The following is a 115,343-nucleotide window of genomic DNA, read 5'->3' on the forward strand; positions in this document are numbered from 1 at the left end:
TCCAACTGTCTTGTATGTTTTGAAGAAAATAATGGAAAAAAAGCCTTCATATGGAGAAAATGGTATAGTGACAGCTCTTGGTCCTGGATTTAGTTCAGAATTGGTATGGCTGGAATGGGGAGAATAAGAATGACGTTTTTTATCATTTTGGTATTAGTTGTTGTATTGCAGCGATTAGCAGAAATTATATATGCCCGTCGAAATGAAAAAAAAATGAAAGCAAAAGGCGCTATAGAAATCGGAGCTTCTCATTATAAATGGATTGTTTTGTTACATATTTTTTTCTTCTTTTCTTTAATTATGGAAGCGACAGAGAGACAATTTATTCTTAGTTCAGGCTGGCAGGTGTTTTTGCTGCTTTTTATTGTTGTGCAAATTCTTAGAATCTGGACGCTGACTTCACTGGGAGAATTTTGGAACACGAAAATAATCGTCCTTCCTGGGGCAAAGAAAGTAAACAAAGGTCCATATCGCTGGATTTCTCACCCCAATTATGCCATTGTTATGCTTGAAATTATCCTGTTACCTCTAATATACGGTGCTTGGATCACAGCACTTATTTTCTCAGCTGCAAACGCCATTATTTTGCTTTTCATACGAATTCCTACTGAAGAAAAAGCACTCGAACAATTAAAAAAAATGACGAATGATTAGTACTTCCCACACTATCTAAAACGTGATATATTTTTTTCGAATTCATGATGAATGCGCTTATAGCGGGGAAGGAAGCGGTTTAATATGCTCGATATTCTCCTTGAGAATGCTTGGACGATGCTCCTTATTATTTTTACTATTAACATTGTCTATGTCACCTTATTTACGCTGCGTATGATTTTTACTTTAAAAGGACAGCGTTATTTTGCTGGTACTATTGGTATGACAGAAATTGTGGTATATGTTCTCGGACTCGGCCTTGTACTTGATAACCTTGATAATATTTTAAATTTAGCAGCGTACGCTATTGGTTATGGGACAGGAGTAGTCGTAGGGATGAAAATTGAAGAGAAGCTGGCATTAGGGTATATTACCGTAAACGTCATTACAAAGGAATACGAACCTGATATTCCAAATGCTCTACGTGATAAAGGATATGGGGTAACTAACTGGGTAGCATACGGCAGAGAAGGTGAACGCTTAATGATGCAGATTTTAACCTCGAGAAGGTCAGAAACGGATTTATATAACATTGTGAAAAAACTAGATCCTAAAGCTTTTATTATTTCTCACGAACCAAAAGCTTTTTTCGGAGGTTTCTGGGTAAAAGGAGTAAGACGCTAATTATATAGAAAGTAGAAGGAGATGGAACAGTGCCCAAAAAAACAACGAAAAAAAATTCGAAGTAAAAGACGGGGAATCGATTGATGATTGTTTGAAACGAATAGATGAAGAAGGTTATGTTCCTGTTCGCCGCATGGAAAAACCTGTATTCGAGGAAGTGAGGAAAAACGGAAAAACAGAAAAAATTCCTGTGAAACAACAAATATTATTTGAAACTAAGCTTAAATAACCGAACATTAAACTTTTTGCGGGTTTAAATGTTCGATTTTTGTTTGACAGATTTCGTGACAACTTGTTAAGCTATACATGTAATCAAACGGATGAAAGAAATAAACCTCATATAATGTCAAGAATAAGGCTCGACAAGTTTCTACCCGGCGACCGTAAATTGCCGGACTATGAGGGAAAGATACGCAAGCACCGGAACATGGAACAGCCGGAGGCAGCGCCTGTTCACCATGTCCATAACCCCGGCGTCTGGCAGCTTTCTCTCATAGTACAGGGATCTGTCAAACCGGGGTTTTCTAATGTGCAATTTAAAGGAGAGGAAAAAATAATGGAACCGCAAGTAGGAGTAATCATGGGAAGCACTTCTGATTGGGATACGATGAAACATGCTTGTGAAGTGCTTGAAGAATTATCTGTTCCTTATGAAAAAAAAGTAGTTTCGGCTCATCGTACGCCAGACCTCATGTTTGAGTACGCTGAGAAAGCACGGCAAAAAGGATTGAAAACGATCATCGCCGGTGCAGGAGGTGCTGCACACCTTCCTGGAATGGTAGCTGCTAAAACCACCCTTCCGGTTATTGGGGTTCCTGTGCAGTCTAAGGCCTTAAATGGCATGGATTCCTTATTGTCTATTGCTCAAATGCCAGGAGGCGTTCCGGTCGCTACCGTGGCAATCGGTAAAGCGGGAGCTGTAAATGCAGGACTGCTTGCCGCAGAATTTTTGGCAGCTTTCGACCTTGAACTGGCTGACCGACTCGACCAAAGAAGAGAAGACCTTCGTCAAAAAGTGATAGAAACGGGGGATTTATCGTGAGTAACATTCTCTCTCCTGGAAAAACAATTGGAATTTTAGGGGGCGGCCAGCTTGGGCGAATGATGGCAATAGCGGCGAAAGCGATGGGCTTTCGAATTGCTGTATTAGAACCAAAAACAGATTCCCCCGCTGGACAAGCCGCTGATATAGAAGTAGAGGCGGCCTATGACGACAGAGAAGGTGCCAAAGAACTTGCAAAACATTGTGATGTCCTTACCTATGAATTTGAAAACATTGATGCTCCGACTGCAGCTTTTCTAGAAGAAACGCTTTACCTTCCGCAGGGCGGCAGCCTTCTCTACACTACGCAGCACCGCATACGAGAAAAAAACGCGATTGAAGAAGCTGGCGTGCATGTATCGCCTTATCGTTCAGTAGATTCAAAAGTGTCTCTAAACCATGCATTAGAAGAGCTTGGAAGACCTGCTGTTTTAAAAACGTGTCAAGGCGGCTACGACGGAAAAGGACAAGTAGTAATTAAAGAAGACACTAATGCAGGTAAAGCATTTGAAACCCTTAATGGAAACGAAAAGGATCTAGTCTTAGAATCCTGGGTTCCTTTCGAAAAAGAAATTTCTGTGATCGTCACAAGAAGTACAAACGGTGAAATCTCGACATTCCCTGTCGGGGAAAATATTCACGAGAATAACATTTTGCATCAAACCATTGTTCCAGCAAGAATCACGTCAGGAACAGAAAAAAAGGCAAGAGACATTGCGTATCAATTAGCCGAGAAACTCGAACTTACTGGTACTTTAGCTGTAGAAATGTTCGTATTAGAAGATGGGGACATTTATGTTAATGAATTAGCTCCCCGTCCGCACAATTCCGGACATTACACGATTGAAGCATGTGAAACGTCTCAATTTGAACAGCATATCCGGGCCATTTGTGGATGGCCGTTAGGGTCTACCAACTTGCTAAAGCCTGTAGTAATGACTAACTTGCTCGGTCAACATCTGTCCTATGTTTACGACAATGTGGAAAGCTTCAGTAAAAACGGACATCTTCATGTGTACGGAAAAGATGAAGCGAAACACGGACGGAAAATGGGACATTGGACTGTGCTTGGGACCGACATAGAAGAAGCTCTTACCAAAACAAACTATGTTTGGGAAAAACAAACTTCTTTAATTAATAAATAAAAAGAAGAAAAAAGAAGATAGAGAGTGGAGGAAATCTCATGATCGAACGGTATACACGCCCTGAAATGGGATCCATTTGGACTGAAAAGAATCGTTTTAATGCTTGGCTGGAAGTAGAAATCTCTGCATGTGAGGCTTGGGCAGAACTTGGAGATATTCCAAAGGACGATGTAAAAAAAATTCGCGAGAATGCAGACTTTGATGTGGAGCGTATTAAAGAGATTGAAGCCGAAACTCGTCACGATGTCGTAGCTTTTACCCGCGCTGTTTCGGAAACTCTTGGAGAAGAAAGAAAGTGGGTGCATTATGGACTAACTTCAACAGATGTGGTCGACACTGCCCTTTCTTATCTACTGAAACAAGCGAACGATATTTTGGAAAAAGACCTTGAACGTTTCCTTTCTATTTTGAAAGAAAAAGCACTGAAACATAAATATACAGTGATGATGGGAAGGACACACGGTGTTCATGCTGAACCAACCACCTTTGGCCTAAAACTTGCGCTTTGGTATCAAGAAATGAAAAGAAATCTAGAGAGGTTTAAAGCGGCGTCAGAAGGTGTCAGAGTTGGAAAGCTTTCGGGTGCGGTAGGAACATTTGCAAACATTCCTCCGTTTATAGAGTCTTATGTATGTGAAAAGCTTGGACTTGAAACAGCTGAAGTCTCCACTCAAACGCTGCAGCGAGACAGGCACGCTCATTATATGAGTACAATCGCTCTTATCGCAACATCTATTGAAAAAATGGCGGTAGAAATTAGAGGGCTGCAAAAAAGTGAAACGAGGGAAGTAGAAGAATTTTTCGCGAAAGGACAAAAAGGATCGTCCGCAATGCCGCATAAACGAAACCCAATAGGATCTGAAAACATGACCGGGCTTTCAAGAGTCATTCGCGGACATATGATGACAGCTTATGAAAATGTACCGCTCTGGCATGAACGTGATATTTCTCACTCCTCAGCAGAACGAATTATTTTGCCTGATGCAACCATAGCACTCAATTACATGCTCAACCGTTTTGGAAACATCGTGAACAACCTGACAGTATTCCCAGAGAATATGAAAGCCAATATGGAAAGGACATTCGGCCTCACTTATTCTCAACGTGTTCTCCTAACTCTCATTAATAAAGGAATGGTGCGAGAAGAAGCCTATGACCTTGTTCAGCCCAAAGCAATGGAAGCTTGGGAAAAAGGAATTCCATTCCGAACATTAGTGGAACAAGAACCCCGCATCACAGAAACGCTGACAGCAGAGGAAATTGATGATTGTTTTGACTATAATCATCACCTGCAGCGAGTAGACGAAATTTTTAATAGAGCAGGTTTAGAATAAAACGGGCCTTAAAAGCCCTTTCCAGACTTTAATGAAAAAACAAGGAGGCGCTCTCCGGTGCAAAAAGAGAAGCTGTTGTATGAAGGAAAAGCGAAAAAGCTTTACCAGACGAATGAAAAAGAGATTTTGTGGGTTGAGTACAAAGATGACGCTACTGCTTTTAATGGGGAGAAAAAAGAAGTTCTTCATGGTAAAGGAAAACTGAACAATGAGATCTCATCCTTGCTTTTTCAAAAATTAGCAGACACAGGAATTCACAGTCATTTTGTTAAAAAATTATCTGCTACCGAACAACTTGTAAAACAAACAACCATTGTTCCTTTAGAAGTCGTGGTCAGAAACATCGTAGCTGGCAGTCTTCACAAAAGGACCGGCATAGAAGAAGGAACTGAGCTCAATCAGGCTATTGTTGAATTTTATTATAAAGACGACGATCTTGGTGATCCGCTTATTAACAATGATCACATTCGCATCCTTCAAGCAGCAGAACCGGAACAGGTCAATAACATGAAAGAACAAGCGTTAGCAGTTAATGAATCATTAAAAAAACATTTTGACGACTGCGGCCTGCTGCTAGTAGATTTTAAGCTTGAATTTGGAACGACTGCTGATGGAGAACTTCTGCTGGCAGATGAAATTTCTCCTGATACATGTCGTTTATGGGATAAAGAAACGAGAGAAAAGTTCGATAAAGATTTATTCCGTTTTGGACTAGGTTCATTGCAGGACGGCTATACCGAAATATTAAAAAGACTGGGAGGGGCTGTACATGGTTAAAGTCCAAGTATATGTAACGTTAAAAGAAGGGGTGCTCGATCCGCAGGGAAGCGCCATTACACACTCTCTTCACACGATGAATTATAATGAAGTGAAAAGTGTTCAGACCGGAAAATATATTGAGCTCGAAGTTGAAAAAACTGATGACTTGGAAGAACGTGTAAAAGAAATGTGTGAAAAGCTTCTCTCCAATCCAGTAATTGAAGATTATACGTATACGATCGGGGAGGCTGTTTCCTAATGAAGTTCGCTGTCATTGTCTTTCCTGGATCAAATTGTGACGACGATATGGTCTATGCTGTTCAAGAAGGTCTGCAAGAAGACGTAGATAAAGTATGGTATACCGAAGAAAGTGTAGCCGATTATGACGCTATTTTACTGCCTGGCGGTTTTTCTTATGGCGATTATTTGCGTTCAGGAGCAATTGCAAGATTTGCTCCAGTCATGGAAAGTGTAATCGAAGAAGCACAAAAAGGAAAGCCTGTATTAGGTGTGTGCAATGGATTTCAGGTTCTCCTTGAAGCAGGTCTTCTTCCAGGGGCGATGCAAAGAAATAAAAATTTGAAATTTATCTGCCGTCCGGTGGAATTAAAAGTAGATAACAACGAAACTGGTTTTACCAAAAGCTATGAAAAAGGGGAATCTATAACGGTTCCGGTTGCTCACGGAGACGGCAATTATTATTGCGATAACAAAACACTACAGCAGCTAAAAGAAAATAATCAAATTGTCTTCACTTACCAAGATGATATCAATGGTTCCGTAGAAGGCATAGCAGGCATTGTGAATGAAAAAGGAAATGTTCTTGGTATGATGCCGCATCCGGAGCGTGCCACGACTAGTTTATTAGGAAGCAGCGATGGCTTAAAGCTTTTCCAATCGATCTTGAACCATTGGAGGGAATCTCATGTCCTTACTTCTTGAACCAACTCCCGAGAAAATTAAAGAAGACAAAGTCTATCAGGAAATGGGCTTAACAGACGAAGAATTTGAACTGGCGGAGAAAATTCTTGGACGTCAGCCAAACTACACAGAAACGGGCTTATTTTCCGTTATGTGGTCGGAACATTGCAGCTATAAACACTCGAAAGTACTTCTGAAAAAATTTCCTGTCAAAGGAGAAAAAGTGCTGCAAGGTCCAGGTGAAGGAGCAGGAATTATAGATATTGGAGACGAGCAGGCAGTCGTTTTCAAAATAGAAAGTCATAACCATCCTTCAGCCATTGAACCTTACCAAGGTGCAGCTACAGGAGTTGGCGGTATTTTGCGTGATGTTTTCTCCATGGGAGCAAAACCAGTAGCGCTGCTAAACTCTTTGCGCTTTGGAGAACTCACTTCTCCTCGCGTCCGTTATTTGTTTGAAGAAGTAGTAGCTGGCATTGCAGGTTACGGGAACTGTGTCGGCGTACCAACAGTAGGCGGTGAAGTTCAGTTTGATCCTTGTTATGAGGGAAATCCTCTCGTTAACGCAATGTGTGTAGGACTGATTGACCATAAAGATATTCAAAAAGGGCAGGCTAAAGGTACTGGCAACACCGTGATGTATGTGGGGGCAAGTACCGGAAAAGACGGGATTCACGGAGCTACTTTTGCTTCTGAGGAGTTAAGCGAGGAATCAGAGAGCAAACGACCTTCCGTTCAAGTAGGCGACCCATTTATGGAAAAGCTTCTACTCGAAGCTTGTTTAGAGCTGGTTCAATCTGACGCTCTTATTGGTATTCAGGATATGGGAGCTGCCGGATTGACATCATCTTCAGCAGAAATGGCAAGTAAAGCCGGTTCTGGTATTGAAATGGATCTAGACAAAGTACCTCAGCGAGAAAAGGACATGACACCTTATGAGATGATGCTTTCAGAATCTCAAGAACGCATGCTGCTTGTTGTCGAAAAAGGCCGTGAACAAGAAATGAAAGACATTTGTGACAAGTGGGGGCTGCTTTCTGCAAAAGTAGGTCATGTCATCGAAGACAAACGCCTTCGTTTACTACATGAAGGAAATGTCGTAGCCGATGTACCTGTAGATGCACTAGCAGAAGAAGCACCAGTTTATCATCCGCCTTCTAAAGAACATTCTGCGTTTCAAGTGAATCAGCAGGTGAAAGAAACCGTTTTTCACATTGACGATACGAAACAAACATTGCTTGACTTATTAAAACAACCGACCATCGCAAGCAAAGAATGGGTATATGATCAATATGATTATATGGTCCAAACAAACACAGTCGTACAACCTGGTTCGGATGCAGCAGTTCTGCGAGTACGCGGGAAAAATAAAGCACTTGCGATGACTACTGATTCTAACAGCCGTTTTATTTATTTAGACCCAGAAGCTGGAGGTAAAATTGCAGTAGCTGAAGCGGCTAGAAACATCGTTTGCTCTGGAGGAGTACCACTAGGTCTAACAGACTGTCTAAATTATGGAAGTCCGGAAAATCCAGAAATATACTGGCAGCTTGAAAAATCTACAGATGGTATGAGTGCAGCTTGTGAACAACTACAAACTCCTGTTATAGGCGGTAACGTATCTCTTTATAACGAAACAAAAGAGGGAGCTATTTATCCAACTCCTGTTGTAGGCATGGTTGGTCTCATTGAAGATTTAGACCACATCACTACTCAATCTTTTAAAAACGCAGAGGACATCCTTTATTTAATAGGAGAGACCAAACCTGAATTTGGAGGAAGTGAGCTGCAAAAACTTTTAGAAGGCGATATCTCAGGGAAAGTTCCAGAAATCAATCTTGAGACGGAAAAAGAGCGTCAGCAAAAACTTTTAGAAGCTATACGAAATCAGCTTGTTTCGTCGGCACATGATGTGGCCGAGGGCGGTCTTGCTGTAGCCGCAGCAGAAAGCCTGATTGGTACAGGGCTGGGTGCAGCAATAACAATCAATGGTGATACCGCAGCAGAACTTTTCTCAGAAACACAGTCACGTTTTCTTGTTTCTGTACCAAAGGTTAAAAAAGAAGCTTTTGAAAAGATTATCCCGGAAGCTCGTGCTATTGGGTCAGTGACAAATGAGGAGAATCTTGAGATTTATAGTCCATCAGGAGAAATCGTGCTTCAGGCGGCAGCGAATGAATTAGAAAGCGCCTGGAAAGGAGCTATTCCATGCTTGGTGAAATCAAAGGACTAAACGAAGAATGTGGAGTTTTTGCTGTATGGGGACACAAAGATGCTGCACAAATAACCTATTACGGATTGCATAGTCTTCAGCATCGCGGACAAGAAGGGGCAGGAATTGTAGTAAGTGACGGAGATCAGTTGTCTATTCATAAAGGACTTGGACTTGTAACAGAAGCTTTCAAAGAAGGAGAACTTGATCAGTTAAAAGGCAATGCTTCCATTGGTCACGTACGGTATGCGACTGCTGGAGGCGGGGGGCTGAATAATTGTCAGCCTCTCTTGTTCCGTTCACAAACCGACAGCCTTGCGGTTGCTCATAATGGTAATATCGTTAATGCCAATGGAGTAAAGCACCAGCTTGAAAACCAGGGCAGTATTTTTCAATCTACTTCAGACACCGAAGTCCTTGCTCACCTGATTAAGCGCAGTGTATACCCGCGTCTTGAAGATAAAATGACAAATGCATTATCTATGCTTAAAGGAGCTTATGCATTTGCAGTGATGACAGAAGACAAGCTAATGGTTGCTCAAGATCCGAACGGTTTACGACCGCTTTCGATTGGCCGTCTGGGTGATGCATATGTTGTAGCCTCTGAAACGTGTGCGTTTGATGTAGTAGGAGCAGAATATGAACGGGAAGTACAGCCGGGTGAAATCATTACGTTTGATGAAAACGGCATGCATTCTGAATTGTTCTCCAATGCAGCTCCGCGGCGGCTTTGCAGTATGGAATATGTTTATTTTTCTCGTCCTGATTCCAACCTTGATCAAATAAATGTTCATACTGCTCGTAAAAATCTTGGAAAACAATTGGCAGAAGAGTCTCCTGTTGAGGCTGATATCGTAACGGGGGTACCGGATTCTTCTATTTCTGCAGCAATCGGTTATGCAGAACAAGCCGGCATTCCTTATGAATTAGGAATGATTAAAAATAGGTACGTTGGCCGCACATTTATTCAACCGTCTCAAGAGCTGCGCGAACAAGGTGTGAAAATGAAGCTTTCGCCTGTACGAGGAGTGGTGGAAGGAAAGCGTGTCGTTATGGTAGATGACTCCATTGTAAGAGGCACGACCAGCCGCCGTATCGTACGGATGTTAAAAGATGCTGGAGCATTAGAGGTGCATGTGCGGATTAGTTCTCCGCCTATTACTCATCCATGTTTTTACGGAATTGACACGTCTACAAAGTCAGAACTTATCGCAGCAAATCACACGACCGAAGAAATGCGGGAAAAAATGGATGCAGATTCTCTTTCCTTTATTAGTATTGACGGTATGTTAAAAGGAATTGGCCGAAAACATTATGATTCCAACTGCGGTCAGTGCTTGGCTTGTTTTACAGGTAATTATCCGACAGAAATTTATCAAGACACTCTTCACCCCCACGACAAAATTACGAGCGGTTAAGAGATTAGAGCAATGATGAGGAGGCTCACTTTCATGTCTGAGGCATATAAAAAAGCCGGTGTCAACGTAGAGGCTGGCTATGAAGCAGTAGAACGAATGAAAAAACACACCAACCGCACCCTTCGTCCGGAAGTGTTAGGGGGACTGGGGGGATTTGGCGCCATGTTCGACTTTTCCTCCCTTCCTTATAAAGAACCGGTCCTTATTTCAGGTACAGACGGGGTTGGTACAAAGCTTATGCTCGCCTTTGCCGTAAACAAGCATGATACGATTGGAAAAGATGCGGTGGCCATGTGCGTAAATGACATTGCAGTACAAGGAGCAGAGCCTCTTTATTTTCTTGATTATCTTGCATGCGGGAAAGCAGATCCTGTAAAAATTGAAGCAATAGTAAAAGGGGTTGCTGATGGCTGTGAAGAGGCAGGCTGCGCATTGATTGGCGGTGAAACGGCGGAAATGCCGGGAATGTATGAAGAGGAAGAATATGATCTAGCTGGTTTTACCGTTGGAGCAGCTGAAAAAAGCTCTATTATTACAGGAAAAAGCATTAAGCCTGGTGATAAATTAATTGGACTGCCTTCCTCTGGCATTCACAGCAACGGCTTTTCCCTTGTACGAAAAGTACTGATTGAACAGGCAGGATTAGACTTAAACGAAACGTATCTGCCGTTTAATCGTCCGTTGGGAGAAATTCTGTTAGAACCAACCCGTATATATGTAAAGGCAATAAAAACGTTAAGAGAAAGCGTGGAAGTAAAAGGGATGGCTCATATAACGGGAGGAGGATTTTATGAAAATATTCCTCGTATGCTTCCAGACGGTCTAGGAGCCTCTGTTGATCCATCCAATTGGGACTTGCCGCCAATCTTTTCATTTATTAAAAAACACGGAAACCTTTCCTTAGCTGATATGTACGGTACTTTCAACATGGGTGTCGGTTTAGCAGCAGCGGTCGATGAAGATCAAGCAGAAAAAGCTGTCACTGCGTTACAAGAAAAAGGGGAAAAAGCAGTAATCATTGGTTCTATTACGGAGACAGGGGAGCTTACGATTGAGAGGGGGAGCTTCTCGTGAAACTTGCCATTTTTGCATCAGGCAGCGGGTCAAATTTTCAAGCAATAGCTGATGCGGTTCAAGAAGGAAGAGTTCAAGCAGAAATAGCCTTGCTTGTTTGTGATAAACCAGGGGCATATGTAGAAAAAAGAGCTAAAGCACTAGATATTCCCGTTTTTTCCTTTCTTCCTAAAGAATATTCCGATAAAGCTGCCTTTGAAAAAGAAATCGTAAATCGGCTTCAACAAGAAGAAATTGATTTAATAATACTAGCTGGATATATGAGGTTAATTGGTTCAACTCTGCTGCACGCCTATGATAAGCGGATTTTTAACATTCATCCCTCGCTTTTGCCCGCTTTTCCTGGGAAGGATGCAATAGGCCAGGCTTGGCAAGCAGGCGTGAAAGTTACGGGCGTTACGATTCATATGGTAGATAAAGGAATGGACACAGGTCCTATCATTTCACAAGAAGCCATATCACTTAAAGCAACGGACTCCCTTGAATCTTTGACAAAGGCTATTCAAGCAGTAGAACACCGTTTATATCCAGACACTATTCAATGTTTAATTGAGAAACGAACTTCAGAAGGGAGCCAAAATCAAAATGAGCATCAAACGAGCATTAATTAGTGTTTCAAATAAAGAAGGAATTCTTCCTTTTGCAAAGCGGCTTGAAGAACAAGGGGTAGAAGTGATTTCTACAGGCGGGACAAGTCGCGTTTTGAAAGAAGGAGGTGTTAATGTTACCGGCATTTCGGAAGTGACTGGATTTCCAGAAATTCTTGATGGCAGGGTAAAAACATTGCATCCAAATATTCATAGCGGCCTCCTTGCTATGCGTGAAAAAGAAGATCATATTGCTGAACTGGAAGAACAAGGGATTGCTCCGATAGATCTTGTAGTCGTAAACCTTTACCCATTCAAGCAAACAATTGAAAAGCCTGACACAGAGTTTGAAGAGGCTATTGAAAACATTGATATTGGCGGACCAAGCATGCTCCGCGCCGCTGCTAAAAACCATAAGCATGTTACTGTGGTAACCGATCCGGAAGATTATGAAACTGTGTTAAAAGAATGGCATACCGATGGAGATGTTTCAACGGAAACGAAAAAGCGTTTGGCTGCTAAAGTGTTTCGTCACACTGCTTCATACGACTCGCTTATTGCTAATTACCTAACGGCACAATCAGGAGAACTGTATCCTGAAACGTATACAGTTACCTACGAGAAAAAACAAGATTTGCGTTACGGAGAAAACCCGCACCAGAAAGCGGCTTTTTACCGAGAACCAATCGGTCCGTTGAGTTCAGTTGCTAATGCGATTCAGCTGCACGGAAAAGAACTTTCGTACAATAACATAAATGATGCTGAAGCTGCTCTTTCGATCGTTAAAGAATTTGGTCAGCCGGCAGCCGTTGCTATCAAACATATGAATCCTTGCGGCGTGGGTGTGGGAGAAAATATTTTTGAGGCATATGAAAAAGCATTTGAAGCCGATCCAGTTTCTATTTTTGGAGGCATTGTTGCTCTGAATCGGGAAGTGGATAAAGATACAGCTCAGAAGATGAAAGAAATTTTCCTTGAAATTATTATTGCTCCAGCTTTCACACAAGAAGCATTAGATATATTGACAGAAAAGAAAAACCTTCGCTTGTTAACAGTTAACCTAGATGAGGAACCACAAGAGCGCTCAAAAATTACTTCTGTGCATGGGGGAGCCCTTATTCAAGAAGAAGACCGAAAAGGATTTTTAGATGCAGACGTACGGGTTGTAACAGAACGTGAACCGACAGAACAGGAGTGGCAGGATCTGAAACTGGCCTGGAAAGTTGTTAAACATGTGAAATCAAATGCCATACTTCTTACAAAAGATGAAATGACGATTGGTGTTGGCGCTGGACAGATGAACCGTGTAGGTGCCGCGAAAATTGCTATAGAACAAGCTGGCGATAAAGCAAGTGGAAGTGCTATGGGATCAGATGCCTTTTTCCCAATGAAAGATACAGTAGAAGAAGCTGGAAAAGCAGGCATCAGTGCTATCATTCAGCCTGGCGGCTCGATACGTGATGAAGAATCGATTGAAAAGGCGAATGAATTAGGTATAACAATGGTCTTCACCGGAATGCGCCATTTTAAACATTAATTGGGGTGTTACAGTTCAAAGGAGGATCCTTTTAAAATGAAAGTGCTGGTAATTGGAAGTGGGGGCAGGGAGCACGTAATAGCTAAAAAATTAGCTGAAAGCCCTAAAGTGGAACAAGTGTATGCTGCCCCTGGAAACCCGGGAATGCAAAATGCTGCAGAATGTATTGATATAAAAGAAGAGGATCACGAAGGGTTGATTCGCTTTGTAAAAGAAAAGAAAGTGGCATTTACTGTCGTAGGCCCCGAAGCTCCTCTACTTGCTGGAGTAGTAAATCATTTCGAAGAAGCTGGACTTAAAGTATTCGGACCTACACAAGAAGCAGCTCTTATTGAAGGCAGTAAATCATATGCAAAATCGCTGATGCACCGTCATCAAATCCCGACTGGATCTTATGAAGTATTTTCTGATTATGATGAAGCCGCAGCATATATTGAAGAAAAGGGCGTTCCGATTGTCATTAAAGCGGACGGATTAGCAGCAGGGAAAGGTGTTACGGTTGCTTTCTCGAAGCAGGAAGCATTAGCAGCTTTGAGTGATATTTTAGAAGATAATAAGTTTGGAGATGCAGGTTCTGAAGTGGTGCTAGAAGAATACCTTGACGGAGAAGAACTTTCCTTGATGGCATTTGTTCATGGAGAAACGGTTATTCCTATGGTAGGGGCACAGGACCATAAACGCGCTTACAATGGCGATCAGGGTCCTAATACCGGTGGAATGGGTGCCTACAGCCCGGTACCTCAATTTACCTCTGATGATATTGACCGTGCTGTACGTGAAGTCTTGCAGCCTGCAGCATCAGGTTTAGTAAAAGAAGGACGTTCTTTTACAGGAATTTTGTATGCTGGGCTCATGATGACAGAGAACGGACCAAAAGTTATTGAATTTAATGCTCGTTTCGGGGACCCTGAAGCCCAAGTTGTGCTTCCTAGGTTAAAATCTGATTTGTCTTCTGTCATTCTTGTGTTGTTAAATGGCGGTGTTCCGGAACTTGAGTGGTCTGATGACGCTGTTTTAGGAGTAGTGGCAGCTTCGAAAGGATATCCAGGGTCTTATGAAAAATATAAGCCATTAAATTCGCTGCCTTCTTCGGAACACCTTTATTTTGCAGGGGTGGAAAAAGAAGGAGATCAGCTATTAACAGCAGGCGGACGTGTACTGTTAATAGCAGAAAAAGCTTCTAAACTGAAACAAGCAAGAGATACCGTCTATCAAAAGCTCGAAAAGCTTGATACCGAACATCTTTTTTATCGAACAGATATAGGAGATAAAGCTATTTATCGAGACAATTCCTAACTAAGCCAAATAAAAGGGTATTGCAATACAAGACAATTAATATTATCTTTTATTTCAGAAACCGGTTCGGCATAAGGGAATTTCCCCGTGTGAACCGGTTTTTTGATTCTATGTCAAATGATAAAAGCTCAATTATTTTGTGAGGTTATCTCTTAAATCAATAGAAAATAACTAGTATGACTTGGTACACTATCATCATACTGTTTACATAAGCTTGCGTTTACAGCTCATTTATTTGCGGGTCAGGTGTGGAAGATTCGGTTTCAGGATAGTTCTTTTGAGCAGAGACACTGTCAGTAATCATTTTAGTCAGCGGACAAAAACGTGTTATGCCCTCCGCTACTTTCATGGCTCCCATCATAGCATATAGAAGATGTCTGCCGTTTCGGCGGTATTTGGTTAATTCTGCAGTGGAACATGCTAAAATGGTTAAACCGCAAGTGATCCGGACCATTGCATTTAATGTACCTATATTAGGTTTCATACTTATATCCTCCTTAATAAAATCTTTGAAATCTTGTCACTTACTTTCATGGAGTAATGAGTGAAATTGTGATAAGATAGGGAAACATTAACGCAAACACTGTTGTTAATCCAAAAAAATTGTCTGTTTATTTACGGCAATAAGATGAACATTTGAAAGAACTATACGCTGAAGGACAAAAGAAAGCAGGTGACGATTATGGCAACACAGCTATTTCGTTGGAATAAGCAAACGTTGAGACGCCAGCTTTCCGTTATACGCGGTGAATTGGCACCAACCATTATACTAAAAGACGCAACGTATTTGAGCAGCTCACGAAAATCATGGCTGGAGGGCCATATCTGGATATACGAAGATAGAATCGTTTATACTGGGAAAGATTGGCCCGCGAAAACGGAAGGGACAGAGATAATTGATTGCCGAGGCAAACATATTGTACCCGGTTATATTGAGCCCCATGCTCATCCGTTTCAGTTATATAATCCCCATACGCTTGCTGAATATGCATCGGTGCGGGGAACAACTACACTGATTAATGACAACATGTTCTTTTTTTTAAATATCGAAAAAAGGAAAGCGCTTTCACTTATTGAAGAACTGGATCAATTACCAACTTCGATGTTTTGGTGGGGGAGATACGATGCCCAAACAGAATTAGAGGAAGAAGATGCTTTGTTTTCTCCTTCGAACATGAAGGCATGGCTTGAGCATCCTCTTGTTGTTCAAGGAGGAGAATTGACATCTTGGCCTAAAGTAATGACAGGGGATGAAACGGTTCTGCATTGGATGCAGCATACTAAAGAACTAAATAAACCAATTGAAGGACATTTACCAGGTGCTTCATATCGAACGCTTACACAGATGGCTCTTTTAGGCGTGAATGGGGATCATGAAGCCATGGATGGGGAAGAAGCGTTGAGAAGATTAGATGCTGGAATGACAACCTCACTACGTTATTCTTCCATTCGGCCTGACTTGCCGAAAATGCTGGATGAATTACTTGAAGCTGGTGTCAACGAATTCCGTCGTTTTACGTTTAACACAGACGGATCCACCCCCTCATTCTACAAGCAGGGGGTTATCGATAAATCGATTGCTATTGCTTTAGAAAAAGGGGTTCCTGTCATAGATGCTTATGAAATGGGCAGTTATAATACAGCTAAACACTACGGATTAGACGATTATATTGGAATGATCGCGCCGGGACGTATCGCTCATCTTAATATATTAGAGGATGTTTATAATCCTGTTCCGAAAGCCGTGCTGGCAAAAGGGCAGTGGGTGTTTAAAGACGGACAGAGCTGTTATCCTGATCGTCATTTTTCCTGGGAAGACTATGGAGTACATCCTTTTATGATCGATTGGGATTTAACCAATGATGATCTGCACTTTTCCATGCCGATGGGAATTGAATTAGTGAACTCTGTCATTTTAAAGCCTTATCAAATTAGTGTAGATGTAACAAATGAGCACCTTTCCGAAACCCATGACGAATGTTTCTTTGTAATGCTCGACCGACATGGGAAGTGGCGGATTAATACGGTCATAAAGGGATTCGGCACCACACTTGGAGGGATTGCCACTACATTTTCCAATACGGGTGATATCGTATTGATAGGCAAAAATAAAGCGGACATGCGAAGAGCGTTTGAAGAATTAAAACAGCATGATGGCGGAATTTTTATGGTGGAAAATAGCTCTGTTATAGAAAGCATTCCCTTGAAACTATTCGGTGCTATGTCGTTAGAACCAATGGAAGAATTGATCAATAAACATGAGAGCCTCGAACATGCTTTGAAACAAAAAGGCTATCCTCATGAAGATCCGATATACAGTATGCTTTTCTTTTCTTCAACTCACCTTCCTTATATTAGGGTGACACAAAAAGGAATTTTTGATGTTCATAAGAAAACGGTACTCTTTCCTTCGATTATGCGTTAAACTGTAAAAGTGTAGTCATTTAAAATAGGAATGCATATGGAGCAGCAACTAATCGAACCGAGGCAGTGCTGGAACTGGATATCAATGCGAAAAAGGATTTGGGGATATGAATAAGTGGATTTTAACCTCATATTCTCTTTGTTTTCTTCTTCTTTCTGCTTGTTTCGGAGGTGATGAAGAAGTTAAGACACAGCCAGATGAACAAAGCCAAGTCGAAGAAACGGATGCAAAACAAGAAGAGCGGGAGAATATTAGACAAGAAGAATTGGAAACATCAAATGAAGACGATGACGAACAAGTATACGAAGAAATGCATCCATTGACTGGAGAGAGGACAAAAGAAGTATCGCCCTACAGGCCGATAGCCGTAATGTTGAATAATCATCCTGCTGCTAGGCCGCAAAGCAGTTTAAGTAAAGCTGACATCGTATACGAAGTGTTAACCGAAGGAGACGTAACTAGGTTATTAGCAATATACCAGAGTGAACAGCCTGAAAAAATAGGTCCTGTGCGAAGTGCCCGCGGCTATTTTATTGATTTGGCTCAAGGTTACGATTCATTTTTTGTAACTCATGGCTGGAGTCCGGAAGCTGAACAAATCCTCCAAAATGGAACTGCTCCGTTTTTGAATGGATTGTTTCATGATGGTACTCTTTTCCAACGTTCAAGAGATCGTCAGCCGCCGCACAACTCATACATTACCTTTGATAACATTCTAAAGGGATTAGGAAATAAAGGATATGAACTAGAAAAGGAAGTAGAGCCAAATACATTTGAAGAAAAAGGGATCTCGTCTTTTGAAGGTCAAGAGGCAAAAGAGATAGAGGTTTGGTATCGTGACAAATACTCTGTTCAGTTTGAATATAATGAACGTGAAGAGGCATACGAACGTTCTAGTGATCACGAGCCAACCTTAGATGAGAAGGAGAGTGCACGGGTTTCTCCTGAAAATGTTCTCATTATCGAAGCCCCTCATCAAGTAGTAGACGATAAAGGGCGCCGGCAAATAAACTTTGAAGCTGGTGGAAAAGGTCTTTTACTTCAAAAAGGAGAACTTTTACAAATAAAATGGAAAAATGAAGACGGCCGTATTCTTCCTGAAAAAGAGGGAGAGGACATAGCGTTTGTGCCAGGGCAAACATGGATTAATGTTGTGCCAACTGCATCTGCTCTTGACGATATAGTAAATGATTTACATGATTAATACATTGCTGTATGAAGAGTACTTGTTTGGAAATGAGGTGTAGCATAATTGCAAATCGATAAGTTAAGAGGTAAAGAATTAGACCAATTATTTAAAGCAATCTTGTCCCTTCGTGATTTAGAAGAGTGCTATGAATTCTTTGATGATCTTTGCACTATCAATGAAATACAATCGCTTGCACAGCGGCTTGAAGTAGCACGTATGCTGCAGCATGGCCATACCTATCATAAAATTGAAACAGAAACCGGTGCAAGTACAGCAACGATTTCGAGGGTGAAACGCTGCTTAAATTATGGAAATGAAAGCTACCAGATGACTTTAGACCGCGTACGAAAAGAAGAACAAGGAGAAAAGGAAAATCAGAAATAACACAACAACGCTAACTACTCTTTTGGTGACAGGGGCGGCCAAGAGAGTAGTTTTTGTTTACTCCATAGGATGGAGCAAAAGCAAAAGGCTTCGCTTTTTCCATAAAACGAGCTAGTATAGAAAGTAAGTTAACAAGAACAGGGGGGCAGACATGACAGATTTCATCGGAAATAGCGTACGTTCCTTTGTTAAACGATTTGGCCTTCATTGGTGTAAACAAAACAATAATCTTAAGCACGCTCTTTATGCCCTATATGGAAAAGAGAGACAAGACATAAATGTAATTATCAATATGCTTGAAGAAGGAATGGTTGATTCTCTCGAAGAATTGAATTCTATAGAGGAATACGAAAAGTATGTTACATGGCTTCAAGATAAAAAAAACATATCTGAACAGATGGCAAAATGGGCTGTCCATACGTGGACAAAAGCTATTTTTGATCGTTCCTTTTTAAAAGAAGCATCACCGCCCCCGTCCTATGTCTCCTTTCCCTACTTATATTCCAAGTCATATATGAAGAAATATTCTTCTACTAATTCACAGAAGGATTATTCTAATCATGCAGAACAACGAATCCTTACCACACCTTTGCAGCAAAGCAAGGAACAAACTTTGTCTACATATCTCCCTGTCGATACAAGAAGATCGGTTTGGCGGCCAAAAAAATTATTATTACTTGTGATTGCATGTATGATAGTAATTCTTTTATATGCATGTTTTATGTCATTATTTTCAGATAGTCAAACGGAAGTTAAGGTGTCAGAAGCAGAAAAACCGTCAAAACAGGATTGGATAGATTGGCTGGAGGATATAAAATCTGGTGAAAATGAAAATAGACTGGTGATCCCTGGCTGTGAAAGCCTAGAAAAGGGAGGTAATGTTCAGCATTTATTGACCAAATACGGATATAGTGACACTCAATCTGTTATAGAAGATCGTTTTTACTACAGATTTGATACATGTACGTATTATGAAAAAGACAATAAGAATACTGGTAATATTTTTTCTGTAGAGCGCCAGGCAGAAGATTGGCAGCCTTCTAGAGAAGAAATAGAGGAACAACTTGGGGACCCAAATGATTTAATGATTAATGAGAGTAAAAGAGAAGCACGGACACTTTATCATTTTCCCGCACATGATTTGCTTTTTATTTACCAGGGAGTTGAAAACACTAGCTCTTTAAAGAATGTGGAAATGGGAGAAATAAATAAAAATGCGGCAGCACTTGAACCAGAACATGAAGCTAGTGCAGTGCAAACAAACCTGCCTCAACCACACAAAGATAGGAATTTGAAAAATATTTCAGGTCAACCTGGAAGAAATAATCATCTAACTGAATCTGCTCGCATGTTTTTGGAAGAACTGGTCTTATCGGTAAAAGAGTGGGGAGGGTATGCACCTGGCTGTACGATGTTAGAAGCCGACCTGAACGCAGAATCACTTGTAGGTTTATTAGGACCTCCAGATGCTGAACAGAAAATAGGAGAGATGCAAAGGTACACGTATGGAGAATGTGAATTTTACTTCCTGTCTACGGATCGAACCAAGTCTATAAAAGCTATTTCTTCTACAGATATTAACAAAACGATTTCTGAAGGAGAGGTAAGACACTTTTTAGGAGAACCGGTGTCGGATTTCTCAGATCCTCAATCCTCCATTTTTATTTATACTATTGGAGATTATTTTATACAATTTGAGTTTAATCAAAAAAAGAAAGTGCTCGAAAAAGTAACTTTAAGTGATGAACAGCTGTCGCAGCTCCTTTGATCCTTTAGGAAAATTTAACTTTGCTAAAAGATCAAAATATATTGCCATAAGGACTCGGCGGCAAGCAGAGTTTTCTATCAAAAGGTAAGAAATTATAAATAGTTGGGGTTTTACATGTCTAGCTCAGCGCCTACTCGCGAGAGTTTCCTTCGGTTCGACAATGGAAAGCAAAGATCAGCTTTCCATATGCCTACCCTTCAGGACTTGTCGCTCGTGAGCAAGGCGCTTGCGCTTTTCTTTTGACGAGAAGATAGTGCCTCCTCTTCAAGCTTTTGAGGAGAATGTATAATGTTTGCTATAATCAATCGTTGAGAAGAATATTTGTATTTTTAATTTGGAGGAGCAGAAATGCTTTCATATACAGAATGGAAACATGTATTTAAACTTGATCCAGCAAAAGAATTGAATGATAAAGACTTAGAAGCTGTTTGTGAATCAGGAACAGATGCAATTATTATCGGAGGCAGCGATAATGTTACATTAGACAACACAATTTCTCTTTTAGCGAGGGTGCGGCGCTATTCGGTAGCTTGTGCGCTTGAAGTTTCAACTTTGGATTCTATCACGCCGGGTTTTGATTATTTTTTCATTCCTACCGTACTGAACGCGGGTGATCCTCGCTGGATAACCGGAATGCACAGACAGGCCTTAAAAGAATACGGTACAATGATGAATTGGGAAGAAATTGTGACGGAAGGTTATTGTATACTTAACAGTGATGCAAAGGTTTCATCTTTAACGGAAGCCGATACAGCACTTGATCAAGAAGATGTAGAGGCAGCTGCAATGCTTGCTGACCGTCTGTTTCATCTTCCTGTTTTTTATTTGGAATACAGTGGCGTTTACGGTGATCCAGCTATCGTTAAAGCTTGTGCTGACACTCTTGAAAACGCCAGACTATTCTATGGCGGCGGTATCAAAACGACTGAGCAGGCAGCAGAAATGGCAGCTCTTGCTAACACTGTAGTTGTAGGAAATATAGTATATGAAGATGTGAAAACTGCACTGAAAACTGTAAAAGCAGTAAAAAACAATGGAAGCGATGACGGAAAAAACGTATAATATATTCGAACATATGTTTGAGGTGGTGTACCGATGCAACGACAAATTGTAGAAAAGATGCTCGGCGGAATGAATCCAGAACAAAAAGAAGCAGTACAGCACACAGAAGGCCCTCTCCTAGTGATGGCAGGAGCAGGCAGTGGAAAAACCCGTGTGCTCACACATCGGATTGCTTATTTAATACGTGAAAAAGGGGTGCCTCCGTATGCCATTTTGGCCATTACGTTTACGAATAAAGCAGCCCGTGAAATGAAAGAGCGCGTTGCTGATTTGGTTGGACCAGTGGCCGAAGACATTTGGATGTCGACTTTTCATTCCATGTGTGTAAGGGTATTGCGTCGTGATATTGACAGAATTGGATATAACCGAAACTTCTCGATTCTTGATAGCTCTGATCAATTGTCTGTCATTAAACAAATTTTAAAAGACCAAAATATTGATTCCAAAAAATTTGACCCACGCAGTATGCTTGGAATGATATCATCTGCTAAAAATGTGCTGGATACACCGGAAAAATTTGCAGAAAAAGCATATGGACCTGTTGAAGAAACAGCAGCAGATGTTTACAAAGAATATCAACGCCGTCTGCGAACCAATCATGCTCTTGATTTTGATGATTTAATTATGATGACCATTAAGCTATTCAAGCAGGTGCCGGAAGTTTTATCTTTCTATCAACGAAAATTCCAATACATTCACGTCGATGAATATCAAGATACAAACAGAGCTCAGTATGTCCTCGTTAATTTACTAGCTGAGAATCACCGGAATCTATGCGTAGTGGGGGACTCAGATCAATCGATTTATAAATGGCGCGGAGCTGATATTGAAAATATCCTTTCTTTTGAAAATGATTATGAAGAATGCAGGTCGATTCTTTTAGAACAAAACTACCGATCCACTAAGAAAATTTTGCTAGCTGCCAATGAAGTCATTAAAAATAACAGCGGACGCAAACCTAAAAACCTTTGGACTGAAAATGACGATGGGAAAAATATACACTACTTTCAAGCTGCGGATGAACGGGATGAATCGGTGTATGTCGTGGAAAAAATAAAAGAAGCAGTACAAAACGGAAACTACGATTATTCTGATATTGCCGTTTTATATCGTACCAATGCCCAGTCCCGTGTTATGGAGGAAATGTTTTTAAAATCAAATATAAACTATAATATGATCGGCGGCACGAAGTTCTATGATAGAAAAGAAATTAAAGATGTACTTGCCTATTTACGCGTTGTTGCTAATCCAGATGACGATATCAGCCTTGGCCGAATAATAAATGTACCAAAACGTGGAATCGGGGCAACGACAGTAGATAAAATTGCTGCTTATGCCAACAATCAAGGAATTTCTATGTTTGCTGCTCTTCAGGAAGCTGATCAGATTGGGTTAAGTGCACGCCCGACTAAAAAACTGCTGGAGTTTTCGGAGCAGCTTGGCCATTGGATCCAATTGCAAGATTACTTGTCGGTCACTGAGCTAGTTGATGAATTGCTCGAAAAAACGGGTTACCGCGATGCTTTAAAAGAAGACAAGTCTCTAGAATCTCAGAGCAGACTAGAAAATATTGATGAATTTATATCCGTAACGAAAGACTTTGAGAAGAAAAATGAAGACAAATCTTTAATCGCGTTCTTGACTGATCTTGCGCTTGTCTCTGATATTAATCAGGAGGAAGAAGACGATGAAAGCGCAGTTGTGATGATGACACTGCACTCAGCAAAAGGGCTTGAGTTTCCTGTAGTGTTTTTAATTGGAATGGAGGAAGGTGTATTCCCGCACAGCCGCTCCTTATTTGAAAACGAAGAAATGGAAGAAGAAAGACGTCTTGCTTATGTAGGCATTACAAGAGCTGAGAAAGAACTGCATCTTACACATGCTCATATGCGCCAATTATATGGCCGTACGCAGGCAAATCCAATGTCGCGTTTCATTCAAGAACTTCCGCAGGATGTTATTGACGGAATGGAAAAAGAAAACAAACCGGATTGGATGAAAACAAGTATAGGCGGGACAAACAGTGCTGTTTCACCACAACGAAAGGCAGCGGTTGCTCCTGCAAAAGGAAGAACCATATCAGCGTCGACTGGCGGAAGCAGTTTTGACTGGCAGGTTGGTGATAAAGCGGAGCATAAAAAATGGGGGACAGGAACTGTGGTTAGTATTAAAGGAGAAGGGGAAGATGTTGAACTCGATGTAGCGTTTCCTACAGAAGGGGTTAAACGTCTCTACGCCAAATTTGCTCCGATTTCAAAAGCCTAACGCAGAGTTAGAAAGGAAGACAGTCTATGAATCGAAAAGATGCAGAGGAGCAGGTCAAAAAGCTCCGGCAATTATTAGATAAATATGGCTATCATTATTATGTGCTGGATAACCCGCTTGTCCCAGATTCTGAGTATGACGAAAAAATGCAAAAACTCATGAAGTTAGAGGAAGAATTTCCAGAGCTTCAAAGTAATGACTCACCTACCGTTCGTGTAGGAGGTCCACCTTTAGAAGCCTTTGAGAAAGTACAGCATCAAATCCCAATGATGAGCCTTGGCAATGCTTTTAACGAACAGGATTTATATGATTTTGATCGAAGAGTTCGGCAAGTAACAGGAGATGACGTTCAATATACATGTGAGTTGAAAATTGATGGTCTCGCTGTTTCGTTGTCGTATGAAAATGGTAGCTTTGTCCGCGGAGCAACACGAGGAGACGGTACAACAGGAGAAGACATTACGAGCAATTTAAAAACAGTAGGATCCATTCCGCTTCGGTTGCGAAAACCAGCTGATATTGAAGTGCGTGGAGAAGTATTTATGCCCAAACGTTCCTTCGAAAGATTAAACGAGGCCAAAGAAAATGCGGGAGAAATGTTGTTTGCCAATCCGCGCAATGCAGCAGCAGGGTCTTTGCGTCAGCTTGATCCTAAGATTGCTGCTAGCAGAAATCTGGATATTTTCTTATATGCAATAGCTGATGATAAAGGGATAGGATTAAAAACTCATTTCGAAGCTATTACTTATATGAAAGAGTTAGGATTTAAAACAAATCCGGAAAGCAAACATTGCAGCAGTATAGAAGAAGTTCTTGAATATGTGAACAGCTGGGTAAACCGCCGTAACGATTTACGTTATGAAATCGACGGAATTGTTATAAAAGTAGATGATCTAAAGCAGCAGCAAGACCTTGGCTTTACAGCGAAAAACCCTCGCTGGGCGATTGCGTATAAATTTCCCGCTGAAGAAAAGGTGACTACACTGACAGGCATTACTCTTTCTGTCGGAAGAACTGGAGTCGTTACCCCCACCGCACAATTGAAACCGGTAAAAGTTGCTGGAACGACAGTACAGCGGGCTTCTCTTCATAATGAAGACCTCATTCGCGAGAAAGATATTAAAATAGGCGACCAAGTCGTCATCAAAAAAGCAGGAGACATTATTCCTGAAGTTGTTAGAGTGTTAGACGATCTGCGTGAAGGAAATGAAAAGGACTTTGAAATGCCTACAGAATGTCCTGCGTGCGGAAGTGAACTTGTTCGGCTTGAGGAAGAAGTAGCACTTCGCTGCATCAATCCACAATGTCCTGCGCAAATGCAGGAAGCATTGATTCATTTTGTCTCAAGAGATGCTATGAACATCGACGGGCTGGGTGAGAAAGTTATTCAGCAGCTTTTCAGCCATAATCTTGTAGCAGGAATTGCTGATTTGTATAAGCTTGAAAAAGAAGAGCTTCTTAAACTTGAGCGAATGGGAGAAAAATCTGTCCAAAACTTGTTAAACGCCATTGAAGCGTCTAAAGAAAATTCTTTGGAAAAGTTAATATTTGGTCTTGGTATTCGGTTTGTCGGTTCGAAAGCAGCAAGAACCCTAGCTGAACATTTTGAAACGATGGAACGTCTGCAAATGGCTTCTTCTGATGATTTGCTTGCTATTTATGAAGTTGGTGAAAAAATGGCAGATTCTATTGTCAGTTATTTCGAAAAACCAGAAGCTCAAGCGTTAATAAACGAACTAAAAGAACTCGGTATTAATATGACTTATAAAGGACCGAAAAAAGCAGTGACGGCGGTTGATTCTATTTTTTATGGGAAAACTGTTGTTTTGACTGGTTCCTTAGAGAACGTAACGAGAAAGGAAGCAAAACAAAAAATAGAATCATTTGGCGGAAAAGTAACAGGAAGTGTCAGTAAAAACACAGACTTGCTTATTGCTGGCGAAGATGCGGGATCAAAATTAACCAAAGCCCAAGAAATTGGAATAGAAATATGGGGAGAAGACCAATTTTTAGAAGAGGTTGATTCGTAAGTTCATATTCATGAGATAAAGTACAATGTTAAGGAGAAAGGATGAAACCTTTCTCCTTTGTCTCATTTAAAACACTATTTTTTTCACTTGAGAATCTTTGTCAGTCGTTCTATGATGGAATTTGAACTAGTTGAAAATAGATAACATTACATAGATAAACGTTTTACAGGAATAAAAAGTTCCCGGAGAAATGAGGAGATGGAAACATGTGGAAGAATACGGGAATGATTGCGTTGTCCTCTCTTCTTTTATTATCAGGTTGTCTGCCCGGTTTAGAACCTGATGATGAAGGAGTGGATATCGATCAAGAAGATGATGAAGAAGAAGTGGACGTAGAAGTAAGTCCTGAAATACCAAGTTTAGATAATTACTACCGCAGTATTTTACAGGATGGACAGTTTATACACGGTGTAACAAGGGGATTCAATACGGATGTTGTTTATAATCGAATGGATTTAGAAAGAATGGAAGTGGGCATGCAAGAGATTGCCTCAGAAGAATTTAACCAGAACGACTATTTCTTTCGAGAGGGTCAGTTTATCAATAGAAATGAATTGAACAGCTGGCTTATGAGACAAAAAGAAGGCAGTGAAGAGGAAGATGGGAATCCAGAAGGATTAAATCCTCCGCTTGGGAACGGAGAAAGCTTTGAAGTGCAGGAGAGCTCGCAGCCAAGAGTCCTCTCTAATATTCTTGAACATAACTACGTATTTGAAAACGAAGAAGGAAACCTTCAAGTAGGAGGACTCGTAATAGGTCTTTCCATGAACAGTGTTTATTATTTCAGGGAGCAAAATAGTGATGGCACATATGGTCCGTGGCTAAATGAGGCAATTAATGAACAAACAAGTTTAAAGGAAGGCAAAAACATAGCAAATGAAGTACTCGAGAGATTAAGAAATGAAGAAAGAGCGGAGGGAGCATTGTCTAATGTTCCGATTATGTTTGCTATTTTTCGTGAAGCTCCTCGTGATTCAACGGTTCCCGGTGAATTTATTGCGACAGCAGTAGCTCCACCTGAAGAAGGTATAGGTAATTGGCAATCTTTAAATGAATCACATTATCTCTTTCCATCTAATAATGCTGATGAGGAACAAAGAGAAGATTCCGAAGCTTTTAATCAGTTCAGAAATGATGTCAATCAATTTTTCGAAAACTACGTCGGAGTAGTCGGAGAAGGATATTACCAAAATGATGAGTTAAGAAACCTCTCCATCGACATACCGTTAACGTTTTACAGTAAAACAGAAATCATTGCGTTGACTCAGCATGTTACTGACCGATTAGAACAACGGTTTCCAGATGAATTAGAAATAGAAGTGAAAATTTCGTCTACAGGGGGAGAAGAAGCGTTGGTTGTAAAAGAGCCAGGTGAAGATCCATTTATCCATGTATATTAATCAACAACTTAATGGGCAATGGCGCTGATACGTTGCCCGTCTTATTCTTATTTGGTATCATCTATATATTGTGAAAGAACGAATTAGGTGGAGGTGACCGGAAATGGCCCGTATTACAAAAGATCAGGTAAAACACGTAGCTCATCTTGCTCGTCTGTCTGTAACAGAAAAAGAAGTGGACACTTTCACAGAACAGCTTGATGCTATTATCGGATTTGCAGAGCAGCTTAATGAGCTTGACACGGATGGAGTGGAACCTACCACTCATGTGCTTGATATTCATAATGTATTACGTGAAGATAAACAACGCCCTTCATTAGATCGTGAAGAAGCGTTAAAAAATGCACCCGACCAAGAAGATGGACAGGTGAAAGTGCCGTCAGTGTTAGAGTAAAGGAGGGAACAATTGATGTCGATTTTAGAAGAAAGCTTTTCATCGATACATAAAAAGCTTCACAATAAAGAAATGAAGGTATCAGATCTAGTTGATGCATCTTATTCGCGAATTAAGGAAGTAGACGATAAAGTTCAAGCATTTTTGACATTGGATGAACAGGGAGCTAAAGAACAAGCAAAGAAATTAGATGAAGCACTAGAAAATAATGATACGAGAGGTCTTTTGTTTGGACTGCCTGCAGGAATAAAAGATAACATCGTAACAAACGGACTTCGTACTACTTGCGCAAGTCAGCTGTTATCCAATTTTGAACCAGTTCATAATGCTACTGTTATAAATTGGTTGGAGAATGCAGAATCAGTTACAATTGGTAAATTGAACATGGATGAATTTGCAATGGGATCTTCTAATGAAAATTCCGGTTTTCAAACCACTCGCAACCCTTGGAACATAGAATATGTTCCTGGAGGATCAAGCGGCGGTTCTGCAGCTTCAGTTGCAGCAGGAGAAGTAACTTTTGCTCTTGGTTCTGATACAGGCGGATCGATTCGTCAGCCGGCTTCATACTGTGGTGTAGTAGGCTTAAAGCCAACATACGGCCGTGTATCCCGTTTTGGACTTGTTGCCTTTGCTTCCTCTCTTGACCAAATTGGTCCTTTGACACGTACTGTAGAGGATAACGCGCTTGTCCTTGGAGAAATTGCAGGGCATTGTAAAAAAGATTCCACATCTGCTGACGTTTCTGTACCGGATTATCTTTCATCACTAACAGGCGATGTAAAAGGACTGCGAATTGCTGTACCAAAAGAATATCTTGGAGAAGGAGTCAATGAGGACGTAAAACAGCGCGTACTCGAGGCTCTCAAAGTATTAGAAGAACAAGGAGCAACTTGGGAAGAAGTATCCCTGCCACATTCCCAGTACGCTGTAGCCGCTTATTATTTACTTGCTTCGTCTGAGGCATCTGCTAACCTGGCTCGTTTTGACGGGGTTCGTTACGGGGTTCGTGCAGAAAATCCAAACAATCTGATTGATATGTATAAAGAAACACGCAGCAACGGTTTCGGTGACGAAGTAAAACGCCGTATTATGTTAGGAACATTTGCGCTAAGCTCCGGGTATTATGATGCTTATTATAAAAAAGCTCAAAAAGTACGTACATTGATTAAACAGGATTTTGATAAAATTTGGGAAAACTATGATGTTGTGATTGGACCAACTGCTCCAACGACTGCCTTTAAAGTAGGCGAAAAAATTGACGATCCATTAACGATGTATGCAAATGATATTTTAACTATTCCGGTAAACTTGGCAGGGGTTCCTGCAATATCAGTTCCTTGCGGATTTTCAGAAGGATTGCCGGTTGGTCTGCAAATCATTGCTAAACCATTTGAAGAAGGAACAGTATACCGCGTGGCACACGCTTTTGAACAAGCGACGGATCATCATAAAGCAAAGCCGGAACTGTAAGGGGGGAAAAGAAGATGAAATTTGATACGGTAATTGGACTAGAAGTCCACTCAGAATTAAAAACAAACACAAAAATCTTTTGTAATTGCTCAACCGAATTTGGAGCACCGCCAAACACGCATACTTGTCCGGTATGTCTCGGTCATCCTGGTGTATTGCCTGTATTAAACAAACGAGCAGTAGAATATGCGATGAAAGCAGCGCTCGCGCTAAATTGTGAAATTGCGGAGGAAACGAAGTTTGACCGTAAAAACTACTTTTACCCGGACAATCCGAAAGCATACCAAATTTCTCAGTTTGACAAACCAATTGGAGAAAATGGCTGGATTGAGATTGAAGTAGAGGGCTATAAGAAAAAGATTGGGATTACCCGTATCCATATGGAAGAAGACGCTGGAAAACTGACGCACGATGAGTATGGAGATCATTCCCTCGTTGATTTTAACAGGGTAGGTACACCTTTAATTGAAATAGTATCAGAACCGGACATTGAAACACCAGAAGAAGCCTATGCATATTTAGAAAAGTTAAAAGCCATATTGCAGTATACGGAAGTGTCCGACTGTAAAATGGAAGAAGGTTCGCTGCGCTGTGATGCTAATATTTCATTGAAGCCGGCAGGGCAGGAAGAGTTTGGTACGAAAACAGAGCTTAAAAACTTGAACTCTTTTGCAAACGTCCAAAAAGGTCTTGCTTTTGAAGAAAAGCGCCAGGAACAAGAATTACTTTCCGGCGGAGAAATTCTTCAAGAGACCCGGCGCTGGGATGACGCGAAAAAAGAAACGATTCTTATGCGTGTAAAAGAAGGATCAGATGACTACAGATATTTCCCAGAACCAGACCTTGTATCTCTTTACATTGATGAAGACTGGAAAGCTAAAATCAAGGAAGATATTCCAGAGCTTCCAGATGCACGAAAAGCTCGTTATATTGAAGAATATGGATTGCCTGAATATGATGCGGGAGTCATTACGCAATCCAAAAATATGTCTGATTTCTTCCAGGAGACGATTAACCAAGGAGCAGATGCAAAACAGGCTGCTAACTGGCTGATGGGTGAAGTGAATGGTTATTTGAATTCGGAAGGCTTAGAATTAAACGATGTCGCTCTCACGCCGGAAAGTCTTGCAAAACTGATCAGCTTAATCGAAAAAGGAACCATTTCAAGTAAAATCGCCAAAAAAGTTTTCGCTGATGTCATGAAAGAAGGCGGAGATCCAGAACAAATTGTAAAAGACAAAGGCCTTGTACAAATTTCAGATGAAGGCGAATTGAAAAAAATCGTGGATGGTATCCTTGATAATAATGCACAGTCGATTGAAGACTATAAAAACGGAAAAGACAAAGCGCTCGGTTTCTTAGTTGGCCAAGTCATGAAAGAAACAAAAGGGAAAGCAAACCCGCAGATGGTCAACAAGCTGATCGTAGAAGGAATGGACGAGCGTTAATAATGGATATATACCCCCTTTGCTCAGCAGGAGTGAGGGGGTATGTTTAGGTTTCAATAATAACAGATTCGACGTGATATTCTCCGTTATGATAAATAAGTGCATTTAATTGTTTATTAAATCCCGCACCGCCATCAATGCCGATTTTGTCAGGCTGAAACCACACTCCTGCATCTTCTTGAAGTGTCATCGTAGGGGTATGTCCAAAAATAACCTTTTTTGTAGTAGAGACGGTATTTTCTAAAAAAGGGGACCGGATCCATAACAACTCTTCTTCGGGCGTTTCTTTCCAATTATCCAGTGAGGGGTTAATCCCGGCGTGGACAAGAATGTGTTCCTTCGTTTCTCTATAGTTTTCAAGATTCTTTATAAAGTGATAATGTTCAGCGAATTCGTTTGTTATCCATTTATGGATTTCGTCAAATGAATCTTTTAACAGCCGGTTTCCTGCATAACTTTTTAAGGTTTCCCTTCCGCCATTTTGTATCCATAACGATACATCACTATCGTCTGCATTCTCAAAGGCATCAAGCATCATGCGCTCATGATTTCCTTTTAGAAATACAACATGCTCTCCTGCAATTTGTTGGAGCTGCAACAAATAACGGATAAGCTGATTGGATTGAGGTCCGCGGTCGATGTAATCTCCCAAAAGATAAAGCTGGTCTTTTCTAGGGTTATAGTTTAATTGACTTAGTAGAGAAGTGAAAGCTTTAAATTGGCCATGAATATCTGAAATAAAAATTTCCCGCATAATAATGTCAGTTCCCCCTTGCTCTGTCTATACACGTAAACATTCCCTTTTGAACAAGGAAAAAAACGCAAATTTCTGCTGCTGAATATAAAGCGGCAAGAGCATGACTTGTTCACGATATAGTTTTGTTTTCTAAAAGTCGATGTTTAAAACGCCGCATGTGATAACCAAGGCATATATTAAAAAGAGGCCAGGTATAACAACCAGGCCAATCGGAGGAAGTCTTTTCATATATCCAATAATTGAAACAAAAGAAGACAAGGGGGAAGAGGCATCTTTTGTTTCACCTGTTAAGCAAATTGTACAGCATTTGTATATTGGTCTAACTGATATTTCATATATTCAAAATCCCGGTCTGTGGCATTTTCCAACATATCAACAAGCAGTCCAAAAGATAGTGGTTCTGTACCTAAGGGATCTTTAAAAACAGATCTATCTGCACTCCAAATGAGAGACATCATCTCAATAAAAGGAATTTTCCCCTCTACATGCGGAGCGTTGTAATAAACAAAATCCCGTAAAGCGCACAAGTCATCCCGATTGAAAGCATTTTCATATTTTTCTAGAAATAAACAAACAAACGCTTCGACTTCCCTGCTTGGATTCATTATCATTCTCCTCTCACCGAGACAATTTTTAAACGAACCAAAGGTACTCGGTCGTTCTAAAAATAAAACTTAGTCTAAGGATTCAGATAAAGCCTGGTTTCTCTCAAACTGTTAGGAAAGCATGAATTTCAGCGGTTAACAGTATAAGACAAACATGGATTTAACTCATAGAATTGGAGAAAATCAAGTGTTTCTAAAAAAGAATCCCCTGCGGATAAAGCAAGGGTTAAAAAAGGGGGTAGCTTGGTTGTGGTGTAAAGATTGTCCGAAAAATGATTAGTTATTAATAAGCATGTGGCAAGGATACATCTAAAGTACTTACATCACCAGTAGAAGCTAATATGGCTAAAGAAAAAGCTATCATACCTAGAGCTTGTAATTTTCTCACATTAATTCCTCCCCACTGAATTTTTATTTCATTGATTTCATCCTGGGTATATTGTTACATAAATTGAAAAAAAACACATCCGCCTTTATAAAGTATGAGAGTTAATGAGGGCTTTTAAAGTAAAAATTTCATGGTAATATACTAATTAAGAGAACTATAGTACTCAGTAGCTGGAGGGAAAATAATGGAAGGACCCTCACTAGGGATCAAGTTAAAAGATTTAAGAGAATACTACAATGTCAGTCAAAGAGAGCTGGCTAAAAATATATGTTCACAAAAGGCCGTTTCAAAAATTGAAAGAGGAGAAACACAGCCTACAGCAGACATATTGCAGCAGCTGGGGTTAAGACTGGGGGTGGACATCAGTTATTTTTTTGAGGAACAAGAAGCTCCAAGATTTAATTATATACAAGAAACGAAAGATAAGATAGAAGATTTGGTTAGTAAATGGAAATATAAAGAAGCTGTTGAAATTATAAAAGAAGAACTAAAAAATCCTTTGTTTCGAAAGGCCACTCATCGAAAATTTTTATTATGGAAAAGAAGTGTTTGTCACTTTAACCTTACCCAAGAAAAAGAAGACGCTATAGAGTTATTGAAAGTGGCAATGGACATAGAAACTCATTCTAAAAAAACAGTTACAAATGACGATATAGGGATTTATATAAGCCTTGGGAATATGTATTCAGACACGCAAAAATATGAACAATCGCTATATTATTACGAGCAAGCAAAAAAAATGGCAAAGAAATTACCGGTTCATGGTAGTGCGCCGCCAATTTATAAGCTTTATTATAATCTTAGCATTGTGTATTTTCGAATGCATAACTTCGAAGAAGCGGTAAAAGTTGCCGAAGAAGGTATTAATTTTATTTTCAAAAAGGACTCATTATATCTTCTAGGAGAACTATATTATCAAAAAGGAATTTATCTCTTTTATTCTGGGAAAAAACGTGAAGCCCTTCAAAATATGAAAAAAGCTTTGTTTGTGTTTGAAGAAAAAGGTCAAGACCGTTTTTATAAATTTGTGGAAACAAATTATTTAGGTTTTCAAAGGGCAGCTAGAGATACTGTTTAGTTCCGTACTAATATCGAAACTTATTAGAGATTATATTGAATATGATATAGTATAAAAAACAAGATAGAATATTTATAATTTATAATTAGGAGAACAAACATGAAACGTGCACGTATCATTTATAACCCGACATCGGGTCGAGAACAAATGAAAAAGCAGCTGCCGTATATTTTAGACCGCCTGGAAATGGAAGGGTATGAAACCTCTGCTCACATGACCAAAAGAGAAGGATGCGCGAGAGAAGAAGCAAGAAGAGCTGGAATATCCGGCTTTGACATGGTCGTGGCAGCCGGCGGGGACGGCACTATTTTTGAAGTTGTAAATGGCCTGGCAGACCTTGGGACACGTCCGAAGCTAGGATTGATTCCGGCCGGGACGACCAATGATTTGGCGAGAGCTCTTGGTATTAGCGGAAATAATATTGAACAAGTCTGTGACGTTCTTTGTTCAGGGAAAAGCCGCCCTATTGATATTGGAAAAGTGAACGATCAATATTTTATTAATATTGCAGCGGGAGGGAAACTGACCGAGTTAACATATGATACTCCAAGCAAACTGAAAACCATGATGGGGCAGCTCGCATATTACGTAAAAGGGTTCGAAAAGCTGCGCTCTTTGAAGCCGAAATATGTAAAAATGGAGTATGATGGCAAGTTATATGAAGGCCAAATTATGATGTTTCTCATTTCTAATACAAATTCGGTAGGAGGATTTGAGAAACTGCTTCCGAATGCTAAATATAACGATGGTATGTTTGACATGATTATTATTAAAAAAACGAACCTGCCAGAACTTGTCCGTATTGGTACACAAGCGTTAAATGGAGAACACCTTCACCATGAAAAAGTAATGTACGTACAAGCTAACAGAATTAAAATCGACGTTGAAGGAGACATGCAGCTCAATTTAGACGGAGAGTACGGTGGGAAACTTCCAGCGGAATTTGTGAACCTTCACCATCATGTTGAAATGTTTTGTCCATAGCAGCGGACCAGGCTGTTATAGTGCCTGATCCGTTACCTGCCTTTTTTTAAGATAAGAAATTATAAATATTTGGCGTTTTACATGTCTAGCTCCAGGGCCTACTCGCTCGAGATTCCTTCGGTTCGTCAATGGAAAGCAAAGTTCAACTTTCCATATGCCGCCCCTCCAGGACTTGTCTCTCGTGAGCAAGGCGCTTGCGCTTTTCTTACCATTCATGTTTTAACAGTCCGTAAATATTGATATCACGACGTACACCTTTAACGAGCAAACGCTGTCTGATGGTCCCTTCGTATGTCATGCCTAATTTTTCCATAACGCGCATGGAATTTTTATTTTCTGCATAACAGCGCGCTTCGATTCGAACAAGCCCCATTTGTTCGAAGCCGAAGGAAACAAGTTTCGATGCTGCTTCAGGTATGATCCCTTGCCCCCAATAGTTCGGTGAGAGAACATAGCCAATCTCTGCAGCGGCGTGCCCCTGTTCCCACCAGACATAATCAATTGTTCCAATCAATTCAGCTGATTCTTTCCGTTCAATTCCAAATGGAGCGAGGTGACCCTGCTTGTATTTTTCAAATGCAATATCTAAAAATTGCTGTGTATCTTCGGTTGATCGGTGTGTATCCCACAGTACATGCTCACTGACTTCAGGTTTAGAGGCATAGTCAAATACAGCGTATAAGTCCTCTTGCTGCAACCTTCTTAAACGTAATCGCTTCGTTTCTAAATGGGGAAACGGATAAAATACGCCAGAGGTTTTCATGGACATAAGGAATCCCTCCCTTCAAACTACAAAGAGATTCGTGACATAAGTGGTAATCCCCTTCCATTTTTTAATCTTTTGTATGTCTCCCCCAATATGTAAAAAATAACGACATTTTACATGAATGGCAGAAAACGTGAATACTCTGTTGTAAGTAACCCTTTAGTATTTAAGTGTATAGGGTTAATTGAACATCTCTGCCCCCATTTAATATCTCCTTCTTTTTTCAAATACAAGATAATTTTTAATAAAGGAAAATAAATTAATGTAAGAGCATGGCTTTAATATTAGTTGAAATTTTGGGGAAGGGAGAAGGAGTGAAGTCATGACGTTACCTTCATCTACTACTTCGATTATTAAACAAACAGAAAAATACGGTGCAAGAAATTATCACCCGTTACCGATTGTTATATCAAAAGCGGAAGGAGTTTGGGTGGAAGACCCGGAAGGAAAAAAATACATTGATATGCTGAGTGCTTACTCTGCCTTAAATCAAGGCCACCGCCATCCTAAAATAATTCAGGCATTAAAAGATCAAGCAGACAAAGTAACACTCACATCACGAGCCTTTCACAATGATCAGTTAGGTACTTTTTATGAGAAAGTATGCAGTTTGACGAAAAAAGAGATGGTACTTCCAATGAATACTGGAGCGGAAGCAGTAGAAACGGCTATCAAAGCGATTCGCCGCTGGGGATATGAAAATAAAAATATTAAAGCAGGCAGGTCAGAAATTATTGCTTGTGAAGGAAACTTCCACGGACGGACGATATCTGCTGTATCTTTGTCTTCAGAAGATGAATACAAGCGCGGTTTCGGACCGATGCTTCCTGGAATCAAAATCATTCCTTATGGTGATTTAGAAGCGCTAAAATCAGCCATTACTCCAAACACGGCTGGATTTTTACTCGAACCAATCCAGGGAGAAGCAGGGATTGTTATTCCTCCTATCGGCTTTCTAAAAGAAGCAAAAAAAATATGCCAGGAACATAATGTTCTGTTTGCAGTTGATGAAATTCAGACCGGTCTAGGGCGTACAGGCAGAACTTTTGCTTGCGATTGGGAAGATGTAAAGCCGGATATCTATATTCTTGGTAAAGCACTCGGCGGCGGAGTTTTCCCAATTTCTTGCATCGCAGCAAATAAAAACATTTTAAGCGTATTTAATCCTGGTTCCCACGGATCTACCTTTGGAGGTAATCCGCTTGCAGCAGCTGTAGCCGTTGCAGCACTGGAAGTTTTGGAAGAAGAAAATCTGGTGGAGCGCTCTCAGAAACTTGGAAACTATTTCAAAGAGAGAATCAGTAAAATGAACATTTCAAAAATTAAAGAAATCCGCGGAAAAGGTCTTTTTATTGGAGTGGAGCTTACAGAAGCTGCCCGTCCTTATTGTGAAGCTTTAAAGGAAAAAGGCTTACTTTGCAAAGAGACCCATGATACAGTCATCCGTTTTGCTCCCCCTTTGGTCATTTCTAAAGAGGAGTTGAACTGGGCACTGAAGAAAATGGAAGAAGTACTAAGCGCTTAAAAAAGAAAGGAGAGTTATGATGTATACTGCTTATAGACATGAACCCTTTACGGATTTTACAACTGAAGAAAACAGCAAGGATTTTCAAAAAGCATTAGAAAAGGTAGAAGGTTATCTCGGGCAGAATTATCCTCTTCTTATTGATGGCGAACAAATAACAACAGATGACAAACTAGTTTCATACAACCCGTCCAATTATAAAGAAGTTATCGGAAATGTTTCAAAAGCGACTCCTAGACTAATCGACAAAGCTTTTGATGCTGCAAGTGATGCTTTTAAAACGTGGAGACATACCAATCCTACGGCGAGAGCAGAGATACTGTTCCGCGGTGCGGCAATTATGCGCCGCCGCAAGCATGAACTGTCGGCGCTGCTCGTTAAAGAAGCAGGAAAGCCATGGAAAGAAGCAGATGCCGACATTGCAGAAGCAATAGACTTTCTCGAGTACTACGCTCGGCAGATGATCGAACTGAAAGAAGGAAAAGCGATCAACAGCCGCGATGGAGAATATAACCAATATACGTATCAACCGATGGGTGTTGCGGTTACGATTCCACCTTGGAATTTTGCTGGAGCCATTATGGCAGGTACGACTGTTGCACCACTTGTAACAGGCAACACAGTTCTATTGAAACCTGCTGAACCAACCCCAGTAATTGCAGCCAAATTTGTTGAAATTCTTCAAGAAGCCGGTACGCCTAAAGGAGTGATTAATTTCGTCCCAGGTGAACCTTCTGAAATTGGTGATTATCTTGTCGATCATCATAAAACGTCAATTATTACGTTTACAGGTTCAAGAGCAACCGGTCTTCGCGTTTTCCAGCGTGCTGCTGTTGTTCAGGAAGGTCAGCATCATTTAAAACGCGTTCTTGCTGAAATGGGAGGGAAAGACACCGTCATTGTAGACAATGAAGCAAACCTTGATACTGCAACAGAAGCAATTATCACCTCTGCCTTTGGTTTCTCTGGACAGAAATGTTCTGCTGGTTCTCGAGTTGTTGTACATGAAGATGTGTATGATGAAGTGTTGAACCGAGTCGAAGCACGCACGAAAGAATTGACAGTCGGTGATCCTGTTTCTAAAAATAATTACATGGGGCCTGTTATTAATCAAAAAGCTTTTGATAAAATTACTGGCTATATTGAAATCGGAAAAGAAGAAGGACGTCTCGTCGCTGGTGGTGATGCAGACAGTTCAAAAGGATATTTTATTCAGCCAACTATATTTGCCGATGTTGAACCAAATGCTCGAATTATGCAAGAAGAAATCTTTGGGCCTATAGTGGCGTTTTCAAAAGCTAAAAACTACGATGAAGCACTTAAAATTGCAAATAACACAGAGTACGGCTTAACGGGTGCAGTGATTTCTCACAACAGCGAACACCTTGAAAAAGCAAAACATCATTTCCACGTCGGTAACTTATATTTTAATCGTAACTGTACAGGTGCTATTGTCGGCTATCACCCATTTGGCGGGTTCAAAATGTCAGGAACCGATGCAAAAGCAGGCGGGCCCGATTATCTTCTTCAATACATGCAGCCGAAGACGATCAGCCAGATGCTTTAATAAAATGGTTAAAGGAATTTAAAAAGGCTAATCCAAAACGGTCTTCGTGTAAGTACAGTTTTGGATTAAAAGGAAAATACAGTTATTTCTAAAGAAACTTCTAAAGCAGAGATGGTTAGCACTGGCTGTGCGGTGTTAGATAAACGTCGACTGCTTTAGGAGTTTTTATTATCTTAGGATTATTTTCTATAGAAGCAGCAAAAACGTCACAGCTGAACAGAACGCTTATGGCAAAAAAATTATATTTAATACTAAGCGGCTTTTGTTTATAATGAATCTAGGTCACTCTTTATTTTTATAACTGCATGTTGTCATATAATCTGTGTGGCTAGCACGTTTTCACAATCAACTAGGAGGTTATTATCTTGTTAATCCAAAGTGATACCACTTCTCGCCTTAACAACATAAAAGAAAAAGTAGAAAATAATGTTAGATTGTCCATGGAAGATGGTTTATTTTTATATAACTCAGAGGATTTGTTAACGATTGGCGAGCTGGCTAATCAAGCTAACTTAAAAAAGAATGGCAAAAAAACATATTTCGTGGAAAATATGAGTCTATACTTTACCAATGTATGTGAAGCCACTTGTGCTTTTTGCCACTTCAAAAGAAAACCAGGAGAAGACGGAGCATATACAAATTCTCCTATGGAAATGGTAGAACAAGTAAAAGAACGTATTACACCTAATGTAAAGGAATTCCATATTACTGGCGGCCACAACACAGAAGTCCCTTTTGATTATTATGTGGATTCTATTAGAACGTTAAAAGAACACTTTCCGGATGTGACCATAAAAGCTTATACAGGGGCTGAAATTGAATTTTTCTCTAGACAAAGCGGTCTTAGTTATAAAGAGGTGCTTAACAAGCTGAAAGACGCTGGTCTTTCCTCACTTACGGGTGGAGGAGCAGAAATATTATCAGAAAGATACCGGAAAAAAATGAGTGTCAATAAAGCAACGACTGAACAATGGTTAGACGTACATCGCAGCGCTCATTCATTAGGTATCCCTACTCATGCAACCATGCTTTATGGATCGATTGAAACGCTTGAAGAAAGACTTCAGCATATGATTTATTTACGTGAGCTTCAAGATGAAACAAACGGCTTTTTAGTATTTATTCCACTGGCGGTTCAGCCGAAAAGCACCAATTCAAAAATAACGAAAAGAACAAGTGCCGTAGAAGACTTAAAGACAATAGCTATCAGTCGTTTGATGCTAGACAACTTTCAACACATAAAGTCCTATTTTATTACATTAGGGACACAGGTAGCACAGCTGGCATTGAATTTTGGGGCGTCAGATATCCATGGGACGCTCGTAGAGGAACGAATTAGTCATTCCGCTGGCGCTTTGTCTCCAAAAGGTTTAACAAGAGATGAATTAGTATACCTAGTAAAAGAAGCAAATCGTATTCCAGTAGAAAGAGATACACTTTATAACGAATTAAAAACATACTAAAAAAAGAAAAGATGGAGCCATTCCTGAAGTAATTAATGAATGGCTCCATTTTATTATCGTTAAATAAAAGGGGGCTCTTGTGCAGTTTCTTCTCCGTTACCGTATGTTTTTTGGTTAGTTGGAATTTTCATATGTACCCGTACTGCTGTCAAAGGAATCTTCCCAAAGGTGGTTGTTTTTCTCTTCCTGATTTTCATATGTTCCTTCAAACTTTTCCCCGAAATCTGCCCATTTTTCTTCAAAAGAAGCGTTTTTATCTTCCGTTTGAGTATTTTCTCGTTCAGTATCGGATAATAAGGGGGCAAGAGATTGATCTTCTTTATGGCTGCTATCGTCTAAGTTGGGTATTGTATAAAAAAATTGGTTCCATAGCTGACTGATAGATCCAAATTCAACACCAAAGTTATTCCACCGGTTAGAAAAGGATGAATTCTCAGAATCGGATTTTTTTGTACTGCCGTTTGTTTTCCATTTTTGATCGAAATCTTCAAGTTTTTCTTCTTCTGAACGAGTGTCTTCTTCAGATTTTTCCGCTGCTTCTTGTGCTTCTTCCCACGTTTTCTCCCATTCTTCTTGGGTCATGTTTTCTTCTATTTCATTGTTCTCTTTAGGTTGATTCCAAAAAGAATGGTCAGAAGCAGCTTCTAATGGGAGTGGAACAAGTAAGCTTATACTAAAAATAATAATTGCAGCTTTTTTCAATACGTGACGTCCTTTCGTTCAAAGGTAAGAATTTATAAATATTTGGGGTTTTACATGTCTAGCTCCAGCGCCCAGCCGCTCGCCGGGCTGCAGGCACCCTGCGCGAAAGCTCCAGAACCTGTCGCGGGCTCCCAGGATGGGAGTCAGTTCGGCGTTGTCACAGGACGTGACGCTCGTAGCCGAACTTCCTTCTTTTAAGGCGCTTGCGCTTTTCTTACAAATCTTTAAGAACATAGTAGCACAGAATAAGTATTGTTCCTATTCGTTTTAGGAAAGTTAAAAAGGAATTTTGCAGAATGACGATAAAAACTTCATAATATAATAGGAACTGAAGGATCTCTACGTAATTTAAAAGATAGGGGGGGATAAGATGGAGCATGCTTTAACTGGGGCAACGTGGTTTTGGCTGCTGGTGCCAATGCCATTACTCATTATTTTATCTATTATTACTTACTTTACGGAAAGGAGGTATAAACAGTGAGTGCTCCGACGCTGATTACATTTTTAATTTACTTAATTGGAATGTTTTCGATTGGTCTTATTTTTTACAAATTAACGAATAACCTATCTGATTATGTTTTAGGGGGACGAAAACTTGGCGGTGCTGTGGCAGCATTAAGTGCCGGAGCCTCAGATATGAGCAGCTGGCTGATTCTAGCTTTGCCAGGAGCTATGTATATCGGCGGGATGAGTGAAATTTGGCTTCCGATTGGCCTTGCTGTGGGTGCCTATTTAAATTGGCAATTTATGGCGAAGCGATTGCGCCGTTATACAGAAATCTCTAACAATTCCATAACTATCCCGGATTTTTTGGAGAATCGTTTTAGGGATCAGTCTAAAGTGTTAAGAATCGTTTCTGCTGTTTTTATTTTATTATTCTTTGCTTTTTACACATCTTCTGGTCTTGTGGGCGGGGCAACGTTATTTGTGCAATCATTTGGCTGGGAATACACAACAGCTCTTTGGATTGGCGCTGCTATTATAATTACGTATACGTTTCTTGGCGGTTTTTTAGCGGTAAGCTGGACCGACTTTTTCCAAGGAATTATTATGTTTTTAGCACTGATTGTCGTACCGATAGTCGCCATTACAGAAATGGGCGGCTGGGGGAATATGATTGCAGCTGCAGGAGAAGTAGATGCGACTTACTTGGACGCATTTGCTGGTACATCTGTGATTGGGATTATTTCTCTATTAGCTTGGGGGCTGGGATATTTTGGACAGCCTCATATCATTACAAGGTTTATGGCTATTCGTTCCGAACAAGAAGTTCCAAAAGCACGTTTGATCGGCATCACATGGATGGTGTTATCTTTGTTTGGCGCCATATTCACTGGGTTTGTCGGTATTGCATACTTCGCAGGAGCAGGGCCGGGTGATGCGCTAGCTGAAGGAGCTCATGAAACGGTCTTCATTGCCTTTACTCAGCTGCTTTTTAATCCTTGGATCGCTGGATTCCTATTAGCTGCTATCTTAGCCGCTATTATGAGTACGATTGATTCACAGCTTTTGGTGTCATCGAGCGCTTTGGCTGAAGACTTTTATAAAGGATTGTTTCGCCCAGCTGCAAAAGAGCAGGAACTGGTGTGGATTGGCCGCGTTGGTGTATTAGTGATTGCGTTAATTGCTACGTTGTTAGCTTACAACCCTGACAGTACAGTCTTGGAGCTGGTGGAATATGCTTGGGCCGGATTTGGGGCAGTATTTGGACCGGTTATTCTTCTATCGCTGTTTTGGCGGAGAACAACAAAGTGGGGGGCGCTTGCCGGTATGGTAGCCGGGGGACTAACGGTAATTCTTTGGGCTATTCCAGAAGGCGGTTTGTTCGACTTATATGAACTCGTTCCAGGGTTTTTGATCGGCGGATTAGCTGTTATATTTGTCAGTTATATCGATCGGGAACCCGTTTCTGAAATTACGGAGGAATTTGATAAAGTAAAGGGATAACAGACGTTAAAAACGCGCAACAGGAAAAATTCCTGTTAGCGCGTTTTTTACATGGGGTCCTTGCGCTTTTCTTTATGTAGATTTCTTAGTAGCCTTTTCTTATATTAAATATGGACCAAATACCTGTTGCGATGGAGACAATAACACTACCAATGATAAACCAATGCATGAATAATCCAAACCCCTTTCTTCTAGCTTCACAACTCTTTACTATCTAAAAGAATAGTATGGTTTTTGAAAAAAATCAATGAAAAAAGAAAGAACGTTTACATTAAAAGTACTTCGTGTTTAATATTTCTGTTTTAGACCAGAATATGTATGTCTTCCTTAGGAGATTAACATTTAGTGAAATGCATTAGTAAGATAAAAACTTACATGTTTTTATGGAGTAGAAAAGGTGTTCTATAAGCTGAAAATGCTGCTTAGAACACCCTTTACATTTGATCAAGTTTGTGTCCTTTCTTCTTCCTGCAACGCCTTTCGTTCTTCTTCAGAATATACTCTAGATCGAGTTAAAAATCGTTTACCTTCCGGGCCTTCAAGAGAAAACATGCCGCCGCGTCCATCTACGACGTCAATAATGAGCTGCGTATGCTTCCAGTATTCGTATTGGTCTTTTGAAATATAAAAGGGCATTCCGCCAATCTGGCCTAAATACATATCACTGCTGCCTACTCTAAAATCTCCTTCCGGAAAACACATCGGAGAACTTCCGTCACAACAGCCCCCTGATTGGTGAAACATCAATGGGCCATGCCGCTCTTTTAATTTTTCAATCAATTCAAGGGCTCCATCGGTGGCTGTCACTTTTTCTACTTTCAAAGAAAGTCACCCTTTCCGTAAATAATCATAGGTGCGCCCTGATGAATGTGCTGGTCTGTTTCAGAAATTCTGCGCTGCGTTGTCAGGACATGGGCGCAGTCACAAGTATTATTAATAGTATTACCACACTATACCCGCTAAGATGAATGGTGTAACAGAAAAAGCAGGCGAGGGCAGTTATTAACTGCACCGGCCTGCAAAGAAAGATTTTAAAAGAAACCTAGAGCTTTGTCGCTGTAGCTGATCAGCAAGTTTTTCGTTTGCTGGTAATGATCAAGCATCATTTTGTGGTTTTCTCGGCCGATACCGGATTTCTTGTAGCCGCCAAAGGCTGCATGAGCTGGATAATCATGATAACAATTGGTCCAAACACGGCCGGCTTCAATTTCACGTCCGAAACGGTAAGCTGTATTAATATCGCGGGTCCAAATCCCAGCTCCTAATCCGTAAAGCGTATCATTTGCAACAGATAAAGCTTCTTCTTTTGTTTTAAAGGTTGCAACAGATAGGACAGGGCCAAAAATCTCTTCTTGGAAGACACGCATTTTATTCGAGCCTTTAAAAATAGTCGGCTGTACATAATATCCATTGGCAAGTTCTCCGTTTAGTTCGTTTTTGCCGCCGCCGGCCAGAACTTCGGCTCCTTCTTGTTTTCCTATATCAAGATAAGACATAATTTTTTCCATCTGTTCTTGAGAGGCCTGTGCACCCATCATCGTATCGGTATCAAGCGGATGTCCGGTTTTTATTGCTTCAACCCGCTGCAGTGCTCGTTCCATAAAGCGATCGTAAATCGACTCATGAATAAGGGCGCGGGAAGGACATGTACAAACTTCCCCTTGGTTTAAAGCGAACATGACGAAACCTTCAATTGCTTTATCAAGAAACTTGTCGTCTTCTCTCATCACATCTTCAAAAAAGATGTTCGGAGATTTACCGCCAAGTTCTAAAGTGACAGGAATAATATTTTCAGAAGCATACTGCATGATCAAACGACCGGTTGTTGTTTCTCCTGTAAATGCTACTTTTGAAATGCGGCTGTTTGAAGCAAGCGGCTTCCCGGCTTCTACGCCAAAGCCATTTACTATATTTAACACACCAGGCGGGAGAAGGTCTTTAATAAGGTCAAGCAGGACGTGAATGGAAGCAGGTGTTTGTTCTGCCGGTTTTAAAACGATGCAGTTGCCGGCTGCAAGTGCCGGAGCAATTTTCCAAGTGGCCATTAACAGCGGGAAGTTCCATGGGATAATCTGCCCGACAACGCCAAGCGGTTCATGGAAGTGATAAGCAACCGTATCATCATTAATTTGACTTATCGTACCTTCCTGTGTACGAATAACACCGGCAAAATATCTGAAATGATCAACGGCAAGCGGAATATCAGCATTTAATGTTTCACGTACAGCTTTTCCGTTTTCCCACGTTTCCGCAACAGCCAGCATTTCTAAATTTTCTTCGATACGATCAGCTATTTTATTTAAAATATTGCCGCGTTCGGCAGGCGATGTTCTGCCCCAGGCGTCTTTTGCCTGATGTGCAGCATCAATAGCAAGTTCCACGTCTTCTTCGGTAGAACGTGACATTTGACAGAAAACTTCCCCGGTGACAGGCGTAATGTTATCGAAATATTCGCCTTTTACAGGTGCTTTGTATTCGCCGCCGATAAAATTGTCGTATCGATCTTTAAAATTTACTAGACTTCCAGATGTATTAGGTGCATCATAACGCATTTTATTCTATCCCCTTTCTGTTTGTAGAAAAGTTGTTTTGAAGAAAAAGCACCAAACCTGCTAGATTGATAGACTGTAGACCTTCATCCCTCCTTGCATATTATTTGAAACCGTTTACACTTCATTATTTTACCATTATTGTAGAAAATTTTAAATATTTTATTTATACACGCACACCTGTAATGAATCTTAATTCGTTATTGAATATTTCTATATCAATTGCAAATCACTCAACTGAACCAGTGAAAGCAATTGAATTTTTCATTTGAAGGGAAGAATGTTTTTTCATATACTATAAGGAACCCTATCTAACAACTAGGACAACGAAGAAGGAGTACCATAAAAATGCTAAAAAGTATTTTGCAAGTGGTTTTTTTTATTGCGGTCGGTGCCCTGATTTTCAATGATTTTTTCCCGCATACTCCCTTTGCAGCTAATATATCAACTACAACCATTTTATTCATTATGGTTGTGACAATCATTGCGTCTGTTGCTGTTCCTTCTATTCGACGGGCGTTCAGCCCGTGGTCGAGCTTTCGTTTTAAATTAATATTAACCATTTATGTTGTCGCGCTTATTACAGGGTTCACGCTTGTTGGAGGATCATCAACCGCAGGGTTTGACCTGTATAGTCCATTATTCATTGTACTTGTTTTGCTGCAGACGTTTTTGTTGATTAACGAATATCGACGGCTAAATAAGCAGCAATAACATGGAGGTGTATTTTTGAGATATTCGTTTGAACGGTTGCAAAAGCAACATTGGCCTGAAGTAAAAGAAATTTATGAAATGGGAATAGAAACAGAGATTGCTACATTTGAAACGCAAGCTCCATCATGGGAAATCTGGTCAGCAACTCATGATCTCGTCTGCCGCCTTGTCGCGCTAAAAGAAGAAACCAATGAAGTGCTTGGGTGGGCCGCTATTTCACCTGTTTCCAACCGGGCGATATATGATGGTGTAGGGGAAACAAGTATATACATAAGAGGCGATATCCGCGGTCAGGGACTCGGGACAGCTTTATTGAAAGAATTAATAGCAGTAACAGAAAAGGAAGGCTACTGGATGCTTCAAGCTGGCATTTTTCCTGAAAATCGAAACAGCATTAAAATTCACGAAGGAGCAGGCTTTCGAAAAGTAGGTACACGTGAGCGGATTGGACAGTTGAATGGGGTATGGCGCGATGTTGAATTGTTCGAAAGACGAAGTGATGTAGTTGGGGTATAACCGATAAACGGTTGTACCCTCGTTTTGTTTTGGCATTATCGGCGGTTAGAGGGGTTTATCAGCGAAAAAATTGTCGGAATGAGCGAGAAATTTGTCACTTCAATCGAAAAATGGAATGTTATCATCGAAAAGGAAAATCAGCAACTCATGTCGAATAAAACACTCATCCAAGTAGAAAGAGAAGTGATAAATTGATCATCAAACCCCGAACGATGCCCCTCTACCTGCAAAAACTGAAAGCGCTGGAAAAAAGACTGCCACCAGACCATCCAAAGTGTTTCGTACTTGAAAAAGACGCAGCGAAATGGTTCGCTGGTTATAAAGGCGAACAGTCGATAGACTATCCACTAACTTTTCTCCCCTCACACCAGTTTTATATTCGACGGCTCCCATCACTTTCAGATCGATACGTTAATATTGTCTCCGTCCTTTTTTCTTATTTTAGAAGTGAAAAATATCTCCGGGACGTTAATTTTTGATGCAGATTTTACCCAATTTATACGAAAAGACGGGGAGAAAGAAGAAGCATTTCTTCATCCCCTGATCCAGGTCAGCAGGCAGCAAGCCCAGCTTTCCACTTGGATTCAGCAAAAGGATGCTTTCTCTGTTCCAATTGAAACACTAGTCGTTATCGGAAATAATCATTCTGTATTGAAACGAACAGGACAGAAAATGTATGAAAACGTAATACACGGGTCTCTTCTTCCTAATAAAATTAAGCACCTCCAACGTCACTACCCCAAATGGCTTCTTAGCCATTCCCAATTAGAGTCTCTTTCGATGTTATTGACTGAAGCCCACAATGATAGAAATCAAGATATCTTAAAACAATATGGAATAGATACTTCCCACGTAATAAAGGGAGTACAATGTCCAGAATGTTTTCACTTCTCTATGAATAGGAAGCACGGCAGCTGGCAATGCCCCTCGTGCGATCACCGTTCCAAAACAGCACACCTTCAAGCTCTCCGTGATTATTACCTGCTTTTTTCTTCGATGATTTCGAATAAGGAAGCAAGGATATTTCTAAATGTTTCATCTTCTCACACTGCAAAACGGATCCTGCAATCGCACGGTTTTACTCGGGTGGGAGTCTCAAACCGCGGGGCAAAATATGAGTTGAGGTTTGGGGAGGGGATTCGCTGATAAAGCTGCTTTTTTCGATTGAAGCGACATTTTTTTCGCTCGAACCAACGAATTTCTCGCTGATAACTGCAGCAAAATCGCTGATAAACTCCCAACCCAAGTTTAAAAAACCTTTTTTGTGATACAATGGCTCATATCTTAACTAGTACGGAAAAAGAAAGGGTCAGCATCAATGAAAAAGAAAAAAGCAGTCCAAGCACCGGTTCAAAAAAATGAAATGATCACCGCCGTGTTTGAAGACCTCACCCATGACGGGGCGGGGGTTGCCAAAGTCGACGGCTATCCGTTATTTGTGCCATACGGCATCCCTGGAGAAAAAGCAGAAATTAAAGTGATAAAAACAAAAAAAAATTACGGTTTTGGGAGATTAATGGAACGAATCGAAGAAAGCGAAGACCGGACCGATCCGCCTTGTCCGATTTATTACGAGTGCGGAGGCTGCCAGATCCAGCACATGACCTACGACGCCCAGCTTCGTTACAAGCAAAAGCAAGTCCAAGACGCTATAACCCGTATTGGCGGTCTGGAAAATGTGACGGTTTATCCTACTCTAGGCATGGATGATCCATGGCGCTACCGCAACAAAGCACAGGTGCCAATCGGAACAAGAGAAGACGGCCACTTAAAGGCCGGTTTCTATCAAAAACGCTCGCACCGCATTATTGACATGGAAGCCTGCATCATCCAGCAAAAAGAAAACGACGACCCGGTCCAGGCTGTAAAGGAAATGGCTGATAAATATAACATTAAAGCGTATGATGAAGAAAAACACCGCGGCACGCTCCGCCATGTCGTTACCCGCTACGCAAAAAATACCGATCAGCTCATGATCGTGCTTGTCACAAACGGTCCAGACCTTCCACATAAAAAAAATTTAATAGAAGAAATTCGAGAAGGCATTCCGAACGTCGCTTCGATCGTGCAAAACATCAATAACAAACGAACCAATGTAATATTTGGCGACAAAACGAATGTATTATGGGGCGAAGAATATATTTATGACACCATCGGCGACGTTAAATTCGCAATATCGGCACGCTCGTTTTATCAGGTAAATCCCGAACAGACGAAAGTCCTCTATGACAAAGCACTCGAATACGCAGAACTTCGCGGAGACGAAACCGTCATTGACGCATATTGCGGCATCGGCACCATTTCCCTGTTTCTAGCTCAAAAAGCTAAACACGTTTATGGAGTGGAAGTCGTGCCAGAAGCAGTATCCGATGCAAAGCGGAACGCTCGTTTAAATAAAATGGATAATGTCGATTTTGCCGTCGGAGAAGCAGAAGAAGTGATTCCCTGGTGGCACAAAGCACACGGCATCCAGCCCGATGTCATCGTCGTCGACCCGCCCCGAAAAGGCTGCGATGAAACACTATTAGACACCATGCTTTCCATGAAACCGGAACGCATTGTCTACGTATCCTGCAACCCAGCAACCTTGGCCAGGGATTTAAAGATTTTAGAAAAAGGCGGGTATGCAACGAAGGAAGTACAGCCTGTTGACATGTTTCCGCAGACTACACATGTGGAGAGTGTGGCTAAGGTAGTTTTAAATGTATAAACACATAATAAAGTCTTGCCATTTGAATAAACATTTGTGGAAATAGCAGCTTCTGGAATAATAAAGTTGTTGTTACCCGTTCGATTGCAGTGTTAGGGTGAAAAATTCAAGAGCTAATTGTTATTGTACAGACCAGTAAGCCGGAAGACTTAACTTCGCTTTTATATTTAGTACATTTTACTGCCAGCTTTGGGTAGTTTATAATGGAATGTCAAACAAAGTAAAAGAAAAGTTGGGTAGTACCTTATGACTAAACAAAAGAAACGCGGATATAAAAAATCCAGAAATAAACAATATCAATCTGAAAAACAGAATAGCAAACAACCTCCACCACAGAGCAATCGAAAAAATGTAAAATCCAATGGCAAGCCTAGTGTGTCCAATAAAAAAGGGCGTGGCCAGAATAGTGTAACCATAGAGGTAACTTGCTCAGGCCTGACAAGTGAAGGTAAAGGGATTGTCCAGTGGGAAGGGAAGCAGCTTGAGGTAGCGAATCTGTTGCCTGGTGAAACAGCTGAAGTGATCGTTTCCAAAAAAGGACGCTTTTTCAACACGGAGTTAAAGCGGTTGATTAACCCTTCAGAAGACCGTGCCCATCCACCATTCGCTTATTATCACGAGGGTACAGGATGTCAGATTCACCACATGAACGATCAGGCGCAAAAACGTTTCAAACAGAAAATCATAGATGAACTAATGAAGCCTTTTGGAAAGCCAGAGCCCATCATAACCATGGAACATCCGTATGGTTACCGGAATAAAAATGTTATGACATTCGGTTTGAATAAAAAGCGACAGATTATTAGTGGACTATACGCCGAAAATACTCATCAGATCATACCAATGGAAAGGTCCATCATCCATGATCCAAAAGCGGATGAGATTATTCAAACCATCAAGGGAATGATGAAGTCCTTTAAAATGCAGCCGTACAACGAAGACACTGGGCAGGGCTTTTTGCGGCACGTATTGATAAGGGTGGGAAAAATGAGCGGTGAAATCATGGTGGTAATGGTAGCCGCATCACCAGTGTTTAAGGGGAAGAATAATTTCGTTAAAGCACTAAGAAAGACTCATCCAGAAATTACGACCATACTGCTGAACATAAATGACAGGAATGACAGCATGGTGCTTGGCGATCAGGAAAAAGTGATATACGGCAAGGGAACCATAACAGACACCCTCTGTGGATTAGAATTCGAGATCTCAGCGAAGTCCTTCTATCAGATTAATCCAGTCCAGACAGAAAAGCTATATACAAGGGCTATTGAAATGGCAGAGCTAACTGGAGAGCAGACCGTAATAGACTCATACTGTGGAATCGGTACGATTGGACTGGTTGCAAGCAAGAGAGCTGGCAAGGTCATTGGCGTGGAGCTTAATAAAGGTGCGGTTCGTGACGCCATTCGTAATTCAAAGCGTAACGGCGTAAAAAATGCCCGATTCTATCAAGGTGACGCTGGAGAGTTCATGGTACAGATGGCGGAACGTGGTGAAAATGTAGATGTGGTATTTATGGACCCGCCTAGAAGTGGGAGCGACGAAGCTTTCTTGTCTAATTTGGTTAAACTCAAGCCGAAGCGGGTCGTGTATATCTCCTGTAACCCGGAAACGCAGGCACGTGATTTAAAGTATTTGGTGAAGAACGGCTATAAGGTTGGAGAGATTCAGCCTGTGGATATGTTCCCACAAACGGTGCATGTTGAGTGTGTGTCGCAGATAGTTTTAAAAGAAGAAGCAGGTTCCCAATAAGGGATTACCTGCTTCTATTCAATTCGTAGGTTATGACGGAAAGAAATTATGTTAGTTATTTAAGAATCTAAATACAAACGAATCTAATATATAATATAAAAAACTGAGTTGAATACTGATATAATTTCTTACAATGCGGGTATGGATGTTTTTGATAGAGGAATTAATAACTTCTTACAAACAATAAAAAATATGTTGACATTAATTAAAACATTAATGATACTTAGATTAAAAAATATTACATAATATTTAGAAGGGTGAGGAGTTTTATATGTACCTTATTGAGACATCGGAGTATCCTAATATAAGAGAGTGGGATACAAAAGTTTTCTCAATGCCGAAGATTCCACGTAGTTCAAATGGGTACCCAGAATCATTAAAAGTTATATTAACTGCACTCAAAGAAAATAAACCTTATACTAAGCCAATAGAAATTGAAGGTAGCAATAGAAAAGATACATTAGACCGTTTATTTGTTTTTTTGCGTCCTACTGGTATTGTTAAAAAAAGACTAAATGGCAATTGGGAAATGTCAGATGAAATTTCGAAATGGCTAGATTCAGGGGATAATTTATATTTAGCGGCTATTCTAAATGCTAATATTAGATTTTTTTCCGAGATTCTTCATATATTATCTAAAAATTCTGCTCAAATTCAAGAAATAAGAGAGATAGCGAAAAATGATTACAAATTGCCGTGGAAAGAGAAATCCGAAATACATAATAGGCTAGGTTGGCTAAGGGATCTAGAACTTGTCACGTATGAGGATTTTTCATACACATATAGTATCACTGAATTGGGTAAAAAATTTCTCAGCTTAGTAGGTTACTTTAATCATGAAAATATAGAGGTTGAACTCGATAGTACGGTAAATGAAGCAGAAGTGCCTATATCAAAGTGGGCATTAGAGTTATGTGATTTATCTGCTGAAGAAAAGTTACAAAGGAAAAACGGCCTTGGATATCTTCCAGGAAATGTACATGTAATGCATGAAACTGTTTATGACTATTTATTACTAATGGCTAATCCAACTGACATTACAAAAATAAATAATTATTCGAATGAAACTTACGGTATTAAAGACAGCTCGGTTAATTCACTATTAACGACACTATCTAATTTAGACTTTATTGAAAGAAAAACTAAAACACAGTACCAAACAACTAGCTTGGGTAATAAGTTCCCCACAGATAATTTTGAATTAGATTTTGCCTGTTGTGTTAATCGCAAATTTAACTTTGTATTTGAAATACTTGCTGAACTTTTTCAAGAAGAGTTAAGCCTTAAAGAACTTTCTACTAGAGGTAAAGTTTCTTATAATTTTTCGTATCAAGACCATACAGAACTTCGCAAAAGGTTACACATTCTAAAAGCGGCTAAATTAATTCAGGAGATTGGCACTGAATTGTATGGATTAACAATTCGTGGGTATAACTTCTATGAGTTAATAAAAGAACATGTTTCCTTAAATACCATAGAAAAATCACAAACTGATAGTTCTAAAATTGAATATGAGAACTCAAGTTATGTAGATAACTGTTTAAATGAATTAGAATTAGCATCTAAAGATTCTTCAAACCCAGAGCGTTTTGAAAAGGCCCTAGAGGTGGCATTTAGATTATTGGGGTTCAAAGTTGAACATTTAGGTGGTGCAGGAAAAACGGACATTCTTCTAAATGCACCAACAGCCCCCAAATTTGCATACTCTGTAACAGTGGATGCGAAATCAACTTATCATAGTGTGATTTCAGAAAGTTCAATTGATTTTGATACTATAGTTGAGCATAAAAACAAGCATGGAGCAAATTATGCTGTAATAGTGGGTATAAAATTTCAAGGCAAACGATTGATTGATCGAGCAAAAAATCGAGAAGTAGCTTTAATTGATGTTGACTCGTTGGAAAAATTAATTAGACATCATGTTAAAGTACCATTAAAATCAGATTCCTACAAGAAAATATTGGAACAGAGTGGCTTGGTAGACTTAAAAGTTCTTGAAGAAGACCGAAAAAAAATAACCAGAGAAGGACTTTTGCTTCGGGCAATAATCGAATGTTTATCTGAGCAAAGTAGTGATCCTTTTACTAAAGGAATTGTACAAGCTCGTGAAATCTATTTACTGTTGAAAAATAACCAACAATTTGATAATCCTCCTGATTTAAACGAGGTACAATTTATGCTAGAGTTTCTTTCTTCTCCATTAATTTCTGTCGTTGGAGCAGCAAAAGAAGGATATTATGCATTAGGTTCTATTGAGGACGCAGCACAAAAGTTTGATTTTTATTTAAAAGCTTGTAAACGTAGTAATAACATAAAGGGCTAAGTATATTTAGAACAGGAAGAACATGTTTGCACAACAACACATGGATGTAATTAATAGTCCACTTGCGTATAAACTCCATTTTGGAATAAGTATCGTCTATTAGATAATCTGGAACGTTTGTTTAATAGTACAAAGTTAGATCGTGATTCTTAGTATAGCAACACCGTAACAAAAAAATTTGATGCTTATATTGAATGTGTCTTACAGATAGTTTTAAAAGAATTCTATTAAATTTATGGTGCGAAAAAGCGATAGTGAATTCTTATCGTACCATCTTTCTTAACATCGATTCGATTAATCAATCGGTGTAAGATGTCAGAAGTTAGTTCATCAAAGTTAAGAAAGGTAAGAACCGACGATACCAATTCGTTCTTTTTCGCCAGTAAGCCATTAATCTAATTACTTTAAGTTTCAACATTATCACGATACTCTTCATGTGTAATAAGTTCATGAGCCAGCATATTGATATACTTTCTCTTTCTATCTTCAATATCTCCATTTGTTTTGTCACTTATGCCATCGTGACTATACAGGCGGTATGTCAACATTAAACTTGACAAATATTTAAAGGTTCATTGACTTATATTCAGCAAGTGTTAAGTAATCTAGTGATCCATGAATGCGAATGTTGTTGAACCAATGAATGTAATCAAAAAATTCAAGGTCAACTTCGTACTGGTCGGCCGTGTTGACAATGCTTTCACTAAAGCTAGAGAGACGTTTCCTCCCGCCTTCAGGGTTTCTAACGGGGACCGGGGCCAGTTTGAAGGCTGGAACTTTCAATATGTTAACTAGTTAAAAAGGAAGAAAATCGGTAGGAAATACATTTTTATTCATTTACACATCTTGATATCTAGGATGAACTTCAAGGCAGAGACATTACTAATATACATTAAAAGAAGGGACGCCCTTATAAGGCAGTTGTCACCGACTTATAGAACAGTCCCTTTCTTGGTGGGCGCGAGGGGAGGTATTTTTATAGTGAATATTCAAGTGGGAGGAAGTCTTAGGCTTCTATAACTTCTTTACTTTCGTTATTTTCTTTCCTCCAGATTTCTTCCAATTCCTCTAGAGTTTTACCCTTCGTTTCAGGAACCATTTTCCATATGAAGAACATAGCTAATAGACTAATAAAACCATAGATGGAAAAAATCATAGCACCAAAAAGTTCATTTAGTGGAGGGAAAGTGGATGAAATAGTTAAATTAGCTAACCAATGCAAAGCTACTGCAATGGACATTGCCTGGCCGCGTATACGATTAGGGAATATCTCAGAAACCAGGACCCACGTCACGACTCCCCAAGACATTTGAAAGCAGGCGACATACAATAAAATGAACACTAACGTTGTGATCCCAAAGATATCAAAAGATGCTAATGCTGAGACACTGAATAAGCTTATCGCACAGCCAATCGATCCTCCAATGAGTAATGGCTTTCTCCCCCAGCTATCAACAAACAAGATAGCCAATGCCATGAATATGACGTTTACTGTCCCAACAATAACTGTTTGGAACATAGAGGCCGCTTGGCCAGCACCCATTTCTTCAAAAATACGAGGGGCGTAATATAAAATAACATTAATCCCGATCAATTGCTGCAGTATTGCGATAGATATACCTATAAATATGACTAGTTTTCCATACGCAAAGATAGAAATTTTCCCTGTTGCTTGTTTATTCAATGAGTATTTTATTTCATCTAATATTTCTTGGGCCTTTTGTTTGGAACCGTTTACTTTCTCTAGTATAACAAAGGCTTTATTATAATCCTTTTTACTAGAAAGGTACCTCGGGGTTTCTGGAACAAAAAACAGTAATACAAAAAATAGCAAGGCAGGCACCGTTTCAGAAGCAATCATATATCTCCAGCCAATATCATCGATCCAGGCCGAACTTTGCCCAGTTACAATCATTAAGTTCACTACATATACTAATCCTGCACCAATCCCTATAGATAGTGTATATAGGGCCACAAACTTTCCACGACTTTGTTTAGGTGTTATTTCACTAATGTAAACAGGAGCTATAGCCGAAGCCATTCCTACTCCTATACCACCCAATATCCTGTAAAGGTTGAACATGAGCAGTAAATTGAAGGTTGGGTTATCGATAGTAAAAAATAACAGCTCAGGATAAGCACTACCTAATGCAGATATGAGAAACAAGATTGCAGCTAGAATTAATGTATTTTTTCTTCCTATTTTATTTGCGAGGAAACCGGAAATCATGCCACCTAACACACACCCTAATAGAGCACTAGAAACGGTTACCCCATGAGCAAAGGATCCAAGCCCCAAACCATCGATTAAGTACTTTTGGATAGATTGTTCTGCACCGGATATAACGGCTGTATCATACCCGAAAAGAAGGCCGGCTAATGCAACAGTTAAGACAACTGTAATGATATATCTGTTATTTTGCCTCTTATTGTTTATTTCCGAATGTACTTTCAATTTTATCCCCCCCATAACTTAAGTATTAAGCGCTTTCATTAAAGTGAAGAAACAACGGGAATTGATATTAAGATATTGCTCTGTAATTCTTAATTAAACTATAGGACAGCTTTATTGATAGCAGCTCTATCTTGGATATATGAAGTAGGTGGATTAAGTATATTGTTATAACTTAACAAAACAAACATGTAATTTGAATGGATGGAATTTAGTTTAAAGTACGTCTTTAACCAGCTTGAAAATATAAAGTAGTTTACAAGAAGTACTTAGTCTCTACCAAGTACTTCCTGTATAAATCTTTAGGCAAGCTCTCTAGATATTCATATATTCTTTTCGAAACAAGGTCTCTAAATAATCATACGTTCTTTTTGCAATTGGAAAAGGTTTATCAAACGGAGCGGGATACATATCTTGTTCCACAATTGCCCAACCATCAAAGTCAATATCTTTTAATACTTGGGCAAACGCTTCAAAATCAACAACCCCTTTTGCCGGTTCGCACATGACGTCTTCACTAACCGCTTTGGCAAAAGACCATCCTTCTTTCTGCATTCTGTCTCTCACTTCAAAATCACAGCTTTTAAGATGCAGGTATGGTATTCTGGAGTGGTGTTTTCGTATAAAGGCTACCGGGTCACCATCTGTATAAGCGTGATGGCCTGTATCTATACAAAGGTTAATATCACTATCTCTTAACAACCTTTCCATTTGTTCCTCTGTCTCGATATGACTTTGTGCATGTGGATGAAAAACAACTTCTAACCCATATTGAGATTTTGCGTGGTCTTTCATTTTATCGATGTTGCTGACGAATTGTTTCCATTCTTCTTCATTTAAATCTGGAGAGCGGACAAGTTCTCCCGTGAATAAATCTGTATAGCATTCATCAATCAAAACCACATATTGAGCAGTCGGAAACTTTAATTGCAGTTCGCTCATTTCATCGAGTAATGCTATCATCTCATCCGTTTTTGTATTAGAGGTCAAATCGCCAACTAATGTCGTAGCTGTTAATGTTAAATTCCTTTTTTCTAATTCTTCCTTTAATTTACTATACTCGTTTGGAAGATACCCCCATGGGCCGAGTTCGACCCCTTGATACCCTGCTTTCTCCATCTCATCTAAACATCTTTCCCAGGGGATTTGCTTTTCATTTTCTGGAAACCATACTCCCCAAGAATCTGGTGCGGTGCCTACTTTAACATTCATACGGTAACTCCTCCTTTTTTACTAACATCAATCCACTTCTTCTCTTTGGCAGATTTCAGGATAGCATCTACAGTCTTATCAATGCTTGCTCCAAATTCAAAATCGCAAACATATGGAGTGTCATTTGATAAAGCTGATAGCAGCTCATGTGCCTCTAACACTTTCATATCGTTATAACCCATTGCATTTCCTGCAGTAGGATAAAAGGCATTATACCCTTTGTGTTCGGGGCTTAGAAACACTTGTCGAAAACCTCTGTCCGCAGCGTTATCAGAAGCAAAATATATATTCACTTCGTTCATTCTTTCAAGGGAATAATAAACTGTCCCTTCCGTTCCCTGAATTTCATATGTTAAGAAGTTCTTTCTCCCAGCAGCAACTCTGCTTGATGATATCGTTCCCAACGCATCATTTTCATAGTTTGCAAGGATGGATATTACATCGTCATTCTCTACTGCAGCCAATTCAGAGGATCCTTCTTTTACCGGTCTGTCTTTAATTACTATTTTTGATAGTGCATTGACACTTTGAATATTGCCAAGGATAAATTGTGAAATACTAAGCAAATGTGAACCAAGGTCGCCTAATGCTCCAGAACCAGAAAATTTATTAATGTGGCGCCAGGAAATAGGGATCGATTCGTCCAATAATCCATCTTGGTCATACGTTCCAGTAAATTTGACAATCCTGCCTAATCTTCCTGAATCAACAAGCTCTTTGATATACGCGTTAGCTGGATTCATCACATTGTTATAACCAACATAATTGACAAATCCTTTTTGTTTAGCGAGCTCTGCCAGTTCTACTGATTGTTCAGCAGTTAAGGTTAACGGTTTTTCACAATATACATGTTTTCCGTTCTCTACTGCAGCTTTTGCTATTTCATAATGAAAGGCGTTTGGCGTTGCAATATCAACGACATCCACCTTCTTATCTGTAACAATGTCTTTCCAGTCTGTTGTGTACCTTGAAAAGCCTAATTGTTCGCTTGCATTTTTTGCTGCATTTTCATTCACATCAGATACCATTTCAAAAACGGGTTTACCATAGTCAGGGCCAAAAGCCATTAAGGCGTTTACGAAAGCATTCGTATGAGCTTTTCCCATCCATCCTGCTCCCACAAGTCCAATTCGTACGTCCACATAATCACTCCTTATATGTAATATTGTTTCAGTGAATGTACTGCAAGTTTATATAATATTGAAAACGTTGTCATTAAAGTAAATTGCTGATTAGTTTAGAAATATTGCTTTTTTATTTTGTTGATTAAGAATTTGGGCGTCATTATAATATTGGAAACTGCAGGGAATTAACTCTTGTATGAAAAGTAATGGAAGGTATAGCATCAATTTATTGCTAAAATTGAGTTATAATAAAAGAATGCAAAACACGTGTTAAACTGAAACCTAACTATGTAACAAAATGGGGGGAGAAGATGTACGAAAAGGGAGTATTACCAACATCGCAAATGTACTTTTTTTCACCGAGTGAAATGGCAAAACAGGCCTTGTACTATCTCATATATGCTGGTGATTTTTATACGACTGCGGATTACTATATAAACCGCGATAATTGGAATAGCTATTTAATAATGGTGGTGGAGGAGGGGGAAATCCAAGTAGAGTTTGATGGGAATAGATATATTGCTAATAAAAATTCGCTGGTGTTGTTAAATTGCTATAAACCTCATATTTATTTTTCAAGAGGCTCTTGTCATTTTAAATGGTTTCATTTTACTGGAAACGCAAGCGATTATTATTACGAACATCTTTATGAAAAGCATGGATGTATATTTGAGGGGATTGAAAACACATTTTTACACCAATTGATGGATACATTAATAGATCTCAGCAGGGTTAAAAACATAAATGAAGAGCTTATATCTATTAAAATCAGTCAAATGTTGTATGAATTAAATAACGTAAACGCGAATAAGAAAATGGACGGTACCGATATCATTGAAAGGGCAGTATCTTTCTTAAAAGATAATTTTCAGGATAGTATTACCCTGGATGATATTGCTTCAGAAGTGAACTTAAGCCCTTATTATTTTTTGCGTGTTTTTAAAAAAGATATGGGAGAAACCCCCATTCACTACCTTATACAGCTCCGACTAAATGAAGCTAAATATTTATTACATAATACAGATTTAAGCGTTGCGGAGATTGCTTTCAAATGTGGATTCAATAGTGAATCACATTTTATAACAACTTTCAAAAAGAACAACATGCTGACACCAAGCCAATTTAGGGGGATCAGATTTTAATTTACAGTGACAGTGAAGCATACACTAGACCGCAGCAGGCACTTAAACATCCAGACAATGTACTGACGGTAACCGCTTCAGTTACATCTTTTTATCCGTCTATATTGTGATCTTTATGTCGCTAGGGATTGCAATTAACGTATTTATCGCTCAATGTTTAGGAGGAAATCAATTTCGGAAAGGCGAATGAGTAAAGGAGCACATGCGAACTGGTAAATTTGATAAATGTGGCCCCGCATTCTATGAATCGTTTCCATATTCCTTATAAGGACAGTGTTACAAAGAGAGGAGAACCTCCGACTATTTATGGTGCAATAAGAGAGTATATAGGTAGCCAGGGTATCGAATTACTTCGTTACAGTGAGTTATAATGTATAGAAAGAAAACCATCCATTGCTGCTAAAAGCAATGGGTGGTTTCTTAAAGACTAATAAGCAATCCCGACATTCATCTAGACTAACATCAGAATAGAACGGCAGTCTGCTTACTCATGTAGGTTTCGTCCTTTTCTTTTTACGGTGGCATTAAAAAGTAATGGATAGATGTTGAACTGAGTCAATCCTAATCCGGTCAGAATAATTTAATTCATCCGTCTGCTCATAAAAGAAAGCGGGCTGGAGCGTGAAGGCGGTAAGGAAGGTATCAAGGCTTATCTGGAAGCCAAGCATTATCGATTCGGTCTGTGAAACACCGCGTATCATTCATTTTCTCCGAAATTTCGGTATTTTTTCATCCTCCGGATAAGGGTTGGCTGGGTCATGCCCAGGCTTTTGGCAGTTTCTCGTGTATTGGGGTGTTGTTCTGCCGTTAGAAAAATGATGGCTTTTTCAGCTCTTTCTAGAAAGTCATATAATATCTCATCGCTGTGCTTTTGAAAAATCATGTTCTCCGGTAGAAGTGTTTCCTTTTGAATGAATCCTGGTAAGTGATTAGGTCTAACCACTTCCTCAGGGGAAAACACAACGGTTCGTTCGATCACATTCTCCAGTTCGCGTATGTTGCCTGGCCACTTGTACTGTGTAAGAAGATCCACGGCTTCACTCGATAAAGATATAAATTTCCCGTACTCTTTGTTGTATCGATGAAGAAAAATATAAGCAAGCGTAGAGACGTCTTCTTTTCGCTCACGTAACGGTGGAATGTTGATACCGAAGACATTCAACCTGTAATACAGATCAGATCTGAAATGTTTTTCTTCCACCATCTTTTCTAATGGTTGATTAGTAGCAGCTATAATTCTAATATCTGCTGCCTTTTTTTTCGTGCCGCCAATGGGCATAAAGGTTTTATCTTCTAATAATTCAAGTAGTTTCACCTGCATGGTATAGGGTAATTCGCCAATTTCATCTAAAAACAATGTTCCACCTTCAGCAGCTTCTACAAGTCCGGATTTGCCTGTCTGACTGGCTCCGGTGAAAGCTCCTTTTACATAACCGAATAATTCACTTTCTAATAAAGAATCCGGTATTGTGCCGCAATTGATTGATAAATAAGGACCGGAACTTCGGTTGCTCGATTGATGGATCACTTGTGCCACAAAACTTTTACCGACTCCTGTTTCACCCGTTAAAAGCACGGTGGATGAGAGATCCGAAACCCGTTGAATCGAATACTTTAGGTGCTCCACGGCCTTGCTGTTCCCTGTGATCGTTCGTTCGGCAACAGATTTGGCATCCAGCGAATACACCTGCTGTAACTGGCACATATATGTTTGCAGCAGTTCCTTCAATTCATCTATCTGATCTCCGTTTTGATCAATCTCATCTAAGGAATGACTCACAGAAATGACAATATCTATTTTACCATCTTCATTAAAAATCGGCCCGCTAACCGTAACACGCTTAACATTCGCATTAAGCTCCTGTACTCGGGTAACTGGCGATCTTTTTTCCAGCACCAAACGTGTGAGCGAAGGATTCAAGATGTTTCTTTTCTCAAGCTCCGCTACATGTTCCCCCTTTATTTTTTCCCGTGGTATCCCTATGCCTTCTTCGCTGCGTTTGTTGTTCCAAATTACATTGCCTTGGGCATCTGCAACAAATATAGCGACTGGAAGCTGATCTAGGACAGCTAATAATGTTGGATTGTAAAATAATTGAGTATATACCACACCGAATATCCTCCTGCGATCCTTTTCGATATGTTTATCATATCATCTCTAAGAAAAAAGCATAAGCACACTGGTCAGGATCGACAGGTAAATGTTCTTCAGGCAAAAAGTTTTGTGCCTTTTATGACGAAAAGTTATTTAACCCTGATAGATGGTGCGCTGAAGCTAGACCTCAATGCCAAAATTATTATAGGAAAAACCACAAATCCTGTGTAAGCCAAGGACTTATGATTTAAGATTTTAGGCCGAGCAGTCTTCTGACGTATTTTTGGTCGAATTGTCATTGTTTTGGAAAAATGTAATGGCTAATAATACAATCAGTGAAAGGGGAAATCCAACAAAGACAGGATGGACCCCGAAAGGCTGTCCTGCAAACTGCCACACTAATGTTAAAATAAGCCCGGACCACATGGAAGCAACTCCTGCCAGCTTGCCAGGCTTTTCCCAAAACATCCCTATCAGAATGGGAGCCAGCAAAGCCGCAACGAGAATGGCAGAACCTGTCATCCAGAGTTCCACTAATCGTGGAATAGCCAAGGCCAGAATAAGAGAGATCACGGACATCGCAATAATCATTAACCTACTGTAACGAAGCAGCTTCGCATCTGATTTTACTTTCAGCAAAGGTTTAATAATATCACTGACCATTGTTGTCGACCCGGCAATAAAGAAGGAATCTGCGCACGAAAGAATTGTGGCAACCAATGCTATAAGCATAACAGATCCAAACCAAAATGGAATGGCTCCAAAAATGACTTCATAATAAATCAGATTAGGCTGCTCGGCAGCAATCCCTAGCCCAGCATTGGCAAACACACCAATAATGATGACTAAAGCACCAGTGATAAAGATAACAAGACAAGCCAGCCAGTTGGATATAACAGATGTTCTAATATTTTTTGCTGCCCATACTCTCTGCCACATATCTTGCCTTACTAATGTGGCAGCACCGATCGTCAGGAAAGGAATGAGGATTTCTGAAATCGGCATGGTAAAAGGATTTAGAAATTCAGCCTGAAGATCTGCGGTCTGGCTAACATTTTCAGAAACATTACTCCACCCGCCAGTCAAAAAATAGATGAAGAAAAATAAAATAGTGATACCGAGCGTCTGAATGGTACCTTGCACGGCATCGGTCCAGATAACAGCTGTAAGACCTCCCAGATACGTTTTTAGAGTAATAAAGATCCAGGAAACGATAATTCCTATGGTCATTTCAAGGCCAAACACAAGATTGAAAACAGTTGCCAGCGCAACAAACTGTAAACCGGTAAGAGCTCCAAGGGCAGCAATATTTCCGATAAAAGCAGGATAACGAGCTGCATTCCCATAACGAATTGCTGCATAATCCCCTACCGAGAAAAGCTGATGTTCATCTCCTGCTTTTCGTATTCTTTTTAGAAAGAATAGTGTGAAAATAACCACTGAAAAAGCTAGAGATGCAACGTTCCATATTTGTCCCATCCCTAACAAATAAGCATTTGTCACGAATCCTAGGACGGTCGATCCACCGACCGCTCCTCCAACAATGGTTAAAATCATTGGCAAAAGCGGCATGGAACGTCCGCCCATATTAAACGAATCATACGTCCGTGTTCTTCTATAAAAATAATAGGAATAAGCTAGAATAGCTACTCCGTAAACGAGCATGATGAGTACCAGGATCGATTGATTTGTTTCGCTAATAAACATAGATATGCCCCTTTTTACAAATATTTGTAGCTGCCCTACCCTGTGAGGAAGAGGGCAGCAGATTCGTCTGGTTATTCACTTGGCTGCTCTTCTTTACACCAATTGAGTATAAAAGCTGCAATAGACTTGGTAAGTATTTTTAAACTATCTAGTTCAAGATACTCATCTACGCTGTGCATGTTCCCTCCGCTCGGTCCATAGCAAACGGCTGGTATTCCGAACTCATCGAAAGCGCGAACATCAGTAGTTCCTGTAAAAGCAGTCTGTTCCACTGACTCGTTTGTCGCAAGCTGGTGAGCGTTGTTCAGACTGTCGAATATCTCCAAATCAGGTGAATGGGAACTACCAGGCGCGCTGAATCCATAAAATGTGACCTCTGGAGGTGTTTCTTTCAACCAGGTGTCCTTCTCAGTCGCTTTTAATATCCACTCTTTTACTTCTCTTTGAATGTCAGCAGGATTCTCACCGGGATAAAAACCGATTCGTGCTTCCAATGTACATTCAGACGGAACGTTAGAAGGCCAATCACCGCCGTTTATGGTCCCGACATTCACATTAAGTGGATGCGGATGGTTGGAGAAATCAGGATGTTTCGGCCTGGAGTTAATATGCTCTCTGTATTCTTCAAGCGCCTGAATTATATAGGCTGCTTTGATAATAGCGTTCTGCGCTTTTTCGGCGCGTTCCACATGAGCACCGCTTCCTTTGACCTTCACTCTTACCCACAACACACCTACTTGAGCTTGCATGGCTCGGAGCGTAGTCGGTTCAGGAATCAAGGCTCCGTCCGCAACAAACCCTTTATCCAGCAAGGCCAAAGCGCCATTTCCGGTACATTCCTCTTCAATTACAGTTTGAATCTGAAGATCGGCCCCTAATGTAACTCCGGCTTTCTGAAGAGCTTTTACAGCATAAATCATTGCTGCAACTCCACCTTTCATATCCACAATGCCGCGGCCGTACATTTTGTCACCAACAATCGTAGGATTGTAGGGATCATGTTTCCACAAATGTTCCGGCTCCGCACTGACCACATCTATATGTCCCTGGAGTATTAAGCTTTTTCCGATTTTAGGTTGGTTGGTCTTCCACTCACCAACTACCACAGGACGGTCTTCATACGACCATTCCACATGCCCGTAATTTTGATAAGACGAAAGCCGCTTTGGATCCGGAATAAATGAAGTCGCTTTCAAATTCATCTCTTCTATATGATTTTTAATATACATCTGAATGTATTTTTCATTTCCCAATGTGCTTTTAAACGAGCCAATCGTTTTTAAAAACAGCAGCTCTTCTTCCCATATATCATCAATTGCTGCAAGCACTTTTTCTGTCGTTTCTGTTTTATGCATATCGTTCCCTCCAATATTTTTTGGTTTCACGCTGTATTAATGCAAAAAACATGCCAATAATTTAAGGGCGAATGTATAATTTTTTGTTTCATTTTAAGGTTTACGGAAAGCGCAGGAAGAGATTTTGATTCAATATTAAATCAAATACATTATAGTAACAGGGGGGGATACAGGTTTTGATCCACAATTGATTCGGAAAATATCTTTGATTTAATAATGGATCATCACCCCTCTTTATGTTCGTACTTTGATCAAACGGAATATAATAAATCTCTTTTTAAATTCTTCACCTTAAAGTAATGACAGCATCCAGTGACTTCATATTCAATTTTCATTGAAAATACGTTCTCAATCCATAACCTCTTGCCTTGTCTGTAGAGGATAATTACTAAAAATTAAAACAGGCTTTACAACATCGTTTACGTCCCAGGTGCATTGATACTAGTCTTAAAAGATAACGACATAATGTAAATATTACAAGTTACAAAAGATTGAATCGGTTATATTAGGGAAAGAAAATTTAAGTAAGAGAGGTTCGTGGAAAATAAACTGACTAGAATCCAACTTGAGGTGAAAGTATATGTGTGATTATGCCAGAAGTCACAATTTGTACAGGGAGGGGAGAATTTCAAGGAATTGGTACCATGCCGTGGGCTTTATTTTTCCCTTGTCCGTGTTAATTTTTTGGACTTGCCCCAGTCTGAAAAAGGGTGATGATGAGCGGCAATCTGATTGTCATTCTAAAAAATATGAAGACTGCCATTTTCCCGATAATGATGGGTATGCTCAATAATTTATGGGAAGCATAAAAGGTATGAAGATGATCATTTATAGCCCGAAAGCATGGTGTAAGCAGCTATTGGGTTTAAATAGAAAACGATCAATTTTTTAAGAATGATCTCGAGTTGAACGTTAAACTGATCCACATTCTGTATGGATGTAGTCTAAAAGAGTGATACCAATTGAATTTTTAATAAAACTATAAGATAGCGTAAGATAGTTTGTGAAAGATCCTTGAGGCAAAAAAAAGAGGTGGGGTATCCTCGGAATTAACGACCAAATCAACTCGAGGGGAGATGCCCTACCTATGTCTACTAGTATAGGACAAAATAACTTAGAAAATCAATTAGACTAAATGGTCCGTGACTTCGTGAAAGAAAAACTGGAAACCATCATAAAAGAAGAACGCGAAAGCTTCTTTGAGTATGCACATCCTGAACTAAAAAACTAGAAGAATGTAAAAGAGTATGGTTTTTTCTTTATACACACTTTGGAAAATATGGTTTATTTAAATAATAGATTAATGTTGGTATAATAAAAACTTGGATTCGGCACGCAGGCGTATTATGATATTACAACCCAATTTTTCTTGCTTGGGAAAGTAGTGATCAATAGTTTTTAGACACTCTGAATAAAAGGGCTAAAGAGAATAGATAATTCGTATAAAAGGGACTTAAAATAGCATGATTTAGAGGGTATGAATGATATATTATTAAAGGACAAGGCTTTCATCTCAACTAAATATGAACATGGATTCCCAGACATGTATCATGGTGAAAAGTTATAATAAGCAGCTTCAAAATCTTATTATAACTATTATATAATAGTTGATATTTTAATCTATAACTAATAGTGATACACTATAATTAAGTTGTTATTACTGATACGGAAAAGGTGTTCCTAGATTGCGCCTTGGCTTGTGATGCTTGAATAGGAGCGCCTAAATCCTTTCTGCAAATCTAGGGAATAAGGATATGGTAAAAATGAGTAACAGACAAACTGAAACAGATGTTATTTTAATTGGTGCCGGAGTCATGAGTGCGACTTTGGGGACGCTTCTGAAAGAATTAGCACCGGATTGGAATATTACGGTGTTTGAGAAGCTCCAAGACGCAGGAGAGGAAAGCTCTAACGAATGGAATAATGCGGGGACGGGGCATGCTGCACTGTGCGAGCTTAACTACACCGACGAAAAGCCGGATGGATCCGTAGATATTAGCAAAGCTGTAAAAATTAATGAACAGTTTCAGCTTTCCAGACAGTTCTGGGCTTATCTTGTAAACAGCAATTTGATCCGTAATCCGCAGGACTTTATCATGTCATTGCCTCATTTAAGTTACGTACATGGGGAACAAAATGTACAGTTTTTGAAAAATCGTTTTGAAGCCCTATCAAACAACCCTCTGTTCCAAGGAATGGAATTTTCCGATGACCCGGAAAAACTGATGAAATGGATTCCGCTTATGTTGAAAGATCGAACTTTAAATGAACCTATTGCGGCAACAAAAATTGATTCTGGAACCGATGTCAATTTTGGCGCTTTAACGCGTATGTTGTTTGACCACTTAAAGAGTAATAATGTTGATATAAATTACAGACATAGTGTTAATGACATTCAACGTACAAGTGACGGGTCATGGAAATTGAAAGTGAAAAATCTCGATAGCGGTACGGTCGAACGCCATACTGCAAAATTCGTCTTTATCGGCGCCGGGGGAGGAAGTTTGCATTTACTGCAAAAATCCGGTATTCCTGAGGGAAAACATATTGGAGGATTCCCGGTAAGCGGACTGTTTATGGCGTGTAACAATCCAGATATTGTAGAACAGCATCATGCAAAAGTATACGGCAAAGCTAAAGTTGGTGCTCCGCCAATGTCTGTTCCACATCTTGATACAAGATATATCGATAACAAAAAGTCACTGCTTTTTGGACCGTTTGCCGGCTTTTCACCAAAGTTTTTAAAAACTGGCTCATTGTTAGATTTGGGAACTTCCGTAAAACCGGATAATCTCATAACGATGCTGGCATCAGGCGCTAAAAACATTCCGTTGACAAAATATCTCATTCAGCAAGTGATGTTATCAAAAGAACAGCGCATGGAAGAGTTACGTGAGTTTATCCCGAACGCCAAAAGTGAGGACTGGGATTTAGTCGTAGCCGGCCAACGTGTACAAGTTATCAAAGATACTGAGGATGGCGGCAAAGGAACACTTCAATTTGGTACAGAAATGATTACGGACGCTGATGGCTCGATTGCAGCATTACTAGGCGCTTCTCCAGGTGCTTCTACTGCTGTTCACGTTATGCTCGAGGTTATAAAAAAATGCTTCCCGCAGCATATGGAAGAGTGGCAGCCGAAAATAAAAGAAATGATTCCTTCTTATGGCGTGTCACTAGCAGAAAACCCAGAACTTTTCCACGAAATTCATGCTGCAACAACGCAGGCGCTTGGTTTAGACGAAGACTCGCCGAAAGAAGATAACACTTCGGATATAGAAACAAGGGAATTAGAAAGAGTGTAAGCCATATTAAAGCAATGAATGAGAGAAGAGAGTAAATAATAGTCAATAAATATAGAACCTTTGATCTTTCTTTGGATTGAAGGTTCTTTTTCATTTGAAGTTAGATAGGCTGCTGTAATCAAATAAACAATGTCTTTTCGATACGAACATTTTCTTAAAAGTATCTACTTATCACTCAACCCTAGGGAAAATGTGTCGTGGTTTGAAGAAAAAATCTGTAGATTGAAACACGAGGTGAAACTTTAAAATAAGCAGCTAATAAACAAACAAGGAAGAATCAATAAAGTGATCCTTCCTTGTTTGTCTCTAAATTAATAGGGAAAACGGCCATGGCAGGCTCATTCTCCAAAAGCTTCCGGCAGCATTTTAAACCCGTCAACCTCCGCATCTTCTTCCACTTCAATCATAATACAGCGTTTCCCCTGATAGTTAACCTGCCTTACGTATTGCAGATCCTGGGGGCTGATTGAGATGTTTGCGATTTTTGTATTGATTTTTATCGATTTTGAATTGTATTTGGGGACGATGCTGCTTGCTTTTAGCTCGTAGGTTTCGTCAGTGGTGACTTGCTGGAAAGCAGTTTTTACTTTTTCAGCATCGACTTGTTCCCCGCTTTGGTTTAGAACACGCTCTACGTCTTTGTAGTCAAGTGTTGGTGGTTCGTCCTCTTCACTTTCTTCGACAACACGGTTGATTTCTCCGTACACATTGGCGAGGGTAGAGGGGTTGAGTTGGTCTCCTATGACGTCTTTGATAACTTCCTCGAACACCGCTTTGTCTTCTTTCGCTGTCATAATGTCTTCTCCGTTCAATACATTTTCAATAAACCAGTAGTCAGGCTCATTGGCTTTGCCTGCCGCGTAAAGAACGTGATTTACATCAGAGGCGCCATCCGAAATGGAAGGGAAGAGAAATCCTGACATTGGGTTTTTGAGATCAATGACCGGATCTGCCTCAATCTTGTATTTGAATTCCTTCTCGATATAGTCGAACTGTATTTCTTTTTTCGGCTCCTCGGTTTTGTTGATGCTGCAAAGAATAAAGGGGTTGGAGTAAACAGCGTCCCGTTCACTTTCCTCGGCTTCTTCATTCCTTTGTTTCGTTGGTTTCAAGTACTCGGCGCGGATGAATGAGATGACAATATCCTTTTCATACGGATGTTCCTTGATCATTTTTTCTGTCATAAGCAGCATTTGTTCCTTCCAGGCCTCGATGTCACTGCTTAGTAATCCTTTGTGAAGGATAAGCTGACTGTTGTTTTCAGCATCACGCTGAAATTTTAATTCAAATAATTTTTCATCCAGCTGACCTGTCAGGACTTTCTTGAAATTGTTCATAAAAAGCTCCTGTTGATCTCTGTCAAGCATTTCAAACGGCTGACTTTGGTGATGGTAAATGTCCGTTGTGTCTTTCATGATATATACGTTGAAAATGTCGGAGATTTTCAGTAAATCATTGTCTACTTTTAATTGTCTGCGGATACCCGCTATGTCTTTTTTGTCCATCTATCGTTCACTCCTGAGCGGCTTAGGGTATAAACTTTCATTCTATAAATTTCTATTTTAACACAAGGTTCTTTTCATCACGCAGATTCTGAAGACTAGAGGTTTAAACACATTACATTCCCTTTTTAAACTACTTGGATGAAGCAATCGATATATGGCGGGAAAAGCAAGAATCCGCAGTCAGCTGCTCACGAGGCAGTGGAAAGCCAGTTGCGTTTGCTGAGAACTGATTTGTTGGGACAGCCCCCATCTTTAATAAGAGCTGCTTTTTATAATTTTAATGAATTAAAGCGCAAAAAAACAGAAGAAAATTCATGTCTTCATTGGTATATTGCTTATAGAAAAGAGGTGAAGGCGTGAACAATACATCTATTGGATTATTTCAAGGTATTGCTTTATATATTGCGACAGTTTTAGGATCAGGTGTTCTTTTTTTATCTAGTGTCACGGCCTCTATAGCAGGGCCGGCATCCTTATTATCCTGGATCATCATGATTATCATCAGCTTCCCTCTTGCTTATTCATTTGCCTGCTTAGCACGTGAATATCCAGATGCTGGTGGAGCTGCCACTTTTGTAAGACAATCATTTGGAGAACACGCAGGAAATATTATTGGATGGTTCTATTTTGTTACAGCAGCTGTTGGACAAACGATTGTTGCTTTAACAGGGGCCTATTATTTAGGGAATGCCTTTCATTTTTCCCAACTGGAAATTATGATCTCGGCTTTAATGATGTTGGCCGCTGCCGGAACTACTAACTATTTTGGCATTCGTGTTAGCGGCACAGCAGCGTTATTTTTGAGTGGGTGTTTATTTTTTCTTTTAGTTATAACGATTACTTTGGCTATACCAAGAATAAGCTGGGACCAATTTACACCTTTTTTTCCTTCCGGCATCGCCTCTGTTGGAACTGCCATAACAGTCATTTTTTGGGCTTTTTTTGGGTGGGAGGCGATCTGTAACTTATCCAATCATTTTAAACATTCCCATCGAAACATTGTTAGAAGTACGATGATTAGCGTAATAATGATTGGTGTTCTTTTTTTCTGTTTAAGTGTTATTACTATTGGAACAGGAACGTATGGGAGTAAGGAGAGTAATTTTTCTCCTATTTCCGTTATAATGAATGATACGTTTGGTTGGAATGCTCATATGATGACGGGAGTTCTTGCTTTCATCATTTGTACAGGAACAACAAATGCCTTTGTAGCAAGTCTGACGCAGCTTGGTTACTCCCTAAGTAGAGATGGGGCATTCCCAGATTATTTTTCAACGTTACATCCAAGCCTTCAAATCTCAAGACGTATGGTCTTGTTTGTCGTTATGTTCGCAGGGACAGGGGTTGTCATTACTGAAGCTCTTTCTATTCCATTTAATGATATATTATTTATTCCCACTTCTTTAGGGATTCTTGTTTATATCCTTTCCATGGCTGCAGGTATTAAACTATTTACTAAGGGATCGCTATCCTGGTTGAGTTCACTCTCCGCCTTTATACTATGCACTCTGGTGCTTCCATTTTTTCAAGCCCAAATCCTTGTTCCGGTGATCGTTATTTTTCTATATACTGCATATAAGCTCTATTGCAATAAAAAGAGTTAAAAGAAATGGTGAAGTGAAAAAAGGAGTTGAACGTTATGGCTGTTTATACAAAGTTTTCTTTTAGTGAATTAATAAAAATAGTTCATGCTTGCGATGATGCATATGACGGCCTATTTTTCTATGCGGTGAAAACGACAGGAATCGTTTGCCGCCCCTCCTGTAAGTCTCGAAGACCGAACAAAATAAATATCACCTTTTTTCAAACATTTGAAGAGGCAAAACGAGCAGGTTTCCGCCCTTGCAAAAGGTGCAGGCCTGATACTATACGTTTTAATCCAAAGATGGAAGTCATTAATGATACAAAAGCCTATATTCAAACACATTATAAAGAAAATATAACGATGCAGCACATAGCACGACATATTGGCATAAGCCCATATTATCTAGGACGGCTTTTTAAAAAGATCGCGTTAGAAACTCCACGCTGCTATTTAGAAAAAATACGAATAAACAAGGCTCTTCAGCTTCTGAAAACGACTAATCTATCTATTGTGGATATTTGTTATGAAGCAGGATTCCAGAATTCTTCTAGTTTTTATCATGCTTTTCGAAAACACTTCCAGCAAACCCCTCAACAATATAGAAAGACGTTTAGTCATAATGTCAAACGGACACTGGACATGTGAGGTTTGTATGAATTGTTGTTAGTGTCGAGAGCTGCAATGGTGAAAGCAGCTTGCACACATTATGATTCAGTATTTCTCTTATCTTGTCATCTTGAACCCGGGTGTTAGGAGGAGAGTAACTCGACTCTCTTTGAATCTAATCAACTTTCTCCAAAATTGTCATTTTTACACATTTCTATAGATTACTTCGCAAAATTCACAGTCAATTTTTGCTAAAATGAATACTAATTCATACCAGGGAGGTTTCTCCTATGAAAAAATGGCTGATCGGAGTCCTTTGTACAGCAGCGATTATGGTAATAGCAGCAGCGGCGATATCGAGCGAGTCTGCAGAAAACATCCAGCCCGCTTTTACTGGAGAATTTACAGTAAATCACAACGGGCAGATTGCTTTCGTCTTAGAAGAAGAGCAGATGCAGGTGTTATATAAGCAAACAGAAAGCGGCGTAAAGCGTGTATTTGAAGCTGATGAAGACCGGGAGATCAAAAGCCCTGTCTTTACTGAAGAGAACAACCTGTCATTTATTCATACGACCGGCTATCCTCCCGAGCCGGAGGGAGAGCAGAAATTTCAGCTGGAGTACAGCGATGTTGTGCAGGTAGAAGGTGAAGATACGGATGAACTCGTCAGCATGCGCGGGGTGATGACGGATCTTGTTGTAGATCCAACTCATGACAGGCTGATCATCGGCGGTATTCTGCTTAACATCGAGGAAGCGCCTCAAGAGGGATTCATTCCATATTCTTCTTCTCTGCATACATTAGAACAAGATGGAACGCTGGAAGAAATCCGTTCGTTTGACGCGTATTCTCCAGATTCACTTCAGCTGAAAGAAGGCGGGGAAAACTTGCTGATGATTCTTCCAGATGATTTTGAAAACGTTACACCGGATTCCATGTTTGAATCTACTGATCGGATATACGAAATGAATATGGACAATCCGCAGTCACTAAAACTTGTTTCCGATGAGGATACCGAAATACCAATCAGTGAAGTAGTGATATCTCCGGACAACAGTAATCTTTTATTCCAGACTATCATGAACTGGAATGAAAGCGGTGACTATGAATATGATATGGTACAGTACGATCCGGATTTGATGACAGAGGGCAAGCGGCTCCACATCGATGACAGCGTAATGAACGCAGAAGTACATAATGAAAACCTCTACTACATCAAAATGAGCCGAAATACAAACGGTTCTAACAAATATGCCTTGTTTCGTTTCGATTTAGCAAGCGGTGAAGAAGAACAGATCAATTTAATTTCACCTTAAAATGGGTTTTTTAAAGTATAAGCAAAACTTCGACTTGTGCCATAAGGACTGGCGTCAAGTCGAGTTTTTCGAATTATTATGCTTGGGGCAGCAGCGGCATAGCAGACAGGACATTATATTAGTAAAAGCACGTAAAAAAGAAAAATTTAAATTATTTGGGGAACGGTCTAGCCACTCCTCTGGAAAATTAGTATGTGATCATCGCGTTAATCGCCGGTGAAGGATTTGCCGGATCAGCGATGATGATGACGTATTTGCCGCTTTTTTCCTAACACGACCTAACTTTTCGTGGAATTGTTTACGAAAATGGACATAGAAGACACCATGAGAAGACACGACGATAAAGGCATTTATCGCAACACCACAAAAATTGCCCTTTGAACTTGCACTTCTTTTATTCCTCCCCCTTACAGAAGATTAAGTTATTTTCTCATTATTAAAAATAAGAGGCTAATAACCATCGCCGTTTTCACGTTACAATATTCAAGGCAAACTCAAGGTCAGCTTCTAGGTGTGATTTCATTAAATCACTGGCTTGTTCTGGTCTATGGTTTGCGATCGCTTCACAGATATCGCCGTGTTCTTCTACGAGAAATGGACGTTTGTGGCTTACTACAGCGCGGCTGAACAAATAGATGATCGCTTGCATATGTTCGAAATTTTTAATCATGATTGGGTTTCTGGATTCGCGGACGATCAGGTCATGAAATTGCTTATTGTAATAGATAATCTCTTCTGTATCCTTGTTGGTTTTCGCATAATGAACACAGGCTCGTAATTGTTCGATTTGGTCATCGATCATGTAACGGGCTGCTTTCTTTGCGGAAAAGCTTTCTATTAAGATACGCATTTCAAATAAGTGACGTATATCTGTTTCGGTTGGTTTAAATACTTTTTTATTTTTAATTAATCCTTCCTGCTCAAGTCTTCTGATGGCCTCCCGGATCGGGGTGCGGCTCACGCCGATGCTCTCTGCAAGATTCATTTCCGTCAGCTTTGTCCCGCCTTCGTATTCTCCATTCAGTATTTTATCTCTTATTTGTTTATATGCGTACAATTGTGACGTTTTCTTTTCATTTTTATTCATACTGATTCTCCTGTTCTATGATAGACAATCAAAACCGAATCCAGCATTCAGCCGGCATCGGGTACACGCGACGTCCCTATAATGTCACGTGCTGGGGTGTTGCGGCATAGAGCTTCTATGTGTTGATGTGTACGTTTTTAAAAGACGTTCTTTTATACTTTAGCCGAATTCCGTTTTCAAGTTGTTAGCGCTTTTCTTATTATACATGAACAAACACCTTTCCGTACAATCTGAAATAAAATGTATACAAATTAACATAAAAATGTATACAAAATAAAATGATTGTATTATAATTCTATCCAGAACAACTTGAAAACAGTTACAAAAGGAGTTTTTGATATGCAGGTAGGATTTATTGGTCTCGGTATTATGGGAAAACCTATGGCTTTGAATCTATTAAAAGCTGGGTTTTCTTTGAAAGCGTTTGATATTAGCGAAGAGGCAAAAAATGAGGTGAAAAAAGCAGGAGCTCAAGTAGTAGAGGATGCCAGCGCTGTAACAGAAAAAAGCGATATTGTTATTACGATGCTGCCCAATGCGGCCATTATTAATCAGGTGATTAACGAACAGCTTCTGCCATATTTACACAAAGAAACAATTGTTGTTGATATGAGTTCTGTTTCACCCGTCGAATCAAAACAATGGGCGGAACAGTTGGCTGAAAAGAATGTAGAATTTATTGACGCGCCGGTGAGCGGCGGAGAGCCAAAAGCAATAGATGGAACCCTTTCCATTATGGCAGGCGGAAGCGAATTTGCATTTGAAAAAGCACTGCCTGTGCTAAAAGCAATGGGACAAGACATAGTCCGAGTTGGAGAAGCCGGGGCTGGTTCTACAACAAAACTTGCCAATCAAATTCTTGTAAACGTTACAATGGCGGCGATGTCTGAAGCTGTTCTTCTCGCTTCTAAAGCAGGGGTTGATATTGAAAAAATGTATGAGGCCATTCGCGGTGGTCTGGCTGGAAGTAATGTACTTGATGCCAAGATTCCGATGATTCTTGAGCGGAATTTTGAAGCTGGTGGACGCATTGATATTAATTTAAAAGATTTAACAAATGTCCTTGCAACCGGAAAAGAGATTGGCGCGCCGCTCCCGCTTACATCAGATGTCGCGGAAATGTTTCAGTCGCTCACATCACACGGTAAACAGACGATTGATCATTGTGGTGTTCTCCAATACTATGAATCTTTATCGAATTATCAAGTACCAAAAGGTGGGAAGCAGAATGTCTAATGTAAAAGAAATTGTCGATTCTTTACAGGAATATTCTACAGAAACAATTAATGAATGCTTTGAAAGCCGCTTTAAAAATTTTCATCATAAAATTATCGCGCTCGATGATGATCCAACCGGCGTACAAACCGTCCATGACATTCCGGTCTTCACTGATTGGACAGAAGAAACGATCGAGCAGGCATTTGATGATCCAAGACAGCTCATTTTTATTTTAACGAATTCACGCTCTTTTTCAGAAGAAGAAACAAAAAAGGTCCATACGGATATTGCTGAAAGGATCGCACGTGTGTCAAAGAAAAAGGAAATGCCGTTTCTTCTTATAAGCCGAGGAGATTCAACACTGCGCGGCCACTACCCGCTTGAAACGGAAGTGCTGAAAGATACGCTTGAGCGGGAAGGAGAGGACGCGATCGATGGTGAAATCATCATTCCATTTTTCCGTCAGGGAGGCCGACTGACCATCGGTGACGTACATTATATCCAGCAGGGGGAGACGTTTACGCCTGTTGGAGAAACAGAATTTGCTAAAGACCGCATGTTTGGTTTTCAAAGCAGCAATCTTGCTGCTTATGTCGAAGAAAAAACGGCTGGTCGGTTTCCGAAAGATAACATACAACGTGTAACGCTCTACGAATTGAGAAATCTTGAGTTTGAGGCTATAGAAGCAAAACTTATAGGTTTGAATCATTTTCAAAAGCTGATTGTCAACGCTGTAACCGATGAAGACATCCGGGTTTTCTGCACTGCTTTGTATGGTGCGCTTGCGAAAGGGAAGAAATTTCTATACCGGACGGCAGCAACATTTACAAAAGAAGTGGCCAATATATCATCAAAACCTTATCTTAAGGCAGGTGATCTATATGAGAAGCGAAATAGCAATGGCGGATTAATTATTGTTGGATCGCATGTCCAGAAATCTACTGATCAGCTTAATGAATTAAAACAGCTTAAAAATATTGAGTTTGTCGAATTCTACTGTCCCGCAGTAAAAGAAGATGATGCATTCAAGCGGGAAACGGAAAGAGTGCAAAAGGTAATGAACGAAAAAATAGCGGATGGAACCACGGTCTGTGTTTACACGTCACGCGAACGTCTTGATTTAGGTGAAGATCGAAGGGAAGAAGAGCTCGCGCTTTCCGTGAAAATATCTAATTCCGTAACGCAATTTGTCAAGCAATGTCAGCATGAACCGAAATTTGTTATCGCAAAGGGCGGTATAACATCAAGTGACGTAGGAACGAATGGATTAGAAGTGAAAAAAGCAGAAGTGCTTGGGCAGATTGCTCCGGGCATACCAGTTTGGCAAACCGGAAAGTACAGCCAATTCCCTGGCATTCCGTATATCATTTTCCCTGGTAATGTTGGGAATAAAGAAACGTTAAAAGAAGTAGTCACCATTTTAGAAGAACAGTAATCGGAGGTCTATACTATGGAAGGAAATATGTTAATTCTCGTCTTTATTCTTTCACTCGCTGCACTCTTTTATATGATTCTAAAGCTGAAAGTAGATCCTTTTATTTCTTTAATCGTTATTGCTTTTCTCACCTCACTTGTTTTAGGATTTGCGCCGGAAGACATTCCGGCACTCATCACCGAAGGGTTTGGAAGCACGCTCGTTGGGGTCGGAATCTTAATTGGGCTTGGCGTAGTATTTGGGCAATTGCTTGGCGCCTCAGGAGCAATTGAAAAAATAGCAGAAGCAGTTCTTAAAGTCTTTGGAATTAAACGCTCCCCTGCTGGTCTTTCCATTACGGGGATAGCTGTGTCGATCCCTGTTTTCTTTGACGCTGCTTTTGTCATCCTTAGTGGCTTGGTTAAAAGTTTAACGAAAAAAACCGGTATTTCTATTGTATCGTTTGTAACCGCTTTAGGTGTCGGTCTCATTGTATCTCACAGCATGATTGCACCAACACCAGGTCCATTGATTGTTGCTGAAAACACTGGATCGGAGCTTGGACTATTTATCGTATACGGGCTCATTTGTGCGATTCCGGCCACTATTGTCGGCGGATATATTTATGGAATGGCAATCGGTAAAAGAATTAAACCATCAATGGAAGACATAGAAGCACAGCTGCCAGAAAAAACAGATGCTCCCCGTAAAGAAATTTCAACAGGATTATCGTTTTTACTATTGGTATTGCCGATTTTTCTCATCTTGTTAAACACTGTTGCGGGACTATGGGTTGACGAAGGTCCGGCTGCAAGTGTCCTCGGGTTTATCGGGGATAAAAACGTTGCTCTTCTCATCAGTGTCATTGTGGCAATTATTGTTTTGCGTCCTTATATTAGTACACCTTATTCTCAGCTTTATTCCGAAGCGATCAGCTCCGGGGGGATGATCATTCTTATAACTGGTGCTGGTGGTGCATTTGGGGCTGTCATTAATGAGAGCGGAATAGGGGATTATCTCGTTGAAACGATGCAGAGTTGGAGTATTCCGGTCGTTTTGTTAGTGTTTATTTTCTCTCAAATACTCCGGGCTTCTCTAGGATCGGCGACCGTTGCTTTAGTAACGACATCGACTATCATGGGACCAATGGCTGCTGATCTCGGTATTTCTCCTATATTAATGGGGCTTGCTATTTGTGCTGGTGCTATTGGTCTTTCACTCCCGAATGACTCTGGATTCTGGGTTGTCAATAAATTTGGAAGACTGACGATCCCACAAACAATACAGGCCTGGTCGATCGGTGGTTTTGTTGCTGGTGTCACCGCTCTGTTTATGGTCTTTCTGCTCAGCTTGTTCAGCGGAATTCTGCCAGGTTTATAAGTCAAATTGAATCCATTGAAAAAACCCGAACGACAGGTACAATTCGTTCGGGTTTTTTTAAGAGTCGAGGGAAAAGCCCGGCTTCTTTTTTTAATACGAAATAATTTAATTAAATAATACCGGAATTCGTTCAGGAATATGTATATCTTTTACGTTCATATACTTATGCCGGCTGAAGATTGCAATACTTATCATCAACATGCCCACCAAACCGATAGAAATCAGATTAAACCATTCATCGGATGAATGTGGAAGATCTATAAACAGCACAACAATTCCTGCAAGAATAATAAAAACTGCTATAACAAATGCTGCTTTCATTTTGCGCTGATACATTGAAGCAATCATCAAAAATCAACTCCAATAATCGTCTTTAGTATAAGTTTGTATGATAGAGGTAAAGTATTCAATATTGCAATTTCTAGAAGTGTGTGTCTAGGAATTGATTTTTTTCTGTTCGAGATAACTATATTTATATTATTTGATCTATGTCTTAGATTCAGCGCGTTGCTGCTCGAGTGATCACGATTTCTTTACTTAAAACGAACTTCCTCTTTAAAAGGATATTGCGTTTTTGGTGAGTTGAAGCGCATGATTGTTTAAAATATTTTTGGTTATTTGAAACAATTAAAGTTAGTTTTTTGTATTCAATATGAGAAGAAGCTATGGTTAGTGTGATCGGGAAGCAAAATTTAAAACGAAAGAACTATTAGTAATGAGAGGCACTCAAGTGTTTGATATAAAAGAGAGGAAGTGAAGAAATGAAAAAATACTTACTGTTTATCGTTAGTTTTGGCATACTGTACATTGTCTTTGAAATAATGTCAGGTATGATGCTTACATCTATGTATTTGTCTGATTTTTCTTATCGGGAAGCTAATTTAAACCAAAAAGTGTCTTTTGGAACTCATTCATACCCTTTTCTTATGGGATTGTTAGCTGCCACTTTAGCATTTTTTATTGCACAAAAATCGTTTAATGAAAAATGATTATAATACTTGCGGCTGTAAGGTTACTTCATTCTTGCCCTGACATAACAGAAGGTGGTCAACTTTTATATAAAGTTGACCACCTTCGATTATTGTAGGAGTCATTACTAGTGTTAAAATTCTATATTCCCGTTTAGAGTCCCAGAACAGAAGCATTCTTCTTCTCCTTCACGGCATGCAATAGATAAAGTATGAACGTCACTCTCTAAAAGGATTAAACTTCCACCAACTGGAATCCTGAATAATATTTCTTCTTCATTTAGCTTTCTTACTATGAGAGTGATATTTTGAGAACAAGCATTAGTTATATGAATAGTAAGAAATATTGTATTAGGAATAGAAGACCAAAATAAAGGTTCAGGAAGCTCTGCACTAGGAAATCTAAATTCGGTAGATATATTATTTTTTAAAGGCTCTTCCTTTGATTTTCCCACAGTAGTGTGAATTTCAGGATTAATGTTAATAGAGCCTTTTATTCCTGTGGCTTTTGAGCTAGTATCAGATTTTGATTTGCGACTAGCTGAGCCGTTCTTAGTCTTGTTGGTTTTATTCACATTAATTCCCCCTGAACAAGATGGTAAAAAAACTATTATATTACATACTATGAGGATAGGTTGCATTTGAGTGGACGTACGAAGGACCTAGCAGGCATTCGGCTGATTCTAAATATGTTAAACATTGAATTTATCGAATAAAGGAAGGGATTATAATCTGGAATAGTCATGCTATCATTTTAATTCAACTAGAGATAATGGAGAGAGAAGTAAAAAAAGTACGAAAACCACGATGCGACATCTGTTTGATAAAAATGTTTAGATATATTTAATCTAAAACAGTGTCTGCTGAAAAACTCCAGGATCCTGCTGGGACTTGAAGTTCATTTTCCAAAAGTGTGTTTCCGTTCAACGTTCAGCGGCTCGAATGCACATAATACCAGGAACACTCAGCCGCTTACGCTTTATTTCAATGATTCTTTTATAATTTTTTTATAATAGATTACAGACAACAAACCAAAAATGGAATACAGCGCTGTATATATACCCATGACAAGAAGCATTGGCGTCCACACCTCGGTTCCGAAGAAAAACCAGCCGGATTGGACTGCGAAATAGCTATGCAGCAGGCCTACGATGAGCGGAATTCCAAAGTTGAACAGTTGTTTACCCTGAATACCTTTTACCAAATCTTTAATGGTGAAGCCTAGTTTTCTTAGAATGGTATAATTCGGTTGTTCTTCTTCACTTTCATCCATCTGCTTGAAGTAGAGAATACAACCAGACGTGATTAAAAACGTTAAGCCAAGAAAGCCGACGATAAACATGTAAAGCCCCATATTCTGTTTCTGTATTTGGGCTGATGCATATTGAGAGGCGTTACCATGTTCCTCACTTAGCGGCATCTCTTGAAAGAGATGATTCGCTTCTTCTATTGATGAAGCATTTTCTAAGTTAAACCCAACGAACACGGATGATTCACGTTGGATGTCCGCATTTGAATCGGCCGAAATCTTTTTAAATGTATCATCATCGACAACAACTGTCGGAAGGCCCGCTGTAAAGTACAATGGGAGAACGTCTTCTTTGGTTACACCGATATATTCTCGTTCGATTGCTTCGTTTAATCCATGAATCACGATGTCCCCGGATTCTTTAAAACTCATAAGCTGCTGCATCGCATCGCTCGAGCCGGTAAATTGTGTTTCATTTTGGCTCACATCTACATTTTCCACATAACTATCGCTAACAATCGGCATCGTCATCATTCCGCCATTAGTATTTAAGTCATCTATGTTCGTTCCTACTATATCCTTAATATTTATTTCTGCCATTACAACCTCACGGGTTAGATCATTATATCCAATTTCATGTTCAGCTAATACGTCGCCAAAAGCATTGGCATCTTCTGTACTAATAAAAGCGAAATCAGCAGGTGCATTACTTTCAGCGGTTTTTTCAGCAGAATAGTAGGAAATATAGCTTAACGATAACAAACCGATTGCAAGAGCAGAAACCGTAGTAATGACCGTCAATAGCACAGCGTTTGATTTCATTCGGAACATAATTGAGGACATGGACATGACTTGATTAATATTCAAGTAGCCGTCTTTATTTTTTCGAAGAATATTTGCTAGAAAGCAGACAGAACCTTTGTAGAAAAAATACGTACCGATAATGACAGAGGATAGAATGAAAATCATTGCTAGAAACAGTTGGTTGATAGAAACGAAATCCCCATCGAATAATTTCGAAGATACATAATAACCGCCAGCAATGAGTAAGATTCCACACACTCCCATAAAACCTTCGATGATGGATATTTTCTTAATGTGTATTTCGGTTTTCGATCTTACATGAAACAAAGAGAGAATACTTTGGTGTTTGATAAATACATAGTTCATCAATAAGATCAACAAAGAAATACCACTAAACACCATTATGGTCTGCCAAAATGCTTGAGCTGAGAAATGTAAAGAAGCAACAGCTTCTACATCAGTCACCTTAAATAAAATCATGGTCACTAATTTTGATGCAGAAAATCCAAGTATACTTCCGATTAATACGGAGCTGAAATAAAGGATCAAATTTTCTGCACTCAATATCCAGAAGATGCGATTCTTAGTCAATCCAATCAGTTGAAACAGACCAATTTCTTTACTGCGGCGTTTAATGAACAGATTATTTGCGTACAAGAGAAAAATCGAGACAATCGCTACGAGTAAAATCGAAGCTGTCCGCACGGCAGCTGCCCCTTTTATCGATCCCGTCGCTTCATCCATCGATGGGTCGTATTGAAGGGTAACAAACATTAAATAAAGCGCGGCACTGAAAATTAGAGCAAATACATAAAGATAGTAGCTTTGTACATTTTTCTTTAAATTACGCAAAATGAGTTGGTTAATGCTCATATTGCACCCCGCCCAATACACCTTGTGTAGTCATGATGTCTTTTAGAAACGTTTGGCGTGTCTGATCCCCTTTATTCAACTGCGTATAGATCTGTCCGTCTTTAATAAAGATAACACGGCTGCTGTAGCTTGCGGCAACAGGGTCATGCGTAACCATGACAATAGTTGCCAGGTGTTTTTCATTTAAATTGCTCATTTTATCTAATAAATCAGAAGCAGATTTAGAGTCAAGTGCACCTGTTGGCTCATCTGCAAAAATAATACTAGGGTTGTGGATGAAAGCTCTAGCTGCAGAGGTTCGTTGTTTCTGCCCGCCGGAGATTTCGATTGGATATTTATGTTGAACGTCTTCAATGCCAAGTTCTAAGGCTATTTCCTGAAATTTTTTATTTGCTTCTTGTTTCGAGACTTTTGTTATTGATAATGGAAGCAATATATTCTCTTTAACCGTCAACGTATTCAATAAATTGTATTCTTGAAAAATAAAGCCTAAATGGTGTTTTCTAAATGCGGCTAACTGCTTTTCTTTTTGACTAGTTAAATCTTTGCCTTCTATTTTAATAGTGCCGCGGCTCAAACGGTCAATAGAAGAAAGCACATTTAATAAAGTCGTCTTTCCGGAACCAGAGGCACCCATAATTGTAAGAAATTCGCCCTTTTCAATTCTGACATCAATGCCTTTTAACACCTCTTGCTTTGTAAATTTGTTTCCATAGCTTTTATAAATTTTATTCGCTTCTAAAATAGTCATTTGTATTCCCCCATACATTGTTATCTTTATTATATAAACTTCAAATACGTCTGTCCTTTCAACCATCGAACAAAAAAGAAAAGCGAGTGACATTTTTGTCACACGCCTTGAATATCGACAAATTCATTTGCTTTTGGAAAAGTAAGAGAAAAAGAGGTACCGCAGCCGAATTCCGATTGAACGTTAATATGAATATGCAGGGAAGATGCCACTTTTTTTGCTAAGTAGAGCCCCATTCCAGATGCAGTGTTGTCTTGATGTTGACTCGTTGAGGTAAAGCCTTTGTCAAAAATACGCTGCAGGTCGCGTGCCTCAATGCCGCGCCCGCTGTCAGCCACCGTGAAAATAGTTTGTCCGTTATGCTTGCTGCTTGATATGGAAATATCTGAACCTTTTTCACTATATTTTACGGCGTTTGTGAGAAACTGGCGAATGATAAAAGAGAGCCATTTTGAATCGCTAAGTACATTTATAACTGTCAAATCAATATTAAAACCAATACCTTTTTGCAGACACCATGATCGCAGAGTGTTGATTTCACTATAAACGATAGAAGCGAGCTCGATTTTTTCCATATATAGATCATTCTCCATAAATGGCATGCGTTTTTGATGGAGCTGTTGATCGAGCAGCAAATGTACTCGCATCCATTCATGAGTCAGCTGCAATTTCAGGTGCCGGTCTTCCACGCGGTCAATAATTAATTGCATAGCCGTTAAAGGAGTTTTCACTTCATGAATCCACGCTAGCATTTCATCTTTTTCCTGTTCGAGTAATGTATGCTGAGTGGAAACTTCTGCTTTTAGTTCTTCTATCGGTTGGGAAATGCTTTGTTCTATCAGTTTCTCAAACGGGCGGTTTGGCTCGGGTAAAGTGGTGATGTCTGTATCCTTTTTACGCTCCGAAAGTTCTATGAAAAATTTCACCTCTTGATGGTAACGAATGATGATAAATATAGTGAAAATGATGGTTGATAGAAAAACGTAATACATGACAGCGGAATATGGAATCGATGAATCGAGATAGGTGATAAACAGTGCAAGTACCTGTAAAAACATAAACATAAGGATCCAGCTGCGCCGCTCTCGTAAATATTTTCGAATCATTGATTTTCCTTTTCTAATGCGATATAACCCTGACCGATTTTGGTCTCGATCGTATTATTAAGTCCAATCTCAGACAATTTTTTCCTTAGACGATTCACATTGACCGTCAGCGTATTGTCACTGATAAATCGCTGATCATCCCATAGTCGAGTCATTAAATCCTCGCGACTGACAATTTGATTTTTATTCTCCATTAAAAGCTTTAAAATCCACATTTCGTTTTTTGTCAGCTCAACCGTTGCTTGTCCAATCGCCACTTGATTTCGTTCAAAATCAATCGTTGCTCCTCGCCAAGTTTTAAGGTCCGGAACTGCAGTGCTGTAGTTATATACCCGGCGCAGGATCGCCTGGATTTTTGCAATCAGCACATCAAAGTGAAAAGGTTTCTGAATATAATCATCGGCCCCAAGATTCATGGACATCACCATATCTGTCGGGTGGTCACGGGATGACAAGAAAATAATCGGCACATTCGAATGTTCACGAATCATCCGGCACCAATGAAATCCATCAAATTTCGGCAGCTGTATATCTATGATCACCAAATGAGGCTTTACAGATGTAAAAGTTTCCAATACTTTTTGATAGTCTGTTATCCCGGAGACGACATATTCCCATTGAGAGAGACGGTTTTTCATTTCATTAAAAAGGGAAGCATCATCTTCTATAAGCAGTATGTTGAACAACAGGATCACCTCTAGGAAAATTATAGCAAATATCTATCTGCTGCTCTATTGCTAAAAAATAAAAAGCTATTATTCCCCTTTATTTCCAGAATATTCAACAATTCCTTCGATGTACATGAAAAAAGAGAGTCTCTCTGTATCTCGAAAGAATGGTGACCACACAAAATCCAAGAGTACAGAAGAAACTCCCTATGTTTACTTATTTTCCGTTTGAGCTGCGAGAATACACGATTTTAGAACCTCAAATTGCTTGAATGGCGGATCCTGTTGCATATTGTCACTTTGAGGAATGATTTTTTGCAAGTTTTTCTCGATCAGCGGACGTTGGAGGCTCCTCTAACCAGCCTTGTTTAATCATTAAATTTGTTCCTGTATTAACATATTTTCCGATTCCAACGGAAAGTGAAGCAAAAGCAAGGTGTACATCATGCCTTAATATTTTACTCATTGCTGATCCATAATTTTGTATCCCAACTCCATTAGATAATACAGTATGATAAAGCAATAGCTTATCAGAAAAAGGTGAAATAGTAGAATCGGTAACATGGGAGTCCACTATCTTAGGAGAAGGCAGCATATCTTTCAAAAGTATCTGTCCTAATTCAGTTATTTGTTTCTCTGCCAATTGAGATCCTTCTTGAAAATAACTTCTTAACTCTTCTGAAGATGCTATTTGGCTAAATGCTATCATTAATGCTTTGCCTAGTGTATTGGTATTGAGGTTAAGTTGTAATTGCTTGATTTCTAAAGCCGTTAATGGCCTGGTTTTTCCTGCTATAACAGATATAAAAGATTCTTTTTCTATAAAGTCGACTTTGTTAGGATAAGGAATTTCAGGATGAGAAATGTCGATCCCTTTTGAAAGCAGCAAGTTGATGCCCTGTTTATAGGTAGATATTGTATCATTTAAGCCCGTTTCAAAATATTCGATAATATCGTTCCTAAAAGAAGTAGAGAGAGCACTGCCGTATGTTTCAAAGCCTGCTCTTGCCATTTCAGTAATATAAAAAACCATAAAAACGTCGCTAAATAAACGAGGTGCTTCTTTTCGAATATCTTGTTCCCCGAATCCTACGGGAATAGGGATTTTTTCTTTTGTAAAAATTTCCTCTATGGCTCTTAAATGCTTTTTAGAAATATTTAAAGCAAACTCAATAAATTTTTTAATTTCATCGTCTTGAACTACTTGAAGATGATGTTCATATACGCAGCAAAACAAAGAGTCACCTAAATAATTTGAAAATAAATCACCTAGTTCCGAGGAGACTAATTTTTTATTTAGATAATGTTCTTTCATTGTTCTTTTTATATCTGTTTCTTCCTGTGATTCATTCTTCTCCACTTTTCACGCCTCCTTCTATGTAATCATGATGTATTATTTGTAAAAAAAGAAAAAATATAAGGACTTGATTACATAAATCGAACATCCTATATGAGCTGAATTCTCAGAGGGTGCATTTCAAAAGTAGATACGCTTTTCAATTTTTACGTAATTCTTCTATGCCTTTAAACGCCATAGACTTTGATGGTTAAACGGACGAGTGAGGGTGTGGTTATTTTCGTTCAGAGACTCCCGGATAAGGAAGTTCTTATGAAAAAACTGGGGTCATATTGATGGATTGTCTGAAATGAAATCGATCTCTTTTAAAAATATAATAGTGCTCAGTTCATGGTAACGAGCAGTTTATTATTTGTGAAATGCAGTATTAAGAAAATAATATTGTAATACCTTTGACTATAGAAAATGAGGCAATCTTTATGGATATAAGTGGGAGAATATTTGCAATCGGGGTGGTTGATTTGCTAATATTCTTCGTTATTTTTATTATCATCAATATTTGGCATTGCCTTTTAAATGGAATCTCTTTGTGTGACCAGCTATATTTCTACTGATTGCCTGGTGGCGCGAAAAACAATATGACAAAGCAAAATATTATTCTGGAAAAGGTCCATTAACCAATACGTATAATCGACGAACAGTGGAAAGTATCTTCCAAGCATTTTCTTTGCATTCGAAGAAAAGAAACGAAAAACTAGACATTTTTATCATTGACCTCAACCATTCCAAGAAAATTAGTGATGCATATGGGCATAATACAGGGGATGAATTGTTACAGGCTATATCCTTTATCTTAAGAAAGATGATTTTATTGCAAGGTGGGGAGGCGATGAATATTTAATCCTCATTCCAAATTCAAGCGAAGTATTTTCGAAGATATTTTATTAAGATCTCCGTAAAGAACTAGAACATAATGAGGTCGTGAACATTTCCTATTTTGGGGTTTCTATTGGTTGTGCAATCTATCCTGATAATGGAGACCGTTTTCAGATGGCTGATAAGGAGAGGTATAAGTTGAAAGAGAAAAACCTGGGCACTTATGAACATAAAACGTTAATATTATTTTTTATAGGGAAGTATTATGGAAGGCATTTATTTTTGTAATTATTATTAGTTTTATTGCGTTGCCTTTTATTAGACTAACAGCATAAATGTCTGAGGGTAATGAAAACAAATGAAGTGAACTGTTTTGTTGGGTACTTGCGCAATGATTTATACAAATAAATGAGGTTGAGAAAGTCTTTTGAAAATAAAATATAAAACAAAAAGCCCCCGATTCAGGGGCTCTTTGGTATTACTTGTTTTCAAGTATTTCTTCAATAACGTGACTGGAGTTTTGTGCCGCTTCTTCGACGAAGTTTTCTTGAATTTCTGCTGCTTCTTCTCCGGCGTCGTCGGAAGCAGAGCGAATGACAACGTATGGGACGTCATTCAAGTAGGCAATTTGGCCAACTGCAGCGCCTTCCATTTCTACTACGTAAGCGTCAAACGTTTCGTTAATCCATTGCGATTTTTCTTCGCTGTCAATAAATTGGTCACCGGTAGCCACTGTTTCAGTGAACACATCCACATAGTCAGGCAATCCTTCTGTTCCTTCTTCTGCAAGAGAAATCAATTCATCATCAGCTTCAAAGTACAGTACGTCCATATAGGGAATTTGGCCAGGTTCATAATCTTTAGCTGTTTCATCCATATCATGGTGAACTGTTTGGGTAGAAATTACAATGTCGCCAAGACCTACATCAGGATGTATACTTCCTGCTACACCTGAATTGATCAATGCATCAACATTAAATTCACTAAGAAGAATTTGAGCTGCAATCGAGGCATTGACTTTCCCGATGCCTGATTGAACGAGCACAATATTCTCATCTTTTAGAGTTCCTTCATAAAACGTCATACCAGCGATGTCTTTTTCTTCTTCTACCTCCATATTAGAACGTAAAATATCGATTTCTACTTCCATCGGACCAATGATACCCACTGTTTCTTCTTCATTTTGATTATCTGTTTCCTCGGTTTCTCCACCTTCAGCTTGTCCTGAATCTTGACCGCAGCCTGCTAAAACAAGAGTAAGAACCAATAATAGAACGGTGTTTTTCCAAGATGATAAAAAGTTCACTTTTTTGTACCCCCATAGATGTTATTTAATTTCTAAAGTGAAATTGATGAAAAAACGAACATTAAATAAAAATTTAAATAAAATGTCCGTATTTTATTTTAAATAAATTTAATTAGAACGCAACCCTATTCTGCATTTTTTTCTGTATTCGATCTGAAAAAATCGACCGGAATGTGTTTAAATGTACCTACATCAAACAACCCGGCATCCGTTAATTTTAGCTCTGGTATAACGGGCAGTGTTAAAAAGGACAAGGTTAAAAATGGGTTGAATGTTTGGGAACATCCTATATCTAATAGAGATGCGTTTAATTGGTGAAGAAGATTGTTAACCTCGTCACTATCTTTGTCAGATATCAGTCCTGCTATGTTTAAGGGAAGGGCTGCTATCACTTGATTATCTTTTACAACAGCCAACCCGCCCTGCATATTTTTTATGGCATGTATAGCTGTTATCATATCCGTATCATTGGTTCCCGCAATAACGAGGTTATGGGAATCATGCGCTACGGTCGAGGCGATTGCTCCTTCTTTTATTCCGAATCCTTTGACAATCCCTAATCCAATATTACCGGTTCCAGAGTGTCTTTCCACAACAGCTAACTTTAATTGATCGTGTTCAACAGAGGGGATAAATGTATCATCTTCCACCGTGACATTTTCCACTAGCTTATTGGTGACCAAACTATTTGGAGATACACCGATAATATGAGCCTTTTTTCCATCTATTGGAATATTTAAGTCTTCTTCTCGCAAGGTTGGAACGTTGACCGTATTTGTTAGTCGAGAAGGTGGTTTTATGAATGAAAGCGTCTTGCCAACGTATTTTCCATCTTTTCCGGTAAGTTTTCCGAATTTGTAAACTGCATGAATTGAAACAGAGGCTAAGTCGTCGAGCAGCAGAAAGTCGGCAGCATATCCTGGTGCAATGGCACCTTTATTTTTTAATCCATAACATTCGGCAGCATTCAGTGATGCCATCTGTATAGCTAATAACGGGTCAAGTCCTTGTTTGATAGAGAGACGAACATTGTGATCGATGCTGCCTTCTTCTAATAAATCATCTAAATGTTTGTCATCTGTACAAAAGAGGAAACGACGGGCATTTTTATGATTTACGAGTGGAACAATAGATGTGAGATCTTTTGCTGCAGAACCTTCACGAATGAGAACGTACAATCCACGTCTTAATCGGTCTAATGCCTCGGAAGCTGAGTTAGCCTCATGGTCAGTACCTATTCCAGCTGAAGCATATACATTGAGAGCATCGGAATGAAGACCGGCTGCGTGTCCGTCTACCAAGCTGCTGTATTTTGAAGTGGCGATCAGTTTATCAATCATCGCATTATCTGAATTTAATACAGACGGATAATCCATAACTTCAGCAAGTCCAAGCACCTGTTTGTGATCAAAAAAAGCAGTGAGATCTGCGGCGTTTAACTGAGCTCCATTGTTTTCAAACGGTGTGGCCGGAACGCAGGAAGGCAGCATGACTTGAATATCCATCGGTAGATTTTCTGAGTCATCTAACATAAATTGGATGCCGTCTTTTCCAGCCACGTTTGCTATTTCATGCGGGTCCGTAATAATAGTGGTAACACCGTGAGGAAGTACAGCTTTTGCGAACTCAGCGGGGGTTACCATGGACGATTCAATGTGAACATGACCGTCTATAAAGGAAGGACACACATACCGGTTGTTTGCATCAATTACTTTTTTTCCTTCAAATTGACCAATACCCGCAATATATCCATCGGCAGTTGCAATATCTCCCTCAATAACTTCAAGGTTAAACACATCTATAATCCGTCCATTTTTTATGACAATGTCAGCCGGAATTCTTTGACTTGCCACAGCAATGCGCTTTTTTAATACGCTTTTATCAATCGCCATTAGTCTTTCCCCCTTTTTTATACTTTACGAAAGTTTTTTTGTTTAAAGGATCAAAGGCGAGCAGAGTTTTCTAAATACTAAAAAAACCCCAGGTTGTCCTGGAGTTTGACGTACGATAAGGGGTAACACATTTTACGTATAGGTGTAACATACGTGCTGTCTGTTAGTATCCCCTTCTCGTAGTCAAACTATTTAAGGTAGTTTGGTAGAAACGATTGGACCATATTTCCAACATTATACGAGCAAGGCATGAGTGATTCTATTTAAATATTGTTTCATATTGTAAAGACGTCTTCATAAAGTGTCAATATACAGAGGACATCAACTAAATTTTCACAATTGCTGGACCTTTCAAAAAGATAGGGGCACATACTCCAAAAGCCGCTGGGTGAACGATACGGGTAATATTTAAATCCAAGAAATTGGAAGGACAAAAATGACGGTTTCTTTTATCATTGGAGAAGTTCGAATGCGGAAGCTGTACACATGCTTGAATACCGGAATGATGGAAGTACAGGAACTATATTAGTAAAATTTATAAAGAGACTTATTAACAGGAAATGAAACAATGGTGCTGTTGGAAGGATTTGATTTAACGTTGAACAAATTGATGGAGGGATTGAACAATTTAGCGATATATTTAAAATTGGCAGTTATCTTATTTTGTATAACGGTTCGCATAACAAGACGCTACGAATGAATCTGGCTTCACTCGAGCTTTCATCCCATAAACTTTAAGACGGGCCATCATTTCTTCTACATAAATTTTTGTTTTATTGCGTTGACCCTTTCCAACATCTAGATGTCCTTCGAATGTAAAGGAGCTTCCTTCATCAATATGGGGCATGATAAGCTGTAATAATTTTTGTTTTCGTTTAGGTGTGAATAATTGAGCTACTTCTTCCGTTAAAAGGGTTTCCGTCGATACTTTTTCATGTAAATGTTCGATTCGTCTTTTCACTTCATGCTTTTTTAAACAAGCCCATACCCCGTGGCCTTCACGACGTATGACAATGCCGGTAACAAAACGTGTTGATTTCCTGTGTACTTGTGAGTCGGTGCCAATCATTAATCTATACTGTGCTTGCGGGTTTTGCTTCATGAATGTTTCTATATGATGATAAACCTCTGCAAAGGACATATTTTTATTCGATAAGTTATGAAAACGGAAATGTCTGCTCATTTTTTTTCTCCCCCTTATATAATAGATATAACGAAAGAAGAAAAAACAGACCATCTATTGTAACTTCTGACTGCAATATTTGAATATAACAGTGTGTCATTGACTTCTTCTTCACCTTTTTTTTAGAGAAATGAAACCATTTTTGTATGTGAGTTTTATTAACGAGTTTATTGCTATAACAATTAGAAAAACTATAATCATGTTTATACAATCTATACAAAAAAGACAGGGCAATAAGCCGATGTCTCTTTTATTTTTCTAAAATGGAGAAGTAACAGACGAATACTTTATTTAAAGACACACTGCCGAAGTACCCTGAGTTTTCTCGGGGTATCCTTTTTTATAAATATGTAATAATGACTTGGCATCAGGCTGAGCTTTTATTTTAAAGGTTTTGGGTACATACAAAAATAAGGAGAGGAAAACTGGTATGTTCATATTTAAAAATAAGAAGTATCACCATCAAGTAAATAATCATTTGAAAAAGGTAGCGGATGGGGATTTGAGTTTCCAATTATCTGATGTTGCTTCTGCAAAAGATTATCAATCAACAAATGGTATCTTACGTAAAACCGTGTCAGGGTTAAAAAATGTCATTCGAATTGTTCGGAATTCTGCTGCAACCGTAAATGAACGTGTAACCGATATTTCGAACCGGTCTAAAAACATTGCTGGTTCTATACATACCGTAACAGAGACAATGAACGAACTTACAGATGGAATTCAACAATCAGCTAATGAATCGGCAAAAATCGCAGAAGAGATGCATAGTGTACATCAATTTGCTGAAGATGTAGTAGAAAAAAACCATGAAGTGATGCAGGCTAATAAATCCGTAGCCCAAGCGGTAACGAGGGGAAGAGAATCTGTAAAGGAATCGGTAGTTGTAATGAACAAACTGGAAGAGGAGAGTAAAAATAACGAAGAAGGCATGCAGCGATTATCGTACTCTTCAGATGAAATATCGACGATTTTGAAGATGATAAAAGACATTGCTGAACAAACAAACTTACTCTCGTTAAATGCTAATATTGAAGCAGCAAGGGCAGGATCGTATGGTAAAGGTTTTTCAGTGGTCGCAGGAGAAGTAGGAAAATTAGCAATTCAATCAAAACAGGCAACAGAAAAAATAGAGCACCTTATTGGTGGCTTATTAGAAGAGGTTAACCAAACATCGAAACGAACAACTTCCGTGCTTGAACTAGTTCAAATGGGAGTAGATAGTATTACAAATTCAAGTTCATCCTTTGATTCAATAGAAAACGAACTAAGTAATATTGAAGGGCAAATCGAAAATATGAATGATGCAGGAAAAAAACTGTCAAAAAGCACAGCTGTTATAACGGATTCTCTTAATCATAATTCAGCCATTATTGAAGAAATTTCAGCTGGCAGCCAAGACGTATTAGGTTCTGCTCAGGAACAACAAGCTAATATTGAAGAAATGCATGCATCGATCCTGGACACTACCCAGCACACAAATACACTTACCGCTGTTATCTCCCAATTTAAGCTGCCAAATGTTAGTCAATTACACAAATACCAAAAGGAAATAGAAATGTTTTTAGAACAGGCATTAACTATACGCGGTATAATGGTTAACATGATTAATTGTACAGATATGGAAGAAATATCAAAATGGAACAAAAAAAAGAAAGAAACAGAAAAACAGTTATACAACACCATTCAACAATTGAAGAACTTTTCATTATCTCCTATAGACCAACAGTATCTAACTGATTTGGAAAAAGCGTGGAATACATTTAGTGAGATAAAAGATAATAATGCAAAATTAATGATAAAAGGAGAGTTTGAACAAGCACGCAAAAATTTAGTAAACAAAGGCAGAGCCAGTTTTAAAGAAGTAACCAATACCATTACTAGTTGGCTGGATCAATAGTTAATTAAGCAAGACAAGTTCACTTAAGATTTGAAGTACAAATGATTACAACTGGATAAACTAAATGGTTGATGAATTCCAAGATTTCTGGAGAGGAACTCCCTTTGTCTACTCCTTATATCTACGTATTTGGTATAAGGATGATATTATTTTATAAAAGTATAGGATATTTAATAAAGAAGAGGGCACTGAAATTTTATGGTGCCCTCAAATAAGATAAATCAGCAAATGACAAATACGGGCGAGAACCTAGAGACGACATAGGTCAATAGCGACAAAATGCGGTTTCTTTCTGGACATTCATATCCTAATGATTTTGTTAAGCTCTAATTAAATAAAAGAATGTAAATAGTCTTCTTTTATAGTCACTCTCCTTTTGCCTTAGTATCATTCTAATAATGTCATCTAATCGCCATTAATCACCATTAATCACTTCATCTATATAAAATTTAATAGAAATTGCACCAAAGACAACAGTTACTACTATAATAATCCAGGGTATACTATATAAAAGAGCTCCATATATATTCACTTTTCTACCCCTCCTTCTCTTCATTTAGTGAAGTATGGGCGAGTTCTATATTTTTAGCTGGAAATGTTTTTTCAAAAATATAAATAACGAAAAAAGTAATAATATTTGCTGTAACCCCGGGAACAAGTCCAGCAATGCCCCAAGGTTCATTTAATCCCCAGATCCAAACACTCGTTACAATGCCACCTACTATTATGGCATAGAATCCAGCGTTTTTACTGTATACTTTTCCAACCGAGGCAATAATAAGTGGAACTACCACTGTAGGAGCCCATAAGGAATAGGCGTACATTAGAGCGTCTATAATGCTTGGAGCTGATAATGCAAAAATAACGGCGGTAACCCCGACAACTAGAGTAACGATTCTACTTAATAGGAGTAATTTATTATCGTTGGTGCGAGAATTAGGTTTTAAAAATGGCGTGTAAATGTCTCTCATGAAGGATACACTGGTTGAATTTAAATAGGAATCGGCGGTAGACATGATGACTGCTAATAAAGCTGCTACTGCTAGACCTGTTATACCCATAGGGAGCAAATTTTGTACAATAGCAGGCAATGCTTGGTCTGATGGAATGCCAGGAAAAACAATATACGCTATCAAACCAAGTGTCGCGGCTATAAAGTAGAAGCCAAAAGAGAATATTCCTGAAATTAAATATCCTTTACGAGCGTGATTTGAATCTTTGGTACAAAAAGCCCGCTGTGCATAGGGAGGAACGAGGGCCTCTCCTAGTAAAAACGTAACAAACAAACTTACAAATGCAATGACCTCCCACTCACCGAAGAAAGTGAAGAATGAGGCAGGTACTTCTTCAACAAGACCAATAGGTCCGCCTGTTTGACTTAGACCAATAAGAAGGGTCACTGGCAAAAGAATTCCTAAAACGATAAATTGTATTACATCTGTTTGAATGACTGCCCAGATCCCGCCAATAGTTGAATACAAGATCACTAATCCCATACCTATGATAATCCCTGCAGCTGGAGGAATATTTAAAACCATATTAAAAATTGTTCCTATCGCAAGAGCTTGAGCTCCCAATATACCAGCGCATAAACAAATGGAAAGAATGCCTGTTAGTAGTTTTGTTTTTCTTCCGTAATGGTGTTCCATTATATCACCGATGGTTTGAGCGCCTTTATAATCTTTTAAACGTGGGGCTACGAAATAACCTAATAGTACGAATTGAATGGAAAAGCCAAAGAATGCAAAGAGAAATACATATCCATCGTTTGCTATGTTGCCGGCTATTCCTATTGAAGCTCCGCCTCCTAAAAAGGAAGCGGCTAAAGTTGCAAACATAACTGGCCATACAATTTTTTCGCCAGCAATAGCAAAATCATCCATATTTTTTACACGTCGGCTGGTTTGTACACCAATTAATGCTAGCATTGCAAAATAAATAACGACAAAGATCCAATCTAAAGCAGTCACAAATCTTCCCCCTTTTTGATATAATTAGAGACGCCCTTCCGTTACATATTGAATGGTTTCTTGGGAGCTCAATTTTTCTAAACCAAATGATGAAAGGGTCCTGGTAATATCATTAGGTTCCATATCTAAGAAAGCCATGCCTAGTGTAATCATTGAATCAATAATTGGTGTATCTATACCTAAAACATCGCCGAGAGATGACCAGGTTGTTAATCCATAAGGTATATCCTCTCCAAGATACCGTGATTTTAAATGAGTTGGACCTTTAACCGGGGTAAGCATCTGGCTGCCGTTTAAAGCTTCCCAAGTAGACCCTTTTGGAGACAAACCTCCTTCATGTAAAGCTTCAGAGATGGGCGGAAGTTTGAGGTGAAAGGCTTCCCCGATAGATCGTCGTTCTTCATCCAGCATGTCAATGATTTTGGTGACAGAAGGAGACATGCCTTCTTCATAAATATAAAATTCTCCTTTAGACCGTTCAATTCTGCCGGCATTTAATATGGTTCCAGGCGGGTGGATAACAGGGTTTATACTGTTTAAACCTGCTTCTAAAACATTTTGGGCAGGAGTGACGTCCAGAATCCCTTCTAATTTGTTCACTGTTTCCTCTGTTTTATTTGAAGGAAATACGCCTAACTGTACTGTTGTTTTACCATAAATACGAATATTACCAGGGGTATCTATTCTAGTTACGTAAGGAAGCGTATCCGCTTCTGCCAAAATTATATCTTTTGTAATTCCCTTATTTCCCCAAATGTGAGCAAATTCTAAAGTTCCCAAGCTTCCAGGTAACAATATATAGATCTGGCCCGGTTCCACATGGGGAGCAAGCAATTCAGCATATTCCTTATGCGTGAATGCTGGCAAAGGAATGAAGACAATTTCAGCTCCACTTATTGCTTTTCTAATATTACTAGTGACAACAGATATGGATGCTTTTCCTTCAATCACATCCCCAATGACATTAATTTCTTTTGTTTCAAATACTTTGTCAATACAATGGCGAAATCGTTCAAGCTCAAACAATCTAACCTCATTTCCATTCAAACTTTGTTCTGCTGCTAACGCATGTGCTCCGTTTCCGCCGCCAAGTACTGCAATTTTTTTCATGGTAAAAACCTCCAAATTTTTTAAATTTCTAATAACTTAACTTTATTATAAAATTTACGGTACACTGTTTGTTACAGACAAATTGTTAAAATTTTAAATCTATTTATTATATCGTAACTGTGCATTTTGCACAGTTGAACAGGAGGGAAAAGGAATGTTAACAAAGACAACTGCTATGGAAATAGCTAAAAAAACCACTGCTATTTGTGGGTATAATATTCTCATTATCGATGAAAAAGGTAACATTCTGGGGTCTGGAGATGTGGAACGTGTCGGTCATTACCATGGAGGCGTGCAAGAGGTTGTTAAGTTTGAGAGAATATTGATGGAAAAGCAAGATGAAGCTATAAGGAACCAAGCATTGCCAGGAGTTGTTTTACCTATCAAGGTAGACCATAACATCATAGGGGCAGTTGGTATTACCGGAAATCCAGAAGATGTATTTAAATTTGGAAAACTCATTCAAAATCAAGTAGAAATGATGTGTATGCAAGAAATGTCTCATCATATCTCAACTTTAAAATTGCAGAGTCAGAAATTTTTAATACAAGAATTGCTGGAAAATGATCCCGATAGAGATAAAATAGAGAAATTAGCAGATTTACTTAATTTAGATCTTCACAAGTCGAGAGTAGCAATTAGCGTTCGTTTGCTGCACCCCTCATTAGACTACGTGATAAAAGACGTTTTGAACCAACTCATAATAGATAAAAAAAACACCATATTTGCTCACATGAAAGAAGATCACTGGATAATGTTTTTGCCGTATTACGAGTATTCATATTATAAAATCAAGACAATTTACGAACGTATTCTTAAAAATTTTGGTAATTGCTGTCTTGTTGGTATAGGTAAAGCAAATGACAGGATTAAAGGGTATCGAACATCCTATAAACAAGCAGAAAATGCACTTTTCATTGGTAAAAAACTGAGAGGACATGGAATTTTTAATATTGAGGATTACTGGGTTGAAGAATTAATGTGGGAAAATGAAAGTAAAACAGAAGAGGACCTGTCTCAATTTAAGTGGTTAAAGAAATTAAATCCATATAAAACACCTCTACTAGTAGAAACTATAAATGCGTTTTGCAAATATAATTTAAATGTAAGTGTTACAGCTAAACATCTATATATTCATCGAAACACATTATTATACAGATTAGATAAAATTGAAGACGAAACAGGGTTAAATCCCAAAAATTTTCATGAGTTAATGGAATTATGGTTGATTAATAAATTATTTTGTTTAAAATAGAATACAAGAAACTGAAAATTCTAAAATAAACAAAAAGTCTTTCCCGATGTGGGTAAAATACTTTGTTAATTAATCTGACATTCATGTTGATAGTTACATTACGGAAATGATAAATTATTTTTTATCAACCTGATTGCTGCAGAAGTGGAGACAACAAGGATAATGCAAACAATTAGTGATTTAGGACAAGTAACTCATCTTTCTGATGAACAGTGCAATATTATTAAAAATATGGCAGCGAATATGCAAGTAATGGCTGATATTTCGCGGGCAGATATGTTTATTGACTGTCTTTCACCGGACAAAAATGCCGCTATAGTGGTAGCCGAAGCCTCACCTTCAACAGCACCTTCTTTGTACAGAGAAAGTGTATTAGGGGAGATAGCTCTTGAAAAAACAGAGCCTGGTGTTTTATTTAGCTTAAAAAATGGCAAATCGATTATAGGATCAAGAGGGATCTCGCAGGAAAATATTGTTATGCAGCAAGATATTGTTCCAATTACTGATCCATCTGGTATAACGATTGCTGTTTTGATTAAGGAACATGATATTTCAGATACGATCAGGAACGAACACAAAATGAAATCGCTTCTGAAATCCACAGATAAGGATCAAAAGCAGGAAATAAAACAATCACTGATTATTCAAGAGTTACATCACAGAGTCAAAAATAATTTGCAGGTTATTTCCAGCATGCTTCGTTTGCAGATGAGGCGATCTGCTTCAGAAGAAGTGGTTAGGGTATTTAGTGACAGTTTAAATAGAATAGCAAGCATGGGGAAGGTTCATGATTACTTGGCGAAAAATGGATTTGAAGAAGTAGATGTCACATTTGTAATGGAGCAAATTGGGACATTACTCGTTTCTTCATCCACTACTAGCGAACAAAGTATAGAAATATCTGTGAAGGGAAAGCCGCTATTTTTACCTTCAGATAAAGCAACATCCGTTGCATTGGTAGTAAATGAATTAATTCAAAATGGTATCAAGCATGCTTTTCACACAACGTCTGTTGGAAAAATTGAAATAAAGACGAACATAAGAAAACAGATGGTCAATATTATCGTTTCGGATAATGGGGGCGGTATGGACCATAGCGTCTATACTCAAAACTCATCTTCCTTAGGTCTTCATCTTGTTGAAATGCTAGTAGAAGAAGAGCTGGAAGGTATTCTTTCTGTTTTTCACTCGAATCGGGGGACAAACGTTTCTCTTACATTTCCGATTACAAATAAGGTGATGGAATGAAACAATCAAGGATTATGGTTGTAGACGATGAACCTATTACAAGATTCGATATAAAAGAAATATTAAAAGAAAAGAATTATCAAGTAGTAGGAGAAGCTAAAAATGGCGAAGAAGCCATCAAAGAGGCCTATGAACTTGATCCTGACCTTATTCTTATGGATATAAAAATGCCAAAGGTTGACGGTATTAAAGCTTCATCTATTATCAAGGAGTTCTCAAGTTGTTCGATTCTCCTCCTTACAGCATATAGTGATGATGAATATATCGACCAGGCAAAAAAGGCCGGGATTAATGCTTATGTTGTTAAGCCAGTGAACGAAAAAGAATTAAACCCGGCGGTGGAAATAGCATTACAACAACGTGCGAACCACTTAAACATGCATGAAAAAATAGGAAAATTAGAAAAGAAAATAAAAGAGCGTAAAATAATAGAAAAAGCAAAAGGGTATTTGATGGACCAACAAGGGTTTACAGAGGAACATGCTTACCGATGCATGCAAAAGCAAAGTATGGAACATCATATTCCTCTTATAGAAATTGCAAATAAAATCTTAGCTTCACATTCCAAGTAAATAAAACCAAAGCAATGGCGCTTTGAATTAACATCTACTTTTTAAATAGAAGAGTAGATATTAATTCAGAGCGCTTTTTTAATAGGTAAGAAATTGTAAATAGTTGGCGTTTTACATTTCTAGCGCAAGCGCCTACTCGCTCGAGATTCCTTCGGTTCGTCAATGGAAAGCAAAGATCAGCTTTCCATATGCCGACCCTCCAGGACTTGTCGCTCGTGAGCAATGCGCTTGCGCTTTTCTTATTTTTAATAGGAGGTGAGAAATCATTGAAAATTGGATAACGAGTATTGGACTTGATGTTGGGACGAGTACAACCAAATTCATTGTCAGCCGTCTGCTTATTGAGAATCGAGGAAATTCATTTACTTTGCCGGCTTGTCAGATAATGGATCGTTCTGTTATATATGCAAGCCAAATGTATAAGACTCCCTTAATAACTGAATACGAAATAGATATTAACCGTTTATCTGACATTTTAGCATTTGAGTACAAGCAAGCTGGCCTTATGTTTGAAAATGTACAAGCAGGAGCTGTCATTATAACGGGAGAAACGGCACAGAAACAAAATGCACAAACCATTATTAATTACTTAGCTGAGCGGGCCGGTGATTTCGTTGTAGCTACAGCAGGAGCCGACTTGGAAGGTATTCTTGCTGGGAAAGGTTCTGGGGCTAAGAAAAGGTCTGAAGAAACAGAGGGGGTAGTAGCCAATATAGACATTGGCGGAGGAACGGCAAATGCAGCGTTATTTCAAAATGGGAAAGCTATTCGCACATTAACTTTTCATGTTGGCGGCAGATTAATCCGGTTAACGGAACAGGGAGAGATTAAATACATCTCAAATTACATTCGCCCATGGCTTCAAGCTAATCGCTTTGATCTTCAAGTTGGTCATACAGTAAGTTTCGAATTGCTGAAAGAAGTGTGTCTTTGTATGAGTAAAAGCATGCTTTCATATTTTATGGATGGCCCAATCACAAGTGCAGAGAAGTTATTGTTTTCTTCTATTTCCAGCCCGCTGCCGCAGCTTAAAGAAATAATTTTTTCAGGAAATATTGGCAAAATGATTCATAAAAAGGAACCAGACTCTTTTAAAGAGGTAGCCAAGTTTGGCGATATAGGACCTATGCTTGCATATACGTTAAATCTTATTGTAAAAGAATCGTCTCTTTTCGTAAAACTAGCAAAGGAAACTTCAAGAGCTACTGTCATTGGAGCAGGAATGCAAAATACTGAACTAAGCGGAGCTACTGTATTCGTAAATGAACAACTTCTTCCCCTTAAAAACATACCGATTTTGAATGTATTCATTGATAGTGAAAAGTGGGAATCTCAAGTTTTTAAAGTGGAAGTAGATAAAGTTATGAAACAGGCAAAACAATTATTTGTAGAAAAAAAAGACCCGCCATTTGCCCTTGGACTATCAGGTTTAGAATACTGCAGCTATAAAATGCTTCAATCCATTGCAGCTGATATCTGTACACCATTTAAAAAATACTTTCCATATTCAAACTGTATGGTGGTTATTTGTGAAAATGATATGGCAAAAGCAATGGGGCAAGCTCTGAAAATCTATAGTTCAGAAGGTATGCAAATAATGAGCATCGACCAGGTTGATTTTACCTATGGAGATTATATTGACTTAGGTTTACCAGCTGCAGGGGAAGCCATTTCTATTACTGTCAAAACATTAGCATTTGGATAAATAGGAGAGGGTTATATGTATAAAAAGACAACATTGCTCGGAATCACCTATGAGTTTCACAGCTTAAAAGAAATTATGGCAAAGGCAAACGAAGAAAAGTCAGGGGACGAGCTTGCCGGAATAAGCGCGGAGAACATGAAAGAAAGAATGGCTGCCAGAGCAGTATTAGCAGAAACAACTCTTTCAGACATAAGGAGTTATCCCGTTGTTGCACCGGAAAAAGATGATGTATCCAAACTAATCGAAGAGAATGTCAATGAAGAAATCTACGGTGTTATAAAAAATTGGACGGTTGCTGATCTAAGGGAGTATATCTTAAATGATGAGCATTTGAGCAAGGAGTTACTTCAAATTGGCACCGGGTTGACGAGCGAAATGATTGCAGCAGTTACGAAAATAATGTCCAATTTAGATCTCATCCAGGCGGCTTCGAAAATAACAGTTATTACTCATTGTCAAACCAAAATCGGACAAAAAGGAGTGCTTGCCTCAAGAGCACAGCCAAATCACCCATCTGATCATTTAGCTGGGATACGCGCATCTCTTTTTGAAGCGTTAAGTTATGGAATCGGTGATGCTGTGATCGGTATAAATCCTGTCATTGATACAACAGATAATATTTATGCATTGTTAAACGAGACCAAGGAAGTTATCGACCGTTTTGATATTCCGACCCAAAATTGTGTGTTATCACATATATCCAGTCAAATGAGAGCAATTGAAAAAGGAGCGCCGGCTGATATGATTTTTCAAAGTCTGGCTGGTACACAAACAGGCAATGAATCGTTTGGAATATCTATTTCAATGCTTGAAGAAGCTACTTCTCTCATTTTTGAAAAAGGGACAGCAGAAGGGCAAAACCGCTGGTACTTTGAGACCGGTCAGGGGTCAGAATTATCAGCAGATGCTCATTTTGATGTTGATCAATTAACATTGGAGTCAAGGTGCTATGGCCTTGCAAAACATTTTAACCCTTTTATTGTTAATACAGTAGTTGGGTTTATTGGTCCTGAATATCTTTACGACAGTAAACAAGTTATACGTGCAGGCCTTGAAGATCATTTCATGGGTAAAATACATGGTCTGCCAATGGGGGTTGATGTATGCTATACGAATCATATGAGTGCCGACCAAAATGATATGGATAATTTAAGTACGTTATTAAGTACTGCAGGAGTTAATTTTGTAATTGGGGTACCAATGGCAGATGATTGTATGCTCAATTATCAGTCCTTAAGTTTCCATGATATCGCTACGCTGCGAAACGTTTTAGGAGTAAGTGCAGCTCCTGAATTTGCAGATTGGTTAAAAAAACAAGGGTTAACTATTTCATCAGGACAGTTAACGAAACAAGCCGGTGATCCATCATTTTTTCTGTAAATCCATGCAAGTAAAATTTCGTCATTAAGACTCGCCGATAATAAGAGTCTAGAAAAGGGGGCAATTTTGATGACTGATGAAAATATTGCTAATCACCTCAAGTCGCTCAAGAAATACACTCCGGCCAGAATTGGAGTCGGAAGAACAGGGACAAGGCCTCTGACAAAGGACTTTTTATCTTTTCGTACAGATCATGCTGCAGCGGTGGATGCTGTCTATGGAGAGGTGTCTTCTAAACTGATAGAAGAATTGGACTTGTTTTCGGTTGAAACATGTTACGAAACAAAGGATCACTACTTAAAGAGGCCTGATAAAGGAAGAATACTATCAGAAGAAGCAAAAACGATAATAAAAGAAAAATGTACTCCGAATCCCCAAGTGCAAATTGTTGTTTCGGATGGGTTAAGTGCTAGTGCTATCGATGAAAATATTTTAGATGTTTACCCTGCATTATTAGATTCTCTCTCTATGTATGGATTAAATATTGGAACACCATTTTTTGTGAAAGGTGGGAGAGTAGCGTGTATGGATGATATTGGTGAGATTTTAGCGCCTGAAGCTTTTATTCTCTTAATTGGAGAGCGCCCAGGACTTGTTTGTGCCCACTCTCTTAGTGCTTATATGTGTTATCAGCCTAAAAAAGGAATGAAAGAATCGGATCGAATGGTTATCTCTAATATTCATCGCAGTGGTACACCGGCTATCGAAGCTGCAGCTCACATGGGTACATTAATTAGCAAAATGCTGGATCAAAAAAAGAGTGGAGTAGGTCTTGTGATATAAAAAGTTACATCAAAATTAAATTTGATAAGGAGGAATCGTGAATGGTAATGATAGGTGAAATTGTTATTTACATTATTATGGCCTGTGCAGTCATTGGCGCGATTGCATCCATTAAAAATAGTGATGAAGGATTAGGGAAGCAGTTTATGGAAGGATTGCATGCAGTTGGGCATATTTTTGTGCCGGCTGCTGGGATTATGGCTTCCATTCCTTATCTATCATGGTTTGTAGATAAAGTTTTTGGACCATTCTTTGCTTCGATTGGTGCAGATCCGGCTATTGCAGCTACTTCTATCCTGGCAACAGATATGGGAGGTTATCAGTTAGCTGAAGCACTAGCTGGTTCATACGAAGGCTGGATTATGGCAATGATTGTTGGTTTTATGGCTGGAGCTACCATCGTATTCTCGGTTCCAATGGGACTGGCAATGCTTGATAAAAGGGATCATAAGTACATGGCTCTCGGTATTATGTCTGGCATATTAACGATTCCAATCGGAGCTTTTATTTCTAGCGTTGTTACGTTAATAACAAACTCCGAAGTTCGTGACGTTATTTCAACTACAACGGACTCTACATATGAGTTTGCAATAAGTTATTTAAGCATATTTGCAAATTTATCACCATTAATTATTTTTGTTGTTTTATTAGCTGCAGGTCTGTATTTCTTACCGGATTTAATGATAAACGGCTTTATGTGGTTTGGCCGCCTTATGGACGCAGCTATAAAGCTCGTATTAGTTTTTTCCATTGTAGAAGTATTCACTGGCTTGTTTTCTACTGTGTTAGGCGGTTGGGGTTTCGATCCAATAATGGCTGATACCGAAGATCAATTCAGAGCATTAGAAACAGCTGGTTATATTGGAATCATGCTTGCAGGTGCTTTTCCGATGGTTTATTTGCTTCAAAAGTATGCAGGAAATAAGCTGGAATCCATAGGAAGTAAAATCGGTTTAAGCAAAGAAGGAAGTGCAGGGCTGGTTGCAACAATTGCTAATATTTTGGCAATGTTCAAATTAGTTCGTAACATGAGGCCGAAAGATAAAGTGATAAATATTTCTTTTGCGGTATGTGCTGCCTTTTTATTAGGAGATCATTTATCTTTTACAGCTAACTTTCAACCAACTCTCATATTGCCAATCATAATTGGAAAATTAGCAGCAGGTGTGATTGGGATTGGGCTGGCTTACTGGCTATCGGTTCCAAAAGCTTTAGAATTAGAAAGAAAAGATCGGGAAGCAGGAATTATTGGTGAAAATGAATATGTAAATGCGGAAGAAAAACAAGAAACGAAAAAAGTAGGATAAAGAGAACTTTCTAACCACCCGAGAGAATATCGCGCGGGTGGTTTATTTTTTGAAGGTGTAGAAGGCACAACTATTAAAGATCATTGGTGATAGTGATCATTAGAACTCTCATCTGTATTTAATTGAAAACGTTATCGAGTAATTATATGTTCTTCATAAAAAAGCAGTGTGGCTAAGGGGATTATGGCGGTGAGGAATACACTTCCACAGCTCAACATGTTCTGCTATTTAATTATTAAAACAGCGCAATGAGCTCTTTTAGCTACTTTGTGACTTACACTGCCTAGAACCAATTCTTGAAAACGATTTAGCCCTCGGCTGCCTAACACTACTACATCAAAGTCTTTTTCATTTGCATGATTTACGATAGTTGGTCCAGGTTCCCCTCGTAAATACTCCACCTCATAGCTTATATCTGCAGCCTTTACTTTTTCTTCCGTAGGCCTTACTTTTTCTTTTCGTTTTTGTTGAGCACCAGTTGTGTTCCAGTTTTCTAAAACCTCCGTTTTCGAGCTATCCACAACATATATAACATGAATAACAGACTCTGGATTACATTTTGCAAGGTCAATCGCTTTTTCGGCAGCACGAATTGCGTGGTCAGATCCATCTGTGGCTAATAAAATTTTTTTAAACATTGGTTTACCTCCATTTAATGGCTGCTTAATTTATGTCGTAACTTTTCCACTAAAAGGGAACTTGCTTCATTCAGGCCAGAAATTTCAACTGTTATGCCATTTTCTTCAAATTTGGCGATAATTTTTTCCATAGCTTCGACGGCAGAATCATCCCAAATGTGGGCATGCGTTAAATCAATTTCCACTTCTTTAATATCTTCTTTAAAATCAAAACCAGCAATGGAATCCGTGACAGAAGCAAAGAACAATTGACCGTTAATAAAATACGTTCTCTTTTCTTTTTTATCATTGAGCTTGCTTTCTATACTTATTTTTGAAATTTTTGAGACAAAGAAGATTGCACTTAAAAGAATACCAGCAAATACACCTTTAGAAAGATCGTGAGTCACCACGACAACAATCACGGTAACCACCATAACAATTGCATCGGTTCCAGGTACAATAAACAATGTTCGGATTGAATTCCAGTCAAACGTACTGATGGAGACCATAATCATTACGCCAGCTAATACTGCCATCGGAATTTGCACGACAATGTTACCTAACAGAATGATCAGAAGAATAAGGACAACACCAGCAGTAAGGGCAGACAATCTTCCTTTTCCACCTGACTTTACATTAATCACGGATTGTCCAATCATCGCACATCCGGCCATTCCACCAAAACATCCAGCAACAATGTTTGCAATCCCTTGTCCTCTGCTTTCTTTGTTTTTATTACTGTTTGTATCGGTCATATCATCAACAATTGCTGCTGTAAGGAGGGATTCAAGCAGACCGACTACTGTCAGGGCAAGAGCATAGGGAAAGATGATGGTCAGGGTCTCATAGGAAAACGGGACTTGCGGTAAAAGAAAAACAGGTAATGTCTGCTCTAAGTTTCCCATATCACCAACGGTAAAAACATTTAACCCAGCTGCCAACGAAAAAGCAGTAACGATAATAATGGCTATTAATGTTGAAGGGATAGCTTTAGATAGGTACGGAAACAGATAAATAATCGCCAGTGTAACAGCAGCCAATCCCCACACTACCCATCCTTGTCCAGTTAAATGGGGAATTTGCGATGTGAAAATAAGAATGGCTAATGCATTTACAAATCCTACCATTACAGAACGCGGAATAAATTTCATATAACGAGCGATTTTTAAATAACCGAAAACTATTTGCAAGATTCCAGTAAGTATGGTTGCGGCGAATAAATATTCGAGTCCGTGTTGTGCAACAAGGTCAATGAATAGTAAAGCCATTGCCCCGGTAGCTCCTGAAATCATTCCTGGTCTGCCGCCGACAAAAGCAATCATTACTGGGATAATAAAGGAAGCGTATAAACCAACCATCGGATCTACCCCGGCTATAATGGAAAACGCAATGGCTTCAGGAATTAATGCAAGTGCCACAACAATGCCAGCTAATATATCTCCCTTTATATTCCCGAACCAATCTGCTTTCAATGTATTCACCTGAATCATCCTTTACAAGAAACATCTCTTGTCTTAGTTTCTTATAACATTTAAGATTTTATTGCAGTTAAAAGGTGGAAAGGTGTGTAGAATATTTTTTATGAAGCATTTAATAATCATGAACACATAAATCGATCGCAACATATTGACAGCAAAAAAGCGGTATGTAAAATAAAAGTAGGACATTTAGCACTCAGGTGGATAGAGTGCTAAAAAATTCCGTATTTTGAAAGGAGATAAGATGATGGCAACGAAACAATTTCAAGCGGAGTCGAAACGTTTATTAGAAATGATGATTAACTCCATATATTCTCAAAAAGAGATTTTTTTACGAGAGTTAATTTCAAATGCTAGTGATGCAATTGATAAAATGTATTACAAAGCTTTAACCGATGAATCCCTCACTTTTAATAAGGATGATTACTACATAAAAGTGAGCGCAGATAAGGAAAACCGAACCTTAAAGATAGAAGATACCGGTATTGGAATGACCGAAGAAGAGCTGGAATCCAATCTTGGTGTCATTGCAAAAAGCGGCTCACTAGCGTTCAAAAACGAAAATGAAATAAAAGACGGTCATGATATTATTGGTCAATTCGGTGTGGGCTTTTATTCCGCATTTATGGTAGCAGATGTAGTCACCGTTTACACAAAATCAGCAAATAGCGATCAGGCTTACAAATGGGAGTCAAATGGTGCTGATGGATATACAATAGAACCGGCAGACAAAGAGACGGTCGGAACAGAGGTTTACATTAAATTAAGAGAAAACACAGAAGATGAAAACTATGACGAGTATTTAGAAGAACATCGATTAAATTCCATTATAAAAAAATACTCTGATTACATTCGCTACCCTATCAAAATGGACGTTACCGTACAGAAACCAAAAGATGATGATGAAGAGGAAACGGCAGAGGTGAAAGAAGAACAAACCGTTAACAGCATGGTGCCGATTTGGAGAAAAAATAAAAATGAGCTGACTACCGAAGATTATGAAGCTTTTTATTCCGAAAAACATTACGGTTTCGATAAGCCGTTGACCCATATTCATCTTAGTGTAGACGGGGCGGTGCGCTATCAAGCGATTTTATTCATACCGGAAAATACGCCTTTTGATTATTATACGAAAGAATATGAAAAAGGTCTCGAGCTGTATTCCAATGGCGTTTTGATCATGGAAAAATGTTCAGACCTGCTGCCCGATTATTTCGGTTTCGTTAAAGGGATCGTTGATTCCGAAGACTTATCATTAAATATTTCCCGAGAAATGCTCCAGCATGACAGACAGTTGAAACTGATTGCTAAAAATATTAAAAATAAAATTAAGAGCCAGTTGAAAACACTCTTAAAAGATGAACGCGAAAAATATGAGAAATTCTATCAATCCTTTGGCCGTCAATTAAAATTCGGTGTTCATATGGATTTTGGAACCCATAAAGACGACTTAAAAGATCTGCTTCTTTTCTATTCATCTAAAGAAAAGAAATTAGTTACTTTATCCGAATATGTTTCAAGAATGCCAGAAGATCAGCAGTACATTTACTATGCTACCGGGGATTCATATGACAGAATTGAAAAGCTTCCGCAAACGGAAATGGTACTAGACAAAGGATATGAAATCTTATATTTCACCGAGGATATAGATGAATTTGCGATTAAAACATTGATGAGCTATGACGACAAACAATTTAAGTCTGTAGCGAGCGGCGATTTAGGTATTGAGTCAGAAGAAGACCAGGAAAAAGAGCAAGAAGAGAAGAAAGACAACAAAGAACTATTTGAAGAAATCAAAAACATCTTATCTGATAAAGTGAAAGATGTCCGTGCGTCGAAAAGGCTGAAAACCCATCCAGTCTGCTTAGCAGCTGACGGAGAAGTTTCTATTGAAATGGAAAAAATCCTTCAGCAAATGCCAGACAATCAAAATATAAAAGCGGACAAAGTACTAGAAATTAATATTAACCACGATGTGTACCAATCCTTAAAAAATGCGTACGATCAGGATAAAGAAAAATTAAAACTGTACACCAACCTTTTGTATAACCAGGCTCTTCTCATTGAAGGTCTGCCAGTTGAAGATCCTGTCGCATTTACAAATGATATGTGCAAAGTGATGGCGTAAACGATAAAAGCCTCCTTTCCGACTAATCGGAAGGAGGCTGTTTCTTTGTTGGTTGGGGGGAGGGTGAGATTTTCAATAAAAAAAGTCATATAGCGAGAACGAGGTTTATTACTTCAACCGTAGCCAGAGCTCCAATTATATAATTGTCCGTAATCTGTACTACTTTTTCTTTAATGTCGGACTAATTCATGCTGTCACTTCTTCGCTTTAAAAGTAATCCTTATTTGCGCTGCGAATAAACGATGCTTTCCATACAAAAACTAAAACCATAGCGAATCAGGAAAGGAGCATGGTAATGGCAAATAATAAAAAAAAGAAACCCGATAATCAATTTAAAGAAAATAAAAATCATGGAGAGCACCGAAATGGACGATTAAGCCAATTTAAAAATCATAGTGCTCATGGTGGAGAAGTACCGAACGAATATATAAACAAAGAGGAATAATAAAGAGTGGTGTGAGAGATTTAGAGCTCACACCACTGGATCTTATTTTACTGAGTCTGTTTAAGAAAGTGAAGTAGATCGGAAGGATGGGTGAAGACAGCATCAGGTTCAGTTGTGTATTCTGAAGATTGGTATTCTGGCAGCCATTTAGCACCTGCCGTCGTCACATTTGCCCGCCTACCAGCATGAATATCACCGTCGCTGTCTCCTATATACATAGACTGGTCACTTTTCATATCCATTTTTGATAAAGCCTTAAAAATGCCTTCTGGGTTGGGCTTATCATATTCTGTGTCATCACCTGTGATCATAACATCAAAAAGGCTGGTCATTTTCAGTATTTCTAATGATGTCTCAAAGCTTCTGCTTGATTTTCCAGTAACTACTCCTAATTTCATTCTGTGATTTTTCAGCTTGAAAAGCATGTCTTCTATATCTTTGTTTCTGTTCACTAAGTGAGAATGATGGGTTTCATACACTTTATAATAATATTCTATTGCTTTTTCCACTTGATCACTGTTTAAGTGCTTTTTAATAATCTCTGGTTCAGGAGGTCCAAACAAGTTTTTGACTTCCTCATCAGACAGACTTTTGTTATCAAATTCTTGAAAAACATGTTTAAAACCAGCATAATTCACGGGCAGCGTGTTGGCTAATGTTCCGTCAAAGTCAAAAATGATAGCCTTCATATTATCAACTGCCTTTCGTTATTCATATAAATAATCCGAGCCAAACAGCTGCGGTCATTGCTAATAACAGTAATATTTTTTCATATGCTGAGACTTGCTTGAAGTCATTAATATCCATTTTTCCAATGATAATAACAGAGACACATAATATCAGAAGCAAACCAAGTGCAGCAGGAAGGCGGTCAAGTCCCAGCCAAAACCCGCATAAAGCAGCAAAAATATAATACATTAACGCTGGAAAACGAATAAAAGAGGAACCGAATTTTTGTTCACACCAAACCACACTCGTTTGTTTCATAGGTGTTGCATTTTTATCCGCACGTATATCGGGAATGTGATGCACCATAACCCAGCTAATGCAAATGAGGGCGTTGATGACGGCATTTTGGAATGCCCAGTCTGGAATGTTGTCTAATGTTAACCATGCACCGGCTAGCCCAAGGAACAGAACAGACGGAAAGGTGCACAGCCATTCTCCAGTAAATGGACGGTAGCTTAGCCGTAAGGGCGGTAAGGAATAAGTAACTGCTCCCCATAATCCAACCGCTAACAAAACAGCCAGCCGATAAAAATCAAATAAGATAAAAATAAGCAAAACGAAAACAAGTGTAATCATCAGCCATATTCCAACCAAGCGCATCTTTTCTATAGTAATAAATCCTTTTTGAATGACACGGCTGCCGCCTGATAATATCGCAGGACTATGTATATCCGTTCCCGATAAATGATCAACATAATCGTTTAAAATATGTGTGAGTACGCCGTGTATCAAAAAGGCACTGAACAAGAGAAGAAAAAAGAGAGGAATCAGCTCTTTTGCAGAAATAGGATAATATAAAAATAAAGGAAGCATAGAAGAAATAATAGCAGCCACACTTGAAGAAATAACCGCTATCGAACGCAGCAGCAGCCATCCTCCTTTAAGAGGGGAAATTTTTCCGATACTATCCACTTCCTTTCTTCAAATAAACATATAATTTCACAAACCACGCGGTTTATTTATTGTCTCATGAAACGTTTTGATGGCACAGCCTTTTTAAAAATTTTACGCTTAAAAAAAAAGTGTCTTTAGATTTAATGCCTAAAGACACTCCATATAAAAACATTAAGAATTTTTTTGTTAAAGAAACGAAGTAAAGTAACAGTCTAAAACTTCCGCGGGGCAAGTAAAGTTTTTCTAATAGTTTTATAAAGCCAGTTTACATTCCTTATTAAATAACCCCTTGCTCAAGCATGGCATCGGCTACTTTTATAAAGCCTGCAATATTAGCTCCCACCACAAGATTATCGGGATGCCCGTAATTTTCTGCAGCTTCTACGCTGTTTCGATAAATAGTGGTCATAATTTCTTTTAATTTGGAATCTACTTCTTCAAAAGACCAGGAAAGTCTCATGCTGTTTTGAGCCATTTCTAAAGCTGAAACAGCTACACCACCAGCATTTACAGCTTTTGCTGGACCAAAGAGTACACCCTTATTTTGGAAGACTTCTATTGCTTGTAAGGTTGATGGCATATTTGCCCCTTCTCCTACAGCTTTGACACCGTTCGCCACTAGTACTTTCGCTGCTTCGACATCAATCTCGTTTTGAGTAGCACATGGAAGGGCAATATCACAAGGGGTAAGCCAAATATCAGAGCATCCTTCATGATATTGTGCGTCTGGGTGTTCATCGACATAAGCTGAAATTCTTTTTCTTTCAACTTCTTTGAGCCGTCGAACAGTTTCTACATTGATGCCGTTTGTATCATAAACATACCCGTTAGAATCACTGCACGCTATTACAGTAGCTCCCAATTGCGCAGCTTTTTCCATAGCATAGATAGAAACATTTCCCGAACCTGAAACAACGACAGTACGGCCGTTAAAACTAAGTCCTTTATCTTTTAACATTTCTTCAACAAAATAAACGGTTCCATATCCAGTTGCTTCGGTTCGGGTTAAACTTCCGCCATATCCAATTCCTTTCCCTGTTAAAATTCCGGCTTCATAACCTTTTTGAATTTTTTTGTATTGTCCGAACATGTATCCAATTTCTCTTGCACCAACTCCAATGTCACCAGCTGGCACATCTATATCTGAACCGATATGTTTAGACAGTTCCGTCATAAAGCTTTGTGTAAACCTCATCACTTCTCCATCTGATTTTCCTTTCGGATCAAAGTCCGCCCCGCCTTTTCCTCCGCCGATAGGAAGACCGGTAAGTGAATTTTTGAATATTTGTTCAAACCCTAAAAATTTAACAATACTGGCATTAACGGAAGGGTGAAATCTAAGGCCGCCTTTGTAGGGGCCAATCGCACTATTAAACTGCACACGAAAACCCCGGTTAACCCTCACTTTTCCTTCATCATCTACCCAAGGAACACTGAAGGAAATAACTCTCTCTGGTTCTGAAATTCGTTCAAGGATGCCATTTTCCATGTATTTAGGATGCTTAGCAAATACTGGAACCAAAGATTCAAATATTTCTTTGACCGCTTGGTGAAACTCGTTTTCATTGGGGTTTCGTTGTTTAATGGTTTCAAACACTTGGCTTATGTAAGTTTCAGCTGATTGTGTATCTGGAGTAGTTTGATTAATAACTGTTGGCATTCTCCGATCCCTCCGCATTTATTCAATGATTGATTTTTTGTAGAAAAAGAATTTTGTTATGGAGTATTTTATAATTATTAGCTGAAAAGAAACAATATAAATTATAGATAGGTTTCATGCGGTTATGAGATGAATGAATCGAAGACACGGCTGAATGGGGAAAATTATTTATTCATTTTTAACATTGAATAGTTGGAGGAAAAGGATCTGGACTTGTATTTTTTATTCACTTCCTTCATTTTTTTCTTTCTTTCTATCTCAGACATATCAGGTTTTACATAATCCTCACGAAGTACTTTTTTTTGCCAATTGTTCCAGTTATGTTCAGTCATCTGCTCTCACCTTTTTAACTATTATTAATTTTCGTACTTTTGATTAAAAAATTTGATATAATAACGAATCGATTGCCCGTTAGGAAAATGTTATTTGTTTAACGGTTGATTTACGTGTATTTTATTATGTAGCCAATCATCTAATCAATATGAATAACAGATAATAATGATATCGTATTGAGATGATTAAAGGAGAGAAGAACTTGTGGAATTAAGACAATTAAAGTATTTTATGGAAGTTGCCCAACGTGAACATATGACAGAGGCCGCTGAAAATCTGCATGTTGCACAATCCGCTGTAAGCCGTCAAATATACAATCTCGAATCAGAACTGGGGGTAGACCTGTTTGTGAGGCAGGGACGAAGAGTCCGTTTAACCCCAATAGGAAGAATGTTTTTAGAGAGCTCCACTCAAGCGATGAAAATGCTCGAAAATGCCAAGCGCGAAGTGAAGGAACATTTAGATCCGGAAAGAGGTACCATCCGAATTACCTATCCAATCAGTGTGGCTGCTTATACGCTCCCAACAGTTATTTCATCTTTTCGGGAGAAATATCCAGATGCTCGATTTCAGCTAAAACAAAATATATATTATGATGTCATAGAAGAAGTGGTAAACGGCGAATACAACATGGGACTGCTTGCTCCAGTGCCCAAAAACAACAAAAAAGTAGAAGGATACACGTTATTTACAGAAAATGTGATTGCGCTTTTACCAAAAAATCATTACCTGGCTGATAAAGGTACCTTGCAGTTGACCCAATTGAAAGAAGAGTCATTTATATTGCTTCCTGAAGGGATGTATTTTCGTGAAATGGTTATAGAAGCGTGCTTAAAACAGGGGTTTCACCCAGAAGTAGCTTTTGAAGGTGATGATGTCGATGCTTTAAAAGGGCTGGTTTCAGCTGGATTGGGTATCGCTTTGATTCCTGAAATAACTTTGGTTGATACTACGCCGCGTTTTACGGTGAAAAAACCAATTACAGATCCAGATGTAACCCGTAGCGTCGGAGTCATCGTTCCTAAAGAACGACAGCTTCTTCCTACGGAATGTTTATTTTTTGATTTTCTTAAGGAGTTTTTTTCCAGAATGGAAGAATATTAGAAACCATTTCTAAGATTAAAATATACTTATATATTTTTATGGAATAATATTTTGTGATAAGGAAATAGATCATTTTACTGAGTGCTGTTCATAAGGAATAACAAATAAACCATCGTTTTCTAACCATTCGGCAAAAAGAACTGTTTCTATATTAGCTATTCCTTGTCGTTCTAGTTGATTTTTCAGCCATTCTTTATCTTTTTCAATTTCTTGTAAGTTAGCATGAAGTAATTCTCCATCTCTTATCAAAGTCACTGGCAAATAAACGGAATGCGGGGGGAGATTTAAATCTTGCAACGTCGTTTTTTGATATGGTGACTTTTTTAATATACTTATGGCACCGTTTGGTTCAATAAATGCATAAGCTACTTCTCGGATAGAAAATACTTCACTTTGTCGAAGCAAACTTTGTAATTGATTGATGTTCATACGATTATTCTTTAATTGATCAAAATCAATTTTCCCGTTTCGAATAACCATAGAAGGTTTCCCATCAAACGCGTGACGAAACGGCAAAAATTTCTGTGATAAGTATTCTACTGCAAATAATAATCCTCCCCATAAAACCATTGTATATAAAACATGTAAAATGGCGGTGTTTTTTTGGTAAACAGCATTGCCTAATAACTCACTCAAAACAATAGCTGCAATAAAAGTAAACGGTGTAATTTGATTTATTAATTTTTTTCCGACAATTCTTATTAAAAGAAAAAGAACGAAGAATCCAATGATAAGCTTTAACGTGATGGATAAAATTATAGAAACTCCCTCCCAATCTAAGTTTTATTTAACGTTTTCACATATCCATAATTTCCAAGTTTACAATGACAAATACATGGAATCTATAAGATAATAAATCTATTATTAAAGCATAAAGCTATTCAAAGGACGTTTTTTCAACATAATAATTAAAAAGCAGAAAACCCCCTTCCGATAGCTTCTATTTTATCGATAAAGGGGCTTTTTTCACTTTGATTAAACAGCTGATTCTTTTCCTTCTGCTGTATTTGTTTGCTTATTCTTTTTACTCCTTTTTCCAAAACCAGGACCAGCTGCGGTAAACAGCCGATAAACAGCAGGAATAAGCAGTAAAGTGATAAGTGAAGCAAAAAGCAGGCCGGAAATAATGACAGTTGCCATTGGGGCTTGATAGTTACCGGCTGTACCTGAAGCCAGTGCGAGCGGAAGCATTCCGCCAGCAGTAGTTAAGGTAGTCATTAAAATAGGGCGTATCCGATTTCTGCCAGCTTCAATAAGTGCTTCTGTCACACTATATTCCTGCCGGCGAAGCTGATTGGTTCTATCTATAAGCAAAATAGCGTTGTTTAAGACAATTCCGATCAGCATGATGACACCCATGCCAGACATTATGCTAAGTTCGCGCTGCGTGATTAACAACCCTAATACAGCCCCAACGAAAGTCATTGGAATGACTGACATAACAATAATAGGATGGATAAGGTGGTTAAATTGAACAGCCATCACTAAATAGACTAAAAAGATGGCAATTCCAAGTACAAACAACATTTCCTGTATAAGTTCCTGCTGCTGCTCAAGGTCTCCAGCAACGGAAATACTATAACCAGCCGGTGTGTCAAAGTCATTAATTATTTGTTGTACATCTCGATTAATTGTTCCAAGGTCAGTTTCTTCTATATCTGCCGATACCGATAAAGAGCGCTCCCCATTAACATGTACAATCTCGTTTGGCCTTTCGACACGTGTTAACTGCACAAAACGAGATAAACTATCTTCTCCTTCAGCAGTTGGAACGTCTAAATCAAGCAGATCAGAAGCTGAATCGGTTTGTTCGTCCCATTTGACGGTTAAAGGTACATTTTCTTCATCAATGGTCATTTCACCAAGCGGCATCATGAAAAATACCTGCCCCATAAACTGTCTAATTTGAGCTTGGGATAAACCAGCTTCTTCTATTTCTTCCTCATTTAATTCAATCAATTGCTCTGGTGAGGTTCGTTCCATTGAATTCGTTACACCGACCACGCCATCGGTTTCTTCTAATTCTTTTATGAAATCATCCATAATTGTATGCAATTCCTCAAAATCTTCTCCCTTAATGTTTACCTGTACGGGAGCCGCTGTCTCACCGGACATAACATCTTGCACACTTTCTATAGGGTGGGAGTCTTCGAGTTCGCGTAAAGAACGGAAAATATCCTCATTTACTTCCTTTTGGTCTCTAGTAATGTCATCTTCTTTTGTCATATTAATTATCGTGTAAAAGATACTTCCGTTATCAATAATATAGCTTGATTTAACGTCGTCGATAGAGTTTAGAGTATCATACATACTTGCTACAAGGTCTTCTTTGTCATCTGGTGTAATCCCTGTTTCTAAATCTACCATCAGTTCTGCATATCGATTAAACATATCTGGCATGATAGTCATTGGGATTTTTTGCACAAACATGAAAGATCCGGCAAACATGAGGACAAACA

97 protein-coding genes, 2 pseudogenes and 2 riboswitches (2 of these 101 cut by a window edge) are annotated in these 115,343 nt (G+C 39.0%); of the genes and pseudogenes, 63 read left to right on the forward strand and 36 right to left on the reverse strand.

The features are described from left to right. The 16 genes from FZF09_RS00495 to purD form a co-directional block, all read left to right on the forward strand. On the forward strand, window positions 1-127 hold the 3' portion of the coding sequence (locus FZF09_RS00495; RefSeq protein ID WP_158734617.1) for a type III polyketide synthase. 935 nt of this gene lie to the left of the window's left edge; only the last 127 of its 1,062 coding nucleotides appear in the window; its start codon lies beyond the left edge, outside the window; it ends in the stop codon at window positions 125-127. A 2-nt stretch (window positions 128-129) separates the two neighbouring features. Continuing rightward, window positions 130-654 (forward strand): isoprenylcysteine carboxyl methyltransferase family protein, encoded by a 525-nt coding sequence (locus FZF09_RS00500; RefSeq protein WP_158734618.1) that lies wholly within the window; start codon window positions 130-132, stop codon window positions 652-654. 84 nt (window positions 655-738) lie between these two features. Further along, window positions 739-1,278 (forward strand): DUF2179 domain-containing protein, encoded by a 540-nt coding sequence (locus FZF09_RS00505; protein ID WP_158734619.1) that lies wholly within the window; start codon window positions 739-741, stop codon window positions 1,276-1,278. 4 nt (window positions 1,279-1,282) lie between these two features. Next, window positions 1,283-1,507 (forward strand): NETI motif-containing protein, encoded by a 225-nt coding sequence (locus FZF09_RS00510; protein ID WP_158734996.1) that lies wholly within the window; start codon window positions 1,283-1,285, stop codon window positions 1,505-1,507. 87 nt (window positions 1,508-1,594) lie between these two features. Beyond that, window positions 1,595-1,697, forward strand: a riboswitch (purine riboswitch). 137 nt (window positions 1,698-1,834) lie between these two features. Then, window positions 1,835-2,320 (forward strand): 5-(carboxyamino)imidazole ribonucleotide mutase, encoded by a 486-nt coding sequence (gene purE, locus FZF09_RS00515; protein WP_158734997.1) that lies wholly within the window; start codon window positions 1,835-1,837, stop codon window positions 2,318-2,320. Continuing rightward, entirely contained in the window at window positions 2,317-3,465 is a 1,149-nt protein-coding gene (purK, locus tag FZF09_RS00520) for a 5-(carboxyamino)imidazole ribonucleotide synthase (protein WP_158734620.1), read from the forward strand. The genes purE and purK overlap by 4 nt, the downstream gene beginning before the upstream one ends. Window positions 3,466-3,503: 38 nt before the next feature. Continuing rightward, window positions 3,504-4,799, forward strand: a complete 1,296-nt coding sequence (purB, locus tag FZF09_RS00525) for an adenylosuccinate lyase (protein WP_158734621.1) — start codon at window positions 3,504-3,506, stop codon at window positions 4,797-4,799. 57 nt (window positions 4,800-4,856) lie between these two features. Next, window positions 4,857-5,576 carry a phosphoribosylaminoimidazolesuccinocarboxamide synthase gene (gene purC / locus FZF09_RS00530; protein ID WP_158734622.1) on the forward strand — a complete coding sequence of 240 codons (720 nt, stop codon included), beginning with the start codon at window positions 4,857-4,859 and terminating at the stop codon, window positions 5,574-5,576. Next, a complete protein-coding gene (gene purS, locus FZF09_RS00535; protein ID WP_158734623.1) occupies window positions 5,569-5,817 on the forward strand; it encodes a phosphoribosylformylglycinamidine synthase subunit PurS in 249 nt (82 codons plus the stop codon). The genes purC and purS overlap by 8 nt, the downstream gene beginning before the upstream one ends. Beyond that, the gene (purQ, locus tag FZF09_RS00540; RefSeq protein ID WP_158734624.1) at window positions 5,817-6,500 is read left to right on the forward strand and encodes a phosphoribosylformylglycinamidine synthase subunit PurQ; all 684 of its coding nucleotides are present in this window, start codon (window positions 5,817-5,819) and stop codon (window positions 6,498-6,500) included. The genes purS and purQ overlap by 1 nt, the downstream gene beginning before the upstream one ends. Next, window positions 6,484-8,712 carry a phosphoribosylformylglycinamidine synthase subunit PurL gene (gene purL, locus FZF09_RS00545; RefSeq protein ID WP_158734625.1) on the forward strand — a complete coding sequence of 743 codons (2,229 nt, stop codon included), beginning with the start codon at window positions 6,484-6,486 and terminating at the stop codon, window positions 8,710-8,712. Before purQ ends, purL begins: the two co-directional genes overlap by 17 nt. Next, entirely contained in the window at window positions 8,688-10,109 is a 1,422-nt protein-coding gene (gene purF / locus FZF09_RS00550) for an amidophosphoribosyltransferase (RefSeq protein WP_158734626.1), read from the forward strand. The genes purL and purF overlap by 25 nt, the downstream gene beginning before the upstream one ends. Window positions 10,110-10,142: 33 nt before the next feature. Beyond that, window positions 10,143-11,183, forward strand: coding sequence for a phosphoribosylformylglycinamidine cyclo-ligase (purM, locus tag FZF09_RS00555; RefSeq protein ID WP_158734627.1), 1,041 nt, complete (start codon window positions 10,143-10,145; stop codon window positions 11,181-11,183). Continuing rightward, window positions 11,180-11,794: a phosphoribosylglycinamide formyltransferase gene (purN, locus tag FZF09_RS00560; protein WP_158734628.1), complete on the forward strand. Its 615-nt coding sequence runs from the start codon at window positions 11,180-11,182 to the stop codon at window positions 11,792-11,794. Before purM ends, purN begins: the two co-directional genes overlap by 4 nt. After that, complete coding sequence (gene purH, locus FZF09_RS00565; protein ID WP_158734629.1) at window positions 11,769-13,307, forward strand: bifunctional phosphoribosylaminoimidazolecarboxamide formyltransferase/IMP cyclohydrolase; 1,539 nt, start codon at window positions 11,769-11,771, stop codon at window positions 13,305-13,307. Before purN ends, purH begins: the two co-directional genes overlap by 26 nt. 36 nt (window positions 13,308-13,343) lie before the next feature. Then, on the forward strand, window positions 13,344-14,603 hold the full coding sequence (gene purD / locus FZF09_RS00570) for a phosphoribosylamine--glycine ligase (RefSeq protein WP_158734630.1): 1,260 nt from the start codon (window positions 13,344-13,346) through the stop codon (window positions 14,601-14,603). A gap of 220 nt (window positions 14,604-14,823) precedes the next feature. Here the strand turns inward: purD and FZF09_RS00575 are convergent, their stop codons facing one another. Beyond that, entirely contained in the window at window positions 14,824-15,087 is a 264-nt protein-coding gene (locus tag FZF09_RS00575; protein WP_158734631.1) for a YgaP family membrane protein, read from the reverse strand. 198 nt (window positions 15,088-15,285) lie between these two features. On the opposite strand from FZF09_RS00575, the gene FZF09_RS00580 reads away from it, so the two are divergent. The 11 genes from FZF09_RS00580 to gatB all read left to right on the forward strand — a co-directional run bounded on the left by FZF09_RS00580 (window position 15,286) and on the right by gatB (window position 30,441). After that, window positions 15,286-17,028 carry an adenine deaminase C-terminal domain-containing protein gene (locus FZF09_RS00580; protein WP_158734632.1) on the forward strand — a complete coding sequence of 581 codons (1,743 nt, stop codon included), beginning with the start codon at window positions 15,286-15,288 and terminating at the stop codon, window positions 17,026-17,028. Window positions 17,029-17,134: 106 nt separating this feature from the next. Beyond that, complete coding sequence (locus FZF09_RS00585) at window positions 17,135-18,232, forward strand: DUF3048 domain-containing protein (RefSeq protein ID WP_158734633.1); 1,098 nt, start codon at window positions 17,135-17,137, stop codon at window positions 18,230-18,232. 48 nt (window positions 18,233-18,280) lie between these two features. Continuing rightward, the gene (locus FZF09_RS00590; RefSeq protein ID WP_158734634.1) at window positions 18,281-18,601 is read left to right on the forward strand and encodes a YerC/YecD family TrpR-related protein; all 321 of its coding nucleotides are present in this window, start codon (window positions 18,281-18,283) and stop codon (window positions 18,599-18,601) included. Window positions 18,602-18,752: 151 nt separating this feature from the next. Beyond that, a complete protein-coding gene (locus tag FZF09_RS00595; RefSeq protein ID WP_158734635.1) occupies window positions 18,753-20,369 on the forward strand; it encodes a DUF4309 domain-containing protein in 1,617 nt (538 codons plus the stop codon). 348 nt (window positions 20,370-20,717) lie between these two features. Further along, complete coding sequence (gene pcrB / locus FZF09_RS00600) at window positions 20,718-21,431, forward strand: heptaprenylglyceryl phosphate synthase (RefSeq protein WP_158734636.1); 714 nt, start codon at window positions 20,718-20,720, stop codon at window positions 21,429-21,431. 33 nt (window positions 21,432-21,464) lie between these two features. Beyond that, entirely contained in the window at window positions 21,465-23,696 is a 2,232-nt protein-coding gene (gene pcrA / locus FZF09_RS00605) for a DNA helicase PcrA (protein WP_158734637.1), read from the forward strand. 26 nt (window positions 23,697-23,722) lie between these two features. Continuing rightward, complete coding sequence (gene ligA / locus FZF09_RS00610; RefSeq protein WP_158734638.1) at window positions 23,723-25,726, forward strand: NAD-dependent DNA ligase LigA; 2,004 nt, start codon at window positions 23,723-23,725, stop codon at window positions 25,724-25,726. Window positions 25,727-25,932: 206 nt separating this feature from the next. After that, a complete protein-coding gene (locus FZF09_RS00615) occupies window positions 25,933-27,126 on the forward strand; it encodes a CamS family sex pheromone protein (protein ID WP_158734639.1) in 1,194 nt (397 codons plus the stop codon). A gap of 103 nt (window positions 27,127-27,229) precedes the next feature. Beyond that, window positions 27,230-27,520: an Asp-tRNA(Asn)/Glu-tRNA(Gln) amidotransferase subunit GatC gene (gene gatC / locus FZF09_RS00620; RefSeq protein WP_158734640.1), complete on the forward strand. Its 291-nt coding sequence runs from the start codon at window positions 27,230-27,232 to the stop codon at window positions 27,518-27,520. A gap of 15 nt (window positions 27,521-27,535) precedes the next feature. Further along, window positions 27,536-28,993: an Asp-tRNA(Asn)/Glu-tRNA(Gln) amidotransferase subunit GatA gene (gene gatA, locus FZF09_RS00625; protein WP_158734641.1), complete on the forward strand. Its 1,458-nt coding sequence runs from the start codon at window positions 27,536-27,538 to the stop codon at window positions 28,991-28,993. Window positions 28,994-29,007: 14 nt separating this feature from the next. Beyond that, window positions 29,008-30,441 (forward strand): Asp-tRNA(Asn)/Glu-tRNA(Gln) amidotransferase subunit GatB, encoded by a 1,434-nt coding sequence (gatB, locus tag FZF09_RS00630; protein ID WP_158734642.1) that lies wholly within the window; start codon window positions 29,008-29,010, stop codon window positions 30,439-30,441. Between the two features lie 46 nt (window positions 30,442-30,487). Here gatB and FZF09_RS00635 read toward each other — a convergent pair whose 3' ends face one another. Both FZF09_RS00635 and FZF09_RS00640 read right to left on the reverse strand, forming a co-directional pair. Continuing rightward, complete coding sequence (locus FZF09_RS00635; protein ID WP_158734643.1) at window positions 30,488-31,195, reverse strand: metallophosphoesterase family protein; 708 nt, start codon at window positions 31,193-31,195, stop codon at window positions 30,488-30,490. A gap of 290 nt (window positions 31,196-31,485) precedes the next feature. Next, window positions 31,486-31,803 carry a hypothetical protein gene (locus FZF09_RS00640; protein ID WP_158734644.1) on the reverse strand — a complete coding sequence of 106 codons (318 nt, stop codon included), beginning with the start codon at window positions 31,801-31,803 and terminating at the stop codon, window positions 31,486-31,488. Between the two features lie 572 nt (window positions 31,804-32,375). Between FZF09_RS00640 and FZF09_RS00645 the strand changes: the two genes are divergently transcribed. The 3 genes from FZF09_RS00645 to FZF09_RS00655 all read left to right on the forward strand — a co-directional run bounded on the left by FZF09_RS00645 (window position 32,376) and on the right by FZF09_RS00655 (window position 34,493). After that, the gene (locus tag FZF09_RS00645) at window positions 32,376-33,269 is read left to right on the forward strand and encodes a helix-turn-helix domain-containing protein (protein ID WP_158734645.1); all 894 of its coding nucleotides are present in this window, start codon (window positions 32,376-32,378) and stop codon (window positions 33,267-33,269) included. A gap of 99 nt (window positions 33,270-33,368) precedes the next feature. Continuing rightward, window positions 33,369-34,253 carry a diacylglycerol kinase gene (locus FZF09_RS00650; protein WP_158734646.1) on the forward strand — a complete coding sequence of 295 codons (885 nt, stop codon included), beginning with the start codon at window positions 33,369-33,371 and terminating at the stop codon, window positions 34,251-34,253. 81 nt (window positions 34,254-34,334) lie between these two features. Further along, window positions 34,335-34,493 (forward strand): hypothetical protein, encoded by a 159-nt coding sequence (locus FZF09_RS00655; protein WP_158734647.1) that lies wholly within the window; start codon window positions 34,335-34,337, stop codon window positions 34,491-34,493. Here FZF09_RS00655 and FZF09_RS00660 read toward each other — a convergent pair. Then, complete coding sequence (locus FZF09_RS00660) at window positions 34,459-35,022, reverse strand: GNAT family N-acetyltransferase (RefSeq protein ID WP_233269351.1); 564 nt, start codon at window positions 35,020-35,022, stop codon at window positions 34,459-34,461. The two genes, FZF09_RS00655 and FZF09_RS00660, sit on opposite strands and share 35 nt — an antisense overlap. 319 nt (window positions 35,023-35,341) lie before the next feature. Here FZF09_RS00660 and FZF09_RS00665 point away from each other — a divergent pair, with 319 nt between their 5' ends. The 3 genes from FZF09_RS00665 to mqnE all read left to right on the forward strand — a co-directional run bounded on the left by FZF09_RS00665 (window position 35,342) and on the right by mqnE (window position 39,574). Further along, window positions 35,342-36,544, forward strand: a complete 1,203-nt coding sequence (locus tag FZF09_RS00665; RefSeq protein WP_158734648.1) for an ornithine--oxo-acid transaminase — start codon at window positions 35,342-35,344, stop codon at window positions 36,542-36,544. Window positions 36,545-36,563: 19 nt separating this feature from the next. Continuing rightward, complete coding sequence (pruA, locus tag FZF09_RS00670; protein ID WP_158734999.1) at window positions 36,564-38,111, forward strand: L-glutamate gamma-semialdehyde dehydrogenase; 1,548 nt, start codon at window positions 36,564-36,566, stop codon at window positions 38,109-38,111. A gap of 359 nt (window positions 38,112-38,470) precedes the next feature. Then, window positions 38,471-39,574: an aminofutalosine synthase MqnE gene (mqnE, locus tag FZF09_RS00675; protein ID WP_158735000.1), complete on the forward strand. Its 1,104-nt coding sequence runs from the start codon at window positions 38,471-38,473 to the stop codon at window positions 39,572-39,574. 114 nt (window positions 39,575-39,688) lie between these two features. Here the strand turns inward: mqnE and FZF09_RS00680 are convergent, their stop codons facing one another. Next, a complete protein-coding gene (locus tag FZF09_RS00680) occupies window positions 39,689-40,276 on the reverse strand; it encodes a hypothetical protein (protein ID WP_158734649.1) in 588 nt (195 codons plus the stop codon). A gap of 477 nt (window positions 40,277-40,753) precedes the next feature. Between FZF09_RS00680 and putP the strand changes: the two genes are divergently transcribed. Continuing rightward, window positions 40,754-42,223 carry a sodium/proline symporter PutP gene (putP, locus tag FZF09_RS00685; RefSeq protein ID WP_158734650.1) on the forward strand — a complete coding sequence of 490 codons (1,470 nt, stop codon included), beginning with the start codon at window positions 40,754-40,756 and terminating at the stop codon, window positions 42,221-42,223. 444 nt (window positions 42,224-42,667) lie between these two features. On the opposite strand, the gene FZF09_RS00690 is transcribed toward putP, so the two are convergent. Together FZF09_RS00690 and adh are read right to left on the reverse strand one after the other, a co-directional pair. Next, a complete protein-coding gene (locus FZF09_RS00690; protein WP_158734651.1) occupies window positions 42,668-43,045 on the reverse strand; it encodes a DUF779 domain-containing protein in 378 nt (125 codons plus the stop codon). A 209-nt stretch (window positions 43,046-43,254) separates the two neighbouring features. Beyond that, entirely contained in the window at window positions 43,255-44,775 is a 1,521-nt protein-coding gene (gene adh / locus FZF09_RS00695) for an aldehyde dehydrogenase (protein ID WP_158734652.1), read from the reverse strand. A gap of 345 nt (window positions 44,776-45,120) precedes the next feature. Here adh and FZF09_RS00700 point away from each other — a divergent pair, with 345 nt between their 5' ends. The 6 genes from FZF09_RS00700 to FZF09_RS00725 all read left to right on the forward strand — a co-directional run bounded on the left by FZF09_RS00700 (window position 45,121) and on the right by FZF09_RS00725 (window position 52,787). Continuing rightward, window positions 45,121-45,486, forward strand: coding sequence for a hypothetical protein (locus FZF09_RS00700; protein WP_158734653.1), 366 nt, complete (start codon window positions 45,121-45,123; stop codon window positions 45,484-45,486). A gap of 15 nt (window positions 45,487-45,501) precedes the next feature. Beyond that, window positions 45,502-46,002 (forward strand): GNAT family N-acetyltransferase, encoded by a 501-nt coding sequence (locus tag FZF09_RS00705; RefSeq protein ID WP_158734654.1) that lies wholly within the window; start codon window positions 45,502-45,504, stop codon window positions 46,000-46,002. A gap of 375 nt (window positions 46,003-46,377) precedes the next feature. Further along, window positions 46,378-47,148: a nuclease-related domain-containing protein gene (locus tag FZF09_RS00710; protein ID WP_370514412.1), complete on the forward strand. Its 771-nt coding sequence runs from the start codon at window positions 46,378-46,380 to the stop codon at window positions 47,146-47,148. Between the two features lie 172 nt (window positions 47,149-47,320). Further along, window positions 47,321-48,712, forward strand: a complete 1,392-nt coding sequence (gene rlmD / locus FZF09_RS00715) for a 23S rRNA (uracil(1939)-C(5))-methyltransferase RlmD (protein WP_158734656.1) — start codon at window positions 47,321-47,323, stop codon at window positions 48,710-48,712. Window positions 48,713-48,958: 246 nt separating this feature from the next. Continuing rightward, on the forward strand, window positions 48,959-50,464 hold the full coding sequence (gene rlmD, locus FZF09_RS00720; protein WP_158734657.1) for a 23S rRNA (uracil(1939)-C(5))-methyltransferase RlmD: 1,506 nt from the start codon (window positions 48,959-48,961) through the stop codon (window positions 50,462-50,464). A 271-nt stretch (window positions 50,465-50,735) separates the two neighbouring features. Next, window positions 50,736-52,787 (forward strand): restriction endonuclease, encoded by a 2,052-nt coding sequence (locus FZF09_RS00725; protein WP_158734658.1) that lies wholly within the window; start codon window positions 50,736-50,738, stop codon window positions 52,785-52,787. Window positions 52,788-53,351: 564 nt separating this feature from the next. Here FZF09_RS00725 and FZF09_RS00735 read toward each other — a convergent pair. The 4 genes and pseudogenes from FZF09_RS00735 to FZF09_RS00750 form a co-directional block, all read right to left on the reverse strand. After that, a pseudogene (locus tag FZF09_RS00735) lies at window positions 53,352-53,459 on the reverse strand (IS3 family transposase); the annotation flags it as partial. A 334-nt stretch (window positions 53,460-53,793) separates the two neighbouring features. Then, window positions 53,794-55,242: a sugar porter family MFS transporter gene (locus FZF09_RS00740; protein ID WP_233269352.1), complete on the reverse strand. Its 1,449-nt coding sequence runs from the start codon at window positions 55,240-55,242 to the stop codon at window positions 53,794-53,796. Between the two features lie 312 nt (window positions 55,243-55,554). Further along, entirely contained in the window at window positions 55,555-56,451 is an 897-nt protein-coding gene (locus tag FZF09_RS00745) for a sugar phosphate isomerase/epimerase family protein (protein ID WP_158734661.1), read from the reverse strand. Further along, window positions 56,448-57,593, reverse strand: coding sequence for a Gfo/Idh/MocA family protein (locus FZF09_RS00750; RefSeq protein WP_233269353.1), 1,146 nt, complete (start codon window positions 57,591-57,593; stop codon window positions 56,448-56,450). The genes FZF09_RS00745 and FZF09_RS00750 overlap by 4 nt, the downstream gene beginning before the upstream one ends. 293 nt (window positions 57,594-57,886) lie before the next feature. Between FZF09_RS00750 and FZF09_RS00755 the strand changes: the two genes are divergently transcribed. After that, on the forward strand, window positions 57,887-58,717 hold the full coding sequence (locus FZF09_RS00755; RefSeq protein ID WP_158734662.1) for a helix-turn-helix transcriptional regulator: 831 nt from the start codon (window positions 57,887-57,889) through the stop codon (window positions 58,715-58,717). A gap of 697 nt (window positions 58,718-59,414) precedes the next feature. On the opposite strand, the gene FZF09_RS00760 is transcribed toward FZF09_RS00755, so the two are convergent. The 3 genes from FZF09_RS00760 to FZF09_RS00770 all read right to left on the reverse strand — a co-directional run bounded on the left by FZF09_RS00760 (window position 59,415) and on the right by FZF09_RS00770 (window position 63,874). Then, entirely contained in the window at window positions 59,415-60,827 is a 1,413-nt protein-coding gene (locus FZF09_RS00760; RefSeq protein WP_158734663.1) for a sigma-54 interaction domain-containing protein, read from the reverse strand. A 240-nt stretch (window positions 60,828-61,067) separates the two neighbouring features. Beyond that, window positions 61,068-62,519 carry a sodium:solute symporter family protein gene (locus FZF09_RS00765; protein WP_158734664.1) on the reverse strand — a complete coding sequence of 484 codons (1,452 nt, stop codon included), beginning with the start codon at window positions 62,517-62,519 and terminating at the stop codon, window positions 61,068-61,070. A 71-nt stretch (window positions 62,520-62,590) separates the two neighbouring features. After that, window positions 62,591-63,874 carry an ArgE/DapE family deacylase gene (locus FZF09_RS00770; RefSeq protein ID WP_158734665.1) on the reverse strand — a complete coding sequence of 428 codons (1,284 nt, stop codon included), beginning with the start codon at window positions 63,872-63,874 and terminating at the stop codon, window positions 62,591-62,593. A gap of 1,087 nt (window positions 63,875-64,961) precedes the next feature. Here FZF09_RS00770 and FZF09_RS00775 point away from each other — a divergent pair. Together FZF09_RS00775 and FZF09_RS00780 are read left to right on the forward strand one after the other, a co-directional pair. After that, window positions 64,962-65,102: pseudogene (locus FZF09_RS00775) on the forward strand (IS256 family transposase); the annotation flags it as partial. A 535-nt stretch (window positions 65,103-65,637) separates the two neighbouring features. Then, window positions 65,638-67,179 carry a malate:quinone oxidoreductase gene (locus tag FZF09_RS00780; RefSeq protein WP_158734666.1) on the forward strand — a complete coding sequence of 514 codons (1,542 nt, stop codon included), beginning with the start codon at window positions 65,638-65,640 and terminating at the stop codon, window positions 67,177-67,179. Between the two features lie 338 nt (window positions 67,180-67,517). On the opposite strand, the gene FZF09_RS00785 is transcribed toward FZF09_RS00780, so the two are convergent. Next, window positions 67,518-68,684 (reverse strand): DUF4317 domain-containing protein, encoded by a 1,167-nt coding sequence (locus FZF09_RS00785; protein ID WP_158734667.1) that lies wholly within the window; start codon window positions 68,682-68,684, stop codon window positions 67,518-67,520. 356 nt (window positions 68,685-69,040) lie between these two features. On the opposite strand from FZF09_RS00785, the gene FZF09_RS00790 reads away from it, so the two are divergent. The 3 genes from FZF09_RS00790 to FZF09_RS00800 all read left to right on the forward strand — a co-directional run bounded on the left by FZF09_RS00790 (window position 69,041) and on the right by FZF09_RS00800 (window position 72,191). Continuing rightward, complete coding sequence (locus FZF09_RS00790; RefSeq protein ID WP_158734668.1) at window positions 69,041-70,288, forward strand: APC family permease; 1,248 nt, start codon at window positions 69,041-69,043, stop codon at window positions 70,286-70,288. 35 nt (window positions 70,289-70,323) lie between these two features. Further along, window positions 70,324-70,914: a bifunctional transcriptional activator/DNA repair enzyme AdaA gene (locus tag FZF09_RS00795; RefSeq protein WP_158734669.1), complete on the forward strand. Its 591-nt coding sequence runs from the start codon at window positions 70,324-70,326 to the stop codon at window positions 70,912-70,914. A 251-nt stretch (window positions 70,915-71,165) separates the two neighbouring features. Continuing rightward, window positions 71,166-72,191: a hypothetical protein gene (locus FZF09_RS00800; protein WP_158734670.1), complete on the forward strand. Its 1,026-nt coding sequence runs from the start codon at window positions 71,166-71,168 to the stop codon at window positions 72,189-72,191. Window positions 72,192-72,660: 469 nt separating this feature from the next. Here FZF09_RS00800 and FZF09_RS00805 read toward each other — a convergent pair whose 3' ends face one another. Continuing rightward, on the reverse strand, window positions 72,661-73,278 hold the full coding sequence (locus FZF09_RS00805; RefSeq protein WP_158734671.1) for a GntR family transcriptional regulator: 618 nt from the start codon (window positions 73,276-73,278) through the stop codon (window positions 72,661-72,663). Between the two features lie 309 nt (window positions 73,279-73,587). On the opposite strand from FZF09_RS00805, the gene garR reads away from it, so the two are divergent. The 3 genes from garR to FZF09_RS00820 are packed head-to-tail and all read left to right on the forward strand — an operon-like array spanning window position 73,588 to window position 77,290. After that, on the forward strand, window positions 73,588-74,514 hold the full coding sequence (gene garR / locus FZF09_RS00810) for a 2-hydroxy-3-oxopropionate reductase (RefSeq protein WP_255450265.1): 927 nt from the start codon (window positions 73,588-73,590) through the stop codon (window positions 74,512-74,514). Continuing rightward, window positions 74,507-75,931 (forward strand): four-carbon acid sugar kinase family protein, encoded by a 1,425-nt coding sequence (locus tag FZF09_RS00815; protein ID WP_158734673.1) that lies wholly within the window; start codon window positions 74,507-74,509, stop codon window positions 75,929-75,931. The genes garR and FZF09_RS00815 overlap by 8 nt, the downstream gene beginning before the upstream one ends. 15 nt (window positions 75,932-75,946) lie before the next feature. Beyond that, the gene (locus tag FZF09_RS00820; RefSeq protein ID WP_233269354.1) at window positions 75,947-77,290 is read left to right on the forward strand and encodes a GntP family permease; all 1,344 of its coding nucleotides are present in this window, start codon (window positions 75,947-75,949) and stop codon (window positions 77,288-77,290) included. 105 nt (window positions 77,291-77,395) lie between these two features. Here FZF09_RS00820 and FZF09_RS00825 read toward each other — a convergent pair whose 3' ends face one another. Continuing rightward, the gene (locus tag FZF09_RS00825; protein WP_158734674.1) at window positions 77,396-77,638 is read right to left on the reverse strand and encodes a hypothetical protein; all 243 of its coding nucleotides are present in this window, start codon (window positions 77,636-77,638) and stop codon (window positions 77,396-77,398) included. Window positions 77,639-78,051: 413 nt separating this feature from the next. On the opposite strand from FZF09_RS00825, the gene FZF09_RS00830 reads away from it, so the two are divergent. Next, window positions 78,052-78,279 carry a hypothetical protein gene (locus tag FZF09_RS00830; protein ID WP_158734675.1) on the forward strand — a complete coding sequence of 76 codons (228 nt, stop codon included), beginning with the start codon at window positions 78,052-78,054 and terminating at the stop codon, window positions 78,277-78,279. A gap of 113 nt (window positions 78,280-78,392) precedes the next feature. Here the strand turns inward: FZF09_RS00830 and FZF09_RS00835 are convergent, their stop codons facing one another. The 6 genes from FZF09_RS00835 to FZF09_RS00860 form a co-directional block, all read right to left on the reverse strand. After that, entirely contained in the window at window positions 78,393-78,833 is a 441-nt protein-coding gene (locus tag FZF09_RS00835) for an S-Ena type endospore appendage (protein ID WP_158734676.1), read from the reverse strand. Window positions 78,834-79,237: 404 nt separating this feature from the next. Then, a complete protein-coding gene (locus FZF09_RS00840) occupies window positions 79,238-81,184 on the reverse strand; it encodes an FtsX-like permease family protein (protein WP_158734677.1) in 1,947 nt (648 codons plus the stop codon). Next, window positions 81,174-81,935, reverse strand: coding sequence for an ABC transporter ATP-binding protein (locus FZF09_RS00845; RefSeq protein ID WP_158734678.1), 762 nt, complete (start codon window positions 81,933-81,935; stop codon window positions 81,174-81,176). Before FZF09_RS00845 ends, FZF09_RS00840 begins: the two co-directional genes overlap by 11 nt. A gap of 98 nt (window positions 81,936-82,033) precedes the next feature. Further along, window positions 82,034-83,041 (reverse strand): sensor histidine kinase, encoded by a 1,008-nt coding sequence (locus FZF09_RS00850; RefSeq protein WP_158734679.1) that lies wholly within the window; start codon window positions 83,039-83,041, stop codon window positions 82,034-82,036. Then, on the reverse strand, window positions 83,038-83,727 hold the full coding sequence (locus FZF09_RS00855) for a response regulator transcription factor (protein WP_158734680.1): 690 nt from the start codon (window positions 83,725-83,727) through the stop codon (window positions 83,038-83,040). Before FZF09_RS00855 ends, FZF09_RS00850 begins: the two co-directional genes overlap by 4 nt. 277 nt (window positions 83,728-84,004) lie before the next feature. Continuing rightward, window positions 84,005-85,069 (reverse strand): DUF3231 family protein, encoded by a 1,065-nt coding sequence (locus tag FZF09_RS00860; RefSeq protein ID WP_233269355.1) that lies wholly within the window; start codon window positions 85,067-85,069, stop codon window positions 84,005-84,007. Window positions 85,070-85,619: 550 nt separating this feature from the next. Here FZF09_RS00860 and FZF09_RS23275 point away from each other — a divergent pair. After that, window positions 85,620-85,907: a GGDEF domain-containing protein gene (locus tag FZF09_RS23275; protein WP_370514413.1), complete on the forward strand. Its 288-nt coding sequence runs from the start codon at window positions 85,620-85,622 to the stop codon at window positions 85,905-85,907. A 453-nt stretch (window positions 85,908-86,360) separates the two neighbouring features. On the opposite strand, the gene FZF09_RS00870 is transcribed toward FZF09_RS23275, so the two are convergent. From FZF09_RS00870 to FZF09_RS00880, 3 genes are all read right to left on the reverse strand, one after another. Next, window positions 86,361-87,188, reverse strand: a complete 828-nt coding sequence (locus tag FZF09_RS00870) for a 5'-methylthioadenosine/adenosylhomocysteine nucleosidase (RefSeq protein WP_233269356.1) — start codon at window positions 87,186-87,188, stop codon at window positions 86,361-86,363. Window positions 87,189-87,313: 125 nt separating this feature from the next. Continuing rightward, entirely contained in the window at window positions 87,314-89,080 is a 1,767-nt protein-coding gene (gene ade, locus FZF09_RS00875; protein WP_158734682.1) for an adenine deaminase, read from the reverse strand. Between the two features lie 160 nt (window positions 89,081-89,240). Continuing rightward, a riboswitch (purine riboswitch) is annotated at window positions 89,241-89,342 on the reverse strand. Between the two features lie 396 nt (window positions 89,343-89,738). Continuing rightward, window positions 89,739-90,263, reverse strand: a complete 525-nt coding sequence (locus FZF09_RS00880; protein WP_158734683.1) for a ribonuclease H-like YkuK family protein — start codon at window positions 90,261-90,263, stop codon at window positions 89,739-89,741. Between the two features lie 430 nt (window positions 90,264-90,693). Here FZF09_RS00880 and FZF09_RS00885 point away from each other — a divergent pair, with 430 nt between their 5' ends. Further along, window positions 90,694-92,163 carry a methyl-accepting chemotaxis protein gene (locus FZF09_RS00885; protein WP_158734684.1) on the forward strand — a complete coding sequence of 490 codons (1,470 nt, stop codon included), beginning with the start codon at window positions 90,694-90,696 and terminating at the stop codon, window positions 92,161-92,163. 536 nt (window positions 92,164-92,699) lie between these two features. Here FZF09_RS00885 and FZF09_RS00890 read toward each other — a convergent pair. After that, window positions 92,700-94,133, reverse strand: coding sequence for a sodium:solute symporter family protein (locus tag FZF09_RS00890; protein WP_158734685.1), 1,434 nt, complete (start codon window positions 94,131-94,133; stop codon window positions 92,700-92,702). A gap of 24 nt (window positions 94,134-94,157) precedes the next feature. Continuing rightward, on the reverse strand, window positions 94,158-95,243 hold the full coding sequence (locus FZF09_RS00895) for an NAD/NADP octopine/nopaline dehydrogenase family protein (RefSeq protein WP_158734686.1): 1,086 nt from the start codon (window positions 95,241-95,243) through the stop codon (window positions 94,158-94,160). 154 nt (window positions 95,244-95,397) lie between these two features. Here FZF09_RS00895 and FZF09_RS00900 point away from each other — a divergent pair, with 154 nt between their 5' ends. The 8 genes from FZF09_RS00900 to eutH all read left to right on the forward strand — a co-directional run bounded on the left by FZF09_RS00900 (window position 95,398) and on the right by eutH (window position 103,493). After that, window positions 95,398-96,498 (forward strand): CdaR family transcriptional regulator, encoded by a 1,101-nt coding sequence (locus tag FZF09_RS00900; protein WP_158734687.1) that lies wholly within the window; start codon window positions 95,398-95,400, stop codon window positions 96,496-96,498. Between the two features lie 162 nt (window positions 96,499-96,660). After that, the gene (locus tag FZF09_RS00905; RefSeq protein WP_158734688.1) at window positions 96,661-97,746 is read left to right on the forward strand and encodes a sensor histidine kinase; all 1,086 of its coding nucleotides are present in this window, start codon (window positions 96,661-96,663) and stop codon (window positions 97,744-97,746) included. Then, entirely contained in the window at window positions 97,743-98,318 is a 576-nt protein-coding gene (locus FZF09_RS00910; RefSeq protein ID WP_158734689.1) for an ANTAR domain-containing response regulator, read from the forward strand. The genes FZF09_RS00905 and FZF09_RS00910 overlap by 4 nt, the downstream gene beginning before the upstream one ends. A gap of 103 nt (window positions 98,319-98,421) precedes the next feature. After that, the gene (locus FZF09_RS00915; RefSeq protein WP_158734690.1) at window positions 98,422-98,577 is read left to right on the forward strand and encodes a hypothetical protein; all 156 of its coding nucleotides are present in this window, start codon (window positions 98,422-98,424) and stop codon (window positions 98,575-98,577) included. A gap of 27 nt (window positions 98,578-98,604) precedes the next feature. After that, window positions 98,605-100,023 (forward strand): ethanolamine ammonia-lyase reactivating factor EutA, encoded by a 1,419-nt coding sequence (locus FZF09_RS00920; protein ID WP_255450309.1) that lies wholly within the window; start codon window positions 98,605-98,607, stop codon window positions 100,021-100,023. 15 nt (window positions 100,024-100,038) lie between these two features. Then, window positions 100,039-101,403 carry an ethanolamine ammonia-lyase subunit EutB gene (locus tag FZF09_RS00925; RefSeq protein WP_158734691.1) on the forward strand — a complete coding sequence of 455 codons (1,365 nt, stop codon included), beginning with the start codon at window positions 100,039-100,041 and terminating at the stop codon, window positions 101,401-101,403. Between the two features lie 69 nt (window positions 101,404-101,472). Continuing rightward, the gene (eutC, locus tag FZF09_RS00930) at window positions 101,473-102,186 is read left to right on the forward strand and encodes an ethanolamine ammonia-lyase subunit EutC (protein ID WP_158734692.1); all 714 of its coding nucleotides are present in this window, start codon (window positions 101,473-101,475) and stop codon (window positions 102,184-102,186) included. A 41-nt stretch (window positions 102,187-102,227) separates the two neighbouring features. Then, window positions 102,228-103,493 carry an ethanolamine utilization protein EutH gene (gene eutH, locus FZF09_RS00935; RefSeq protein WP_158734693.1) on the forward strand — a complete coding sequence of 422 codons (1,266 nt, stop codon included), beginning with the start codon at window positions 102,228-102,230 and terminating at the stop codon, window positions 103,491-103,493. Window positions 103,494-103,717: 224 nt separating this feature from the next. Here eutH and FZF09_RS00940 read toward each other — a convergent pair whose 3' ends face one another. Beyond that, on the reverse strand, window positions 103,718-104,131 hold the full coding sequence (locus FZF09_RS00940; RefSeq protein WP_158734694.1) for a universal stress protein: 414 nt from the start codon (window positions 104,129-104,131) through the stop codon (window positions 103,718-103,720). Between the two features lie 14 nt (window positions 104,132-104,145). Further along, the gene (locus FZF09_RS00945; RefSeq protein ID WP_158734695.1) at window positions 104,146-105,603 is read right to left on the reverse strand and encodes a SulP family inorganic anion transporter; all 1,458 of its coding nucleotides are present in this window, start codon (window positions 105,601-105,603) and stop codon (window positions 104,146-104,148) included. 235 nt (window positions 105,604-105,838) lie between these two features. Between FZF09_RS00945 and htpG the strand changes: the two genes are divergently transcribed. Both htpG and FZF09_RS22580 read left to right on the forward strand, forming a co-directional pair. After that, on the forward strand, window positions 105,839-107,719 hold the full coding sequence (gene htpG / locus FZF09_RS00950; RefSeq protein WP_158735006.1) for a molecular chaperone HtpG: 1,881 nt from the start codon (window positions 105,839-105,841) through the stop codon (window positions 107,717-107,719). Window positions 107,720-108,014: 295 nt separating this feature from the next. Then, on the forward strand, window positions 108,015-108,164 hold the full coding sequence (locus FZF09_RS22580) for a hypothetical protein (protein ID WP_199256737.1): 150 nt from the start codon (window positions 108,015-108,017) through the stop codon (window positions 108,162-108,164). A gap of 47 nt (window positions 108,165-108,211) precedes the next feature. On the opposite strand, the gene FZF09_RS00955 is transcribed toward FZF09_RS22580, so the two are convergent. The 4 genes from FZF09_RS00955 to FZF09_RS00970 all read right to left on the reverse strand — a co-directional run bounded on the left by FZF09_RS00955 (window position 108,212) and on the right by FZF09_RS00970 (window position 111,779). Next, entirely contained in the window at window positions 108,212-108,853 is a 642-nt protein-coding gene (locus FZF09_RS00955) for an HAD family hydrolase (RefSeq protein WP_158734696.1), read from the reverse strand. A gap of 22 nt (window positions 108,854-108,875) precedes the next feature. Continuing rightward, window positions 108,876-109,805, reverse strand: a complete 930-nt coding sequence (locus tag FZF09_RS00960; protein ID WP_233269357.1) for a prenyltransferase — start codon at window positions 109,803-109,805, stop codon at window positions 108,876-108,878. Between the two features lie 259 nt (window positions 109,806-110,064). Next, window positions 110,065-111,447: an NADP-specific glutamate dehydrogenase gene (gene gdhA, locus FZF09_RS00965; protein ID WP_158734697.1), complete on the reverse strand. Its 1,383-nt coding sequence runs from the start codon at window positions 111,445-111,447 to the stop codon at window positions 110,065-110,067. Window positions 111,448-111,611: 164 nt separating this feature from the next. Next, complete coding sequence (locus FZF09_RS00970) at window positions 111,612-111,779, reverse strand: hypothetical protein (RefSeq protein WP_158734698.1); 168 nt, start codon at window positions 111,777-111,779, stop codon at window positions 111,612-111,614. A 205-nt stretch (window positions 111,780-111,984) separates the two neighbouring features. Between FZF09_RS00970 and gltC the strand changes: the two genes are divergently transcribed. Then, window positions 111,985-112,884, forward strand: coding sequence for a glutamate biosynthesis transcriptional regulator GltC (gene gltC / locus FZF09_RS00975; RefSeq protein WP_158734699.1), 900 nt, complete (start codon window positions 111,985-111,987; stop codon window positions 112,882-112,884). Between the two features lie 69 nt (window positions 112,885-112,953). Here the strand turns inward: gltC and FZF09_RS00980 are convergent, their stop codons facing one another. Continuing rightward, entirely contained in the window at window positions 112,954-113,643 is a 690-nt protein-coding gene (locus FZF09_RS00980; RefSeq protein WP_158735008.1) for a DUF421 domain-containing protein, read from the reverse strand. 216 nt (window positions 113,644-113,859) lie between these two features. Beyond that, window positions 113,860-115,343, reverse strand: the final stretch of a protein-coding gene (locus FZF09_RS00985) for an efflux RND transporter permease subunit (RefSeq protein ID WP_158734700.1). It continues 1,570 nt past the right edge of the window; only the last 1,484 of its 3,054 coding nucleotides appear in the window; its start codon lies beyond the right edge, outside the window; it ends in the stop codon at window positions 113,860-113,862.

Source organism: Alteribacillus sp. YIM 98480 (assembly GCF_009765375.1).
Classification (GTDB): domain Bacteria; phylum Bacillota; class Bacilli; order Bacillales; family Marinococcaceae; genus Alteribacillus.

Bases quoted from the DNA above. Each gene is read 5' to 3' on its own strand.
- FZF09_RS00500 (WP_158734618.1), top strand. From the start codon at position 130: ATGACGTTTTTTATCATTTTGGTATTAGTTGTTGTATTGCAGCGATTA.
- FZF09_RS00505 (WP_158734619.1), top strand. From the start codon at position 739: ATGCTCGATATTCTCCTTGAGAATGCTTGGACGATGCTCCTTATTATT.
- purE (WP_158734997.1), top strand. From the start codon at position 1,835: ATGGAACCGCAAGTAGGAGTAATCATGGGAAGCACTTCTGATTGGGAT.
- purB (WP_158734621.1), top strand. From the start codon at position 3,504: ATGATCGAACGGTATACACGCCCTGAAATGGGATCCATTTGGACTGAA.
- purS (WP_158734623.1), top strand. From the start codon at position 5,569: ATGGTTAAAGTCCAAGTATATGTAACGTTAAAAGAAGGGGTGCTCGAT.
- purQ (WP_158734624.1), top strand. From the start codon at position 5,817: ATGAAGTTCGCTGTCATTGTCTTTCCTGGATCAAATTGTGACGACGAT.
- purL (WP_158734625.1), top strand. From the start codon at position 6,484: ATGTCCTTACTTCTTGAACCAACTCCCGAGAAAATTAAAGAAGACAAA.
- purF (WP_158734626.1), top strand. From the start codon at position 8,688: ATGCTTGGTGAAATCAAAGGACTAAACGAAGAATGTGGAGTTTTTGCT.
- purM (WP_158734627.1), top strand. From the start codon at position 10,143: ATGTCTGAGGCATATAAAAAAGCCGGTGTCAACGTAGAGGCTGGCTAT.
- purH (WP_158734629.1), top strand. From the start codon at position 11,769: ATGAGCATCAAACGAGCATTAATTAGTGTTTCAAATAAAGAAGGAATT.
- purD (WP_158734630.1), top strand. From the start codon at position 13,344: ATGAAAGTGCTGGTAATTGGAAGTGGGGGCAGGGAGCACGTAATAGCT.
- FZF09_RS00575 (WP_158734631.1), bottom strand. From the start codon at position 15,087: ATGAAACCTAATATAGGTACATTAAATGCAATGGTCCGGATCACTTGC.
- FZF09_RS00580 (WP_158734632.1), top strand. From the start codon at position 15,286: ATGGCAACACAGCTATTTCGTTGGAATAAGCAAACGTTGAGACGCCAG.
- FZF09_RS00585 (WP_158734633.1), top strand. From the start codon at position 17,135: ATGAATAAGTGGATTTTAACCTCATATTCTCTTTGTTTTCTTCTTCTT.
- FZF09_RS00595 (WP_158734635.1), top strand. From the start codon at position 18,753: ATGACAGATTTCATCGGAAATAGCGTACGTTCCTTTGTTAAACGATTT.
- pcrB (WP_158734636.1), top strand. From the start codon at position 20,718: ATGCTTTCATATACAGAATGGAAACATGTATTTAAACTTGATCCAGCA.
- pcrA (WP_158734637.1), top strand. From the start codon at position 21,465: ATGCAACGACAAATTGTAGAAAAGATGCTCGGCGGAATGAATCCAGAA.
- ligA (WP_158734638.1), top strand. From the start codon at position 23,723: ATGAATCGAAAAGATGCAGAGGAGCAGGTCAAAAAGCTCCGGCAATTA.
- FZF09_RS00615 (WP_158734639.1), top strand. From the start codon at position 25,933: ATGTGGAAGAATACGGGAATGATTGCGTTGTCCTCTCTTCTTTTATTA.
- gatC (WP_158734640.1), top strand. From the start codon at position 27,230: ATGGCCCGTATTACAAAAGATCAGGTAAAACACGTAGCTCATCTTGCT.
- gatA (WP_158734641.1), top strand. From the start codon at position 27,536: ATGTCGATTTTAGAAGAAAGCTTTTCATCGATACATAAAAAGCTTCAC.
- gatB (WP_158734642.1), top strand. From the start codon at position 29,008: ATGAAATTTGATACGGTAATTGGACTAGAAGTCCACTCAGAATTAAAA.
- FZF09_RS00635 (WP_158734643.1), bottom strand. From the start codon at position 31,195: ATGCGGGAAATTTTTATTTCAGATATTCATGGCCAATTTAAAGCTTTC.
- FZF09_RS00640 (WP_158734644.1), bottom strand. From the start codon at position 31,803: ATGAATCCAAGCAGGGAAGTCGAAGCGTTTGTTTGTTTATTTCTAGAA.
- FZF09_RS00645 (WP_158734645.1), top strand. From the start codon at position 32,376: ATGGAAGGACCCTCACTAGGGATCAAGTTAAAAGATTTAAGAGAATAC.
- FZF09_RS00650 (WP_158734646.1), top strand. From the start codon at position 33,369: ATGAAACGTGCACGTATCATTTATAACCCGACATCGGGTCGAGAACAA.
- FZF09_RS00655 (WP_158734647.1), top strand. From the start codon at position 34,335: ATGTCTAGCTCCAGGGCCTACTCGCTCGAGATTCCTTCGGTTCGTCAA.
- FZF09_RS00660 (WP_233269351.1), bottom strand. From the start codon at position 35,022: ATGTCCATGAAAACCTCTGGCGTATTTTATCCGTTTCCCCATTTAGAA.
- FZF09_RS00665 (WP_158734648.1), top strand. From the start codon at position 35,342: ATGACGTTACCTTCATCTACTACTTCGATTATTAAACAAACAGAAAAA.
- pruA (WP_158734999.1), top strand. From the start codon at position 36,564: ATGTATACTGCTTATAGACATGAACCCTTTACGGATTTTACAACTGAA.
- adh (WP_158734652.1), bottom strand. From the start codon at position 44,775: ATGCGTTATGATGCACCTAATACATCTGGAAGTCTAGTAAATTTTAAA.
- FZF09_RS00700 (WP_158734653.1), top strand. From the start codon at position 45,121: ATGCTAAAAAGTATTTTGCAAGTGGTTTTTTTTATTGCGGTCGGTGCC.
- rlmD (WP_158734656.1), top strand. From the start codon at position 47,321: ATGAAAAAGAAAAAAGCAGTCCAAGCACCGGTTCAAAAAAATGAAATG.
- rlmD (WP_158734657.1), top strand. From the start codon at position 48,959: ATGACTAAACAAAAGAAACGCGGATATAAAAAATCCAGAAATAAACAA.
- FZF09_RS00725 (WP_158734658.1), top strand. From the start codon at position 50,736: ATGTACCTTATTGAGACATCGGAGTATCCTAATATAAGAGAGTGGGAT.
- FZF09_RS00745 (WP_158734661.1), bottom strand. From the start codon at position 56,451: ATGAATGTTAAAGTAGGCACCGCACCAGATTCTTGGGGAGTATGGTTT.
- FZF09_RS00755 (WP_158734662.1), top strand. From the start codon at position 57,887: ATGTACGAAAAGGGAGTATTACCAACATCGCAAATGTACTTTTTTTCA.
- FZF09_RS00765 (WP_158734664.1), bottom strand. From the start codon at position 62,519: ATGTTTATTAGCGAAACAAATCAATCGATCCTGGTACTCATCATGCTC.
- FZF09_RS00770 (WP_158734665.1), bottom strand. From the start codon at position 63,874: ATGCATAAAACAGAAACGACAGAAAAAGTGCTTGCAGCAATTGATGAT.
- FZF09_RS00780 (WP_158734666.1), top strand. From the start codon at position 65,638: ATGAGTAACAGACAAACTGAAACAGATGTTATTTTAATTGGTGCCGGA.
- FZF09_RS00785 (WP_158734667.1), bottom strand. From the start codon at position 68,684: ATGGACAAAAAAGACATAGCGGGTATCCGCAGACAATTAAAAGTAGAC.
- FZF09_RS00795 (WP_158734669.1), top strand. From the start codon at position 70,324: ATGGCTGTTTATACAAAGTTTTCTTTTAGTGAATTAATAAAAATAGTT.
- FZF09_RS00800 (WP_158734670.1), top strand. From the start codon at position 71,166: ATGAAAAAATGGCTGATCGGAGTCCTTTGTACAGCAGCGATTATGGTA.
- FZF09_RS00805 (WP_158734671.1), bottom strand. From the start codon at position 73,278: ATGAATAAAAATGAAAAGAAAACGTCACAATTGTACGCATATAAACAA.
- FZF09_RS00815 (WP_158734673.1), top strand. From the start codon at position 74,507: ATGTCTAATGTAAAAGAAATTGTCGATTCTTTACAGGAATATTCTACA.
- FZF09_RS00820 (WP_233269354.1), top strand. From the start codon at position 75,947: ATGGAAGGAAATATGTTAATTCTCGTCTTTATTCTTTCACTCGCTGCA.
- FZF09_RS00825 (WP_158734674.1), bottom strand. From the start codon at position 77,638: ATGATTGCTTCAATGTATCAGCGCAAAATGAAAGCAGCATTTGTTATA.
- FZF09_RS00830 (WP_158734675.1), top strand. From the start codon at position 78,052: ATGAAAAAATACTTACTGTTTATCGTTAGTTTTGGCATACTGTACATT.
- FZF09_RS00840 (WP_158734677.1), bottom strand. From the start codon at position 81,184: ATGAGCATTAACCAACTCATTTTGCGTAATTTAAAGAAAAATGTACAA.
- FZF09_RS00845 (WP_158734678.1), bottom strand. From the start codon at position 81,935: ATGACTATTTTAGAAGCGAATAAAATTTATAAAAGCTATGGAAACAAA.
- FZF09_RS00850 (WP_158734679.1), bottom strand. From the start codon at position 83,041: ATGATTCGAAAATATTTACGAGAGCGGCGCAGCTGGATCCTTATGTTT.
- ade (WP_158734682.1), bottom strand. From the start codon at position 89,080: ATGGCGATTGATAAAAGCGTATTAAAAAAGCGCATTGCTGTGGCAAGT.
- FZF09_RS00880 (WP_158734683.1), bottom strand. From the start codon at position 90,263: ATGAGCAGACATTTCCGTTTTCATAACTTATCGAATAAAAATATGTCC.
- FZF09_RS00885 (WP_158734684.1), top strand. From the start codon at position 90,694: ATGTTCATATTTAAAAATAAGAAGTATCACCATCAAGTAAATAATCAT.
- FZF09_RS00895 (WP_158734686.1), bottom strand. From the start codon at position 95,243: ATGAAAAAAATTGCAGTACTTGGCGGCGGAAACGGAGCACATGCGTTA.
- FZF09_RS00900 (WP_158734687.1), top strand. From the start codon at position 95,398: ATGTTAACAAAGACAACTGCTATGGAAATAGCTAAAAAAACCACTGCT.
- FZF09_RS00905 (WP_158734688.1), top strand. From the start codon at position 96,661: ATGCAAACAATTAGTGATTTAGGACAAGTAACTCATCTTTCTGATGAA.
- FZF09_RS00910 (WP_158734689.1), top strand. From the start codon at position 97,743: ATGAAACAATCAAGGATTATGGTTGTAGACGATGAACCTATTACAAGA.
- FZF09_RS00925 (WP_158734691.1), top strand. From the start codon at position 100,039: ATGTATAAAAAGACAACATTGCTCGGAATCACCTATGAGTTTCACAGC.
- eutC (WP_158734692.1), top strand. From the start codon at position 101,473: ATGACTGATGAAAATATTGCTAATCACCTCAAGTCGCTCAAGAAATAC.
- eutH (WP_158734693.1), top strand. From the start codon at position 102,228: ATGGTAATGATAGGTGAAATTGTTATTTACATTATTATGGCCTGTGCA.
- FZF09_RS00940 (WP_158734694.1), bottom strand. From the start codon at position 104,131: ATGTTTAAAAAAATTTTATTAGCCACAGATGGATCTGACCACGCAATT.
- FZF09_RS00945 (WP_158734695.1), bottom strand. From the start codon at position 105,603: ATGATTCAGGTGAATACATTGAAAGCAGATTGGTTCGGGAATATAAAG.
- htpG (WP_158735006.1), top strand. From the start codon at position 105,839: ATGGCAACGAAACAATTTCAAGCGGAGTCGAAACGTTTATTAGAAATG.
- FZF09_RS22580 (WP_199256737.1), top strand. From the start codon at position 108,015: ATGGCAAATAATAAAAAAAAGAAACCCGATAATCAATTTAAAGAAAAT.
- FZF09_RS00955 (WP_158734696.1), bottom strand. From the start codon at position 108,853: ATGAAGGCTATCATTTTTGACTTTGACGGAACATTAGCCAACACGCTG.
- gdhA (WP_158734697.1), bottom strand. From the start codon at position 111,447: ATGCCAACAGTTATTAATCAAACTACTCCAGATACACAATCAGCTGAA.
- FZF09_RS00970 (WP_158734698.1), bottom strand. From the start codon at position 111,779: ATGACTGAACATAACTGGAACAATTGGCAAAAAAAAGTACTTCGTGAG.